Below are 110,532 nucleotides of genomic sequence, written 5' to 3'. Positions count from 1 at the left end.
GGGGAAAAAGGCGATCATCACCGGCGGCGATAGCGGTATCGGCCGAGCCGTCGCCATTGCTTATGCGCGCGAAGGCGCCGATCTGCTGATCTCGTATCTCGATGAGGACGAGGATGCCAGGGACACCAAACGCCTGGTGGAAGAAGCAGGCCGCAAGGCAGTGCTTATGCCCGGTGACATCAAGACCTCGGCTCATTGCCGCGCCATCATCGACAAGGCCGTCAGCGAACTCGGCGGCATCGACATCCTCGTCAACAATGCGGCGCATCAGGCCACTTTTTCATCGATCGAGGACATTTCGGACGAGGAGTGGGAGCTGACCTTCAAGGTCAATATCCACGCGATGTTCTATCTGACCAAGGCGGCCGTGCCGCATATGAAACCGGGCAGCGCGATTATCAACACCGCGTCGATCAATTCCGACAGCCCGAACCCGTCGCTGCTCGCCTATGCGACCACCAAGGGCGCGATCCAGAATTTCACCGCCGGTCTGGCGCAGCTCCTCGCCGAGAAGGGCATTCGCGCCAATGCCGTTGCGCCCGGTCCGATCTGGACGCCGCTCATTCCGTCGACGATGCCGGAAGACAAGGTGAAAGAATTCGGCAAGCAGGTGCCGATGAAACGACCGGGACAGCCGGCCGAACTTGCCACCACCTATGTAATGCTGGCGGACCCGCTCTCCAGCTACGTCTCCGGCAGCACGATTGCGGTCACCGGCGGCAAGCCGATGATCTGACCGGCTCTCCTCCCCCCCAGAACAACGGCGGCATGTGCGCAGGCCGCCGTTCGGCGTTTCAGGTTCTTCGCCCGATTTCCCTGGCCAGATCATCAAAACAGAAGGATTTGCCTTCTTCATGCGCCTCGTTCGCCAGAAGCAGGAGGCGGATCGGAAAGGCTACTGCCTTCTGATGGGAGCTCGACACGTTGAGCGGCTTGTCGTCGGCCAATACTGCGCGCTCCGTGGCTTGAAGGACATCCTGCAGTTCGGCGTTCGACACGAGCCCCTTGTCGACGAGAAGCCGGTTGACGGCGGCAAGCGCCAGATAGAGGCCTTCAAGCTGAGGGTTGGCAGTGTTCATGTCTCTGTCCTTTGCGTGGAAGACGGCACGAAGGAGGCTGCATTTTCGTCGATCAGCCGTGCTCCGCGCTGGCGGGTCAGGTAGCGCCAGATCCACTGGATGCTGACGAGCAGCCGCTTTTCGAAATTGACCAGCAGATAAACGTGCACCAGCGCCCAAAGAAGCCAGGCGAACCAGCCCTTGAGCGTCCATCTGCCGAAATCGAAGATCGCGGAATTGCGCCCCACGACCGCCGTATTGCCGCGGTTGCGGAAGCGGAACGGTTCGACTGGTTTACCAGCCAGCAAACTGGCGCCTAAAGCCTTGCCGAGATATTCTCCCTCCTGCTTGGCGACCTGGGCGAGTGCGGGCAGCGGTTTGCCGTCTTCAGCAAGTCCGAGGGCCGTGTCGCCGATGGCATAGACATCCGGAAAGCCAGTGACGGAAAGATCGGGCTCGACCGGAATCCGCCCGCCTGCCTTGCCCTCGATGCCAAGCCATCTGCCTGCGGGAGATGCCTTGACGCCGGCTCCCCAGATGACGCAGCCGGTGCGGATACGCATGGAGCCTGCCACCACCTCGTTCTTGCTGATCGCCTCCACCGCTACGCCGGTCATCACCTCGACCCCCATCTTTTCCAGTGCCTGCCGGGCATAGGCCGTGAGATCGTCTGGAAAGGCCGACAGTATCTTGGGGCCTGCCTCGATGAGGATCACCCTCATATGGTCGGGCTCCAGCTTGCGAAAGTCGCGGGTAATCATGAAGTGCCCGAGTTCCGCAATCGCGCCGGCCATCTCGACACCCGTCGGGCCGCCGCCGATGATGACGCTGGTCAGCAGCGCCTTTTTCTCTTCGGGATCGTGGGAAAGTTCTGCTTTCTCGAAAGCAAGCAGCAGGCGCTGGCGGATCAGCCGGGCTTCGTGAATGGTTTTCAGGCCTGGGGCCCAGGCCCGCCAGTCGTCGTGACCGAAATAATTGTATTCCGAACCGGTGGCGATCACGAGCCGATCGTAGGCGACCTCGTTTCCGTCATCGAGCTTCACCGTTTTCGCCGCAGCATCGACGCCGGCCACTTCCGCCAGCATGACCTTGATATTGCGGTAGCGTCCGAGGGTACGGCGGATCGGTTCTGAAATGTCCGCCGGCGACAGGGCGGCCGTGGCGACCTGGTAAAGCAGCGGCTGGAACAGGTTGTGGTTGCGCCGATCGATAACGGTGACATCCACCTCGGTATTGCCGAGCTCACGGGCTGCTGCGAGGCCGCCGAAGCCGGCGCCGACGATGACGACCCTGGGGGGCGGGCGGGAAGAACTCGTGCCGTCCACAATCTCGTTTCGGGAGTTTTTTTCGTCCATTTCCCCACCCGTTGGGCAAAGCTCGCAGCCTCGCACGACGCTCGTTCAACACCCGGAGGAGGCGTTTGTTCCAAGTCCCGTTGCCGGAACCTTTTTACGCCCGCGCCGTTCAAATCCACAACAAGGAAAGGAGAATGCCATGAACAGCATCGTTTGGTTGGTCGGCGCCGTGGTGATTGTGATCGCGGTTTTAAACCTCGTCGGATTCGCTTGATTTAGCTTGATTAATTTTATCTGGAGGCTTTGCTTCCAAACGGCAACCTGAACAGGAGATCGTCATGAACAGCATTGTCTGGCTCGTTGGAGCCGTCGTTATCGTTCTTGCCATCTTGTCCTTTATCGGCATCGGTTGAGAGGCAAGGCTCGAGGGAGAGTTATCAGAGGCACCGGACCCAGGCGGATCGGTGCCTTATTTGCTGCGCCATCACTCCGCCAGCAGAAGGCCGAAGGGGTGTTCGGCGAAGACCCAGCTAACCGGAATCCGTTCCTTCGGATCGATACTCTTGCCGCTGCAGATGTCGCGATAACGGCGGTTTGCGAGCCTCTCCGGAAGGGTGATCTCGGTCTCCGCCCATCGTTCGGAACGAGGTTCCGACACGCCCGTGTGAAGCGCATTGAAAACGAGCCTCGGGGCGATCACCACGATCGCGTCGTCGGCTTCCGCGCGGGCGAAGGCGACGATATTCCCCGCTCGCTTGCCGGTCACGCCAAGCGGCACATACTCGCCCTTGCGAAACAGCGTCGGGGCTTCCTGGCGAAGGCGCAGCAGGGCCGCGATGACCTGCTGTTTCAGTTTTCCACTCTGCCATTCCTCCTCTTCCGACGAGGCGAGTTTTCCCTTTTCCGAAAGCCGTTCCTGCAGCGCCCCGAAGTCCGGTTCCCGCCGGTTGTCCGGATCCACCAGGCTAAGGTCGAGGCCCTCGCTGCCTTGGTAGATATCGGGCACTCCGGGAGCGGTGAGTTTGACAATCGTCTGGGTGAGGCCGTTTACCAGGCCTGCGCGAATGAAAGGGCGAAGCGTATGGGTGAAATCCGCCAGGAACATCCGGTTGTCGGGTGATAACAGCCGGCGGGCATAAGCGATGACGGCATCCTCATAGGCCTGATTGGCATTGCCCCAGTTGGTTCGAAGCTTTGCCTCGCGCAACGCCTTTTCCACATAGGCGGCAAAACGCGCCTCCAGCGACTCCAGACCTTGACGATCTTCCGGGCGCAGGTCGTTCGGCCAGGCTCCGGCAAGCGCCTGATAGAGCATCCACTCGACGCCGGGGTCGGGCGCCGGACCATCGGCCAGAACAACGACCCCCGCCTTGTTCATATCGCGCCAGCGGGCAACCGCCTCGGCCCATAGGTCGGGCGCTTCCGTTATCGTGAAGAGACGGGCGCGAGCATCCTCGCCACGCTTCGTATCATGAGTGGAGGTGCCGGAGAGGGCATCCGGCTGCCGCTTGAGACGGGTCTGCATCTCCTGATGGAACCGGTCGAGCGAAAAGACGCGAGGTAGCGGCTCGCTGCCAACCTCGTTCAGCGCCAGCAGCATATGGTGGCGGAAGAAAAGCGTGTCTTCGACCGATTTCGCCATCAGCGGACCGGTCAATTGCTGAAAGCGGGTGCGAAAGATGGAGGCGGGACCTGCGGCCGATTGCTCTACGTCGCCGATCAGGATGCGCTCGAGGAAGGAGAGGGCGTGATCGTCCGGCGCAGTTGGGCTGTTGCGCACCCTGTCGAGAACCTCGGAGAGCCGCTGCCGGCCTTCAGGCGGCATCCCTTCACGCGTGCCATAGGTACGATAGACGGGGAAGGCCACCAACAGCTCGCGCAGCGCGGTTTTGATCGAGGTTTCGGGGAGCGAGCACTCCCGGTCCTCGGCCTGACTGATCTGCATGGCGAGCTTCAACAGGCTGGCCACTTCACCCGAGAAATTGTGATCCGTCATCAGCAGCTTGGCGGCGCGCAATGCGGCCGCCATGTCGGCAGGCTTGCCAGTCACCCGCCCATAGGCGTCACGCAGGATATCGAGCTTGTCGGCATCGACCAGCACATCGCTGACGGCCGCGATGAACTCGTAACCGGTCGTGCCGGAAATCGGCCACTCCGCTGGGATGTGTTCGCCTTCGCCAAGGATCTTTTCGACGATGATGTAGCAGTCGGGGCCGGCCTCGTGGCGCAGCCGTTCAAGATATCCCTTGGGATCGGCAACTCCATCCACATGGTCGACGCGCAGGCCGTCCACCTTGCCGCTATGGACGAGTTCGAGGATGAACCGGTGGGTGTCGTCGAAGACCTTGCTGTCCTCCACCCGGACGCCGGCAAGGCCGGTGACTTCGAAGAAGCGGCGGTAGGAAAGCTCGCGCGGCGCGTCCCGCCAGGAGATCAGCCTATAGGGCTGCTCGTCATGCAGCCTGGCGATCTCTCTCCTGTCTGTGATCGACAGGGTTTCCGCTTCTCGGCCTTGGTAGCTCGCCGGGTCGAGAGGATAGAAGGCGTCGAAATAGGCCAAAGCAGGCCTGCCCGTCTGCGGGTCGGCTTTCACGGATATCTCGCCGGCTTCCAGAACCTTCTCGAACCTGTCGCCGAGAAAGGGCAGCGTCAGGCGTCGGCTCCAGTCGATGTCGAAATGGCGGGCATAGGCACTTTTTTCGCCGTTCTCCACCACGTCCCGCCACCATGGATTTTCCAGCGAGGCGGCCATGTGGTTCGGCACGATATCGAGGATGAGACCGAGGCCCTCCGCCTTGAGCGCCTTGACCATCCGTTCGAAACCCTCGCGGCCGCCGATCGTCGGTTCGACCTCATTGGCGTTCGTGACATCATAGCCATGCGTCGAGCCGGTTGTGGCGGTGAAGATCGGCGAGGCATAAAGATGGCTGATGCCCAAACGCTTCAGATAGGGCACCAGGGCCGCGGCTCGGTCGAAGGTCATGCCGTTGCGAAACTGGATGCGATAGGTGGCGAGCGGTATGCTCATAGAGCCTCTCCCGCGGGTTCGACGCTGACCAGTACCGAGTTCGGCGGCAGACGCTTTCCCGTCTCCGGCAAGGCAAAGATCACCCTGCCCGGTTGTTCCGGCAGCTCATGGTCCCGATCGCTGATGTTGAGAGCAAGCGAAAGCGTGCCCTTGGGGAAGCTCCACGAAACGGCGAGGAAGCCTTTGCCCGTCTTCACCACCTTGCCGCTGCGGCCACCTGCCGATCCGAGCAGCGGCACGACATAGCGCCTGCGAAGTTCCAGCAGTTCCTTCGTCAGCGCCAGCCAATCTCCGCCGTCGCTGGTTTCAAGCTTACTCCAATCGAGCTTGCAGACGTCGAAGGACTTTTTGGCATTGGGATCGGGCACCGCATCGCCCTCGTGACCGGCGTGACCCTCGAACTCCTTGCGGCGGCCTTCGCGAACGATCTTGGCCAGATCGCCGTGGAAATCCGTGAAGAACAGAAACGGGTTGGTCTCGCCATATTCCTCGCCCATGAAGAGGAGCGGGATATGGGGCGAAAGCAGAAGCGTCGCGAGCAGCACCTTCGTCCTGTCCGGACCGGCGAGCGAAATCAGCCTCTCGCCTTGCGCCCGGTTACCCACTTGGTCGTGGTTCTGGATGAAGTCCACGAAGGCGACGGGCGGCTGGTCGACGCTTTTGACGCCGCGCTTCTTGCCGTTCTGCGGCGAGACTTCTCCCTGATAGGCAAAACCTTCGGCGAGCACCCGGGCCACCAGCTGTTCCGGGTTTTTGGCGAAATCTTTGTAATAGGCGTGGGTCTCACCGGTCGCGAAGACATGGACAGCATTGTGAAAATCGTCGTTCCATTCGCCGGTGAAGAGCGGTGCATTACCCTGTTCGTCACGCGGATGCAGGAAAATGACATTGCGCGAATCCTCCGTCGTCAGATGGATCGGCCGTTCGGTGATCTCTGCGCGGATGCGTTCGGCGATCTCGATCAGCACGTGCTTTTCGGACGGATCTTCGATCTGGTCGATCGCGTCGAAGCGCAGGCCGTCGAGGTTGAATTCCTCCAGCCAGTAAAGGGCGTTTTCCACGATGTAGCGGCGCACCGGCTCCACGTCATAGGCGATCGCCGCGCCCCAGGGCGTCATTTTTTCCTCGTGGAAGAAAGATGGCGCAAGCAGCGGCAGATAATTGCCTTCCGGTCCGAAGTGGTTGAGCACGATATCCAGCACCACCGACAGACCATGGCCGTGGGCCGCATCGATGAAGGCCTTGAAATCCTCCGGCGGACCGTAGGCTGCGTGCGGCGCATAGAGCAGCACGCCGTCATAACCCCAGCCGCGGTTGCCGCCGAAATGGGCGACCGGCATGACCTCGATCATGGTGATGCCGAGCTCGACGAGATAGGGCAGTTTGTCGATTGCAGCCCGGAACGTGCCGTCCCTGGTGAAGGTGCCGATATGGAGTTCGTAGACGACCGTCTCCTCCCAAGGGCGGCCCTTCCAGTCAGTGTTTTGCCAAGCGTAGCTGGTGGGGTCAATGACCAGCGAGGGTCCGTTGACGTCGCCCTTCTGGCCGCGCGAAGCGGGATCGGGAACCGTCATGCCGTCGGCGAGGACGTAGCTGTATTCGACACCCGGTGCGATGCCTGTGGCAAGAAGCTCGAACCAGCCGTCGTCGGTGCGGGTCATTTCGGTATCGTCGCCGTCCAGCCGAAGTGTCACGGTCTCCTGGCCCGGCGCCCAGAGGCGGAACCGGACCTCGCCGGCGGCGACATATTCGGCTCCCCAAGTCTTCGGAAAAGTCCGGAATTCGGCAGCGGCATTGACGTCCGACATTATCGATCAGCCCCATTAAAAGAGACCGGCAAACGGTCGAGGGGCCTGCAAGTTCCATCCTTCCATCGGCGCGTAATAAAATTGCTGAAATGAGCAATAAATCGCAAGTTCGCGGGAGTGGCCCGCCAGCGATTCCGGCTCTAGATTAGGGGAAATGCAGACGGTTTCGAGGAGGAGATCTTTGCATGCTGACAGATGAGGAGGAGCTCATCCGTTCGACGGCCGCGGAGTTTTCCCGCGAGGTGCTGAGGCCCGGTGCGGCGGCGCGCGAGAAGGCGCACGCGATCGAGCCGGAGGTGCTCCAGCAGCTTGGCGAACTGGGTTTTCTGGGCATGCGCACGAGCGAGGAGTGGGGCGGCGTCGGCTGTTCCTATGTGGCGTATGCGAGCGCACTGATGGAAATCGCCGCCGGCGACGGTGCGGTCTCGACGCTGGTCAGCGTCCATAATTCACCCGTCTGTTCGCTCATCGACGCGCATGCTTCCGACGAGCAGAAGGAACAGTTCCTGCGGCCGCTCGCAGAGGGACGGCACATCGGAGCCTTCGCGCTGACCGAGGCGGATACGGGTTCGGATGCCGCAGCCATCCGAACCCGGGCGACCAGGGACGGAGGCGACTACGTCATCAACGGCTCGAAAATGTTCATCACGTCCGGCAAGATTGCCGGAACGGTCATCATTTTCGCTGTCACAGACCCTTCGGCCGGCAAACGGGGCATTTCGGCTTTCGTCACCTCCACGGATGTTCCGGGCTTTTCGATATCCAAGGTCGAGGACAAGCTCGGGCAGAAGGCGTCGGATACCGCGGCGCTGATGTTCGACAACCTGCGCATTCCCGAAAGCCAGCGAATCGGACCGGAAGGCGCAGGCCTGAAGATCGCGCTTTCTGGCCTGGAGGCCGGACGTATCGGTATCGCCGCCCAATGCGTCGGCATGGCGCAGGCGGCCTTCGACGTGGCACTCACCTATGCCAAGGAGCGCAAGACATTCGGAAAGCTGCTGCTCGAGCATCAGGCCATTGCCTTCCGGCTGGCGGAAGCGAAGACCCAGATCGAGGCGGCGCGTCAGCTTGTGCTGCATGCCGCACGGCTGAAGGATCGCGGCGAGCCCTGCCTGGACGAAGCCTGCATGGCGAAGCTCTTTGCCTCTGAGATGGCGGAGAAGGTGTGCTCCGAGGCGATTCAGACGCTCGGCGGCTATGGCTATATCTCCGATTTCCCGGTCGAGCGCATCTACCGCGATGTCCGCGTCTGCCAGATCTACGAAGGCACGTCCGACATCCAGAAGATCATCATCGCCCGCGGCCTGGCAAACTGAGAGGCAAGGATGAAGATAGAAGGCGGAAATTTCCTGGTGACGGGGGCCGCTTCGGGCCTCGGCCTTGCGACAGCAAAAATGCTCGTTGAAGCAGGCGGTCGCGTCGCTCTGCTCGATCTCGATGAGACGAACGGTCAGGCGAGGGCCAACGAGCTTGGCAGGGATACGATCTTCATCAAGACCGATGTGCGCAGCGGCACCGCCGTCGAAAACGCGGTGGCGCAGGCGGAGGCCGCAAACGGGCCGATTCGTGGTGCCGTCTGCTGTGCCGGAATCGCCCCATCGGAGAAGGTTCTTGGCAGGGAGCGCGTGCATGCGCTGGAAAGCTTCACGCGCGCTCTGGAGATTAATACGATCGGCACGTTCAACGTGATCCGGCTGGCGGCGCAGGCGATTGCGAAGGCCGAGCCAAACGAGGAAGGCGAGCGCGGCGTGCTGGTCGCCACTGCCTCGGTTGCCGCTTATGACGGGCAGATCGGTCAGGCGGCCTATTCCGCGTCCAAGGCGGCCGTTGCCGGCATGACGCTGCCGATTGCCCGAGAGCTTGCCCGCGACGGTATCCGCATGATGACGATTGCGCCCGGCATATTCGAGACGCCGATGATGGCGGGGTTTTCCGAAGAGGTGCGCTCCTCGCTCGGCAAATCCGTGCCGTTTCCGCCGCGGCTCGGCCGGCCCTCGGAATATGCGCGGCTGGTGCGCGACATTATCGAAAACCCGATGCTGAACGGCGAAGTCATCCGTCTCGACGGAGCGCTTCGCATGGCGCCGCGTTGAACGGGACAATACCCGGTTCTTTGGGAGGAGAAGCGAATGACGGATGACATGAAGTTCGGCCTGCCGGGCAAGTTAAGTCTTCATGTGCCGGAGCCGGAGGTGCGGCCGGGAGGCAAGCCGGATTTCTCCAATGTGACCATTCCGAAGGCGGGTTCCGTGCGCCGGCCGGAAGTGGACGTCGATCCCGAAACGATCCGCGATCTCGCCTTTTCCATCATCCGGGTCCTGAACCGGGAAGGCGAGGCTGTCGGCCCCTGGGCCGGGACGCTGACCAATGAGGAACTGATGGAGGGGCTGAGGCACATGATGCTCCTCCGCACCTTCGACAGCCGTATGCTGATGGCGCAGCGGCAAGGCAAGACCTCCTTCTATATGCAGCATCTTGGCGAAGAGGCGGTCTCCTGCGCCTTCCGCAAAGCGCTGCAGCCGGGCGACATGAATTTCCCGACCTATCGTCAGGCAGGCCTTTTGATAGCCGGCGGCTATCCGATGGTCGAGATGATGAACCAGATCTATTCCAACGACGCCGATCCCCTGAAGGGCCGGCAACTGCCGATCATGTATTCGGCGAAGGACTACGGCTTCTTCACGATATCAGGCAATCTTGCGACCCAATATGTGCAGGCGGTGGGGTGGGCCATGGCGTCTGCGATCAAGAACGACACGAAGATCGCAGCCGGCTGGATTGGCGACGGGTCCACTGCGGAGTCGGATTTCCATTCCGCCCTGGTCTTTGCGTCCACCTATCGCGCGCCGGTCATCCTCAACGTCGTCAACAATCAGTGGGCGATTTCCACCTTCCAGGGCGTTGCGCGCGGCGGTTCGGGCACATTTGCAGCGCGTGGGCTGGGCTACGGTCTGCCGTCCTTGCGCGTCGACGGCAACGATTATCTTGCGGTGCATGCAGTCGCCAAATGGGCGGCGGAGCGGGCGCGCCGGAACATCGGCCCGACGCTGATCGAATACGTCACCTACCGCGTCGGCGCCCATTCCACCTCCGACGATCCTTCTGCCTATCGCCCCAAGGAGGAGTCGGAGGCCTGGCCGCTCGGCGACCCGGTGATCCGGCTGAAGAACCATCTGATCCGCGTCGGCGCCTGGAGCGAGGAGCGTCACAAGCAGATGGAAGCGGAAATCCGCGACACGGTCGTTGCCGCCCAGAAGGAGGCGGAACGCCACGGCACGCTGCATTCCGGCGGCCGGCCGTCGATGCGCGACATGTTCGAAGGCGTCTACGCGGAAATGCCGCCGCATCTGAAGCGGCAGCGGCAGCAGGCGGGGGTGTGAGGGAGGCGGAGATGACCAATATGTATATCCTGTTCGCATCCTCGGCTGTCGGTAGATTGGGTGGTAAGCCATGCCTCTTGCCGATCTCCCCCTCAAGGGGTGAGATCATCGGGAGTTCGTCGCTCCGGCGGAACTCCATTCGCGACCCCCATTCTATTTGCATGGAGGCCTTCCCATGGCTCGCATGACGATGATCGAGGCTATCCGCAGCGCCATCGACGTGTCGATGGAGCGTGACGACAGCGTGGTCGTGTTCGGCGAGGATGTCGGTTATTTCGGCGGCGTTTTTCGGTGCACTCAGGGGCTCCAGCAGAAATACGGCAAGACGCGCTGTTTCGATGCGCCGATCAATGAATCCGGTATCGTCGGCACGGCGATCGGCATGGCGGCTTACGGGCTGAAACCCTGCATCGAGATCCAGTTCGCCGATTACATGTATCCGGCCTATGACCAGCTCACCCAGGAGGCGGCACGGCTGCGCTACCGCTCGAACGGGGAATTCACCTGCGGAATGGTGGTGCGGATGCCGACCGGCGGCGGCATATTCGGCGGGCAGACGCACAGCCAGAGCCCAGAGGCGCTGTTCACCCATGTCTGCGGCCTCCAGGTCGTGGTGCCCTCCAATCCCTATGATGCCAAGGGCCTGCTCATCTCCTCGATCGAGAATCCGGATCCGGTGATCTTCCTGGAGCCGAAGCGGCTCTATAACGGTCCGTTCGACGGCCATCACGACCGGCCGGTGACGTCGTGGGCGGGCCATCCGCTGGGGGAAGTGCCCTCAGAGCACTATTCCGTGCCGCTCGGCAAGGCGGTCGTCCGGCGGGAGGGCTCGGCCGTGACCATTCTCGCCTACGGCACCATGGTGCATGTGGCTGAGGCAACGGCGGAGGAGACCGGCATCGATGCGGAAATCATCGACCTGCGCACGCTGATGCCGCTCGATCTCGAAACCATCGTGGAGTCCGTCAGGAAGACCGGCCGCTGCATGGTGGTGCATGAGGCGACGCTGACCTCCGGTTTCGGCGCGGAACTTGCGGCGCTGGTGCAGGAGCATTGTTTTTACCACCTCGAAGCGCCGGTCGTGCGCATCGCGGGCTGGGATACGCCTTATCCGCATGCGCAGGAATGGGACTATTTCCCGGGACCTGTCCGGGTGGGCCAGGCGTTGCGCGACATGATGGAGGCCTGAGCGATGGCTGAGAGAATTATCAAGCTGCCGGATGTCGGCGAAGGGGTCGCGGAAGCCGAGCTCGTCGAATGGCATGTCAGTGTCGGCGACCTTGTGCGCGAGGACATGGTGCTCGCCGCCGTGATGACCGGCAAGGCGACCGTCGAGATCCCCTCTCCGGTGGAAGGCGAAGTGACCTGGCGGCACGGGGAAGTGGGAGACGTTATCCCCACCGGCACGGTTATCCTGAAGATCAAGACCGCAGGTGCCGAGGACGAAGAAGAACCGGAGGCGGAAATCCCCGCGTCCCAACCGGTGTCGCTTTCGATGGAGCCGAAACAGGAGCCAGCAGCGGAAAAGCCCAAGCTGGCTCCCGACATTGCACCGCTGCGGGTCGCCGCGGCACCGAAAACAGCCGGCGTTCCTCACGGGGCTCCGCGCGCTGAAGGCGAGAAACCGCTTGGTTCTCCCGCTGTCCGGCTGCGGGCGAAGGAAGCGGGTATCGATCTGCGTCAGGTCTCGGGGACGGGCCCGGCCGGTCGCATCACCCACGAGGATCTGGACGCATATCTCGGCCGCGAGAACGGTCCGGGCATGGCGGCGAGACTGCAGCCAAACAAGAACATCGAGGAGATCAAGGTCGTCGGCATGCGCCGCCGCATCGCGGAGAAGATGGCACTCGCCAAATCCCGCATTCCCCACATCACCTATGTGGAGGAGGTGGACATGACCGCGCTCGAAGAACTGCGCGCCCGCATGAACGCCAGCCTGAAACCCGGCAAGCCGAAGCTCACCATTCTGCCGTTCCTGATGCGGGCCATGGTGAAGGCAGTCGCCGAGCAACCGGGGATCAATGCGCATTTCGACGACGAGGCGGGCGTCATCCGCCAGTTCGGCGGCGTGCATATCGGCATTGCGGCGCAAACTCCGGCCGGGCTTGTCGTGCCGGTCGTCAAGCATGCCGAGGCGCGGGATATCTTCGACTGTGCCCGCGAGATGGCGCGGTTGAGCGATGCGGCGAAGAATGGCACGGCGCAGCGGGAGGAACTGACCGGCTCGACGATCACGATCAGTTCGCTCGGCGCCATGGGCGGCATCGTCTCAACGCCGGTCATCAACCATCCGGAAGTGGCGATCGTCGGCGTCAACAAGCTGGCGATACGACCGCATTGGGATGGCACGCAATTCGTGCCGCGCAAGATGATGAACCTGTCTTCCAGTTTCGATCATCGCGTGGTCGACGGCTGGGATGCGGCAACCTTCGTGCAGCGGCTGAAAGCGCTTCTGGAAACGCCAGCGCTGATATTCGTCGACGAGTGAGGTGGGGAAAGAACAATGAAAGAAATCACCTGCAAGCTCCTCGTCATCGGTGCCGGCCCGGGTGGCTATGTGTCCGCCATCCGGGCCGGTCAACTCGGCGTCGATACGGTCATCGTCGAAATGGCGAAGCCGGGCGGCACCTGCCTCAATATCGGCTGCATTCCCTCCAAGGCACTGATCCACACGGCCGACGATTTTCATAAGGCGGTCGCCATGGCCGCCGGCCGCAATGCCATGGGCATCAGGGCCGAAAGCCCGGCCATCGAGCTGGCAAAGACCATGGCCTGGAAGGACGGCATCACCGGCCGGCTGACCATGGGCGTCTCGGGTTTGCTCAAGAAGGCAGGCGTGAAAATCGTCGTCGGGCGTGCGAAATTTCGAGACGGCAAGACGGTGGAGGTGGAGACCGAGACCGGCCAGCAGGTCATCCGCGCCGAAAACATCGTGATTGCGACCGGATCGGCGCCGGTCGCACTGCCGATGCTGCCTTTCGGGGGCAAGGTGCTTTCCTCCACCGGCGCCTTGTCCCTGACCCAGGTGCCGGAAAGGCTAGCCGTGGTCGGCGCCGGTTATATCGGCCTCGAACTCGGCATCGCCTTCGCCAAGCTCGGCTCAAAGGTGACGGTCGTCGAAGCGCTCGATCGCATCCTGCCGCTCTACGACAGCCAGATCACCCAGCCAGTCGCGAAGCGGCTCTCGGCGCTGGGTGTTGAGATATTGCTGGGCACCAAGGTGAAGGGCATGTCTGCGAACGGCGAAGCCTTGCTCGCCGAAACGGCCGACGGCGAGGAAAGACGGATCGCCGCCGACAAGGTGCTGGTGACGGTGGGCCGCAAGCCGGTGACCGACGGCTGGGGCCGCGAGGAACTGGAACTCGATATGGACGGAAGGTATCTCCGGATAGACGACCAGTGCCGCACCTCGATGCGCGGCATCTATGCGGTCGGCGACGTGACCGGCGAACCCATGCTAGCGCACCGGGCGATGGCGCAGGGCGAAATGGTGGCGGAAATCGTTTCGGGCAAACGCCGAAACTGGGACAAGCGCGCCATTCCCGCCGTCTGCTTCACCGATCCGGAAATCGTGTCGGTGGGGCTGTCGCCGGATGAGGCGAGGGCAGCGGGCCGCGAGGTCAAGATCGGCCAGTTCCCCTTCACGGCCAACGGTCGCGCGATGACGCTGTCGTCCGAAGAAGGTTTTGTGCGCGTGGTGGCACGCGCCGACAATCACCTGGTGCTCGGCATTCAGGGCGTAGGAGTGGGAATTTCAGAGCTCTCCGCCGCCTTTTCGCTCGCGATCGAGATGGGAGCGAGGCTGGAGGATATCGCCGGCACGATCCATGCGCATCCGACCCAGTCAGAAGCTTTCGCGGAGGCGGCGCTGAAGGCGCTCGGGCATGCGCTGCATGTGTAACCGTGATTGAGGCTGTGATCGAGACGTCGCAATCGCAAAGAGACGGCGACGCCTTCTAAAGCTCCAACAACGCATAGGGCTTGCCGGTCGGCTTCTCGATATGTGATGCGACGTTATAGACCGGGGCGCCGCCGGGCGTCTTGCCCTGGTAGGTGCCTCGGTGCGCGTGGCCGTGGACGACGGCTTTAACCGGGAAGCGATCGATGGTCTCTGCGAGACGTGATGAGCCGAGAAAAGGATAGATTTCCTCCGGTTCGCCGGCCACCGTCTCGCGGATGGGGGCATAATGGAGGATGACCATGGCGCGCTCGGAGCGCACCTGGCGGAGGGCGTTTTCGAGCCGCATCGTCTCTTCGACGCTTTCGGTGACCATCGCCTTGATCGCCGGCTCCCCGAAGGAGCCGAGCATATGCCGGCCAAATCCGCCGGCAAAGCCTTTCACGCCTGCGAAACCGACACCGTTGATCTCGACGGCCTGTCCTTCCAGGAGGTGGACGCCGGCATCCTTCAGGATATGCGTCACTTCCTCCACGCAGCCGCATTCGTAGTCATGATTGCCGAGGACGCCGACGATGGGAATCGAGCAGGAGCGCAGGTCGGCAGCAAGGATCTCGGCCTCCTTCACCTTCCCAAGGTCGGTGAGGTCGCCGGTCAGCACCAATATGTCCGCGTTCTGGGAAATCTCGGTGAACAATTCCTTGTAGGATGTCGTGCCGTGCTCCTTGACATGCAGGTCGCCCATGGCGGCGATCTTAGCCTTGCCATTCGCCTTCTTTGCTCCGGCCTTGGCGGCGTCGTTGTTTACATCCGTCTCCTTGGTCACACCGTTCCTCCTTGTGCCGTTTCCTGCTGTACGCCTTCGCGCAGTTCACCTTCTCCGCCTACGTCCGCGAAACCCCATTCCTTCACGTCGATTTCGAAATCCACCCGGCTGAACATGCGGCCGCGGCAGATCTTCATCTGCGGCAGCGGCAGTTCGCGCTGCGCCTTCAGCCGGTCAAGCAGTTCGTCCAGCAGCCAGTCGGGCACCTTGTCCCGCTCGGTCGGATAGATCCAGCGGAAGTTCAGGAGGTGGATCAGCAACACCTCCCAATGCACTTCCATGTGATTGAGAAGCCGCTGCCAGTCGATCTGGTCATGCGCCCGCAAGATGACGTGGACGATGTCGCCGCCATCATATCTGTGGCGAAGCTGCACAAAGCATTTCGACCAGACGAGCTCCGTGGGCGCGATGATGCGCACCTTGTGGCCGTTCATCTCGATCTGACGGGCGTTCTCGAACCAGGTATCGCCGATCGGCATGGTGCCGTTCGAGCCGGCGAAAATCACGTCGAAAAAGTGCCGGCCCTTCTTCACCTTGCCGAGCCAACGGTCGTCTTCCACCTCGATCTCGTAGCCCTTCTCCTTGAAATGGGCGAGGATGCGGGCGTAGTCGCCCGCCCGGCAGAAGATATCCAGATCCTTGGTCGGGCGGGAAATGCCGGTATAGGCGCTGACCGCAAAAGTCCCGGCCAAAAGGAACGGGATGTGGCAGTTGACCAGATCCTCCAGAGCCCCGGCAACGAAGGATTCCGAATCGGCATCCGCCAGCGTCGGCGAAGCCTTCACCTCCATGTCTGGCTCGTTCTTCAACGCGTCCTTCTCCGATCTCGGAGTGAGGGTCAGCGCTGCATTGGCTTCGGCGTTCATCAAGCTCTCCCAATCTCGGCTCGCGCAGGGGAACACTCAGGTGCGCCTGTAGGTTCCGCTTCGACCCCTTTCCGGATCAGGAGATCAGGTCAGCGTTCGGGATTATCGGCGTTCGCCATCGGGCTGGCGCGGCCATCCGGCTGGTCGGTGTCCTCGCGCTGGTCTCGGTCTTCGAGATCGGTTTGGACGAGATACGTATCGCCGCCCCCCATCCTTGCGGCTTCCTTGAGTGCCTCCTGGTTGGTCATGTCCATCTGCGCGTGAAGGGCATCCTCCACTCTTTCCCGTCCCTCCTGTTCGAAACGGGAGGAGTCGCCGCCGGCTGCGGTGTTGCGTTTCTCGCTCATTGTTGGCCCTTTCTGCGTTCTGAAGCCGCTGACACGCGCGGCAGCTCAGCAGAACAACCCGTCAATGGACCACATGTTCCGTCTCAAAATCTGGAACCAAAGCGGCGGCGCCATGTTGTTTTCCAGAGTGAAAATACGAGGAGGCCGATATGCCTGCAAAATCCAAAGCACAACAGAAAGCAGCCGGTGCCGCCCTGGCTGCCAAGCGTGGCGACATCAAGAAGAGCGAGCTCAAGGGAGCCTCGAAAAGCATGGAGAAACCCATGACAGAAAAGGAACTCGACAAGATGGCTTCTACGAAGCGGAAGGGAAAGCCGGAGCACGCCGCACAGCATTGATCGTTCCGGAACTTTGGAGATCGGGCGAGCGTTACGGGACGCTCGCCTTTTGTTTTCCGGGATGATTTTATGGTTTCCAATCCGACCAGCCTGACTCCAGAGCATGATCTCGAACCGCGCAAGGGCAGCCCGAGTCCTCGCCTCGACGAAGCCGAGTTCAAGCGGCGCTTTCTGGACCAGTTCCAGGACAGAGCCTATGTTCCGCTGTCGGTGGAGTTGGGCCGTATCGCGGAGGCTGCCTGGGACGCCTATCTCCACTCCCGAAAGAGCCCGAAGACACGTAAAGCCGGGCCGGATTTCGCAGATCCGGACTATGACCTTGCCACCGACTGGCTGGCGGCACGGGAAGAAATCCAGGCGGCGCAGGCCCGGCATGACGAGGCGGCCGGTCCCAGGCGTTTTCTCCTGATCAGCGGATCGTCGCGAACCGAACACACCTGCCCGGGAGAGATCTCGAAAACCTATCGGCTGATCAAGATTGCCGAAGACGTGCTGCGGCAGGCGTCTCATGTATCGGTCGAAGTCCTGGATCTCAGCCGTCTGACGTCGGAATACGGCCGACACATTCATCCTTGCAAGGCGTGCTTTTCGACCGCGGCCGCGCTCTGTCATTGGCCGTGTTCATGTTACCCGAACTATTCGCTAGGGCAGGTCCATGACTGGATGAATGAAATCTATCCCCTATGGGTTGAGGCGCACGGCATAATGATCATCACGCCGGTCAACTGGTATCAGGTCTCGTCGCCCGTGAAGCTGATGATGGACCGGCTGGTCTGTGCCGACGGAGGAAATCCCGATCCCACCACCACCCACGGCAAACACGCCAAGGAAGCCAAGGAGATCGAGATGCGCGGCTGGCATTATCCGCGGCATCTGGAGGGACGGCTCTATTCCGTCATCAGTCACGGAGATGTGGAGGGTGCAGAAAATACACGCCGCAGCCTTTCCGACTGGTTGCGCTTCATGCACCTTGTGCCCGCCGGCCCTTTGGCGGAATTTGACCGCTATATCGGCTACTTCGAGCCTTACGCCACAAGCCACGAGGCGCTCGACAGGGACAAGGCCGTCCAGGAGGAAGTCCGCAACGCGGCCCGAACGCTGCTGGAGGCTGTGCTCGCCAAGCACGCCGGGCACAAAATCGGCGCCGGCGACCGTTTGCAGGAACCACGCTCAAAATAGCTTGAGAGGAGGAAGATCATGCCGCCTGAAGAACTGGATGCAACATTGACGGCTTTGCCGCTTCGGATCGGAGTCTACGTCCCCGACGACCTCATGGAGGACTGGTTCGCGCCGGGCACCGGCATGAAACCGGTAAGCGAGCAGGCGTTGAAGGCTGCCGAAGCGTATGGCAGGCGGTTCGAGTGCGAGTTCAAATATTATCCCGAGAGGATGGAAGGCGTCTTCTGGAAATGGGTACCGGCGCTTTGAGGCGCCTCAAATGTTTTCCTTCGTCTTTTCTTCCGGAAGTCCCTTGCCGCAGTCCATCCAGGGCAGGCGGCTTTCGATGCCGTAATGATAACCGGGAACGATCGTTTCCGGATTATCCAGCGTGCCCCCCGTCACCCGAAAGCGGCCATCATCATCATATTTCAGGAAAAGTGGGCTGCCGCAGTCCGGACAGAACCCTCGCTGCGCAATCGGTGAGGAGCGATAGACCGAAGGCGGCTCGCCGCGCCATTCAAGATCGCCTTCCTCGACACGCACGAGGAAGGCGAAGGGTCCGCCAGTGGCGCGGCGGCACATGGTACAATGACAGAAGCCGGCGGAGGAAGGAGGGATTCGAAAGCGGTAACGCCGCTTTCCGCAGAGGCATCCTCCGGTCCATTCGGTTTTTGTTGCCATATGCCGCTAACGGCGGAACGCACGAGTCGTTCCGCAGATTTCCGGCTCGGGCAAAAATAACGGGCCACGCCTCAATCTCAGGCGTTGTAGCGGTCGCGCAGCGCCTCGAACTTCTGAAGCTGCTCGATAATCAGTTCGCGGTTCTCGTCGCGGCGGACGAAAACCTTGAACATGGCCGAACCTTCCTGGTTCATGAACCACACCGAACACGAGCGGCGGCCATGGAAGGCTCGGTCGACGAAGGTCACCGAGGCGCAATTGTCCTTCTTGATATGACCGCCGATCGGGCTGTCGCCGTGAATGTTGAACCAGCCATGACCCTCGGAACCGACGGGTAGGCTGCCCTCCGCCTCCAATACGATATCGTCAGTATGGACGATAAAGAGGACTTCTCCCCAGCCGGTCATTTCGGACCAGATGTCGAGAAAGTGTTCCTTGGCCGCGATGACGGCGGCACCTTTCGGGAGGATCTCCAGGATTTCGGCCGGGGTAACCTCCGCGTTTGCCGCGATCGCCTCGACGACGCCATCGGGCTTTTCTGCAAGGGCGGCGAGGGCTCGTTCGCGACGGTCCGGCTTGATATCGGAAAGGGCGTTCATGCGCTGACCTCAGGCAGCATCGGCGCGAACGCCGTTGCGGTCTTCATGAATGATCACCTCGAAACCTTCGAAATGAGGTCCGGAGAGATATTCGACCTTGCCGCGATTCTCACCGGCCTTGGCGTGCGCTGCGCGGAACTGCTCCGATTTCGTCCAGGCCTGAAAATGCTCGAAGCTCTCCCAGACGGTGTGAGACGCATAGAGGGTGTGATCCTCGGCCTTTGGCCCTTTCAGCATGTGGAATTCGATGTAGCCCGGCAGTTCCGCCAGACGCCCCTGGCGCGTCCGCCAAATGGCTTCGAAAGCCTCTTCGTAACCCGGCACGACGCGGAAGCGGTTCATCGCGATATACATGGATCATCCCTCACAATAAGTTTCACTTTCGGCTCAAGATATCTGCGGCCGGCGCTCTTGAAAAGCCGAAAAAACTTGCGTAGTCAACTCAAGTTATTGCCGTGCGGCATGCGGGCAGAGGCGTATTGCGCCTCGGTTTGGGCAAGAAAGGGGCGGATATCATGGGGTCTTACTTCACTTCCGGCAGGCTGTTCGCAGCCGTTCTTTTAGCGGCGACTTGCGTCGCTGGTGCCACGATGGCAGCTGACAAGGGCAATCCCGAAGCCAGCCGCATCGTTTCGATCGGCGGTACCATCACGGAAATCCTTTACGCGCTTGGCGCAGAAGACCGCATCGTGGCACGGGATTCCACCAGTTTCTATCCCGACGCGGCAAACGCCAAGCCGGATGTCGGCTATATGCGGCAGCTTTCGGCGGAAGGGATTCTCGGCCAGAAGCCGGACCTGATCCTGATGGAAGAGGGGTCCGGGCCACCGCCGGTTCTGGAAATCCTGAAGGCCAGCGAGGTGTCGATGGTCGTGATTGCGACGCCGGCCAAGGCCGACAAGATCGGCCGGAAGATCCGCGATGTGGGCGCTGCCGTCGGACTTGCGGAAAAGGCTGAGACGCTTGCGGCGAAAACCGAGGCAGACCTCAAGGCGCTGGCAGCAGACGTTGCGAAAATCCCCGGTCCGAAAAAGAAGGTTCTCTTCGTGTTGTCGCTGTCCAACAACCGGGTGATGGCCGGTGGAGCAGATACGGAAGCCGGAGCTGTCATCGAGATGGCCGGCGGTATCAATGCCGCCCCGACGATTAACGGCTACAAGTCGCTCGCCGACGAGGCTGTGATCGGCGCTCAGCCGGACGTCATCCTCTCCATGTCGCGCGGCAATCATGAATTGACGCCGGAACAGGTCTTCGCCATTCCCTCCATGCAGACGACGCCCGCTGCCGCCAACAAGGCTCTGATCTCCATGGACGGCCTTCTTCTCCTGGGCTTCGGACCACGCACGCCCGAAGCAGTCCGCACGCTTGCCGCCCGGATCTATCCAGGAGCGATCAACTGATGGCGAAGGCGCTGGCGATGCCCTTTAGCGTGTCGCCCGATGGCGACCGGACAAGGCAGGCCGTTCTGGTCCTGATCCTGCTTGGGACGCTGCTCGTGGTCGCCTGCGCGATTTCGCTCGGGGTGGGGCCGACCGGCGTCGGCCTGCGGGATCTCTGGGTTTATGCGACCGGCAACGGGGACAGCCTCTCGACGCAGGACAGAGTGATCCTCGAAGCGGTTCGCCTGCCGCGTACGGCGCTTGGACTTCTGGTGGGGGCGGGGCTCGCCGTCTCCGGCGCCATGATGCAGGGGCTCTTCCGCAATCCTCTCGCCGATCCCGGTATCGTCGGCGTCACCTCTGGCGCGGGTCTCGCGGCTGTCGCGGCAATCGTGCTTGGCAATACGCTGCTGGCGCCGATCTCCATGCTCCTCGGAAACCAGTTCCTGCCGCTGATGGCCTTTTTCGGCGGGCTCTTCAACACCTGGATGCTCTATCTCATCGCCACCCGCGACGGCCGAACCTCCACGACGGCGCTGATCCTTTCCGGGATCGCGATCGGCGCGCTTTCTGCCGCCATCATGGGCCTCATGATCGTCATGGCCGACGACCGGCAGCTTCGCGACATCACCTTCTGGAGCCTTGGCTCGCTCGGCGGCGCCACCTTCGGGCGGGTATTTTCTATCCTCCCTTTTATCGCCGCCGTGCTGGTCATCATCCCCTTCGTGGCGCGCGGCTTGGATGCCCTTGTGCTTGGGGATGCAGCCGCCTTCCACATGGGCATCCCGGTGCAGCGGCTGAAACGGATCGTCATCGTGGCGGTTGCCGCAGCCTGCGGCTCGACCGTCGCTGTCGCCGGCTCGATCGGTTTCGTCGGCATCGTCGTGCCGCATCTCCTGCGGCTGACCATGGGGCCATCGCACCGTTTCCTGCTGCCGGGTTCGGCGATCGGCGGCGCAGCCTTGCTTCTGATTGCCGATAGTGTGGCGCGAACCGTTGCCGCACCGGCGGAATTGCCGATCGGCGTCATAACGGCGCTGTTCGGCGCACCGGTCTTTCTCTTGCTGCTGCTTGGCAGGAACGGCATCAACATGCGGGACATGCCATGATCTCCGCCGAACATATCACCGTCGCTCGGTCCGGCCGTAAGCTGCTCGACAATGTCGGAATCGATCTGGATCCGGGTCGGTTCACGGTCGTGATCGGGCCGAACGGTGCAGGCAAATCGACGCTGATGAGGGTGCTTTCCGGCGAGATGAGACCCGATACGGGTGTCGTCTCCTACTACGGGACGAGGTTGGATCTCTGCCAGCCGGGCGATCTTGCCAAACGCCGGGCCGTCCTGCCGCAGGCGACACAGCTTGCCTTCCCCTTCACCGCGCTGGAGATCGCCCGCATGGGGGCGGTTGCGCAGGGCGCGCTCAACCCGACGGAACAGGCCCGCCAGGCGCTTTCTCGGGTAGGATTGCGGGGTTTCGAAAACCGGCCCTATCCCTCGCTGTCGGGCGGAGAGCAGCAGCGCGTCCAGTTTGCCCGCGCTCTCGCCCAGGTGCCGCAGCCGGTCGCCGATGGCGTGCCGCGTGCGCTCTTTCTCGACGAGCCGACCGCCAGCCTCGATCTCGGCCATCAGATTTCCGTATTGGAAACCGCCCGCGATTTCGCGGCCGCGGGCGGCATCGTGCTCGCCATCCTGCACGACCTCAACCTCGCGGCCGAATTCGCCGACCATCTGGTGGTCCTGAACCACGGCCGAGTTGTCGCGGAAGGACCTTGCCCGGAAACGGTGAGTGACGGGCTCATTGCGAGTGTCTACGGGATTGTCGGCGCTGTTGGACGTCTGCCTGCTGCCGATATTCCCTACGTCCTCCCGCAATCGCGGCATCGCTGACTTACGCGTTCGGCCGGGTGACCACGAAGATCGCCGGCGCGATCATCAGTGCTGCGACGAAAGCCGCCCGAGACAGGGGCGGCGAGGTGCCGAACCAGAAGATCGCGTAGCTGGCGCTCATCATCACCACGGCGGCGATCTTGGCCTTTGTTGGAATGGCGCCCCTTTCCCGCCAGTCTCTAAGAGACGGCCCGAATTTCGGATGGTCGAGCATCCATGCCTCAAGCCGCGGCGACGAGCGGGCGAAACAGGCGACGGCAAGCAGCAGGAAGGGCGTCGTGGGCAGCACCGGCAGGAATGCGCCAACGATGCCGAGCGCCACGAACAGCCAACCGAGACTGAGAAAGAGAAAACGCATGAAGAGCCTTTAAAAATCCTGAGTAGGATAGATAAGTTCAAAGCGCGCGTCATCCAATATCGAAGCTCGGGTTCACCCTTCCCATTTGGGCAGCGCCGGTTATAGTGCCGCCGACTTCAACAACCGAGAGGGACATGATGTCGAAGAAGAAGGTGCTCGTCGTCGGTGGAGCCGGCTATATCGGTTCGCATACGTGTCTGGTGCTGGCGGAGAAGGGGTATGAACCCGTAGTCTTCGATAATCTGTCAAATGGCCATGCGGAATTCGTCCGCTGGGGCGAATTGGAACAGGGCGATATTCGTGATCGCGCCCGGCTCGATGAGGTCTTCGCCAAGCACAAACCGGATGCGGTCCTGCATTTTGCGGCGCTGATCGAGGTGGGCGAATCGGTCAAGAATCCCGTCGGGTTCTACGACAACAACGTCATCGGCGCATTGACCCTGATGTCTGCCGCCATGGATGCCGGTGTGAAGGCCTTCGTCTTCTCTTCCACCTGCGCCACCTATGGTCTGCCGGACCGCGTGCCGATGGACGAGACGCATAAGCAGGCTCCGATCAACCCCTATGGCCGCACCAAATTCATCATCGAGCAGGCGCTCAAGGATTATGGTCAGTACAAGGGCTTGAAGTCGGTGATGTTGCGCTATTTCAACGCCGCCGGCGCCGATTTCGAAGGCCGGATCGGCGAGTGGCACACGCCGGAAACGCATGCCATACCGCTGGCGATCGAGGCGGCGCTCGGCCGCCGCCAGGGCTTCAAGGTCTTCGGGGATGATTACGATACCCGCGACGGTACCTGTGTACGCGACTATATCCACGTGCTCGATCTGGCGGACGCGCATGTGCGGGCGGTGGATTATTTGCTGGCCGGCGGCGAGACCGTGGAGCTGAACCTCGGCACGGGCACCGGAACGACCGTCAAGGAGCTGCTGGCAGCGATCTCCGAGGTTTCCGGCAAGCCCTTCCCGGTGGAATATGTCGGACGCCGCGAAGGCGATTCCACGTCCTTGGTCGCCAATAACGACAAGGCGCGGGCGGTGCTCGGCTGGGAACCGAAATTCAGCCTGAACGACATCATCCGCTCCGCCTGGGACTGGCATTCGCGCTCGAACCATCTGGTCATTTGAGGACGGATATGGCGGAGGGCGAGGTCAGGATCGAGGAAAGCTGGAAACGGGTACTCGGCCCGGAGTTCTCCAATCCGTACATGAGCGAACTGAGGCGGTTTCTCCTCGCCGAGAAGGAGGCCGGCAAGCGCATCTTCCCGAAAGGCGGCGAGTATTTCCGCGCGCTGGATCTGACGCCCCTCGACAAGGTGAAAGTCGTCATTCTCGGCCAGGATCCCTATCACGGCTTTGGTCAGGCGCACGGGCTGTGCTTCAGCGTCCGCCCCGGCGTTCGCATTCCCCCTTCGCTCGTTAATATCTACAAGGAAATCCAGGCGGATCTCGGCATTCCTCCGGTCAATCACGGCTTTCTCGAGCACTGGGCTAACCAGGGCGTGCTGCTGTTGAACAGCGTGCTGACGGTGGAAGAGGGCAGGGCGGCCGCACATCAAGGCCGAGGCTGGGAACGTTTTACCGATGCTGTCATCCGCGCCGTCAACGAGGAGTGCGATGGCGCGGTCTTCATGCTCTGGGGCTCCTATGCGCAGAAAAAGGCCGCCTTTGTGGATACGAGGAAACATCTCGTTCTGAAGGCTCCCCATCCGTCGCCGCTCTCGGCCCATAACGGCTTTTTCGGCTGCCGGCATTTTTCGAAGGCCAATGATTTCCTCACGTCGCGCGGCAAGGAGCCGATCGACTGGCAGTTGCCATCACCGCCTTCTGTGAACAATTGATCATCTTCCGTCTACGGATGGTGAACAATGCGTTCTGACACGTTCATCTATCCAATCCCCGTTCGATGAACCAAATATTGCCCCAGAACAACGGATCGCCGAGGCGGTCCAGAAAGGGGTTTACAATGCTCGACCAGATCAAGGGCCTCCATCACGTCACGTCGATGGCTGCGAGCGCCAGCACCAACAACAAGTTCTTCACCGACACGCTCGGCCTGCGCCGGGTCAAGAAGACCGTCAATTTCGACGCGCCTGACGTCTACCATCTCTATTACGGCGACGAGGTCGGCACGCCCGGCTCTGTCATGACATACTTCCCGTTCCCGCATATCGCCCGCGGTCGTCCCGGCACCGGCGAAGTGGGCACCACGCTCTTCTCCGTTCCGGAAGGCTCGTTCGGTTACTGGACCGATCGGCTGACAAAGGCCGGCGCCGAAGGGATCAAGACGGACAATGCCTTTGGCGACAACCGGCTGCATTTCGCCGGTCCCGATGGTGACGGGTTCGCGCTGGTCGAAGTCAGGGACGACCCGCGTGCTCCCTGGACCGGCAACGGCGTCGGCGAGGCTGAGGCCATCCGCGGCTTCCATTCGGCTTCGATGCGTCTGCATGACGAAGGTGCGACCGCCGAGCTCCTGAAGTTCATGGGGTACGAACAGGTTGATGCCAGGGACGGCGTGACCCGCTTCGGAATGCCGGGCGGCAACGGTGCCGATTTCATCGATGTCGAAACCATGCCGAACATCAGCGGTGCGCGGCTTGGTGCCGGTTCGGTTCATCACATCGCCTTTGCGGTTGAGAACCGCGAAAGGCAGCTCGAGGTCCGTAAAGCACTGATGGATACCGGCTATCAGGTCACCCCGGTCATCGACCGCGACTACTTCTGGGCGATCTATTTCCGCACCCCGGGTGGCGTGTTGTTCGAAATCGCCACCAATGAGCCGGGCTTCGACCGCGACGAGGACACCGCACATCTCGGCGAAGCGCTGAAGCTGCCTGCGCAGCATGCGCATCTGAGAAGCGCACTCGAACAGCACCTGGAACCGCTGGCTTAGTGGGTTCAGGATCAGGAGATTGAAATGAGTTACGACAGCTATGTGCACCGGGCGAGGCCCGGTGCCCCGGGATCACCGATCCTGTTCGTCTTTCATGGCACCGGTGGCGACGAAAACCAGTTCTTCGATTTCGGCGGAAGGCTGCTTCCCAACGCCACGGTCATCTCGCCGCGCGGTGATATTTCCGAACACGGCGCGGCGCGCTTCTTCCGGCGCAAGGCGGAAGGCGTCTATGATTGCGAGGATCTTGCCCGGGCGACCGAGCGGATGAGCGAATTCGTGGTTGCCAACCGCGACCGATACGAGTCATCCACCGTTCTGGGGCTCGGATTTTCGAATGGCGCGAATATCCTCGCAAATATCATGATCGAAAAACCCGGCCTCTTCGATGCCGGCGTTCTGATGCATCCGCTGATCCCGTTCCAGCCAAAGGACCGGAAGATCAAGGAGACGGCGCATGTGCTGATCACCGCCGGCCAGAACGACCCGATCTGCCCGGTGCCGCAAGGCGTCGAGCTTGCCGATTATTTCAAGCGGCAGGGGGACAAGGTGACACTCGAATGGCATGTCGGCGGCCATGAGATTCGGCCGAACGAGATCGAAGCTGCCAAGAAGTTCTTCGCTCCCTACGGAGCCTGAACGCCAAAAAAGATTGCCCGGTTTGCTGCCTGCGAGGGCGCAAACCGGGTCTTCGTATTGCGTTACCTCTACTGGCGACCCTTGGCCTTGCCGAACACAAATTTCAGCCCCGGCTTTGCCTCGCCGATTTCTTCTTCGCCGCCCTCGGCATTTTCCCTGAAATACCGGGCGATTGCCTGCGCGTGCCACTGCATCAGTTCGTAGCAATAGGTCACTTCGCGCTCGCTCGGCGACCAATAGGCGTTTGGTTCGCCGCATTCGGCTGCCGTCAGCTTGATGCCGTCGTCAAGCTTGTAGAGGCCGGAGACCAGTTCCTGCAGGATCTCGAGAACCTGAGCCTCCTTCACCAGGTCCGCGTAGTCCTTGAGGTCGTTGTTCTTCGCGGGCTGGTAGGTGATCGTGAACTTGCTCTTCTGGTCGCCGGTCTGCAGATGCGGCTTCAGCACACCGAACCAGCTTGCATGGGCCTTCTGGTATTCACCCACGCATTCCTGCCGACGGCCGGCCGGCAGTTCGAGATCGTCTGCGGATTCGGTGAATTTCTCGGCATCCTTGCCGACCATCAGGCAGACCATATTGAAAGCGCGTTGGCGGTCGAGACCGTGCGCGTCCCAGAGAATTTGCTCATGTTCCGCCGCTTCGCTCGCTTCGGCAGACAATGTCCATCCGTCGACGGAATCGATGAGAGCTGTCTCGAAGACGTCTGCATCCGCCTCCAGAAGCAGGAGGGTGGAGAGCGTATCCACCGCATCCTCCTCGCGGCCAAGGACCGGCAGGTCGAATTCGGAGACCAGCATGTGACCGGCCTCGTGGAAGAGGAAGAACAGCGCGTTGCCGAAGGCGAACTCGACCGTATCGCCGATCTGTTCCTCCGTCAGGCCCTTGAGGTCGTCCTCCAGGGTTTCTGCACCCACATTCGGTGCCGACAGAGCGAGTAGCCCTGCCAAGGCAATTTGAAGAAGACTGCGTCGCATAGGCCCTCGTGACATCGCTGAAAACTGTCTTGATCTGTAACAGGCGCAGTTTAAATCTCAATGAATTCGTATTGTTGCCGAAGTATTAGCGGTATGACGAGAAGTATCGGAGACGCTTCAAGCCCGCTTGATAGGGTTCGGAAGATCCGGGAAATGCCGATGTCGCTCTGCGGCCTTGCGGGGCAAAAATTCATCGCCGATAGTGCTCTTCCATATCCGCCCCGATCCGGAGAGCTTCCATGAGCAACCATCTGAAATTCTTCATCAACGGAATCTGGATAACTCCGGATATTCCCGTCGCGCTCGATGTCGTCGATCCGTCGACGGAAGAGGCCTATACTCAGGTCGCTTTAGGCTCGAAGGCCGATGTGGACAAGGCGGTTGCGGCGGCCAAGGCGGCATTTCCTGCTTTTTCGCAATGGTCCAAGGCGGAGCGGCTGGCGCTCCTGAAACGCATCCTGGCCGAGTATGAAAAGCGATACGAAGACATCGCGCGAGCGGTCTCCCAGGAGATGGGGGCTCCGCTCGCCTTTGCCCGTGATGCGCAGGCCGCGGCCGGCAAAGGGCATCTCGCCGCCACGATCGAGGCGCTCGAAAACTACGAGTTCACCGAGGCGCGCGGCTCAACGATGATCGTCAAGGAGCCGATCGGCGTCTGCGCGCTGATCACACCGTGGAACTGGCCGCTCAACCAGATCGCCTGCAAGGTCGGCCCGGCGATCGCCGCCGGCTGCACCATGGTGCTGAAGCCTTCCGAGATCGCGCCGATCAGCGGCATCATCTTTGCGGAAGTTATGGAGGCGGCGGGCACGCCGAAGGGCGTCTTCAACCTCGTCAACGGAACCGGGCCCGATGTCGGCCAGGTTATGGCCGGCCATCCTGATGTCGATATGGTTTCCTTCACCGGCTCGACGCGGGCCGGCATCATCGTCGCCAAGACTGCGGCCGACACCGTGAAGCGCGTGGCCCAGGAACTCGGCGGCAAGTCGCCCAATATCATCCTTCCCGATGCCGAGTTTGAGAAAGCCGTTGCAGATGGCGTTACAGCCTGTTTCGGCAATTCCGGCCAGTCCTGCGATGCTCCGACGCGGATGCTGGTGCCGGCAAAGCGCCATGACGAAGCTCTGGATATCGCGAAGGCCGCAGCCGAAAAGCTGAAGACCGGCGATCCGCGTGGGGATGGTATCGATCTCGGCCCGGTGGTCAGCCAGACGCAATACGACAAGATCCAGCGGTTGATCGAGGCTGGCATCAAAGAAGGTGCAACGCTGGTCACCGGCGGACCGGGCCGGCCGGAGGGCCTCAACCGAGGCTATTATATCCGCCCGACCGTGTTTGGCCATGTCACCAACGACATGACGATCGCGCGAGAAGAAATCTTCGGGCCGGTCCTTTCTATCCTCTCCTATGAAGACGAAGAGCAGGCGGTGGAGATCGCCAACGACACGCCTTACGGGCTGGCGGCCTATGTGCAGTCCGGAGATATCGGCAATGCCCGCAAGGTGGCCGCGCGGCTGCGGGCCGGTTCGGTGTTCATCAATTATCCGGACTGGGACCTGTTCGCGCCCTTCGGCGGCTACAAGCAGTCCGGCAATGGCCGCGAATATGCCGATTGGGGCATCCACGACTTCCTCGAGATCAAGGGCATCGTCGGCTACGGCGCGTGAAACCGGCGACCACTGGCCTCAGGGATCAGATATGCGGTTCGGAATAGGCGGTGCAGGCTCCAACATCCCTCCAGGTCGGAATCCTGCCGTCCCGTTTGGCTTTTCTGTCCGACAGCGCGAGGAAGATATCCAGCCGACGGTCGCGCAGGCCCGGAACCAGCGCGGTCGCCGAGAGAGGAAGAGGCGCGAACGGATTGCCGCGATGATAGGCATGCAACTCCACCCGAACCGTATGCCGATGGCTGACAGCCCGTGAATGGAATGCGTAGGTATCGGCCACCACGAGGGTGTTTGCGGAAACCACGACCTTGCGTGGGGTAAAATCGCCAAGCGTCGACAATTCTTCGGGCGTGATGCGGAACGATCCTTCGGCATGGTGTGTGCGTCCGTCCGCGCTCGCCACAAGGCTCTGCCGGTATTCCCATTCCAGCCGCTTTTCGGTCAGCCTGTGGCTACCGGGGACGAAGACGAAGGGGCCGTCGTCCGGTCCGACATCATCGAGAAAAAGCCAAGCCTTGGAACTTGAATGGAAGGTATCGGCATGCAGGGCGGTCTGGGGATCGGCTTCCTGGATTGCGGGTTCTGCAATCACGGTCTGGATGAAATACACGGGATCGCCGCCGATACCTCCGACATAGCGGATGAGGCCTGCAATCGAGGGATCATTGCTGAACCGCGCCAGATCCGGCAGTTTTCCCAGCGCATTCCGGTTGATCGGGGTCATCCGCGTGACGGTCTGCCCCTGGCGCATCTCGCGAGCCGGCAGAGGCTCATTTTTGAGGTAGTCGCGTATCCGCTGGAACACGTCTGCCGGCAGGGCATTCTCGCGGATCACAAAGCCGTCCCTCTGGAATGCTTCCCGTTCTGCGGCACTTACCGAGACGCCGAGCAGTCGCCGGCGATAGGCGGCCATCCCGGCGGCAAGACGCACGCGTTCCCGATGGAGGCCCATTTCGTTGAAACGCGGATTGCCGATCACAGGGTTTTTGCGGAAGGATTTTTCGCTTCCGAAGACTCGGAAGGCGTAGCCCGGATAACGCCACCATTGGTCGATAGCTCGCGGCATGGATGGATCCCCCTTTCCATATCCGGAGGATAGGGAGAAACCGTCCCGAGGCAAGAGGGCGCGGTTGGTGACAATCGGAATCATCGGATATCCACGCCTTGAACACAGGCCCGAATGCCGGTCTACTGCTGTCGATTCCAGATATGCCTGAAAGAGAAAGAGGTTGTTGCCATGAAGCGCGTTTTCAACCCACCGGCCGTCCGCAGGCCTTTCGGCGCTTATAATCACGGCCTGCTGGTGCCGCCCGGTGCCAGCCTGCTCGTCACCTCCGGCCAGCTCGGAATATCACCGGAGGATAGGATCCCGCCTGATGTCACGCGGCAGGCGGAGCTTTGTTTCCAGGCGATCGGCGCGATCCTGGAGGAGGCGGGCATGACCTATGCGGATGTGATCCGCATCTCGGGCTTCGTCACCAGCCGCGAGGATTTTCCCGCTTACATGGCGGTGCGCGACCGCTACACGCTCGACCCCAAGCCGGTCTCGACGCTTCTCATCGTCGGCGGATTTACACGCGCGGAATTCCTCGTCGAGGTGGAAGTCACGGCCGCGAAGGTGTTTTAGTAGCCGCAGCGCCTCAGTTGCGCTTCATACTTGGCGGCCATGCCGGCGGACTTCTGCGCTGCCTGCCGGGTTCCTGACGAGAACTGGCCGCGCTCGTATCCCGCCTGGCCGGAATAATAGGCGAGGTAGAGGTTGTAGCTGTCGTTCAACGGGATGCCGTTCTTCACATGGCTCTGGTTGTGGTACCAGCCGACAAAATGGATGGCGTCGCCGAAGTCGGAGCGGCTGGCGCTCCAGCGGCCGGTGTCCTTCTTGTAAGTGAGCCAGGTGCCATCCAATGCCTGGGCGTAGCCATATGCCGTGGACTGACGCTTCCAGGGAATGAAGCCGAGCAGTTTGGTACGCGGCGGGCGGGCATTAGCCCTGAAGCCGGATTCCACATAGATCGTCGCCATCAGGATCGGCACGGGGACGCCGAACTCGCGTTCGGCCTTTTTGGCATCGCGGGCCCAATTGTTGAAGAACCCGTCGCGCTGTTCAAAAACCGCGCAGGCATCGGTAACCCGGCTCGGCGCGGAGGCGCAGGCGGTCAGGGACAGGGCCATGAGGGCGATGAAAAACGCAATACGCATCGCTTAATCACTCGGTTCTGAGAGATTAATAACCGGTAAAATTTAAAGAAAAGTTTAGTGAGCCGCTGCGGGCATCGGAACCGACCGGGTGGCGAGCCAGTTGCGGGCGATGACCCCGAACACCGCGGCCGCCGCGATCCCGCCGATTCCAAGCCCGACCGCGGGTGCAATCAGGCCCAGCAGACCGAAAACGAGGAGCGCATAACGCGCCGCGCCGTTGCAGGCAAAGCGGTCACGCACGAACCAGAGGCTTGCGAAATATATCGCGACCGGAATCCCCACCGCGTAATCGCCGACGATAAGCGGAACCTCGGCATGGTGGGTGATGACGTCGACCAGCACGGCAAAGCCAGCACCCACTGCTGCACCGGAGGTGAAAATGAAGAAATGCCCATAACCCCATTGCAGCGCGCGACTCAGCCTGTGGCTGCCGAGGTGTTCCTGCCGGGCGAAATAGGCCCACCAGAGCGCAAAGACGATAACCAGTGCCGAAAGCGCGGTGTGCACCAGCATCAGATTGAACTCGCCTGTGAACTGGCGGAGCGCGATGGAGCCGGCAAGCAGGGTTTCGCCGAGCACGATGATGTTCAGGAGCCCGTAACGTTCCATGATGTGATGGCGGTGCCAGGGCGTGTTCTTGGTCAGCGGTTCAGCAATGGCGGGAACCGCGAGTTCTAGCAGGGCGCCGAGGGCCCAGAGGGCGTATCCGAACCCGGTCGACAACAGCTGTGTCCCGAGGAAGATCAGCCAGTAGATCTGCACGAGGAAGATTCCCACGGCATAAGCGACATTGGTCCTGCGGTGGGCGGGATCATGGTAGGCAGCGCGCAGCCAGAGCACCACCATGGCGAGACGCATGACGATGTAGCCGAAAACCACCATGGTCAGATCCGGTACTGCGGTAAACAGGAACTGGATGCCGGCCGCCATGGTCAGTGATCCGCCCATCAGGATCATCGTCAAGAGCCGGTAGACGACATCGTCGTTGTCGTAGGCGGACGAGAACCAGGTGAAGTTCATCCAGGCCCACCAAATGCAAAAGAACGCGATCAGGTAGATGACGATACCCTGGCCTGCGTGGTTTTCCGAAATTGCATGGTGCAGCCCCGCGGCGGCGGATGCAATCGCGATGACCGACACCAGATCGAAAAGCAGTTCCAGCGGCGTCGCAGCGCGATGATGTTCGTCGGGATCGCGCGGGAGAAGAGGGCGCAGGATGCGATCTTTCAAGGAATACATGTTGCTCATCTTGCCCCTCCAGCCGAAAAATCCGATCCCCCGTTTTCTGAAGGCAGATCCATCCGATGGCAAGCATGAACCTCGCGACGCTTCATGGGTCTCCGACACACGCTAATCCATTCGGTACCCCCCTCTCTCTTCGTCTGTCTGCGTCAAACGGTCGCTTCGTGCTATGGCTGGCATTTGATAATAGCTAGTTTGCCAGCAGCGCTCATCGGGGGAGAGGGTGCATGACGAGACGCAGCTTTTCGTTTCCAGCCGCCGACATTCGAGCGCGTGCGCTCGGAGAAGTCCATTCGCGTCCCTATACTCTCGTCTCGCTTCCGCGGGTGATCTTCCAGCTCGCCTTCCTGACGGAAGCGAACTTTGAAGCCGATCGGGCGATCCTGGCGGATATGTCGCTGGGGCAGGGGGTGGCGCCACCGGCCGCAGACACCAGCCATCACACGATGAACTGGGGCAACGGCACGCTGCGCTGGGAAAAACATACCGAATTTTCCACCTATTTCTGGGACGCGCCGGCCCCTGTCCTGTTCGGCGGAGACGTTCCGGTCAACCCGTTTGGCGCCAGCTTCAAGGCCCCAGGTCCGTTCATTTCCGGTGTCCGGATCGAGATTCGGCCGGCGAACGAAGACCTCAGCCAGGTGATCGCCAGTTTCGATCCGACCAGCCTCTGTCGAAGCATCGTCGCCGATGGCCAGGCAACCGTCGTGACCGATTTCCGTCAAGACGGCGACGGGCTTACCAAATTTCTCATCCTTGACAACGGAATGACCGACGGCGGTCGTGGCGCCCTGGTCCAGCGCATTCTCGACATCGAGACCTATCGGACATTGGCTATGATGGGATTGCCCCTTGCGCTGACCCTGTCGCCCGAGATCCGCCGGATCGAAACCGGCCTTACGGCCGTGACGCAACGCATGAAGCAGCATGCCCGGCAGGAGGCCGACGCGATGCTTGCGGAGATCACCCGGCTGGCGGCCGAGCTTGAAGCCAATGCGGCGCTCAGCCTCTACCGGTTCGGCGCGAGCCGGGCTTATTACAATATCGTTCTCGAACGCGTCGCGATGCTGGCTGAAAAGCCGGTGTCGGGCAACGAGTCGCTCGGTTCGTTCCTTCAGAGGCGGCTCGCCCCGGCGATGCGGACCTGCCAGTCGGTCGAAGAGCGGCAGGCGAACCTTTCGCGCAAGCTGGCGCGGGCGACCGCGCTTCTCAGAAGCTGGATCGACGTCGATCTGCAGAAGTTCAATACCAAGCTTCTGGATTCCATGAACCAGCGCGCCCATCTGCAGCTTCGCCTGCAGCAGACCGTCGAAGGCCTCTCGGTTGCCGCCATTTCCTATTACGTGATCGGGCTTGTGGGCTATCTCGCGAAGTTTGCCCACAATATCGGGGTCCATATCGCCCCGGAAACGCTGACCGGCGCTGCGGTTCCGATCGTAGTGATCGCGGTCTGGCTGCTGGTCAGGCGTATCCGCAAAAGCCACAAGGACGACCACGTCCAGCCGAACCCCTAAAACCGCTCCATCTCCCGCTTCACCTTGGCAAGGAATGCGGCTCGGGTTTCCGGCGTGCAATTGTTCATGTCGTAGTGAGCAAGGAACATCACCCTGCGAGCCGGATTGGTGGTGACCCGGAGCACGCGCGTAGCAATCTTTTTTGGCGGATTGCCGGCCATGAAGGCCCGCCAACGGGTGGCGCCGTAGGTCAATACCACGCCGACCTTGCGAATATTGGTGAGCTTGCGGGTGAGCACGCCGTCCGCCAGATCGAAGGTTACGCCCGGCAGCCAGACGCGGTCGAAATAACCCTTCAGAATGGCAGGCCAGCCGAAGTTCCAGATCGGGGTGACGATCACCAGCGCTTCGGCAGCCTGCAGCCTCTCCACATAGGAACGGACCGGCTCGATATTGTCCGGCACGTCGTGATAGCCGATCCGCTCTTCGCGCGAGAGGACCGGATTGAAGTTTTCGGCATAGAGATTGCAGTCATCCACATCGTGGCCAGCCCTCTGGAGGCTTTCGCGGGTTGCGGCATGCAGGGCAGCGCCGTAGCTCGATTCGACCGGATGCGAGTGAAGAAGCAGAACCTTCATCAGCCCCCCGCGACGGCAAGGCCGGGGAAGAGGTAGTTCTTGCCCGCCGAAAAATCGAAGTCCGGATTCTCCCAGGCGATCATCTTTCCGGGGTTGAGCAGGCCCTTCGGATCGGTCTCTTTTTTGAAGGCGAGCTGCACCACGTCCGTCTGCTTCATGCCGCCTTCTTCCAGCGTATAGCGGTGCGGGTTAAAGATCGGGCAGCCATTGTCCTGATGTATCTTGATGATCTCCTCCAGACGCTTCCTGGTCGTATAGCGCACCAGCGGCAGGCCGGAGCACTGCATGCGACCGTCGAACTTGATGAATTCCAGGTGGCCCGGCACTTCATCACCGAAAATCTTCACCATTTTCTCGACCTTGGCAACATGGTCGGGTCCCGGATACTGGACCTGCAGATAGGTGAAGTTCGGATCGACCTTCAGCGCGCGGAGCGTCGTATGGTTCCAGGCAAGCTCATAGGCATGCGGGATGCCCTTCATGCTTTCCACCCTGTCGGAACGGAAGAGGATTTCGCCCTTCTGGCGTTCGGTAAAGGCAGTGAAGGCATCCATGGAATGCGGCGCCACCATCAGCACGCAGATCGACTGGCCGCGATGGCGGATGAAAGGCTTGTGGCGCGGGAAGAAGTCGTAGGGGATCGGCGCGGCGATCGGCGCGATTTCCTTGACGAGGATGCCGTTCTTATGGGCGATTTGATCGCCGAAGCGCACGGCATCCATGAAGTCGTCGTATCCGACCAGCACGTCGACCCAATCATAAGCCGGTGCGAGCGGCATCTCCACCTCGACGATGATGCCGTTGGTGCCGTAGGCATGGGTCACCTTCTGCAGGTCCCATGCGGTGAGGTCGAGCACGCGCGGCTCGGCTTCCATGGTGACGACGCGCAGGCGCAGGATATTGCCGAGGTCGCGCAGGCCGCCCCAGTGGATCGAGCCGACACCGCCCGAACCGCCGGCGATGAAGCCGCCGATCGTCGCCGTCTGGGCAGTCGAGGGGTGGAAGCGCAGTTCCTGACCGGAATGGGCCTTGGTCTGGCGGTCGAGTTCGGCGATCACGATGCCGGGTTCGGCAATGACGCGGCCGGGATGAATCTCCTTGATCTTGTTCATGTTGATGAGGTTCAGCACAATACCGCCGGAGAGCGGCATGGCCTGTCCGTAATTGCCGGTGCCGGCGCCGCGCGGGGTGATCGGCACGCCGTGCGCGAAAGCGACTTTTAGAACCTGAATGACCTCTTCCTCGGTCTTCGGCGAGACGACGAGATCGGCGGTGACGGTGTCGAGTTCCTCTTTCAGGATTGGGGAATACCAGTAGAAATCGCGGCTCTTCTGGCGCACCAGCGCCGGATTGTCCTCCACCGCAATGCCTTCGAGCTCTTTCTTGATCTGTGCGTAATCTGCCATCTTATCTTTCCAGAATCGGGTCCAGGTCACGGTAATCCGGCAGGCGACGGTCGATGCCCATGCCATTCCGCATCACGATGCGGTCGGCCTGCGGACGGGAGAGGAATTCGCTCCAGCGGCGGGCGCTGAAGAGCACGAGATCGGCGGGGCCACCTTCGGCGATGACGCCGATATCGGGCCGGCCGAGGATTTCCGCTGGCGTCGAGGTGACGACGCGGGCGGAGGTGTCGAGCGGGTGGTCGAGATGCAGGATGCGTACGGCCTCCCGGAACACCTCGACCGGATCCATGTCGCCATAGGCGTAGAAAGGGTCACGGGTATTATCCGAGGAGACGGCCGTTTTCACGCCGGCCGCGGCCAATTCGTGGAATAGCGTGACGCCGCGCCAGCGGGGGGTGCGGCCGGCGTGGCGATCCTGCAGATACATGTTGCACATCGGCAGCGAGACGACTGAAATCCCGGCTTCCGCGACTTTGTCGACAACGCGTTTGGCGGTGTCGTCATCCTGGCGGGCGAGCGAACAGCAATGGCCGACGGTGACCGAACCTTCGAAGCGGTTGCGGCGTTTGGCGTCGGCGATGGTTTCGAGCGTCAGGACCTGTTTGTCCTCGGTCTCATCCACATGCAGGTCGATGTCGAGGCCGTTGTCGGAGGCTGCCCGGAAGAGGCTATCGAGGATGTTTTCGAAGTCCGGGAGAATGCGTGTGGCACCGCCAAGCAGCCCGCCATAACGTCTCACCGTCGCGACGATGCCGTTGAAGACCGCCTGGTCGGGCACGCATTCCAGCGGCAGGAGAGCTACCGCCTGCAGCGCGATCCGGTCTTTCCACTCCTCGCGCAGTTCGGCAAACAGCGGGAACGAGATATCCGGCTGCGGCGGTATGCTGTCGAGATGGGTGCGGATCAGCTTCGTGCCGTGGGCATAGGCGCTCTTCAGCGAGAATTCGAAGCGGGTGCGGACGTCCTCCGCCGTCCAGTTGGCGATGCGGTCCTCGCGCACGTTCATCAGTGCGCCTTCGAACGTGCCGTCCGGGTTCGGTCTGCGGTCCCAGAAATGGCCCTTGTCGAGATGCGTGTGCATGTCGACAAAGCAAGGCCAGACCATGCCGCCGCGCATGTCCACCTTCACCAGATCGGCAGGTGCGGTGGCGGCCGGAAGTATCCTTTCGATCCTGCCGTCCGAGATGATCAGATCCGCCCCTATCAAGCCTTCCTTTGCCGGTGCGGAAAAACCTTTGACGAGGACCGCCGGCAGGGTGGCGTTGACGAGCGCAAAACGACGGGCATCGGGAAGCGTCATGAATTCGCCAGGCATCAGTTTTCTCTCTTGAGGCTGCTCTCATGCCAGCGATGCAGGAAAGCCTAGGCGATGAAGGAGGTAATCATGAAGATCACCACGCCCAGCACCGAAAGCAGGATCAGCGCTGCAAAAAGACGCGGAATGTTGAGACGATACTGGGACTCCAGCAGGCGGAAGGCGAGACCGGAGCCAGCGCCCGCGGAACCCGCCGCAAATTCCGCCACCACGGCTGCGATCAGCGCCAGTCCGCCGCCGATCCTCAATCCTGTCATGAAATAGGGAAGCGAGGAGGGGAGCTTCAGGTAAAGCAGCGTCTGCCAGCGCGAGGCGCCGTAGAGGTCGAAGAGGTTGAGCAGGTTATGGTCGACGCTCTTCAAACCCTGCACCATGTTCGACAGGATTGGAAAGAAGGCGACGAGGAATGCGCAGATCAGAAGCGCGACCTGGGTCGTCGGCGCGTAGATCAGGATCAGCGGCGCGATCGCCACGATCGGCGTCACCTGCAGGATGACGGTAATCGGATAGAAGGCCGTCTCGATCCATTTCGACTGGACGAGGAAAATGGCGATGCCGACGCCGCCGATCAGCGCCAGCGCCAGCGCCTGCAGGGTGATCTGCGTCGTGACCCAGAGGGCGGGCCAAAGCGTGCCCCAGTCGTTATAGAGCGAGTTCGCCACCGCCAGCGGCCCGGGCAGAATATACTGCGGAATGCCGTTGACGCTGATGATGAACTGCCAGAGCAGGATCAGGCCGACCACCACGCAAATGGGGATCAGCGTGCGCAGCAGCGTCTCCCGGTTGCGAGCGAAGAGGCCCGGCTTCAGAGGCGTAAGGATCGGATCATCTGCCATCAGTGTTCCTCCCCGCCGATCGCTTCCAGGAGCATGTTGGAAACCTTTTCACAGGCCTGCCGGTATTCTTCCGACGTGCGGTAATGCGCATCGCGCGACATGCTCGTCTTCAGCGGGAAGTCCGCATGAACCCGGCCCGGCCGTGCCTTCATCACCACGATGCGGTTCGAGAGGTAGGCGGATTCGAAGACGGAGTGGGTGACGAAGATCACGGTGATGCCCGTTTCGTGCCAGAGCCTCAACACATCGTCATTGAGTTTCTGGCGGGTGATTTCGTCCAATGCCGCAAAGGGCTCGTCCATCAGCAACAGCTTCGGCTTGGTGACCAGCGCGCGGGCGATCGAGACGCGCATCTTCATGCCGCCGGAAAGCTCGCGGGGATAAGCATCGGCGAAATCCTGAAGGCCGACGGTTGCAAGCGTCTCCATGATCTCGTCGCGGGCGGCGGTTTTCGAAACCCCGCGCAGCTTAAGCGGCAGGTGAACATTGCCGAATACCGTCTGCCACGGCATCAGCGTCGGTTCCTGAAAGACGAAGGATATGTCGCCTTCGGGCAGACCCTTGGAATTGATGCGGGAACTCGGCCAGTCGATCGTGCCGGCCGAGACATCGCCGAGCCCCGCGATGATCCTGAGTGCCGTCGACTTGCCGCAACCGGAGGGACCAAGCAGGCTCACGAACTCACCGCCCTCGACAGTCAGCGACATGTCGGACAATGCGAGCGTGCCGCTCGAAAACATCTTGGAGACGCTGCGCATCACGACCAGCGGGCGTTTGCGGCTGTCTCCGGGAGCAGGCATCAACGGGGCTTGGGACGTGGTCATGCTTCACTCGATCAGAAGGGCGGCATTCGCCGCTGGGTGCCCGGCGGCGCGCGAGGTTAAGTCCCCCTTGTGGGGAACGGTTGGAGAGGGGGCTCTTGCGCGGAAAACCCTCCCGCCTGCCGGCACCCTCCCCGCGAGGGAGGATTAAGTATGCCGCACCGTCTACTCTACTTCTTAAGCGCCATTCCGACGCCCTTGCAGACGAATTTGGTCGAATAGGCCTTCTTGTAGTCGAGGTCGGCAGGCTGGACGTTGATTGCCACCATCGAGTCGAAGAACTTCTTGTAGCGCTCGTCGGTGATGCAGCCGATGCCCTTGGTCTCGGCATCGCCGGAAACCACTATTCCGTATTCCTTCATCTTGGCGATGGAATAGGCGATCTGACCGTCCGTCATTTCCGGATTGTCCTTCTTGATCAGATCGTTGGCGGCTTTGTTGTCGCCGTAGAGATAGTTGTACCATCCTTCGATCGACGCATCGACGAAACGCTGCACGACCTCAGGCTTCTTGTCGAGCATCGGCTGCGTCGTGGTGATCATCGTCGAATAGGGGCCGTAGCCGGCATCGGCGATGAGGAACACTTTCGGCGCCCAGCCAGCCTGTTTTTCGATCTCATAGGGCTCGGAGGTCAGATAACCCTGCTGTGCGGACTTCTTGTCGGCGATGAAGGGAGCCGGATTGAAGGTATAGGGCTTGTACTGTTCATCGCGGAAGCCCTTGAAGTTCTTCTTCATCCACTCGAAATACGTGACATAGCCTTCCTTACCCATGAAGATCGTATCGAGATTGGCAAGGTCCTCGAACTTTTCGACGCCCGCGTCGGGATGGGCGAGCAGGACCTGCGGGTCCTTCTGGAAGATCGAGGCGACGCTGACCAGCGGAATGCCCTGCTTGACGGCATCCATGTCCCCGAGCGGCCCGCCCATGTAGAAATCCACCTTGCCGGCGATCAGAAGCGCGCGGTTGGCAGCGTGCGGGCCGCCCTGGATGATCGTCACCTTCAGGCCATGCTTCTCATAGGTCCCATCGGCCACGGCCTGGTAGAAGCCGCCGTGCTCTGCCTGGGCCAGCCAGTTGGTGCCGTAGGATACTTCATCGAGCGCCGCTGCCGGAGCCGCTGCGAGCACCATCGCAGAGAGGCCGAGCGCCGCCAGAAAACTCTTCATAGTCAATGAATTGGACATGTGGTTTCGTTCCCCTGTTAAACCCTGCGGCATCGTGAGAGTATTTCTTTTCCAGCATTTGTACGGTTGCGTTGCTCTTTGAAAAGCATCAAATTTCGTCCGCATTGATGCCTTTCCGGCATCGGTCGAAAAATGACATGCCAAATTGTGCGGCATGGTCAAAAATGATGCAACGGGGGTGATGTAAAATGCTGCATTCGCGAAAGCTGCTTTATATCGATGAGATCGCCCGTTGCGGATCGATCCGCAAGGCGGCAACCCGTCTGAATGTTGCATCGTCGGCGATCAACCGGCAGATCCTGGCGCTGGAGGAGGAGTTAGGGGTGCCGATTTTCGAGCGCATGCCTCGCGGGCTGAAGCTCACCGCTGCCGGAGAATTGTGCATTGAACACATCCGCGAAGTTCTCAAAACCTATGAGCGGATGGAATCGCGCATCCGCGGTCTCAAGATGCCGCAGGCCGGCAAGGTGGCGCTGGTGGCGACGGTGGGACTGGCGGCGGGACCATTGCCTGATATCATCGCGCGGTTCGTCGCCGAGCACCCGCGTGTGCGCATACACTTGAGGAACGACGGCCCTTCGAACACCATTCAGCCGGTGGTAAACGGCGAGGTCGACATCGGTATTGGTTTCAACATCCCGGCGACGCCCGGCATCCGGACGCTCGCCAATTTCGATATTCCGATCGGGGTGGTTATGCCGCCGGGACACAGGCTGGCGGGCGAGGGCGCGGTCGATCTGGCCGAGGTGGTGCAGGAGCCGCTGGTGCTTTCGCAGCCGGGCACGAGCCTGCGCAACGTCATCAATCTGGCGCTTTCGCCCTTCTCGATTCCGGTCGAGCCGATCGTGGAAACCAATGCCTCGGAAATGCTGAAGCAGCTCGTGAAGGCAGGCACCGGGTTGACGCTCCTCAATCCACTCGACGTGCTTCAGGAATGCCGGCGCGGCGAACTGGTTTTCCGGCCGCTCGCCAATCCGCATGCACGTCATCAGCCGATGAAGCTCTTTGCCCGCTCGCGCGCCACGCTCGATACCGCCACCAGCCTATTCGTCGAATTTCTCTTGTCGGAACTCTCAGGCCTCGTCGGAGAGCTGCAGGCGAAGGGGCATGTGCCGCCTCAGCCACAGGCGAGGGATGTCCAGCGGGAGCAGGATCAGCGCGAGTAGAGATTGTCGAGCGAATATGCTGCGAAATCGCGCAGCATCTCGATAAAACGGGCAACCTGATGGCGGCAGATCGAAGCGCCCTTTTCGGCCGTGCCTTTCGATGCGTCGCCCACCACGCCGTTCGGATTGAGGTCATGGGCAAGCCATGCGAGCGCATGCGGGGGCGTCGGCTGGATGAATTTCGATTGAGACTTCATCCATTCCGCCTTGGAAACGAAATTCTGAGCCTTGTCCATCCGCACCAGATCCGGGCGGAAATGCAGCATCAGCGAGGTTTCGACTTCGCCGCCATGGATGCCAAATTTCTGCTCATGCTCGCCGATCAGCCCTTCCGGATTGCCGAAGCGGCCCCACTGCGTGCCGATCACCGCCATCTGGTAGCGGACGCGCAACTCGCGACCGACAATGCTCATGATATCGACATTGCCGCCATGGGAATTGACGATGACGAGCTTCTTCACGCCGGCTTCTGCTACCTTGGCGCCGATGGCCGTCCACATCGGAATGAGGAGTTCGGCACCGAAGGAGAGGGTGCCTGGACCATAGACGTGTTCGTTGGCCTTGCCGATTTCCTGGGTGGGCAGGATCAGGAAATCGAGATCCTCCGGCCGCTGCGCCTTCAGTTCCGCAAGCATACCGTTGGCGATCACCACGTCGGTGGCGATCGGAAGGTGCGGACCGTGCTGCTCGGTCGAGGCGATCGGCAGAATGGCGATGGTTTTTTCGGGCGAAAGCTGCGCGAAATCGAGGGTATTGAGTTCGTTCCAGTAAAACGGCTTGCCCATGCTGCCCCTGCCTTTCCTGATGTTTGTGACAGGGTTAGGAGATCGGGCACGTCTCGAAAAGCATCAATTTCCGCCCAGCGCGTTGCCTTTTTGAGCGCAGACAGGGAGGCCGGCTGTGCCATGGCAAGAAAAAGGCGGATTTCAATAAAATTGCATCTATCCGCTTAATCGCGCCGAGAGCCCTGCCGCATATGGTTGTGCCATAAGAGACAAGACGGCGACCAAGCCGCTCGACAAACGGGGTGCAGCGCAATGATCAAGAAGCTCATTATTTCCGCGGTCGTTCTGACGGCCCTCATTTCCGGCAAGGAAGCCAAAGCCGCCGGTGCGGGTGGTTTTGCCCGGGCGCTCTCTTCCGTGCCTGTCGTTCAGGTTCCGGCTGTCGAAAGCCGGTCGATGGGAACTGAGGAGCGTATGGTGGACGAGGCATTGATCTTCGATCCGTCGGACAGCCGGGCCGCGCAAGGCCAACTGCCTCCCGCAGTTTACCACAACATCTGATTTCGACAGCCTCAACTACCGGCAACCGACTTGCCCGTCTCCACCATTATGCGGAGACGGGTTTTCCCCATTCGGCGATTGCGATCCCGCCGAGGGCGAGCGCCAGCGCGACGATGTGGAAGACCTGCAGGGCTTCGCCGAGAATGGCGACCGAGAGCAGCGTCCCGAAGACGGGAACGAGATTGATGAACAGGCCGGCCCTGTTGGCGCCGATCTTCTGGACGCCGACGATATAGAGAACCTGTGCGATCAGCGAGGCGAAGATGCCCGTATAGAGCACGATCAGCCAGCCCCTCGTATCGGGCCAGATCAGCCGGTCGGCGGAATATTCCCAGAAGACGAGCGGTGTCGTGAAGATGAGCGCAAAGAGGGCGGGGAATGCCATCAGGGTGCGCCAATTGACCTGCGGCCGCCATCTGAGCGCAACGGTGTAGATGGCGTAAGCCATGACGGCGATCATCATGATTGCGTCGCCGAAATTGACGGTGAGCGTCACCAGCGTGCCGAGATCTCCGTGGACGGCGGTAATCACGCCTCCGAACAAGGTGAGGGTGAAGCCGAGGATCTGTGCCCAGGAAACCTTCATGCGGAACAGCAGGAAGTTGATGACGAAGATCAGCATGGGGATGACAGCCTGCTCAACCGTTACGTTGATCGCCGTCGTGTAGTTGACGGCGGTATAGAGCGCGGCGTTGAAAACGACATAACCTATGACGCCCAGGAAGATGAGAATCGGCAGGTTCTTCCTGACGATCGGCCAGTCCTTCACCAGTTGCGGCACCGAGATCGCGAAAATGATTGCAACGGCGGCGAACCAGCGCCAGAAGGTCAGCATCATCGGGCTGACATGGCCGACGGCGAGCTTGCCGGCCACCGCATTGCCGCCCCAGCACAAGGTGGCAATGACGAGGGAAAGATAGGCCTTTTTGTGCAAAACAATTCTCCGGCACCGGCCGTAGGGCGCCGGTATCAACAGTCGGGGCCGGGAAATAGCCCGCCGCTCACGCATTTGTCACGTAAAAACCGCGAGCGAGTCACAAACAGGTCGCTTTCCTTCGGCCAAGGCATTATAGATGCGCGCGTTTGCACTGTTCGCGGATATCCTTATCCGGAAACGGAGCCTAAATCTAAGTGGCGCATCGACCCGTAGGTCAAAAACGATCTACGGTAGGTGCGCGTATGGTCGTGTGGGGCTTTGCCCGCAGTACAGGAAGCAGAGATGACGAACGTAGTCGTGGTTGGTTCGCAATGGGGTGACGAAGGCAAGGGCAAGATTGTCGACTGGCTTTCCGAACGCGCCGATATCGTCGTGCGCTTCCAAGGCGGTCACAATGCCGGCCATACGCTCGTTATCGATGGCGTCAGTTACAAGCTTTCGCTTCTCCCGTCCGGGATCGTGCGGGGCGGCAAGATCTCCGTGATCGGCAACGGCGTCGTTCTTGATCCGCATGCTCTGGTTGCCGAGATCGACAAACTCGCCGGACAGGGTGTGAAGGTCACGCCGGAAAATCTCCGCATCGCCGACAATGCGACGCTCATTCTCTCCCTGCACCGCGAACTCGACGGTCTTCGCGAAGATGCCGCCTCCAACAGCGGCACCAAGATCGGCACCACCCGCCGCGGCATCGGTCCTGCCTATGAGGACAAGGTAGGCCGCCGTGCCATCCGTGTCATGGACCTGGCCGACATGGACACGCTGCCCGGCAAGGTCGACCGTATCCTCACCCACCACAATGCGCTTCGGCGCGGCCTCGGCGAAAAGGAGATCTCGCACGAGGCGATCATGCAGGAACTCACCTCGGTCGCCGCGCGCGTACTGCCTTTCCGGGAAACCGTCTGGGAACTGCTCGACAAGGAACGTCGCAAGGGCGCCCGCATCCTCTTCGAAGGCGCTCAAGGGTCGCTGCTCGATATCGACCACGGCACCTATCCCTTCGTGACCTCATCCAACACCGTCGCCGGCCAGGCTTCGGCCGGCTCCGGCATGGGGCCGGGTACGCTCGGCTATATCCTCGGGATCACCAAGGCTTACACGACTCGCGTCGGCGAAGGCCCGTTTCCGACCGAACTCAAGGATGAGATCGGTCAATTTCTTGGGGAAAAAGGCCATGAATTTGGAACGGTTACCGGCCGTAAGCGCCGCTGCGGCTGGTTCGATGCCGCGCTTGTGCGCCAGTCGGTCGCGACCAACGGGATCACCGGAATTGCGCTGACCAAGCTCGATGTGCTCGACGGCCTGGACGAATTAAAGATCTGCGTTGGCTACAAGCTCGACGGCGTTCAGATCGATCATCTCCCGGCAAGCCAGGGCGCGCAGGCTCGTGTCGAGCCGGTTTACGTCACGCTGGAAGGCTGGAAGGAATCGACGGTCGGCGCCCGCAAATGGGCCGATCTCCCGGCCCAGGCCATCAAGTATGTCCGCCAGGTGGAGGAATTGATTGGCGCGCCCGTCGCGCTACTTTCCACCAGTCCTGAGCGGGAAGACACCATACTTGTGACCGACCCATTTGAAGATTAAAGTCAAAAATTGGTTACCATTCGGCTGATCTTCGGATTGGCGATCATGAGAAAGTGCTGATGGCTGATTTTGTTGCGGTTATCCGCCGCGCGGTTGACGGACTGGCGAGCAATACGCCGGAGATGCGCGCGAAGGTGTATGATAAGGCTCGTGGCGCCGTGCAGCGGCAGCTCGAGAACATGAAGCCGCGCCCACCGGAAGACATGCTGCGCCGGCAGATGGAGAAGCTCGAGGCCGCGATCGTCGATGTCGAGAGTGAGCATGCCGAAGCGCTGGCGCCCGTCGTCGACGAGGCCCCGGCGGGGCATCCAGCCGAAGAAGCCGTTGTCGAACCGGTCGCCGCCGAGCCGGTGGCCGAAGCCGGCGAAGAACCTGCTGCGCAAGTTGCCGAGACTGTCGAAGGAGAGGCTGTCTCTCCCGAACAATATGCGCAAGAACAGCAGATCGCTGTGGAGGAGGCCGCCGAGCCTGCACCGGCACCGGCCGAATACGAATCGGCACCGGTTTTCCGGGAGGACGACTACCAGGCGCCCGAAACGGTTACCGTCGTAGAGGAGCCGGCACCAGCCGAGACAGAACAGCAGGCCGTGGAAGAGACGGCGCCGGTTGTCGAGCAGCCCAGCTTCCATGAAGAGCAGGAAGTCGCGGCTGCACCAGCTGACGAGCCGGCCGCAGGCCACCAATACGGCGATTGGCGCGACGACATGCCACCGGAAGGGGCTCCTTCAGCCCCGACGGTTTTCGATTACGACGAGCCGGCGACTGAGGCGGTGCAGCCCGCTGTCTGGCCTGACGAGCCGCCTCCACTGGAGCCTGAGCCCCTGTCGGAGCCGGCGGCCGCCGAGCCCGTCGCCGCCGAAGACGATTTTCCATATCCCACCCGGAGCGGAGAAGACCAGCGTCCGAACGAGCCTGAATTCGCTCAGGAATGGGCCGGCGAGCCGCATCCCCTGGAACCGGAGCAGGCCGCGGAAGAACCTCCGAAGGCTGAAGAAGATTGGGGATGGGCACCGTCCCAGCCTGAGGCTGCGCCGGCCGCCGGTGCCGCCGCGAATGTCGCTGCCGTATGGAATGAAGTTCCCGAACTCGTGCCAGCCGGTCCTGCCGGCCACGAATTGACGGCTACACCGGTCGAGGCGCATTTCGATTCGGAAACCCACGTTTCGGCCGATACGGTCCGGATGCCTCCGGTCTCCGACCTCCCCGTGGCGAATGCGGCGGTCGCAGCGGCAGCCAAGGACCCGATCGCAGACTATCTCGATCCGCAGTCGAAGCCGGGAGAGAAGACCGCGGAAAGCGATCCCTGGGCCGATCTGGAAGAACTGATCGGCTTCAACAAGGACGCTCCTCTACCGGGAGGCACCTCCCGCAGCAGCACTCTGCACAGCGAGGCGGATGCGGACGATCTGATGCCTGCGCCGGCCCGGCCCTATCGGGTGACCCCGGTGCGCAAGCGGAATTATGCGGGCATCATCCTTGCCATCGTCGGCCTGGCTCTCGTGGGTGCCGGCGGTTACGCGATCTGGCTGAACCGAGATTCGCTGAACGATATGGTGGATGGGCTGTTCCAGTCGAGCGCGCCGACGACGCAGACCGCAGAGCAGACGCCGGCTCCCGCACCCGCGACCCCGGCACCGAGCCAAACGCCTCCGCCGGCACCGCAGACCAATGCCGCAGCGCCCGCCACTCCCGCGACGCCAGCCACTCCCGCCACTCCCGCTCCGGCGGACGGATCCACCACGACGACGAAATTTACCCAGCGCCTGATGGCAGACGGCAGCGAAGTCGACGATGGGCCGGGCGGCACGGGCGGTCTTGCGCAGAATGCAGAGGGGCAGTCGGTCGCTCAGCTCAATACGCCGCCGGCCGCTCAGGCCGCGACGCCCGAGCCCGGCGCACCCGCAGGTGCCGCACCTGCTCCGGGTGCCGGACCAACCGAAACCCCGCAGGCTACGCCGGATCAGGGTGCTGCCGCACCGTCCGCCAATCCATCCGACGCCCCGGCGCTCGCCGGGGAAAAGATGTTCCTCTACGAGGAGCGGATCGGCCAGACGGCGCCCACGGCGATCGAAGGCGCGGTCTCATGGTCGCTCCAGCGCGAGCCGGGCGCGAACGGCCGACCGGAGCCGGTTATCCAGGGACGGATCAACATTCCGGGCCGCGGCCTGACGGCGCTCGTCACCGTCAAACGCAACGGCGATCCATCGCTGCCAGCCAGCCATCTCGTGGAGATCGTCTTCGCGGTGCCGCCGGATTTCGAAGGCGGCGCGATCGACAGCGTGCAGCGCATCGCCATGAAGCAGACGGAACAGGATCGCGGCAATGCGCTCATCGCCGTGCCGGCCAAGATCACCGATGACTTCCACATGATCGCGCTCAACGATTTCCCCGACGCCCGCACCACCAATCTGGAGCTCTTGCGCAGTCGCAACTGGATCGACATTCCCGTTGCCTATCGCAACGGCCGCCGCGCGCTTTTCACCCTCCAGAAGGGGCCGGAAGGCGAGCGGATCTTCGCCGAAGCTATCAGGGAATGGGCCACGCTCGGGGCACCCGCCACCGGGCAGTAAGGATTTTCGGCTTAAAACGAAAAGGCCCGGCAACGACGCCGGGCCTTTTTTGTATTTATTTCGGTGGCGCCGGTCCGGCTGCTGTTAAGCGTCGACCACGCGCAGGGCGTTTGCCTGGGCAAGCGCTTCCTTCTGGACGGCCTCCTGCACCTTCTCGAAGGCGCGGACCTCGATCTGGCGCACGCGTTCGCGGCTGATGTCGAACTCCGACGACAGCTCTTCCAGGGTGACCGGCTCGTCGGCGAGGCGGCGTGCTTCGAAGATGCGGCGTTCGCGGTCGTTCAGTACGCTCAGGGCCTTGGAGAGCATCCGGCGGCGCGTATCCAGTTCGTCCTGCTCGATCAGCACTTCTTCCTGGCTGTCGCGGTCGTCCACCAGCCAATCCTGCCACTGTCCCGCTTCACCTTCGCTGGCGCGGATCGGCGCATTTAGCGAAGCGTCGCCGGACAGGCGGCGGTTCATGGAAACCACTTCCTCCTCGGACACATTGAGCTTGGTGGCGATTTCAGCAACCTGATCCGGCTTCAGATCGCCTTCGTCGATCGCCTGGATCCGACCTTTGAGCCGGCGCAGGTTGAAGAAAAGCCGCTTCTGGTTGGCGGTGGTGCCCATTTTAACGAGCGACCAGGAGCGCAGGATATATTCCTGGATCGAGGCCTTGATCCACCACATGGCATAGGTTGCCAGGCGGAAACCGCGTTCCGGGTCGAACTTCTTGACGGCCTGCATGAGGCCGACATTGCCCTCGGACACGACTTCGCCGATCGGCAGACCATAACCGCGATAGCCCATGGCAATCTTTGCGACGAGGCGCAGATGGCTCGTCACAAGCTTATGGGCGGCATTGCGGTCGCCATGTTCGGCGTAACGTTTCGCCAGCATGTATTCCTGCTGGGGCTCCAGCATCGGAAACTTGCGAATTTCATCGAGATAACGGTTGAGACCGGCTTCGCCGGCGGTAATTGAAGGCAGAGTATTGCGGGCCATAAAGCACCCCTTTCCGATCGTTGTCGGCTCCCTCTTACGTGTGGCAATCTTCAAGGTGTTAATGCATGCTGAGGCGAGCCAAGGCCGCACGGGTCATTTCCGACCCCGCACCAACCCACGTAACAAATAAGTACGGCAGAACCGTGGTTCAAGTGATCACGGCGGCGTTATATCATTACAATGTGGTAATGTTCCCGGGCTTCTCAGCGATATACGCGCTCGGAAAACTTCCGCATTCCGGACCGGATCATCAATTCATATACCATCCGGCGGCTCATGGGATTGTGCAGTCTTGCCACCTTCGAGCCGAGGAATTCAGTCTCCACGTGACGGAAGGCGAGCAGATCCGAAGCCTCGGTGATCGCATTGTAGTAGAATTCATGGAACTGCCTGCGGCACACATAGGTCTTGTATTTTGTCATGCAGAAGGTCGAGAACGCGCTCTTCTGCTGCCGCAGGAAATCGGCGACGCCGACCGTCACCTCCGGCCAGGCCGGATTGAACGTGTCGTCGAAGGCAATGACGCCGTGGTCGGCGAGCGTATCCATCGCGAGCGTGCTGTCTGCGGTGATGTGATCGAGCATGTGGCCGCCGTCGATGCTGAAGAAGCGCGGCCGGCCGATCCTGGCGATGATGTCTTCCGCCTGCAACCCGGTGCTGTCTGCCTTGATGATCAGGTCCTCATCGACGGGAACGCCGAGCCGCTGACCGTTTTCGATGAAGCGTCGGTATTGCGTGGCAGAGCCGTCCGCTACCTGGCCGATATCGAAAAGATCGATCCCGAGAACTTTGTCCCCGTCTTCGCAGATCTTCTTCAGCAGAAAATAAGAACGCCCGTAAAACACCCCGATCTCGGCAAGTCCTCCCTCCATCCCCTCTCGCTTCTGGGCCTGCAGAAGCGAGAGGAAGACCAGCGCGTCCGGCGGGTCGATATATCCCTCGACTGTCTGAAGGTCGTGGAAAATGAACTTCCGGAGGGTTGAGTTCATGCCTTGCTCGTTCCTCGGTCTGTAGTTGTCGAGCCGACGTTTTGAGATCACGCGATGTACATCTCCCGCCCTGGTTGAATTTCGCCGGACGATATTTTGCATTGCAACAAGTAAGACAAATGGAGCAAAAATTTGACGAGAGCCTAATCCGATTGATCTATGCGCAATGCTCACTTCCAGCTCGAACTATATTGGCGACGTCTGGACCTCGTCTCGCATAATGCCTACAGGCATTTTCGTTCTAGAGGGTGCGAACCGCTCCGGCGATATCGGCTGTAGTCGCCATAGGCCTGGCTCCTCGAAAGGCCGACATCCTTCAGTTGATCATCCGTCAACTCCAGGAGTGCCATCCGGTTTCGATGCTCACGGAATTTTCTGACGACCAGCATGATGAGCCGTGAAAGCATCAATCCGAGACGATGTGTTGAGGCGTTGTCTGTATCCTCCAGAGGCTTGCCGTCGTCCCGGTGCGGCAGTTGAAAGGCAAAGTCGCATGGCTCCGGCATGCGGTCGAAGACCGCCCGGTTCTCGTTCTTCATTGCTGTTCTCCTTGTAATTGTCTGCCGGTGCCCGGCAGGATGCGAGGCGGGCTATCATCCGCCTCGCGGTCCGACCGGCTACTTGGCGCCGGCTTGCGCGGTGCGTGCTGCCGCTTCGGCCTCGCGAAGGGCTTCGGCACATTCCTCGCAGCAGACCTCGACCGTCTTGCCGCCGATCTTCACGGCAATGCGCGTTGAATCGAGTTCGCAATCGCAGGCGGCGCAGGTGTTCTCTTTCATGGTGTCATCTCCCGATGTTGGCTTTTTACGGGAGAAGGAAACCATGTCGGCCGACCGGCCGCTGTCAGAATCTTTAGCGACTTTCGGAAAGGGTGCTCTACCGCAATCCCGCAAAGCGCTGGAATTCGGCGGGTGTGCGGCCATAGGCCTGACGGAAGGCGGACGAGAAATGGCTATGGCTTGAGAAGCCCAGTTCCAGCCCGAGCTGGGTCAGGTCGTCATAACTGCCGAGCAGATCGAGCGCGCGGGCGAGCCGGAGGCGAAGCTGGTAACGGTAGAGCGGGGTGCCCTCGACCTGCTGGAAGACTTGAGTGAGGTAAACGGGCGAAACGCCCGCCTCCCTCGCTATTTCTGCCAGCGTCCAGCGGCGGGTCAGATCTGCGGAAAGGGCAAGCTTGGCGCGGTCCACCAGCTTCTGCCGTCCCGCGCTTGCGCTCGCGGCATGGGCGGTTCGTTCGCCTACCGCCCGGCGCACCAGCGTCAAGCCCAGCGTTTCCGCCTCCAGCGTCTCGGCAGTGCCGCGAAGCAGGCTGTGGCGCAGCAGCGCCACAAGCGCCTGGGCGCGGGCGTCTATCCGGAGGCGCTGCTTGTTGAAGACGAAGCGGGAGCCTTTCGGATTCCGATGTTCGCTGGGGACCAGTTCTTCCAGCATGGATTCGGGAACATCCATGCTGAGACAGGCATCGCCGCCTTCGACCGGATGGCTGATCTGATAGCCCTCGTCGCAGTTGAAGAAGAGCACCTGATTGGCTTCGGCCACCGTGTCGTCGCGGCCGACGTGGCGCATGAACACGCCGCGATAGGGAAAGACGAGGCTTGTCGCATGCGAGCACTCCTCGCCGCTGCGGTGACGGCACTCGCCATTGCACATGACGTCGCGGACCGTGATCAGGCCGGTATCGAGCAGTTTTTTGACGGCGAACTGGCTCATGTGCCTCTCATCTGTTGAACGCAATATAAGCCTTGACGGCCCCGACAGCCACCCGTTTCGACACCTGCGCAGGAGGCGGCTGCCGCGTCTTAGGGCGAGTTTTCTCCGTCCTCGTAATGGAAAAGCTCATGCGAGCTGCGCCACATCCGGCGCAAGGCGGCACTTCGGCCCCTGAACTCCGCATCGAGAGTTTCGCATTTGGAAATACGGTCGTGGCGGAAGTGGCGAAAATCCTGGCGCAGTTCGCAAAACCCGGCAAGCAGCACGCCGTCGATATAGTAGACGACGGCAAGAGGGCAGACCGTCCTCTTTGTCTCATGACCGGTTCCATCGCGGTAACAGAAGCTCAGCTTGCGTTCTTCGCGGATGGCACGACGCAACAGGCGCATGTCGACCGTCGAATCCGGTATCGCATGCCAGGAGGAGACCAGAAGATGGGTTTCGCCGATCGGCGGCTGGGAGGAAGGCAGGACCGAATTGATCTTGGCCATCGCGGCGCTGCCCGCATCTTCCAGGCTGCGATCGCCGGTGCGCCCGATGAGCGACAGGCCGACGGTTATCGCTTCCATCTCCTCCGGAGTGAACATCAGGGGAGGGAGATCGAAGCCGCGCCGCATCACATAACCGATGCCGGCGGCACCCTCGATCGGCACGCGGGTCGCCTGCAGTGCCGCAATATCCCGATAGACCGTCCGTTTCGTCACCTCCAGACGGGAGGCAATCGCTTCGGCCGTCAGCGGCGATCGGGAGGCGCGCAACATCTGGATGATCTCGAACATGCGGCTCGAACGCGCCATCATTGCACTCCAAGGTGATCTCAGGCGATTGAACACTGCTGACAGGCTGCTGTCAGCACCAATCTGTTAGTCCGGCTTCAATCGCACCCAGCCTTCGGGACAGCCAATGAAATCTTCGCCCTATGTCGCCGGCCTTGTCATCATCCTGTTTTCCACCATCGCCCTCAGCACGGCGGGACTGATGGCGCGACTGGTATCGCTGGACAGTGCGACGATCCTCGTCTGGCGTGGTCTTGCCGGGGGCGCAGCCCTATTCCTGTTCTTCCTGATCACGTCGCCGCAGCGCAAGCTTCATGGACTTGGTCGCCTGGGCTGGCCGGGGATCGCGATTGCCGTCGTCTCCGCGGCCGGCATGGTTCTGTTCATTGCGGCGCTGCTTGAGACGAGCGTTGCGCATGTCTCGATCATTTTCGCGACATGCCCGTTCGTCTCGGCTGGCCTCGGTTTCCTCCTACTCGGGGAACGGCCGGGGCGGAGCGCGGTGGCGGCCAGCGTGGCGGCCGTGGGCGGGGTTGTCGTGATGGTCGGGACAGGGGAGGCCGGCAGCCTTTTCGGAGATTTCCTGGCTCTGGGGATGACCGTTTGCGTGGCCCTGATGACCGTACTGATGCGCCGTTACCCGGCTCAACCGGTTCTTCCCTCTGCCGGGCTCGCAGCCTTCCTCAGTGCGCTCGCCGCATTGTCATTTGCATCGCCGTTCTCAGCTTCGCTGGGAGATATCGCGATCGTCGCCTTCTTCGGCATCCTGGGGTTCGCGCTCGGCATCGGCCTGCTGCTTCATGGATCCCGTCTTCTGCCACCCGTCGAGACGGCGCTGATCGGCGCACTCGACGCGCCGCTCGCACCCCTCTGGGTCTGGCTGTTTCTCGGCGAAAGCCTGGACGAGGCAACCGTGATCGGCGGCAGCATCGTCATGGCGGGGGTCCTCTTCCACGTGCTGTGGGATCTGCGTCGGCGTCAAGTCGGGATCGAAGTCGGCCCTTAAGCCCGCAGCGCCTCGACCAGTTCCTGCATGTCCTCCGGCATCGCCGCCTCGAATTCCATCACCTCGCCGGTGCGGGGATGTTCGAAGACCAGCAGATAGGCGTGCAGCGCCTGGCGCGGGAAACTGTTGACGACGGTCTTTGCCGCTTCGGGCAAAAGGTTCGCCTTGGTCCTGAAACCCGCGGAATAATCCGGGTCGCCGATCAGCGGGTTGCCGACATGCGCCATGTGGACGCGGATCTGGTGGGTCCGGCCGGTTTCCAGCCGGCATTCGATCAGGGATGCCAGCGCCGTGGCGTCCGGTTTTTCGTGGAAGCGCTCGATCACCTCGTAATGGGTAACTGCCTCGCGGGCGTCGTCGCTGTCCTCGCGCTTCACCGCCCGCTTGGTGCGATCGGCACCGGAGCGGCCGAGCGGAGCATCGATCGTGCCCCGCAGCATGGCGGGGCGGCCCCAGACCACGGCCTGATAGGCGCGCTCCAGCGGACCGGAGCGGCCATGGTCGGCGAACTGCTCGGCAAGATGGCGGTGGGCGATGTCGTTCTTGGCGACGACCATCACACCGCTGGTATCCTTGTCGAGACGATGGACGATGCCGGGACGGCGGACGCCGCCGATGCCGGAGAGGCTGTCGCCGCAATGATGGATCAGTGCATTCACCAGGGTGCCGGTCCAGTTGCCGGCGCCGGGATGCACGACCAGACCGGCGGGCTTGGCGATGACGATCAGGTCGTCATCCTCGTAGAGGACCTCAAGCGGAATGTCCTCGCCCTTGGGTTCGGGATCCTCCGGCTCGGGAAGCGTGATTTCCACCGTGTCCCCCATATGGATCTTCTTCTTCGGCTCCGTCACCGGTTTGCCGTTCAGAAGCACAGCGCCCTGTTCGATCAGCGCCTTGATGCGGCTTCGTGAAAACTCACCTTCCAGGACGGTGGTCAACCAGGCGTCGAGCCGCCCTTCGGCCTCATCTCCGGCAGTGAGGACTTTCCTCGGGCGCTCTATCTCGTTAAAGGGATCGTTCATTTAATCTTTCCGGTAGCAATCCGACGCAAGGAACTCCCCATGCCCCAGCCCGATATCGAGGAACAGGAAGAGCCGCTTGATCCGGCAATGGAGAGAATCCGCCGGAAGATGGTGCTTCTGCAACTCGTTTCGGGCGGGATCTTGTTCGTCTGCTTTATGGCCGTCCTTGCAGCGGTTGTCTACAAGGTAGCGCAACGGCCCGATACCCCGGCGCCGGCGACCTCGGCAGGCGGCTTTGCCGTTCCCGCGGGCCAGCCGCTTGCAGCGACGGCCGAACTGCCGGCGGGTTTCAACATTCAGTCGGTATCGCTTTCCGGCGGCCAGATCCTGTTCTACGGTCTTCTCGACGGCGACCAGAAGATATTCATCTTCGATCTCTCGGCCGGCCGCATCGTTGCCGACGTGGCGGTCGGCGTCCCCCGATAGTGGCGCCGATCCGAATCGGCGATGCGGACGATCCGCGGATCGCCGAGTTCCGGTTTATCCGTGATCGCGACCTGACGGGCCGGGAGGGGCGGTTCATTGCGGAGGGGACGGTGGTCCTCAGGATGCTCGCAGCCGCCCACCGCCAAGGAGGGGCGTTCGTTGCCGAAAAGATCCTGCTGCTGGAAAACCGGGTGGCGGGGCTCGCCGACATCCTTTCCGCTTTTCCCCGGGACATTCCCGTCTATGTCGCGTCCGGCACCGTGCTTGACGAGATCGCAGGCTTCCATCTGCATCGCGGGGTGCTGGCGCTCGGCAGGCGGCAGCGCGATCCCTCCGCAGCAGAGTTGATGGCCGCCCTGCCGGAAAAGGCGCTGGTGGTCGCGGCATTCGGCATTTCCAACCACGACAATATCGGCTCCATCTTCCGCAATGCCGCTGCTTTCGGTGCGGACGCGGTGCTCCTCGACCAAAGCTGCTGCGATCCGCTTTACCGCAAGGCGCTCAGGGTCTCGGTCGGCTCCGTGCTCTCCGTGCCCTATGCCCGCAGCGGCAGCATGGCCGAAGTCCTGGCAGCCCTCATGGAAAACGGTTGCGCCGTGTGGGGGCTTTCCCCGGCCGGTGCCGTGGAAATGCGGTCTGTTCCGGCTTCCGATCGCATGGCCCTGATTACGGGCACGGAAGGTGAGGGCCTGCCGGCGGATGTGCTCTCGCGCATCCATACCGCAAGGATTGCCCAAACGCCGGGCCTCGACAGTCTGAACGCGGCGACGGCGACCGGCATCGCGCTCTACGAGATCGCCATGGCGCAAGGCCGGCTATAGACGTTTTGCTCCGGCTAGCCGGCCGCGTCCTGCGCGGCCGCCAATCTCTTCTTCGATTTTGCCGCGAGGCTCTCCCGGTTGCCGTTGCCCGACTTGCCGGAGAGGATCTTGTGGATGGGCGACGACGAACCTTCGCTCAGTGCCGTCAGCGCCACCATATCGGCGGCGATCGAGGCAAGCTCGTCGCGAATGGCCTGATCGCTGCCGCCTTTGTCGCTCTGAAGCCGCTCCGACAAGGCCGTTGCGTGATTGCGTACGTCTTCGGCCATATCTGCGATCATCGGGTCGGCGTCCGCGTCCTGCGCGAGCAGGGATTGTCCCGGCATCGGTGCGTGGGGCAGTTCGCGCAGAACGACGTCCTGCGCCGTTATCTTCTTCTTGGGAACGGGTGGTTTCATCTCTGATTGGGTCAGGGCTGCATCGCGAAGCGCCCGGCTTGCGCCTCGAGCCTCCGCATTTGCAGCTTTCAGTTTTTCCCGCAGGCGGCTGATTTCGGCGAGCCGCCGTTCGAGCGCATTTTCCTTGTCGGCGCGGTCGGCGATCTCGCGCGCCAGCTTTTCTTCCAGCCGCTGGACGCGATGCTCTTCCTGGCCCAGCCGGTTTTCGGCGTCCCTGGCTCGGGCCGCCTGCGCTTTCAGATCGTTGCGCAGCGTATCGCGCTCGTCTCGCAATGCGGTGATCCGGAATTTAAGGTTCTCCACTTCCGTATCCCGGGTCGACAGGTCAATCCGGAAATTGTCGGCTTCGGCGATCTGCAGCAGTTGGCGCTGCTGAAGATTGTCGATTTCCAGATCCCTGGCCGCGATCTTTTCTTCTGCCGCCTCCATTGCCGCCTTCAGCTGCTGGATATAGCTGTCTTCCTGGCGAAGACGGGAGCGCGCCTCGGCTGCCTCGACGTCCAGGTTCTCGATCTGGATGCGCAGTTCGATTGCCTCGCCCTGCAGGCGTTTCACCTCTTCTGACAGGGAGTCGTTCCGAAGCTGCAGCGAAATCGCCTTCTCTCGCTCATGAACCAGCTCCTGCTGTGTCCGTGCGTTTTCGGCCGCATAGACGGCGCGTGCCATGTCGCGCTGGGCGCGCACTTCCTGCGGGCTGATCGGCAGTGTCGCCTTGATGCGGTTTTCCGTATAGCGCACGATCCGCCCATGGATCGCCGGCGCGACGAGCATTGCGAGAAGTGCGGCGCTCAGAAAACCCAAGCCGAACAGGAGAGCAAATTCGATCACGACGAGGCCGTTTCGCAGGCTGGACGGGAATGACGATGTTTAAGCATGCACGGATGCAACCGGCAAGCACCCTTTGGGCGATTGCCCGATCCATCGGTCGCTCTGGTCGATTCCATGAAAGTCCCTCCGATCTCCGGAGGGAAGAATGCCCGGCCTCAGAATGGGTTCCAGGTGGGTGCGCGCGTAAGCTTCAAATACCCGACATTGATGCCGAGGCGGGCGCCGAGCCCGGTGCGGATCGGCACCAGGATCACGTTGTTGTTGCGCAGAACGGTCATGCCGACGCCAGCCACCACGAAGGCCGAGCCCGAAACGCCGCCGAAGCGGGCATAGAGCGCGTCCACCGAGGGGAGGTCGTAGACGAGCATCATCGCCCGCGTCCCCTGTCCGCCGTAGTCGATGCCGAGCGAAGGGCCTTGCCAGAAGGCCGGGTGCTGGCCGGCATTCTTCGTGTAGAGCTCGCCCTCTCCGTAAGTCAGGCCGGCGATGAAGGCGCCCGAACCTTCCTGGCCCAGGATATAGCCGTTCGGAAGGCCGTATTTCTGGAAGGCGTTTTCGACGACTTTGGCAAGCCCGCCGCTGGCGGAGCCGAAGAAGCCATGGCCGGCATCGATGATCTCCTGCGCCGTATACTGGTTCGAACCCTGCTGGGCGGACGCGGTGCAGGTTGAGAAGAGCACGGCTGCGATCATCGCAAACAGCGTCGCGGCAAACTGTGCGAAGGCGGAGGATGTGCGGATGCGCATAGTCAGATCCATCGATTGTATCGTACGGGGTCGGGCCTTTTACATCATGCTTAAGGCTTGGCTATTTTGGAGGCATGGTCTTAATAATCGGTTTACCAAATATGGTGTCATTATGGCCGCCATCATAGCACCATCTCCGCGCAATCTTGGCGTGGCAGAGCAACCTCGGCGCAGATCGCAAATCAGGAGACTCCCATGCCGAAGAATCCGAATCTCACCCTGAGTGGGCCAGATCTGGCGGCGCTTCTGTGCAGCCGTGTCTGCCACGACGTCATCTCACCGGTCGGCGCCATCAACAACGGTCTCGAATTGCTGGACGAGGGCGCCGGCGACAGCGATGCGCTCGATCTCATCCGTACCTCTGCCGTCAACGCTTCCGTCCGCCTCAAGTTTGCGCGCCTTGCCTTCGGCGCCTCCGGTTCGGTGGGAGCGTCCATCGATACCGGTGAGGCGGAGAAGGCGGCAAAGGATTTTGCCATCGCCGAAAAGAAGACCGAAGTCTCCTGGAATGGCCCCAGGGCGATCATCGCCAAGAACCGGGTCAAGCTGCTGCTCAACCTCTTCCTCGTCGCCTATGCAGGCATTCCGCGCGGCGGTTCGGTCGATGTTACGCTGGAAAACCCGGAATATGATGCAAAGTTCGTCATCACGATTAAGGGCCGCATGATGCGCGTGCCGGCAAAGTTCGTCGAGATCGCCAACGGTACTCTGGAAGAGCCGATCGACGCCCATACGGTCCAGCCCTACTACACGGTCCTGCTTGCCGAAGAATGCGGTATGGATCTGAAGCATGTGGTATCGGAAGACAAAATCGTCTTCATCGCCGAAGCTGTGGCGGCCTGAGACGATCCCCCAAAAATCGCTGTTCCAGGTAACCATTCGTTAGCGCCGTGCCCGTAATGATAATTGCTCACAGCCCAGCGAGGCTGCAGCATCAAGGGAAGCACGATGCAGCGTTTGATGATTGCTGATTCGTCGGACGTCGTCCGCAAAGTCGGCAAACGGATCCTTTCGGAATTGGGTTTTCTCGTCGCCGAAGCTGGCAGCGCTCGCGAAGCGGTGCTTCGCTGCCAGACCGATTTGCCGAATTTCCTCATCGTCGACGCGACACTCGATGATGCGCTTGGCTTGATCGCTTCCGTCAGGGCAATGCCGAACGGGAAGAGCGTGCGCATCTTCTATTGCGTCATCGAAGCGGACCTCAAGAGGATGATGGCAGGCAAGCGCGCCGGTGCGGATGACTTCCTCCTGAAGCCGTTCGACCGCAAGATATTGACCTCGGTCTTCTCCGGCTTCGCCCAGGCCGCCTGATCCCAAATCCGCCTTTTGTGACCGTTCTGATTTTTCGCAGAGCTGGCTCCCGTTCGTTGACGTCAGCGGCATAAAAAAGCGCCCGCCGGACGGGCCGGCGGGCGTTCTCGAAAAGGGGAAGGTCAGTCTGTCAGGCGGTCTCGGCGTATTCGGTGCTGTCCGGCTCGCGCAGCACATAGCCTCGGCCCCAGACGGTTTCGATGTAGTTGGCGCCGCCTGCGGCATTGGCGAGCTTCTTGCGCAGCTTGCAGATGAAGACGTCGATGATCTTCAGTTCCGGCTCGTCCATGCCGCCGTAGAGGTGGTTCAGGAACATTTCCTTGGTGAGGGTGGTGCCCTTGCGGAGCGAGAGAAGCTCCAGCATCTGGTATTCCTTGCCCGTCAGGTGGACACGCTGGCCGCCGACTTCGACGGTCTTGGCGTCGAGGTTCACGATCAGTTCGCCGGTGACGATGATCGATTGAGCATGGCCCTTGGAGCGGCGGACGATGGCGTGGATACGAGCGACCAGTTCGTCCTTGTGGAACGGCTTGGTCATGTAGTCATCGGCGCCGAAGCCCAGCCCGCGGACCTTGTCCTCGATTCCGGCCATGCCGGACAGGATGAGGATGGGAGTCTTGACCTTTGAAAGCCTCAAAGTGCGGAGCACTTCGTAACCCGACATGTCGGGGAGATTGAGGTCGAGAAGGATGATGTCGTAGTCGTAGAGTTTGCCGAGGTCGACACCCTCTTCACCGAGATCGGTGGTGTAAACGTTGAAGCTTTCCGATTTCAGCATCAGCTCGATGGACTGGGCCGTCGCGCTGTCATCTTCGATGAGTAGAACCCGCATATTTTTCCCCTTTACCGCCGCGTAAGGTACCTGATTGCCCCCTTACTCGTTACGGATCCAGACTGAGCCTGATTTGGAAGCTGCCACTAAATGGTTAACAAATTATGATTCCCTATGGCAAGGTACATCAATTCGTTAAGCAAAATTAGTAGCAGCCTGTTTTCCCTTATGGATTGGCCATCACCAAACTTGAATCAACGGATGAGGAAATTCCGCTAAGTGATTCATACGACTCTTACATCGTCGCGGCCAAATCAGGCCCTGGCATTTACCGACCCTTAAACGATCGGGATTATCATTAATGATGCCCGTAAACGAAAGGTTAACGCGGCGGCGAATTTATTAACGCCGCGGAAATTTTTTGGTCCGGAGTGTAACAGAGCGGATACACGGGCCTGGGTCTCGCTATCCACGGAGTATTGCGTATGAAGTCGCGTGACAGTCTGGTTCGCCTGAAAGGATTTCAGGTTAACGAAAAACGTCGTCAGCTGCAGCAATTGCAGATGATGATGGCCGAATTCGAGCGAATGTCTAAAGAGCTCGAGCATCAGATCACGGTCGAAGAGAAAAAATCCGGGATCGCCGACCCGAATCACTTCGCCTATCCAACCTTCGCGAAGGCCGCCCGCCAGCGTGCGGACAATCTTCAGGTTTCGATTCGCGAGTTGAAGGTTCAGCAGGAAGCTGCCGAACTGGCGCTCGAGGAGGCGGAAGCAGAACTCGCCAAGGCCTCGGCGCTTGAAGAGCGCGATGGCGGCATGCGCGCCCGGGCCTGATCAGCCGGGCGTCCCGTCGCGGAGTTTGTAAAAGGGGCGGCGCCTTGGCGCCTGTGCCCCATTTCCGTTTGTAATCTCGTTCAGAGACGGTCCCCGCACTGCAGGGCCTATCGCAGGATATCCTGCCAATCCGGATGGCGCTCCACCTGGCTCTTGAAAAACGGGCAGAGCGGAATGATTTTCCATCCGCCCTTGCGGGCCTCTTCGACCGCATGCAGCGCCAGGGCCTGCCCGACACCCTTGCCTCGTAACTTATCGGGTACGCCGGTGTGATCGATGATGATCAGTTGGGGCGAGGCACGGGAATAGCTCATTTCGGCGTAATGGCCGCCGAGTTCGGCGATGTAACGCCCGCCCGATCGTGTTTCCTCATGTGCGATATTCATGCTGGCTCCGTTTTTTCCTTGCAACGCATGATGTAATACGCAGGAGATGAGAGGGAAACAGCGGTTCGCGCTCCGAAAGGGAGACGCACCGTCAACCGGAGCATGGGATGATTTGGCTGCGGTCGCTTCTTCTAATCCTGGCGGCCAGCTTTCTGGCGCTCGGCCTTTTTCTGCCGATCATCCGTTTCGATAAGCTCTACTTCTTCAGCGAGGCACCTTCGCTGATCGAGCTGGTGGCGGCGCTTTTTCGAGAGGGAGATATTGTGCTGTTTCTGGTGGTCGGCCTGTTTTCGATCGTTTTCCCGATCGTGAAGCTGATCGGTCTCGCAGTGCAGCTTTTGAGCCGGGCCGGGGAGGCCGGGCTTTTCCGCCGCGCGATGCCGCATCTCTCCAAGTGGTCCATGATGGATGTGATGCTGGTGGCGATCGTCGTTTTCGCGGCGAAAAGCAGTGGTCTGGCAACGGCGGTTTCCCAACCCGGCCTGTGGTTCTACGCAGCTTCCGCCGTCATTGCCGGTCTGCTGCCCACTTTGGCCGGGACCGGCAAGAAAAGCGTCGCGCGCCGAACAAACTGAAAGGTGCCGTTGCATCTCTTGCAGCGGCACCTTGTTTTCGGCGCGGTAAAACGAATTCTTCTAGTGGCGGTATTGCTGGATGCGGGTCGTCCGCAGGCCCGCCAAGCCATGATCATTGATGGAAGACTGCCAGGACAAAAATTCCTCGACGGTCAGGGTGTAACGCTCGCAGGCTTCTTCCAAGCTCAACAGGCCACCGCGAACCGCCGCGACAACCTCAGCCTTGCGACGGATCACCCAGCGGCGCGTATTGGCCGGCGGAAGGTCCGCAATCGTAAGCGGGCTGCCATCGGGGCCGATGACATATTTTACTCGGGGACGGATCATTTCGGTCATTGGACTCTCTACACAACACAAGACCACGTCGGAGAGCCTAGCGCCGCAGTTTTAACATTTGACTAAACAGCCGCGCGCATTTGTTCCTAGACGTCAAAAGGCGTGCTGGCGCGCATTTTCCGGCGCGGCTGGATCTGTCAGGCGCCGGAAAGGAGCGCGCGTCAAGCGCCGTTACCACCTCGCGGGCGGAGAAAAAGGATGAGCAAAATCAACATGCTTTGCCGCCGCGGACCTCGGCGAGGATGGTGCCGAAGATGATGCGCAGGTCGAGCAGCAGCGAAAAATTATCAATATAATGGAGATCGCAGACAATGCGGGCGCGGGCTTTCCCGGGACTGTCCGCTGGCCCGCGAAGGCCGCGCATCTGTGCCAAACCGGTCATGCCGGGCTTGACCAGGTGGCGACGGTGGTAGTCCGAAACCAGCTCCTCATAGGGAATGCCGGCCGCCAGCATGGCGATGGCGTGGCAGCCAGGACCAACCAGGGACATCTCGCCTTTCAGGACGTTGAGGAGCTGCGGCAGCTCATTGATATTGGTCTTGCGGATGATTGAACCTATCCGGCTGACGTGGGGATCGCCCCCGACCGTCTTGGCAACGCCAGTCGCGTCGGCGAGACCGGTGCGCGTCGAGCGAAACTCGTAGACGCCGATCCTGCGACGGTCCTTGCCCCAGCGGACCTGGGTGACCAGTGCCGGGCCCGGGCTGTCGAGCCGGATCAGGAGCGCCACCATCAGCATGAGCGGCAGAAGCGTGACAAGGGAGGTCAGAGAGACGGCGATGTCCAACCCGCGCTTGACTGCCAATTGGGGTCGCAAGGCGGCATTCCGTCCATGAGGAGACGAGGCCGTCCCAAGATCGGACGCTAGCTTCCCCGCATCGTGGTCTCTTACCCCCACATAAGCGGTTTCTCCATGCAGATCAGGAACACGCAACCCCTTCGCCCGCATATTCACCCCCGCAGCCCCCTGCCGGTTACTAGGGTTTCTAAATATTACACCTTCCTGCGCGAGTCATCCGCCAAGTTAATATCTGGTTAACGATGAATAGAACCTTTCTCGCTTTCCAGTGTCAAAGCATTGTCAAAAACAACTCGGTTTTTCCTGGCCCCAACGCGAGTTCTGCATTTCCCTCGTGGCCGAGCGTGAGATAATCGCCTGCCGACAGGGAGAAAACTCCACAGGCAGACTGCATTTGGGCTCCGCCCGCGAGACCGGCAATGGAAATAAGGGTCTGTGAACCGTTGAGCATCAGGCTGGTTGTATGGCCCGAAGAGGTCTGCACTGCGATATTCACACCGACCAGGTAAAGGCCGGCGGCAGGGACCAGCACACGGTTGCCGCCGGCGGACACTGCGGCGCCGAGCGCTACTCCGCCCTGCGCAAGCGCCAAAGTCGTGAATCCGCTCTGCTGCCCGGAGGAGGGAGAGAAGCTGGTGCCGGTGCGGTGGGCTCGGGCAGCGGGCTGATTGGGCTTTGCGACATGCCCGGCTGCGGAAATGGTGAGGCCGGTGTTCCAGGTGCTGCCGTCACTTACCTTCACCGAGAAGCCGTCGTTGCCGGCCAGGCCCATTTCGGCATGGCCAACCCAGTTGGTCTGGAAGAGCAGCGAGGCGGTATCGGTCGCCGCGGCCTTGTTGATCTTGATCTGATGGCCGGAGCCGGCATGGTTGAAGAGGCTCGCCGGAGAAGAGACAGCGAGCCTGTTCGTGCCGTCCGGGGTGGTGCTGATGCCGAGTTGCTCAAGGCTGCCGCTCGCCGGCAGAGGAATGTCCTGCCACTCGACGCCGGTGAAGACCTTCAGTCTCGAGTTCACGGCGAACCATGCCCGCCATCCGATTTTCGGTTGAGAGAAAGCCCAGTAGCCGTCCTGCCATGATGCGATCTGCGCCTGCCTGCCGGTCCAGGCACCGGTCGGGGCGGCCGCGACAAGATAACAATCGCCTTCCGCCGGAGAACCGGGCGGCATCGCCTGTTCGGCGACAATCGCCAGGTGCACGAGCGCGTCCAGTTTCAGCAGCGCTTCGTTATGGGTGACGTGTTTCTGCGCCTGCGAAGGCAGGATGAAGGGCATTTCCAGGTTGGCGGTGGTATCGGCCATAATCTCTCTCCGTTCTCGTTCGAAACGGAGCTTAAGCTTTAGGGGGAGGGTGGGGAGATGGATTGGCCCAAGGCCTTGATAAGGCTCGATCCCGATCGCCGGTTGTGCCTCATTTCTTTTGCCGATCCGGCATCAGCCGGCGCGAGGCAACTGGCGCCGGGTGCACTACTCCTGATGCTGCAAGAAGACCACGCCGTCATAGCTGAGCGAGAAGTTCGACAAGGCATACGTCCCGTCATCCCGCTGCTTTACGAGATCTCCCGACACCGAAACGATGCTGTTCAGGCCTTCGGATAGGTCGAGCAGGTTGCCCTTGAAGCGCTCCACCCAGCTCTCGTTAAGAGCCTGAAGCCAAGCCGGCTTGTCGTGCGTGCTGTTCACGCGTTCCTGATACATGTTCAGCTGCTCGACCGTCTGCTTGATCCTCCCGACGATATCCTGAGCCTGCCCCTTGAAGGAGTTCGCGACGAATTCGGGATTTTCCCGTTTCATCCTCGCCATCATCTGGCGGGTCACTTCGGCCGCCTCATCTCGCGTTTCTCTCTGGCGCAAGATGGAGGCCACGGTATCAGGAGCATAGACTTCAGCGAGTTCTTCTGGCGTGGCATTAAGCCAAAACTGGTTTTCCTCATGGACGCTTTTGAACTGAGCGCCTGTCGGTCCAGGCTTCTCCGTCGACGGTTCGGCCAATTTACCTGCCCGGTTGTAGATAAAACTGTCGGTGTCATCATGATCCCCCGCAGCCAAGGCCTGGGAAACCGCTTCAACTTCCGAAACGCTGAGGTTTCCGACAGCAGATGAGGCGGCCGGGCTCCCCACATCTTTTGCCACCCCGCCAGCAGCCTTATCGCTACTCTCGGACCGCAGACCTTCGATATAGGTCTTGAGCGTTAAGCCATAATAGGATGTTGACCCGATCGTCGTCATGAGTGCCTCTTCTCATTGTTTCCCTCTCTGATTGCATGTCATCCTTGCCTGGAACTAGCAGCATCATCGCGTCGTGGAGCTTCGGAGGTGTAAAAGAGAGTCCCCAAGAGATTTCTCCTGTCGTCCCTGGATTTGAGGCAGACATTCTCTTCAACTGAGTGGCACACGGACGCACATCCGACCGCGCCTTTTTCGGGCTGGCCTAAATGGAGGCTTCTAAGCAGATGCGGGCTCGCCGGAGAGATGCCGGATCGAGAGAGCAGGATTTCGGCTTTAACGTTAACGGCATCACGATGTTAAATTGCGGTAAGCGTCGGGTTTGGCTAATTTTTTGACAGAAGCTGCCGGTTTTTTGGAATATCTGGTCTTTGCCGCGCCAAATTGTTGAGAAGTGCCGCGTTTTTGACCGGCCCACGGCTTTTTGTCTTCACATTTCTTGCGAAACCGGTATGGAATGCGGTCAAGAACGTAAGAACCCGCAAGGGGCGTAATACAAGAGATGCGGCCGTCTAAAGATCGCATCCGGGGGAAAGTATATGGAGTATTTTATCCAGCAGCTCATAAACGGGCTGACTCTTGGATCCATCTATGGCCTTGTGGCAATCGGCTATACGATGGTTTATGGCATCATCGGCATGATCAACTTCGCCCATGGCGATATTTTCATGCTCGGCGGCTTTGCTGCCCTCATCGTTTTCCTGATCCTCACGTCCTTCTTCGCCGGCATTCCGGTGGCGTTGCTTCTGCTGCTGATGCTCGTCATCGGCATGCTGATGACGGGGTTGTGGAACTGGACGATCGAGCGCGTGGCCTACCGGCCGCTGCGCGGCTCATTCCGGCTCGCGCCGCTGATCACAGCGATCGGCATGTCGATCGTCCTGTCGAACTTCATCCAGGTGACGCAGGGGCCGCGCAACAAGCCGATCCCGCCGCTGGTGACCGATGTTTTCCACGTCGGCGGCATTACTGTCTCATTAAAACAGATCCTCATCGTCGTCATCACGGCGGTGCTGCTGTTCGCCTTCTGGTACATCGTCAACAAGACGCCGCTCGGTCGCGCCCAGCGGGCGACCGAACAGGATCGCAAGATGGCGGCGCTGCTCGGCGTCGACGTCGACCGGACGATTTCGATCACCTTTATCATGGGGGCCGCTCTCGCAGCCGTCGCCGGTGCCATGTATCTGATGTATTACGGCGTCGCCTCGTTCAACGACGGCTTCATTCCGGGCGTCAAGGCCTTCACCGCGGCCGTTCTCGGCGGCATCGGCTCGCTGCCCGGTGCGGTTCTCGGCGGGCTGCTGATCGGCCTCATCGAATCGCTGTGGTCGGCCTATTTCTCCATCGCCTACAAAGATGTCGCCACGTTTGCGATCCTCGCTTTCGTGCTGATCTTCAAGCCGACCGGCATTCTCGGCCGGCCGGAAGTGGAGAAGGTGTAACATGGCAGCTTCCACCGAAACCGGTCATCCGAACGTGCTTGGCAAGGCCGTCCGGGAAGGCGTGTTCGCGGGCGTCGTCGCCTTCCTCATGTTCCTGCTGTTCGTCGGCATCGAGACCTATCAGGACATCAACAACGCGCTGGTCTGGCGCACTCGCTGGGGTCTTCTGGCCATCTTCGTGCTGGTGGCGGCGGTCAGCCGTTTCTTGAGCGTCGGCTTCATCAAGCCGCATATCGATCGCCGCAAGCTCGCCAAGGCAAAGAGCGGCGTTCTCGAAATCTCCGAGCAGAAGAGCTTCTTCCACCGCCATTTTCTCAAGATCGCGCTGGTCTTCCTGCTGGTCTATCCCTTCCTGTCGCTGCTGATCGTCGGCAAGCAGGGATCCCTCAAATATGTCGACAATTTCGGCATCCAGATCCTCATCTACGTGATGCTCGCCTGGGGCCTTAATATCGTCGTCGGCCTCGCCGGTCTGCTCGATCTCGGCTATGTCGCCTTCTATGCGGTCGGCGCCTATTCCTACGCGTTGCTGTCCTCCTATTTCGGCTTCTCCTTCTGGCTGCTCTTGCCCATGTCGGGCATTCTGGCCGCGCTCTGGGGCATCATCCTGGGCTTCCCGGTTCTGCGTCTAAGGGGAGACTATCTCGCCATCGTGACGCTCGCCTTCGGGGAAATCATCCGCCTTGTGCTGATCAACTGGACGGACGTGACCAAGGGAACCTTCGGGATCTCGGGCATCGCCAAAGCGTCGTTCTTCGGCATCTGGTCGTTTGATACTGGCAGCGCCAACAGTTTCGTTAAGGCGTGGGGCCTGTCGGCATCCTCGGTCTATTACAAGATCTTCCTGTTCTACGTGATCCTGGCGCTCTGCATGCTGACCGCCTATGTCACGATCCGGCTTCGGCGCATGCCGATCGGCCGGGCCTGGGAAGCCCTGCGTGAAGACGAGATCGCCTGCCGCTCGCTCGGCATCAACACGGTCACGACCAAGCTGACCGCCTTTGCGACCGGCGCGATGTTCGGTGGTTTCGCGGGCTCCTTCTTCGCCACCCGCCAGGGTTTCGTATCACCGGAAAGCTTCGTCTTCCTGGAATCGGCGGTCATTCTGGCAATTGTCGTTCTCGGCGGCATGGGTTCGCTCACCGGCATCGCAATCGCCGCGGTGGTGATGGTGGGGGGCACCGAAGTGCTGCGCGAAATGTCCTTCCTCAAGGTTGTGTTCGGGCCTGACTTCACGCCGGAACTCTACCGCATGCTGCTGTTCGGTCTGGCGATGATCATCGTCATGCTGTTCAAGCCGCGCGGCTTCGTCGGATCTCGAGAACCGACCGCCTTCCTCAAGGAGCGCAGAGCCGTCTCGGGTAGCTTCACCAAGGAGGGCCACGGCTGATGGCTCTCGGAACGACGACAATGACGAATGACACGATCCTCAAGGTCGAACACCTGTCGATGAAGTTCGGCGGCCTGATGGCGATCAACGACCTGTCGCTGGAGGCCCGGCGCGGCGAGATCACCGCGCTGATCGGCCCGAACGGCGCCGGCAAGACCACGGTGTTCAACTGCATCACCGGCTTTTACAAGCCGACAATGGGCATGCTCACCCTGCAGCGCAAGGACGGCAAGGAATACCTGCTGGAACGCCTGCGGGACTTCGAGATCACCAAAGTGGCGGGCGTCGCCCGCACCTTCCAGAACATCCGGCTGTTCTCGGGGCTGACGGTTCTCGAGAACCTGCTCGTGGCACAGCACAACGCGCTGATGAAGGCGTCGGGCTATACGATCCTCGGTCTTCTTGGCCTGCCGGCTTATCGCAAGGCGGTCGATGCCTCGATCGAGAAGGCGAAATACTGGCTCGACAAGGCCGATCTGACCGATCGCGCCGACGATCCTGCCGGCGATCTTCCCTATGGCGCACAACGGCGGCTCGAAATCGCCCGCGCAATGTGCACCAATCCGGAACTGCTGTGCCTCGACGAACCCGCCGCCGGCCTCAACCCGCGCGAATCGGCGGCGCTCAACACGCTGCTGCACCAGATCCGCGACGAAGGCGTGTCGATCCTGCTGATCGAGCACGACATGTCGGTGGTCATGGAGATTTCCGACCATGTCGTGGTGCTCGAATACGGCCAGAAAATTTCCGACGGTTCGCCGGACCATGTAAAGAACGACCCACGAGTGATCGCCGCTTATCTCGGCGTCGAGGATGACGAGGTGGAAGAAGTGATTGCGGAAGAACTCGATGGGGGCACGCGCTGATGGCAGCTGAATCCCTTCTGAAGGTCCAGGCTGTCGAGACCTATTACGGCAATATCCGCGCGCTCGCAGGCGTCGATGTCGAAGTCAACAAGGGCGAGATCGTCAGCCTGATCGGTGCCAACGGCGCCGGTAAATCCACGCTGATGATGACCATCTGCGGCAGTCCGCAGGCTCGCAGCGGACAGGTGATCTTCGACGGCGAGGATATCACCCGCCTGCCGACGCATCTGATCGCACGCCGCCGCATCGCCCAGTCTCCCGAAGGCCGCCGCATCTTTCCGCGCATGACCGTCTACGAAAACCTCCAGATGGGGGCAGGTCTCGACAACCTCAAATATTTCAATGAGGATGTCGAGAAGATCTTCACGCTCTTCCCGCGGCTGAAGGAACGCCAGACGCAGCGCGGCGGCACGCTTTCGGGCGGCGAACAGCAGATGCTGTCGATCGGGCGTGCGCTGATGGCACGGCCGAAGCTGCTTTTGCTCGACGAACCGTCGCTCGGCCTGGCGCCCTTGATCGTCAAGGGCATTTTCGAGGCGATCAAGAAGTTAAACCAGGAAGAGGGGCTCACCGTCTTCCTCGTCGAACAGAACGCTTTCGCAGCGCTCAAACTTTCAGACCGCGCCTATGTGATGGTCAACGGCAAGGTGACGATGAGCGGTTCCGGCAAGGAACTTCTTGCCAATCCGGAAGTGCGCGCCGCCTATCTTGAAGGCGGACGGCATTGATCGCAGAGGTTGTTATTTCGACAGCCGGGGGAATTTAAGATGCAGGGACTGTTTTTCGAAAGCGATACCGGCGTCCGGTACCTTTTGCGTTTCCTCGTGCTGGTCATCGGCTTCTGGACCGCCTGGCGGGCCGGGAAGGCGGCCGCCGAGGGCTGGAACAACTATCTGACGGTGGTGGTCTATACGCTTCTGCTCGGCGTGGTGATGCGTTTTCTGCATTTCGCGCTGTTCCAGGGGCCATTCATCGACGCCTTCTATTACATCCTCGACGTGGTCATCCTGCTCGTCTTTTCGAGCGCCGGATACCGCATTCGCCGGACGCGTCAGATGGTGCAGAATTACTATTGGCTCTATGAGCCGACTTCGGCTTTCTCCTTCAAGAAGAAAGATTGACAGCCGCTCTTTTCTGTCCTCAGATTAGCCCCGGGTTGAAACAATAAGTAACCTAGAGTGGAACAATTCCGGCGCAGTGATGGTGGGTATTGCGCCCGGTTTCGAAAAACCTGCTCACCTAAAAATTGGGAGTAACTCGATGAAGAAGTCTCTTCTTTCTGCGGTTGCGCTGACGGCCATGGTCGCCTTCAGCGGTAGCGCATGGGCCGACATCATTATCGGCGTCGGCGGTCCGCTCACGGGCCCGAACGCCGCCTTTGGTGCGCAGCTCCAGAAGGGCGCCGAACAGGCAGCAGCCGACATCAATGCCGCCGGCGGCATCAACGGCGAAAAGATCAAGATCGTTCTCGGTGACGACGTTTCGGATCCGAAGCAGGGTATCTCGGTTGCCAACAAGTTCGCGTCCGACGGCGTGAAGTATGTGGTCGGCCACTTCAACTCGGGTGTATCGATCCCGGCTTCCCAGGAAGTCTATGCCGAAAACGGCATGCTGGAAATCACCCCGGCTGCAACCAACCCGGTCTTTACCGAGCGCGGCCTGTGGAACGTCTTCCGCACCTGCGGCCGCGACGACCAGCAGGGCGGCGTTGCCGGCGCATACCTCGCCGACAAGTTCAAGACTGCCAAGATCGCCATCATCGACGACAAGACGCCTTACGGTCAGGGCCTTGCCGAAGAAACCAAGAAGGCGATGAACGCCAAGGGCGTCAAGGAAGTCATCCGCGAAGGCGTCAATGTCGGCGACAAGGACTTCTCGGCCCTCATTTCCAAGATGAAGGAAGCCGGCGTTTCGATCATCTACTGGGGCGGTCTCCACACCGAAGCCGGCCTGATCATTCGTCAGGCCAAGGACGCCGGCCTCAAGGCAACGCTCGTTTCGGGTGACGGCATCGTCTCGAACGAACTTGCCTCGATCGCCGGCGACGCCGTCGAAGGCACGCTGAACACCTTCGGCCCGGATCCGACGCTGCGCCCTGAAAACAAGGACCTGGTTGCCAAGTTCAAGGCTGCCGGCTTCAACCCGGAAGCATACACGCTCTACTCCTACGCTGCCGTTCAGGTCATCGCTGAAGGCATCAAGGCCACCGGTTCGGCCGATGACGCCGAAGCCGTTGCCAAGACGCTGCACGAAAAGGGTCCGTTTAAGACCGTTCTCGGCGATCTCGCCTTCGACGAAAAGGGCGACCCGAAGCTTCCCGGCTACGTCATGTACGAGTGGAAGAAGGGTCCGGACGGCAAGTACAGCTACTTCCAGCAGGGCAGCTAAGCCCTTATCGGCCAAACCGCATTTTCAGGGGAAGCCCGGCCAAAAGCCGGGCTTCCTTGCGTTTGGCCGGTGATTGCGGCAACCGGCAATGGGCCGGTCTTTCGTCTGCTCCGGGGACGATCCATGTCTGCAGAAGATTTTTTCGGCAGGTATTCCAATGCGATGAGAGAGGTCATGGCCCCTTTTCGTCCCCGCATCCTTCGTTTGCGGGACAATCGTCCCGTCATCGGATGGGAACCGGGTTCGCGAACCGGCCTCCTTCTCCTCGGGTTTTCGGCTCGGTTCCGGTGATGGTCGATGAAGTGGTCTGACGAGGGCTGGGAAATCCTCCAACGATCACCGAAGCGGCCGGGGCAGGCAGACCAAATCTACCTAACACCCCACATACTCCTGCCTGCCCCGTTCCCAACCATGCCGGCGCCGCCGGCGTGGCTAAACGTGTTGGCGGCCGTTATCAGGACGCTGCCTTTTTCTGTCTTGCCTTGAGCCGAAGCCCTACTCGCCGTGCAGCACATGCGCGGCCTTGACCGCGGCCGACGCGCGGTTTTCGACGCCGAGCTTCACATAGATCTGTTCCAGATGCTTGTTCACCGTGCGGGACGAAAGACCGAGGATATCGCCGATGTCCCGGTTCGACTTGCCCTTGGCGATCCAGAGCAGCACTTCGGACTCGCGCTGGGTCAGCGGAAAATGCCGGCGCAGCACTTCGTCGTCGGGTCGTTTGTTGGTGGCCGTCAGACGGAAGAGGTGTTCGTCCGCTCCGATTGCGCCGAGGAAGGAGAAATGCAGGCTCGCCTGGCCGTCCTCCATGAGGGAGAAAGCGGCATCGCGGGCAAAACTCGGCCTGTCCCGTTCCGCCATCCAGGCGCTGATCCGCTGGGCAACGATGTCGAGGCCGTCGTCGCTGCCGGTCGCGGCGTTGATCAGCCGCGTCGCCTGCGGCGTCGACCAATGGATGGCACCATTGGCCTTGACCGCGAGCAGGTGGCGGCCGGCGGCGTCGAGCGCCACGCGGGCGCTCTGCGCCGAGCGGGCATTGGACAGATGCACGCGAATGCGGGCGCGCAGTTCGTCGATGTTGATCGGCTTCGTCAGGTAATCCACGCCGCCGGAATCGAGCGCGTTGACCACATGTTCGGTTTCGGTCAGGCCGGTCATGAAGATGACCGGCACCTGAGCCACGGCGCCGTTGATCTTGAGCCTGCGGCAGGTTTCGAAGCCATCCATGCCGGGCATGACAGCATCGAGCAGGATCAGGTCCGGCGTGATGCGCTCGACGATGTTCAGCGCCGCCTGGCCGGAGGTGGCGATCAGCACCGAAAAGCCGGACTTTTCCAGCGCTTCGGTGAGGAAGCCGAGCGCTTCGGGGCTGTCGTCCACCAGGAGGACGATGTCGCGCGGCAGGGCAGTCTCAGCCATCACTCGTCCTTTCTGGGGCAAGGCGTGTCAGGAAATTCATGTAGCCGGCAAGATCGAAGGCCTGCACGTAGGTGCCGAGTTCTTCCGCGAAGGATTTGTGTTCCTCCTGCTTGGCGAGATCGGCGAGCTTCGCTTCGATACCGCGGACGTAGCCGATTTCGCCGAGCCGCAAAAGGTCCTCGATATGGTTCGTCCCCGGACTTTTGATCGGCTTCCTGAGGCTTGTCGGAACGGCAAGCGAAGTATCGCTCTCATAAACCCAGACAAGGCCGAGATGGGCAGCCAGCTTGTCTGCGAGACGGCGGATGTCGACGGGCTTGGCGATCGCATCGTTATGGCCTTCGTCGCCGGAGCTTGCGCCGGAACTGTCGCCGATATTTGCCGAAAGCATGACGATCGGAGCTGTCTGGCCGATCTCGCGGAGCCGACCGACGAGCTGCCAGCCGCTCATGCCTGGCATGGAGATGTCGACCAGGAAGAGGTCCGGCGTCACGCCCTCGATCAGCGTCAGGCAATCCGGCCCGCTGTTGGCCGTCAGCACCACGAAATCCATCGGCACGAGCAGTTCGCGCATAAGGTCGCGGTGATCTTCGTTGTCGTCGACGACCATGATGGTGCGCCGCGGGCCGGTATAGGAGACGATCTTCTTTTCCGCGGCCGGCGCCGTGTTGGGCCGCTCGACCGCCGACAGCATCAGCCTCACCTTGAAGATAGACCCTTCTCCCTTGGTGCTGGCGACGGCGATTTCGCCGCCCAGCGTGTTGGTGAGGAGCTGGGTGATCGTAAGCCCGAGGCCAAGCCCCGGCATCGGGCGGATGCTTTCGGCCTCGCCGCGCTGGAAGGGTTCGTAGATGCGGGAGAGATCCTTCTCGGCTATGCCGCGGCCGGTATCGGAAACGGTGAAGGTCGCGACCTGGCTGCGGTAGGCGACCTCGAATCTCACCTTGCCTTCGTCGGTGAACTTGATCGCATTGGAAAGCAGGTTGACCAGGATCTGCCTCAGCCGCTTTTCGTCGGTGCGTACATATTGCGGCAGGGAGCGCGCCCGCTCGTGCTCGAACTCCAGCCCCTTGGCCTGCGCCTGCAGCCCGAACATCTCGACGATCTGGTCCAGAAAGTCCTGGATATTGATCTCGTTGGAATAGACCTGCAGCCGGCCGGCCTCGATCTTGGATATGTCGAGCAGCCCGTCGATCAGGCCGGAAAGGTGATCGGCGGAGCGCTTGATGACCTTGATCGCCGATTGCCGCGGCGGGGGGATTGTTTCGTCGCGTTCGAGGATCTGCGCATATCCCAGCACGGCGTTGAGCGGCGTGCGCAACTCGTGGGACAGACCGACGACATAGCGGCTCTTGGCGCGGTTGGCGGCCTCGGCCGTCTCCTTGGCGTCCTGAAGTGCCGCGTCCGTCTTCTTGTGGGCGGCGATTTCCTTGAGGAGCAAGGTGTTCTGACGGGAGGATTCCTCCTCGGCCACCACCCGGCTGTCATGGGCGAGCACGTAGAACCACGAAACGATGCCGGCGATGATCGCGAAGACGAAGAAGACGATCGTCACCGTCCCATAAATAACCTCGGCATTGGCGGGTGTGGCCCGGCCGACCTGGTGGGCGATCATCGCCAGGATCGCGCCAATCGCAGAGACGGACAGCACAGCGGTGGTTGCGTAACGCCCGAGGCGGGTGGTGAGCCGGGCGATGACGCTTTCCGGCAGGACCGTGCGGGCGACGCTGCCGATCTGGGTATTGAGCCGGGCGCGCGGCTTGCACATGTCGTGGCAGCGGCTGTCGAGCGAGCAGCAGAGCGAGCAGATCGGTGCCGCATAAGCCGGACACCAGGCCATATCCTCGTGCTCGAACGGATGCTCGCATATGGAGCAGGTGATCGAGCCCATGGCTTTCCAGCTCTGCCGCGGTTTTCTCGCGAGGTAGAACTTGCCGCGGGTGGCGAAGGCGATTGCCGGAGAGATGACGAATGCGATGAGCGTCACATAGGTGGCGAGCGAGGCCATCAACGCGCCGAACAGGCCGAAATGGGCGGCCAGCGCCACGCCGGCGGAGCCGAACATTGCGCCGAGCCCGACGGGATTGACGTCGTAGAGATGGGCGCGCTTGAACTCGATGCCCGGAGGCGCAAGACCAAGTGGCTTGTTGATGAAGAGGTCTGCCGAAATGGTGCAGAGCCAGGCCATGGCGACGATCGAAAAGACGCCAAGTGTGGCTTCCAGCAGCCGGTAGATGCCGAGCTCCATCAGCAACAATGCGATCAGCACGTTGAAGACAAGCCAGACGACGCGGCCCGGATGGCTGTGGGTCAGCCGCGAGAAGAAATTCGACCAGGCGAGCGAGCCCGCATAGGCGTTCATCACGTTGATCTTGAGCTGCGAGACGACCACGAAGGCGGCCATCAAAAGCAGCGCCGCGGTTTCGTTCGGGATCATGTAGCCGAACGCCGCCAGATACATATGGGCCGGGTCGGCGGCCTCGCCGATCGGCACGCCTGTCGAGAGCGTCAGGACGGCCAGGAAGGAACCCGCCAGGAGCTTCGGCACCCCGACGACCACCCAGCCGGAACCTGCAAGGAAAACAGCGAGCCGATGGCGCCATTTCCGCAAGCCTTCCGGGGGCAGGAAGCGGAGGAAGTCGACCTGCTCGCCGATCTGCGGCATCAGCGCGAGGATGACGGCCGAGGCGGCTCCGAATTCGAGGAGGTCGAAGGGCGCCGCCCCGCCAACTTCGGCATTCGAATGATTAATTCCGGCAAAGGCGCGCCAGAGGTCGAACTTTTCCCAGTCCAGAAAGGCGATGAACACGAAAGGCAGGACGTTCAGCACGATCCAGAAGGGCTGCGTCAGCAGCTGGAAGCGGGAGATCAGCTGCACGCCGTAGATGACGAGCGGGATCACCACGGCGGCGCTGATCATGTAGCCGATCCAGGGCGGAATGCCGAAGGCAAGATCGAGCGCGCCGGTCATGATCGAGGCTTCGATCGCAAACAGCATGAAGGTGAAGCTCGCATAGATCAGCGAGGTGATGGTCGAGCCGATGTAACCGAAGCTCGCGCCGCGGGTCAGAAGATCGATGTCGACCCCGTGGCGGATCGCGTAGCGGCTGATTGGAAGGCCGATGACGAGCATGGCGATGGCGGCAGCGACGATTGCGAAGAAGGCGTTCGTGGTGCCGTAGGAGAGGGTGATCGCTCCGCCGATCGCCTCGAGCGCCAGAAAGGAAATCGCCCCGATCGCCGTCTGCGAAATACGGCTGGAGGAAAAGCGGCGGGCGCTTTTGGCGGTGAAACGCAGCGCATAGTCTTCCAGCGTCTGGTTGGCGACCCAACGATTGTATTCCCGTCGGACCGGGATGATGCGTTGCCGCGCTGCCATGCCTAATTTCTAGCACCTTGAGGGAGAAGACTGTCTATTAGGCACTTTCAGCTGTGGCGCAACGTTTTGCAAGCAGGCTTTCGCATTTGCGAAGCTTAGGTTCACTTCCACCGGCTGTTTTCGGACGTGCTGATACTTGTTTATTGATTGTGAGGAGAACTGCGGACCTTCTGCCACAGCCGTAGCTATAATGTTCCAGGCCGCCACAACTGCGACACAGACGCTTGCAAGCTGGAACATGACATCCCATGTCAACAAACGTTAACCCAGGCGGAAGAGGTATGGCGGCAAGTGCCTTTAACGCTTTACATCAACCAAATTGTCAGGCGCATTTCCGTGAAACCGTCATCCACCACCATCCCTGAACCTGAACAGAGTTTCGGTACCTCCGGCATTGCGCCGATGGAGCGTCCGAGCCCGGTCACCCGTTTCTTCATGTCGATCGTCGCCTGGGCGGAACGATTGAATTTCAAGTACGCAAAACTGGGCAATCCGCCGGTTTACGACAACGCCACGTTTCCCTGGGCTGCAGAAATCGAAAAGGCGGCGCCGGCGATCCGCGCCGAGCTCGACCAGATCCTTGTTCGCAAGGACGAATTGCCGACCTTCCAGGACATTTCCACCGACGTGAAGACGATCTCCACCGACAGAGGCTGGAAGACCTTCTTCCTGCTCGGTTTCGGCGTGAAATCCGAACAGAACATCCGGGCCTGCCCTGAAACCTGGAAGGCGATGCAGAATATCCCCGGACTGACGACCGTGATGTTCTCGATCTTCGAGCCGGGCAAGCACCTGCCGCCGCACCGCGGCCCGTATAACGGCGTTCTGCGGCTGCATCTCGGCCTGATCGTTCCCGAGCCGCGCGACAAGCTGGCGATCCGCGTCAAGGACCAGGTCTGCCATTGGGAAGAGGGCAAGGCGCTGATCTTTGACGACGCCTATGAACATGAGGCGTGGAACCATACGGACAAGACGCGGGTGGTGCTGTTCGTGGACTTCGTCAAGCCGCTGAAATTCCCTGCCCGGCTGGTGAACTGGCTGCTGATGCACATGGCGATCTTCACGCCCTTCATCAGGGAGGGCCTCGATAACCACAAGGAATGGGAAAAGAAGTTCTACGCCCAGGCGGAAGCATGGCGCAATCGCCCCGACGCGAAAGACTGAGCGAGCTCGCGTGAATCTCGGCAATGCCGTATGTAGTCCATGCGGCATTGCCACCTAGCGCATCAGCGGCCAGAGCGGCGCGGCGAGCAGCAGGCCCATCGTGATGTTGAACCATTTGAGTTTTTGGGGATCGGACAGGAAGCGTCGCAGCATCACACCGAAACCCGCCCAGATGGACACGGTCGGCAGGTTGACGACCGCGACCACGAGCGTAACCAGCGTCACCGAGAGAAACGGGTTTGCCGCATTCGCGTAGGCCGCCATGGCCGTCAGCGCTGCGATCCAGGCCTTTGGGTTCACCCATTGGAAGGCGGCAGATTCCAGGAACGTGAGCGGCCGGGCGGCTTCCGCATTGCCGTTTGAGACGGCCCGCGACATGCCGATGCGCCAAGCGAGATAGAGCAGGTAGGCGCCCCCTGCTATCTTCAGCCCCAGGCCGAGCGGCGGATAGGCTGTCATCAGCGCTCCCAGTCCGAAACCGACCGCCAGCAATACCGAGGAAAAGCCGATGGTGATGCCGAGGATCTGCGGCACCGTTCGCCAGAAGCCGAAATTCGTGCCTGAAGCGAGCAGCATGAAATTGCTCGGTCCAGGCGTCACCGAGCCGACAAGCGAGAAAAGTCCGATTGCGAGCATGGTCTCATAGGTCATGGCAAAATGCTCCCGTCGCGGGAGAGGGCCTCCCTGCGGTGTTCAAAGGTTCGGATTGCAGATCGGTCGGATCAGAGGTGCCGGATGCTCAGCCTGCCGCCCCATTTGCCGTTCAGGTAGTCGCAGACGAGCCGCCGATGGCAGTGATGCGGCTTGTCCTCCGAACAGAGCAGACAGGAGCCTTCCAACTCATCCGGCTTCAAGTGACTTTCCACCTTGCGTTCCGCCATCAAGCTCATGAAATCGTTCTGGAAGATGTTCCAGTCACCCTTCTCTTTCTTGAAGAAAGTCATGAGCTCTTCGGTCGGCGCAAGCAGGGGCTCGTGCCTGTAGGCCGCACCGCAGATCGTCCTCAGGAAGAAGGCGAGGTCATCGGATTTGGCAAAACCGGCAAGTTGCGAGGTGTTGTGAAGCCGTACGTCGATCATTCTTTCTACCCCGGCGCTTTTGATCCGGCCAAAAAAATCCTCGGCCGTCGTCTTGGTGAAACCGATCGTGGTGACGTCTATGCTCATGCCGGTGCCCCATGCCTTTGTGCCATCATGGCGGAACGCGGTATCTCCTGCTATTGTCAATATTGACATTCTGGATATGGATCTTGCCATGAAGCTGCAGGTGCTTGCTTTGGACGGTGTTTTCGATACCGGGCTCTCGGCCATCCTCGACGTCTTCACGACCGCCAACGAACTTGCCGCGATGCTGTCTCTGAACGTGCCGCCGTTCGAGGTCTCCGTCGTCGGGATGCGGAAGAAGGTTCAGACCTCGCAGGGTTTCGTCGTGCCGATTTCCGATCCGGTCTGTACAGCCGCAGGCGGGTGGCTCGTTGTGCCTGCGCTCGGTTACAAGGTGCCCGATCTGCTGCTGCCTGCGCTGGAGCGGCCGGACGTTCGGGATGCGACCGCAGCGCTCCGCGAGGCGAGGGACGGTGGCGTAAACATTGCCGGCGCCTGTATCGGTACGTTCGTGCTTGCCGAATCCGGGCTGCTTGACGGACAGAAGGCAACGACCACCTGGTGGCTCGCGCCGCTCTTTCGCCAGCGTTACCCCGCCGTAAATCTGGAAGACGGAAGCATGCTGGTTAAGTCCGGTCCGCTCGTGACGGCAGGTGCCGCGCTCGGCCATCTGGACATGGCGCTCTGGTTGGTACGGCAGGCGAGCCCCGAGCTTGCGGGCCTGGTTGCCCGCTACCTCATCGTCGACAACCGGCCGGCGCAGTCGACCTATGTCATTTCCGACCATCTAGCGCATGCCGACCCGTTGGTGGAGAAGTTCGAGCGCTGGGCTCGCGCCCGGCTTTCGGAAGGCTTTTCGCTTGACCAGGCGGCCGATGCCGTCGGCGCCAGCAAGCGCACGCTCGCCCGCCGCCTGGAGCAGGTGCTCGGCAAAACGCCGCTCTCCTATTTCCAGGACCTGCGTGTCGAACGCGCCGTGCATCTCCTGAAAACCAGCGGCAAGAGCCCGGATGAGATCGCTCCACTGGTGGGTTACGCCGACGGCGTGACGCTTCGGGCGCTGCTGCGCCAGAAACTCGGTCGCGGAGTGCGTGAACTGCGAATGGCCGAGTGACGGTTCGTCAGATTTCCTCGCGCTTCAGCAGATAGTCCAGGCCGCCCAACCGGAACCAGCGGTAGTCATAGGCATCGAGCAGAAGGCGGTGGCGGCCTTTCCCGTCGGCGCGGCTGTTGCCGCCATCGGCGATGTCGATCAGCAGATGCCCTTCCGCTCCGATGCCCGCGTCGAAGTGAATTTCTGCTGGCCTCGACAAGAGGTTATGCACCGTCAGAACCGAGTTGTTGCGCCAGTCAAATCGGAGCGCCAGCACGCCGTCGTCGCCGGTATCCACCACCGTGCATTCGCCCCAGCCGATTTCGGGCGTCTCCTTGCGCATGCGGATCAGCCGCTCGGTCCAGTTGAGCATGGACTCGGCCTCCCGCTTCTGATCGGCGACGTTGACATAGCAGTATCCGAAGGGACCTTCCTTGATGACGGGCAGTATCGGTTTGTCGCTCTTGGTGAAGCCTCCGTGCGGTTCCGGGGACCATTGCATCGGCGTGCGGGCGCAGTTGCGCTCGGGCAGGCTAAGGTCGTCTCCCATGCCGATCTCGTCGCCGTAACGGATGACCGGCGTGGCCGGAAGTGAGAACATCAGGCTGTAGGCGAGTTCGAGCCGGCGGCGATCGCCCTCCAGCATCGGCGCGAGCCGGCGTCTTATGCCCCGGTGATAAAGCTGCATCTCCTTCTCGGGTCCGAATTCCTCAAAGACCTTTTCCCGCTGCTTCTCCGTCAGCCTGCCCAGATCGAGTTCGTCGTGATTGCGCAGGAAGATGCCCCATTGGGCTGTGGCGGGTTTCTCACGCGTCGCATCCAACGCCTTGGCAAGCGGGCGCGAGTCTCCACTGGCCATGGCATAAAACAGCGCCTGGTTGACGTGAAAGTTGAACATCATCTGCATGCGGTCGCTGTCGTGGCCGAAATACTGGAGATTGGTCTTCGGCACGACATTCGCTTCCGCCAGGAAAATCGAATCCCCAAGCCGCCACTGCAGGAATTCGCGGAAGCCGCGCAGCATCTCGTATTGCGGCTGAGGCCGCTTCACCTCCGCTCCCTTCTGGGCGATCACGAAGGGCACGGCATCGACCCGGAAACCGGAGACGCCAAGCTGAATCCAGAAGCCCATGATCTTCAGGATTTCCGCCTGAACCTCCGGATTGGACGTGTTGAGGTCGGGCTGAAAATGGTAGAAGCGATGGAAATAATATTGCTTCGCCTTCTCGTCATAGGTCCAGGTGGTTTCCTGCACGCCCGGAAAGACCATGCCCTCGTCGGCATTGCCCGGCTTTTTGTTCGACCAGATATACCAGTCGCGGAAAGGCGAGTCCGGGCTGCTTCGCGCCTGCTGGAACCAGGGATGCTGGTCCGATGTGTGGTTGACGACGAGGTCGATCAGCACCCGGATGCCGCGCTGCTTGGCGCCGTGGGTGAATTCAACGAAGTCACCGAGCGTGCCGTAGCGGGGGTCGACGTTGTAGTAGTCCGAGACGTCGTAGCCATCATCCAGTCCAGGCGAGGTCTGGAACGGCATCAGCCAGATGGCATTGACGCCGAGGCCGGCAAGGTAGTCGAGGCGCCGCTCCAGCCCCTCGAAGTCCCCAACACCGTCGCCATTGGCGTCCATGAAGGTCTCAACGGAAAGGCAATAGATGACGGCGTTCTTGTACCAGAGATCGTTGATCACGGTGCGCTCCTCGAATGGGCTGGTTCGGGGAGGGCAATTGCTCAGCGCGGGAATTGTTCCAGGCGTAGGACCAATGCCGCATGAAAGCGGGCCTTATGGCCCCGTCCTCTCAATCGCTGGGGGATCGAACGCGCCTATTCGATCAAAAGTAGGCCCCGCTTGCTGTCGCCGTCAAACGTGTTCATCGCCGAAAACAGACGTTCCGTCTCGACCAGCCAAGGCTTGTAGTTCTCGTTGACATCGAGAACGAACACCATGTCTTGCGCCTCAAGATATCCTCCAACCGGAGAATGATGGCCGGCACCTGCGCCGAAGATTTTCTCTCGCGTGAAGTTGACGATGTAGCGGCGGGCGGGGTCGTTTGCCCGCTTCATATGCTCGCGAAACTCGTCGGCCGTCAGGTTGCGCAGAACCGTGACCTTCCGCTGTGTTTTCATCTTCGCAAGACCAGCGAGCTCATCCAGCGTCAGCCCCATTATGCAAAGCCCGGTCCAGCACAGGCCGGTTCCATCCAGAACCTCGGCCTCGGTCTTTTCCTCTTCGCCGACGGAACGGAACGTGTTGGCGATGCTCGCCGGCCCGCACCGCGATGCATTTGTTTGCCAGGCGATATTCCGATCAAATGTTGCCGCCACAGGCAGCTTCCAGGCGGTCTCGATCAGTTCCGGAACACGGATGACCGAGGATTGGATCGCTTCCGGCGGGACTTTGGTCTGGCTGGCGATGAAGCCTGCGGTGCCGACGAGCACACCGGCGGCGGCAACTATGCCAAGAAAGAAGGCGCGCTTCATTTCGATGCTCCCGAAGCACGGATGGTCACCGGACAATGAGCCTGGAGACAGCCGCCATCAAGATATCCATACGGCGGATGAGGGATCGCAAACTCGTACTGCGGAGTGAATTCACCCCGCGCGGTCGCTGCGGATCGGATGCCAGATCGAAATATCGCGAGGACCGGCGAGGAGTTCGGGAAGGGCCGCGTGCCATGCCTCCCGATAGGGGCGCTGCAATTGCACGTCCAATACGTCCTGATGATCCTCCCATGTCTCGTAAAGCATCATCCGGTTTTCGTTTTCTGGATCGGCATGCAGCACCGCCTGGTGAAACATCGGCTCGTGCCGCATCGCGTCCAGCACGCCGTCGAGCAGCGTCATGAAGCGCTCGCGCTCGCCCGGAAGAATATCGAAACGGATGACATAGGTGACAGGCATGGCTGATCCTTTCTTTTTTCTACGACCGGAATAGCCTTGCAGGAACGGCAGGTCGATTACCTCCGAGGTCATAACGGTGGCTCACACCCTTCCCGCTTCTCCCCCTGCGGTACGTCATTTTACGTATGTGGTTTTGCGATGCAGCGCCCGATAGTCGCTTAAGCAACGGTTAAGGTTTTCGTTGCGGACGAACGAGAAGAGGGGTTCGAACCAATGACTTTCAAAGCAAAGTTTGCTGGCGCATTGCTCGCCACCGTCATGTCGACGACGGCGCTTTCCGGCGCCTTCGCCGCAGACGACACCATCAAGATCGGCGTTCTGCACTCGCTTTCGGGCACCATGGCCATCTCCGAGACCACCCTCAAGGATGTCATGCTGATGCTCGTCGAGGAGCAGAACAAGAAGGGCGGCGTGCTGGGCAAGAAGCTCGAAGCCGTCGTTGTCGACCCGGCATCCGACTGGCCGCTGTTTGCCGAAAAGGCCCGCCAGCTCATCTCCCAGGACAAGGTGGCTGCCGTCTTCGGCTGCTGGACTTCGTCTTCGCGCAAGTCCGTCCTACCGGTCTTCGAGGAGCTCAATTCGATCCTCTTCTACCCGGTCCAGTACGAGGGTGAAGAATCCTCGCGCAACATCTTCTACACGGGTGCCGCGCCTAACCAGCAGGCCATCCCGGCTGTCGACTACCTGGCTGAAAGCGAAGGCGTGCAGCGCTGGGTTCTGGCCGGCACCGATTATGTCTATCCGCAGACCACCAACAAGATCCTCAAGGCCTATCTGATGTCGAAGGGCGTTGCCGAATCCGACATCATGGTGAACTATACGCCATTCGGTCACTCCGACTGGCAGACCATCGTCTCCGACATCAAGAAGTTCGGCTCCGCCGGCAAGAAGACCGCCGTCGTCTCCACCATCAACGGCGATGCCAACGTTCCCTTCTACAAGGAACTCGGCAACCAGGGCATCAAGGCCGAAGACATTCCGGTCGTGGCCTTCTCGGTCGGTGAAGAAGAGCTTGCCGGTCTCGACACCAAGCCGCTCGTCGGCCATCTCGCCGCCTGGAACTACTTCCAGTCCGTCGACGCCGAGGTCAATGCCGATTTCATCAAGGAATGGAAGGCCTTCACCAAGAACGACAAGCGCGTCACCAACGACCCGATGGAAGCCGCCTATATCGGCTTCAACGCCTGGGTAAAGGCCGTCGAAGCCGCTGGCACCACCGATACCGACAAGGTTCTGGACTCGATCATCGGCGTTTCCGTTCCGAACCTTTCGGGCGGCACATCCACCGTCATGCCGAACCATCACATCACCAAGCCGGTGCTGATCGGTGAAATCCAGGCGGACGGCCAGTTCGAAATCGTCCAGGAAACACCTGCCGTCGTTGGTGACGAATGGTCCGATTATCTGCCGGACTCCAAGAACCTGATCTCCGATTGGCGCAAGCCGATGTCCTGCGGCAACTTCAACGTTGCTTCCGGCAAGTGCGGCGGCAAGGGCAGCTGATTCTAACTGGTGAAACCTGAGGGCTGGGGGGTGAGCCCCCGGTCAGACCCTCTCCCCGACCTGAACCAGGTCGGGGAGAGGGAATTGCGGCGTCGCCGCCAGTTGTTCCTTCGGCCTCAGGGTTTCAGGCGAGGGGCGTTCCGGCCGGCCGACAGGGGCGATATCATGACCTTGAAATCTTTTCTCCAGGCTTTGCTTGCCTGTCTGATCCTTTCCTTCGCCGCGCCGTCTTTCGCGCAGAGCGACCCCAAACCTTTGATCGATGCATTGGCCAAAGCTGATTTCAACGAGGCCGAAAAACTGCTCGGCCAGATCGCCGCAACCGGCGATGCCCGCGTCGTGCCGGCGCTTAATGCCTTTGCCGAGGGCGATCTCTATTTCCGCAAATCCGACAATCTCGTTTTCATCGCTAAGGCCGCCGGTTCCGGTTTCGAGTTGATCGATCCGTTGACAGGTGCCGCGGCCGGGCAGGCGGCGAAGAACGCCGTCACCAAGATCAAGGTCAACAACAATCTGCGCCGCGTCATCCGCTCCGCCATGGGCGGCCTCACGCTTTTGAGCCCGGATCGCGCCGTGCGGCTGCAGGCCGCCGAGGCGGTGCTGCGCTCGCCAAGCCCGGAAAACCTCGATCTGGTCGAGGCAGCCCTTGCCAAGGAGACCGATGGGGAGGTCAAGGCGCGCATGGAGGAAGCGCGGGCGGTTTCGGTCCTCTCCTCCGACCGCTCCATCGATGAAAAGCGCTCCGCAATCGAAACCATCAAGAATCTCGGAGGCCGCAATTCGCTCGGCATCCTGAATTCCGTTTCCGGTTCGATCGAAGTCGGGCTCAAGGGTGACTTGGATGCGGCCATCGCTTCGATCGAGAGCGAACAGCAGCTCTGGGACATGGCGCAGAACGTCTGGTATGGCCTGTCGCTCGGCTCCGTGCTGCTGCTCGCCGCAATCGGCCTTGCGATCACATTCGGCGTCATGGGAATCATCAACATGGCGCATGGCGAAATGGTCATGCTCGGCGCCTATTCCACCTTCGTGGTGCAGGAGGTGATTCGCGACAATGCACCAAACCTGTTCGACTGGTCTCTGGCGATCGCGCTGCCCGTCGCCTTCCTCGTCACCGGTGCCGTCGGTCTGGTGATCGAGCGCGGCGTCATTCGTTTTCTTTACGGTCGCCCGCTTGAAACACTGCTCGCCACCTGGGGCGTCTCGCTCATCCTGCAGCAGACGATCCGCTCGATCTTCGGGCCGACAAACCAGGAAGTCGGCAACCCGTCCTGGATGTCGGGTTCGTTCCCCGTGGGCGGCATGACGATCACCTGGAACCGCATGTGGATCATCCTTTTCTCCATGTCGATCTTCGTGGCGCTGCTGGTGGTGCTGAAGAAATCGGCCTTCGGCCTCAATATGCGGGCCGTCACCCAGAACCGCCGCATGGCGTCGTCTATGGGCATCAAGACGCCGTGGGTCGATGCCTTCACCTTCGCGCTGGGCTCGGGCATTGCCGGTATCGCGGGTGTCGCGCTTTCCCAGATCGACAACGTCTCGCCGAATCTCGGCCAGAGCTACATCATCGACAGCTTCATGGTCGTGGTCTTCGGTGGCGTCGGCAATCTCTGGGGGACGCTGGTCGGCGCACTGTCGCTCGGCGTGCTGAACAAGTTCCTCGAACCTTCGGTCGGTGCCGTGCTCGGCAAGATCCTGGTTCTGGTGCTGATCATCCTCTTCATCCAGAAACGTCCGCGCGGTCTCTTCGCGCTCAAGGGAAGGGCGGTGGAAGCATGATTTCCGGCTTTGTCTTTCGGGCTCTCGACGGCAGGATTGTCGTTGCCGTCGCCATTTTGCTTGGCGTCGCCCTGCTCGTGCCGGCGCTCAACCTGATGACCCCGCCGGACAGCGCGCTGCATATTCCGACCTATGCCGTGTCGCTCTTCGGCAAATATCTCTGCTATGCGCTGCTGGCGCTCGCGCTCGATCTCGTCTGGGGTTACTGCGGCATTCTCTCGCTCGGCCACGGTGCCTTCTTCGCACTCGGCGGTTATGCGATGGGCATGTATCTGATGCGCCAGATCGGCAGTAGAGGCGTATACGGCAACCCGATCCTGCCGGACTTCATGGTGTTCCTCAACTGGAAGGAGCTTCCCTGGTTCTGGCATGGTTTCGACTGGTTCGTCTTCGCCATGGCGATGGTGCTGGTCGTGCCCGGCCTGCTTGCCTTCGTCTTCGGCTGGTTCGCCTTCCGCTCCCGCGTCAACGGCGTCTATCTGTCGATCATCACCCAGGCGATGACCTATGCGCTGATGCTCGCCTTCTTCCGCAACGACATGGGCTTCGGCGGCAATAACGGCCTGACCGACTTCAAGGATATCCTGGGCTTCCCGGTCCAGGCGGACGGCACGCGTGCGGTTCTCTTCGCCATGTCGGCAATCATGCTGGCGCTCTGCCTCCTCGTTGCGTCGGCCATCGTCCGATCGAAGTTCGGCAAGGTTCTGGTCGGCGTGCGCGATGCGGAAAGCCGGGTGCGTTTCCTCGGCTTCCGGGTGGAGAACATCAAGCTCTTCACCTTCGTCGTCTCGGCGATGATGGCGGGCATTGCAGGTGCGCTTTTCGTACCGCAGGTCGGCATCATCAATCCGGGCGAATTCGCGCCTGCCAACTCCATCGAGGTGGTCGTCTGGACGGCGGTCGGTGGGCGCGGCACGCTGATCGGGCCGGTCATCGGCGCGGTGCTCGTTAATGCTGGCAAAAGCTTCTTCACCGGCGCCTTCCCGGAAATCTGGCTCTATGCGCTCGGCGGCCTCTTTATCGCCGTGACGCTCTTCCTGCCGAAGGGCATCGTGGGCACGGTTCAGCAGGGTTGGAATTCGCGCAAGGCGATGAAGGCTGCCGCGGAGGCGGAAAAGGGCAGGGACGAGGCAGTGCCCGTCACGCAGGCGCAGGCGGCGGAGTGAAAACGATGAATATGATTGCCGAAACAAGACAAAAAAGCCTGCTCTATCTCGAAAACGTCTCCGTCTCCTTCGACGGTTTCAAGGCGCTGAACTCGCTGTCCTTCGTGGTCGAACCCGGCGAGCTGCGCGCCATCATCGGTCCGAATGGCGCCGGTAAGACGACGATGATGGATATCATCACCGGCAAGACGAGGCCGGACACCGGCACGGTGTTGTTCGAGGATGCGATCGATCTGACGAAAAAGGACGAGGCCGATATCGCCCAGCTCGGCATCGGCCGCAAATTCCAGAAGCCGACTGTCTTCGAAAGCCACACCGTCTGGGACAATCTGGAACTGGCGCTCAACCGCGACCGCGGGGTGTTTGCCACGCTCTTCTACACGCTGTCGACCGAAGACGAGGCGCGCATCGAGGAAATCCTTTCGACCATCCGCCTGACCCATCGCAAGGACGAGCTCGCAGCCAATCTTTCGCACGGCCAGAAGCAATGGCTGGAGATCGGCATGCTGCTTGCCCAGGAGCCCAAACTCCTGCTCGTCGACGAACCTGTCGCCGGCATGACGGACGCGGAAACGGCCGAAACCGCCGAACTCCTCAAGGAAATCGCCAAGACGCGATCAGTCGTCGTGGTCGAACACGACATGGGCTTCATCCGCGAGCTCGGCGTCAAGGTGACGTGCCTGGCGGAAGGCTCCGTGCTCGCCGAGGGCTCGATCGATTTCGTGTCCAACGATCCGAAGGTGATCGAGAACTATCTGGGGCGGTGATTATGCTGACGGTCAACAACATCAATCTTCACTACGGCGCGGCACAGGCGTTGCGTGGCGTCTCGATCACCGCCGAAATGGGCAAGATCACCTGCGTGCTGGGGCGCAACGGCGTGGGGAAGAGCTCTCTTCTCCGAGCCGTTACCGGCCAGCACGCGGTCAGCGCCGGTACGATCAGCTTCCAAAACGAAGTGCTGAACGGCCTGCAACCCTATGCCCGCGCCAAGCACGGCATCGGCTACGTGCCACAGGGGCGCGAAATCTTCCCGCTGCTCACCGTGCAGGAAAACCTTGAAAGCGGTTATGCGCCGCTCGCCCGGAAGGATCGCTCCATTCCGGATGAAATCTTTTCGTTGTTTCCGGTTTTGAAAACCATGCTCGGACGACGCGGTGGCGACCTGTCCGGTGGCCAGCAGCAGCAGCTGGCGATCGGCCGCGCCATGGTCACCCGTCCGAAGATTCTCGTGCTCGACGAACCCACCGAAGGCATTCAGCCTTCGATCATCAAGGATATCGGCCGGGCGATCCGCTATCTCCGCGACTCGACCGGCATGGCCATCCTGCTGGTCGAACAGTATCTGGATTTCTGCCGAGAGCTTGCCGATCAGGTTTACATCATGGATCGTGGCGAAATTGTGCATGAGGGTGCGGCCGAAACATTGGATACGGCAGAAGCGAGGCGGCACCTGACTGTGTAGTCCTAGTATTTCCATGGTGAATGTTTGTATCGCGTCGCAGCACTTCGTGCGTTTCGTCATCAGCGGATATGTGTTACCTAGGCGGCGTAGGGAGCGTTCCATGTAAGCTTGGAACACTCTGAGGCGGACCTTGCACATTGTTGACACCACTTCCCGCACCCATGATGAGGCGCTGATGGATTTTGCTCGCGTTGCCGGTACCTTTTCCAACCCCGCTCTTACTCGCGCGACCGCAGTAGGGGCTTTTTTCTTGGCTGCGAGCGGTGCCTATGCCGGCTGCGGCCAGCCCCTGGAACCGGGCCGTCATCCCATCACCATCGAAAGCGAAGGGGTTTCGCGTTCGGCCGTCTACTTCATTCCCTCTTCCTATACCGGCAGCCAGAAAGTCCCGGTCGTTTTCGACTTTCATGGCAGCCACAGCAATCCTCAAGGTCAGCTGAACAGGAGTTCCTGGGACAAAGTTGCCGAAAAGAACGGCTTCATCGTCATGGCGCTGCAGGGGAGCCTGCCCGGCAGTTCGGCCGGCACCTATGCCTGGAATGTGCCTTACGTAACGACCCAACCCGGCGGCCTCAATGAAGTTGCCTATATCACGCAGGCGCTCGAGACGGTGAAGGAGACCTTCTGCACCGATCCGGCACGCATCTACGCCTCCGGTTATTCCGGCGGCGGGCGTATGCTTTCGGCCTATCTTTGCGCTGGGCACGACGATTTCGCGGCCGCAGGCTTCGTGCATTCGCTGCGCGCCGGCCGACCGGTCGAGATCGACGGCAAGTGGAGGCCCGATGCGGAAAACTGCTCGCCAGCAAGGCCGATCTCCATCATGGCCTTTGCCGGCGAGAAGGACGACGCCAATCCCTATGCCGGCGGCGGCAAGGCCTACTGGCAATACGGCTTCAAGACCGCGATACAGAGATGGACCGAGCTCGACGGCTGCAAGGGCAACGGCGATCCGAAGACCGTCGACGACGTGACCTTCAGCCTCTACGGCACCTGCAAGAACGGTGCCCGTGTCGCATCCTACGTCTTTGCCAATGGCACCCATGCCTGGCCGAAACCGGCACCGGCGACGGAAGCGGTCATTGCCGCTGCCAAGGATGGCGCTGCAGGCGTCACCAAGGTCGCCACCGTTGCCGACGCCAAGCCGGCTTTCGATGCGAATATTGATCCGGCATCGCGGATGTGGGAGTTTTTCGGCAAGGCCGACAGCACCGATGTGATCGCCACCGCCGCGCCCGCAAAGGGGAAATCTGGCACGGGCGTTGCATCGGATTGCGCGACCGATACCGATCTTCAGGGGACGACGTGCAGCAGCACCCAGCCGATCAATATGCGCCGCAGCGGGCAAGGGGTGCAGGACGCCTTGTAACCAAGGCTTCCGGCGGGCGCACCCGGCTCGCCGAGTTCTACCAGGAAGGCTGCGCAAAAATTCGTCTTCCGGAAACATTTTCGCCTGAAATGGAGGCGATCCTCATCAATACGTCAGGGGGACTGACCGGCGGCGACATGATCGAATGGTCCGTCGCCGCTGCTGATTCCACCAGACTTTCGGTTACCACCCAGGCAAACGAGAAGATTTATAAAGCCGCCGCCGACACGGCTTCCGTTTCCACCCACATAACTGTCGGCAAGGACGCCTCCGTCCACTGGCTTCCCCAGGAAACCATTCTGTTCGACCAGGCCTCGTTGACCCGCCGGCTTGATGTCGACCTTGCCGAAACTGCCGAATTTCTAGCGGTCGAGGCGGTGCTGCTCGGGCGGAAGGCGATGGGCGAGGCCGTTGCCGAGGGCTTTTTTCGCGACCGGTGGCGGGTGCGCCGCTCCGGCAGGCTCATTCATGCCGAAGAGCTGCGGTTCGACGGCGCGATCGAGCGGATGACGCAGTCGGCAGGGGTCCTCTCCGGTCAGGTCGCCTTCGCCACCCTGTTTTATACCGGGCCGCTTGCCGAGGTGCTTTTTTCCAAGCTCCGCGCCTGTCTTGACGATACCGCCGGCGGAGCCAGCCCGTGGACTGGCGGAGCCAGCCACTGGAACGGCAAGCTGATTGCGCGGCTTGCGGCGCCGACCGGTTTCGAGATGAGAAAAATCCTGACACCGGCAATTTCCGTATTGCGTAACGGCGCGCCAGTGCCGAAAGTCTGGAACATCTGATTTTTATCACGGGATTCCCATGAACCTGACGCCCAGAGAAAAAGACAAGCTGCTGATATCAATGGCGGCGATCGTTGCGCGCCGCCGGCTCGAGCGGGGCGTCAAGCTGAATTATCCGGAAGCTATCGCGCTGATTACCGATTTCGTCGTCGAGGGTGCCCGTGACGGTCGTTCCGTCGCCGATCTCATGGAAGCGGGTGCGCATGTCGTCAGCCGCGACCAGGTAATGGAAGGCATTGCCGAAATGATTCACGATGTGCAGGTGGAGGCGACCTTTCCCGACGGCACCAAGCTCGTCACTGTGCACGAACCCATAAGGTGAGGAGGGCGCCATGCTGGAGCTACGCCCCAATTGCGAATGCTGCGACAAGGACCTGCCGCCCGAAAGCCGGGAGGCGATGATCTGCACCTTCGAATGCACATTCTGCGCCGACTGTGCGACCGCCATCCTGGCCGGCACTTGTCCGAATTGCGGCGGCGAACTGGTGCGCCGCCCGGTGCGCCCGGCGGGGAAGCTCGCCAAGTACCCCGCATCCACGAAACGCGTTTTGAAGGCCGAGGGCTGTGCGCCCAAGGCTGCTTGAGGAGGAGAGTCATGATTCCTGGCGAAGTCATTGCCGCTGCAGGCGAAATCGAGCTCAACTCCGGCGCTCCGACGGTGACGGTGGAGGTCTCCAACACCGGCGACCGGCCAGTGCAGGTGGGCAGCCATTATCATTTCTTCGAGACCAACAACGGCCTTTCGTTCGACCGCGAGAAAGCCCGCGGCATGCGGCTCGATATCCCGGCCGGCACGGCAGTGCGCTTCGAGCCCGGGCAGACCCGGCAAGTCACGCTAATCCCGCTTTCGGGCAAACGGGAAGTCTACGGTTTCCAGCAAAAGATCATGGGTGCCCTGTGAAATTGACGATAGCCGCCGCCGTTCTGTTGGTTTTCGCCCTGCCTGCGCTTGCGCAGGAGCCGAAGCCCAACTGCAAGAACCCCATCACGCAGATGGAAATGACCTATTGTGAAGAGCAGGAATTGAACGCTGCCGACAAGATCCTCAACGTGGAGTACCAGAAGGCCCGCAAGGCCATGAAGACATGGGATGCCGACGCGGAGGCCAATCTGAAAGGGGCCGAAGATGCGCTCGTCAAGGCGCAGCGCGCTTGGGTCGCCTATCGCGATGCTCAATGCGCCTCCTACGGTTATCAGGCCCGCGGCGGCTCGATGGAGCCCCAGCTCATCTACGGTTGCCAGGCAGACCTCACCCGCAAGCGGACGGCCGAACTGAAAGAGCTGACCGAGATCATGGGGAACTGAGTTCCCTATCGGTCAAAATTCCATTCCCAAATTACTCGAATTCCAGAGGTAGACCGTCCATGCCACACAAGATGTCCCGCGCCGCCTATGCCTCGATGTTCGGTCCGACCGTGGGCGACAAGGTGCGGCTTGCGGATACGGAGCTCTTCATCGAGGTGGAGAAGGATTTCACCGTCTATGGCGAAGAGGTGAAATTCGGCGGCGGCAAGGTCATCCGCGACGGCATGGGCCAGAGCCAGGCGACGCGGGCGGAGGGCGCGGTCGACACTGTCATCACCAATGCGCTGATCGTCGACCATTCTGGCATCTACAAGGCGGATGTCGGCCTGAAGGACGGACGCATCCATGCAATTGGCAAGGCCGGAAATCCGGATACGCAGCCAGGTGTCACGATCATCGTCGGCCCGTCGACCGAGGCGATTGCAGGCGAGGGCAAGATCCTGACCGCCGGCGGCATGGACGCGCATATCCACTACATCTGCCCGCAGCAGATCGAGGAAGCGCTGATGTCGGGCGTCACCTGCATGCTGGGCGGCGGCACTGGGCCGGCGCATGGCACGCTCGCCACCACCTGCACCGGTGCCTGGCATATCGAACGGATGATCGAAAGCTTCGATGCGTTCCCGATGAACCTCGCGCTTGCCGGCAAGGGCAATGCCTCGCTGCCGGCGCCGCTGGAGGAAATGATTCTTGCCGGCGCCTCATCGCTCAAGCTGCATGAGGACTGGGGCACGACGCCAGCGGCCATCGACAATTGCCTGACGGTTGCGGACCAGTTCGACGTGCAGGTGATGATCCACACCGATACGCTGAACGAAAGTGGTTTCGTGGAGGATACGGTCGCGGCCATCCGGGGCCGCACCATCCATGCCTTCCACACGGAAGGGGCTGGCGGCGGGCACGCGCCCGACATCATCAAGGTCTGCGGCAATCCGAACGTCATCCCGTCCTCGACCAACCCGACGCGGCCTTATACGGTCAACACGCTCGCGGAACACCTCGACATGCTGATGGTCTGCCATCACCTGTCGCCGTCGATCCCGGAAGACATCGCCTTTGCCGAAAGCCGCATCCGCAAGGAAACCATCGCGGCGGAAGATATTCTCCACGATATCGGCGCCTTCTCGATCATTTCTTCCGATAGCCAAGCCATGGGCCGCGTCGGTGAGGTGGCGATCCGCACCTGGCAGACGGCCGACAAGATGAAGCGTCAGCGCGGTCAGCTGAAGGAAGAAACCGGCGATAACGACAATTTCCGCGTCAAGCGCTATATCGCCAAATATACAATCAACCCGGCGATCGCCCATGGCGTTTCCCATGAAATCGGTTCGGTGGAAGTCGGCAAGCGGGCCGACCTCGTACTCTGGAATCCGGCCTTCTTCGGCGTGAAGCCGGACATGGTGCTGCTCGGCGGCTCGATCGCAGCCGCGCCGATGGGCGACCCGAACGCCTCGATACCCACCCCGCAGCCGATGCATTACCGGCCAATGTTTGCGGCCTACGGCAAGCTTCGGACCAATTCCTCCGTCACGTTCGTATCCCAGGCCTCGCTCGATGCGGGTCTCGCCCACAAGCTCGGCGTCGCCAAGAAGCTGCTGGCGGTCAGGAACGTCCGCGGCGGCATTTCGAAAGCCTCGATGATCCATAATTCGGCAACGCCGCATGTGGAGGTCGATCCGGAAACCTACGAGGTGCGTGCCGACGGCGAGCTGCTCACTTGCGAGCCGGCGACGGTGCTGCCGATGGCGCAGCGTTATTTTCTGTTCTGACACCCAAATCCGGAGGTAAGCGGCAATCAGGCGGCCGCCGATCGGCGCGTTACCCATGTATGCGTAGAGCGCATGGCTGTTATGCCGCAGACCTTTGATGCTGCACTGCAAGATATTTTACGTTAGTTTTCGTCATCTCATTCAGGCGGTCGCCCAAGCCGTCGATTTTCCGCGATTTCAGGAGAGTTGAAACCATGCTTATTGGAAAACGTATTCCCGATGTGACGTTCCGGACCCGCGTACGCGACGAGTCGATCGGCGGCCCGAATCCCTTCCGCTGGGAAGACAAGACGACCAGGGACTATTTTTCCGGCAAGCGTGTCGTCCTCTTTTCGCTACCTGGTGCCTTCACGCCAACCTGCTCGACTTATCAGCTGCCGGATTTCGAAAAGCTTACCGGTGAGTTCAAGGCACAGGGCATCGACGAAATCTATTGCATTTCCGTCAACGATGCTTTTGTCATGAACGCCTGGGGCAAAAGCCAGAACCTTGAGAACGTCAAGCTCATTCCGGATGGTTCGGGTGAATTCACCCGCAAGATGGGCATGCTGGTCGCCAAGGACAATCTCGGCTTCGGGATGCGCTCCTGGCGTTATGCCGCCATCATCAATGACGGCATCGTCGAGCAGTGGTTTGAAGAGGAAGGTTATTCCGACAACTGCGACTCCGACCCCTATGGCGTTTCTTCTCCGCAGAATATCCTGGAGAATCTGAAGTCGGCCAAGATCGCGGCTTGATTTGGTGCATTCCGCGCCATCCGGAACCCGGACGCCAGTCCGGGTTTTTTGTTGATTGTTCAAAGGCCTTGCTCGTTGAGGCAAGCTCCGCAATGATGCGGTTTTCGCAGACAGACGAGTGGTTCCATGCAGCATATCCATTCCTACCGCCCCGCCGGCGTCATCACCGATCCGCCGGTCGATATCGTCACGTTGCCGCATGACCTGCGTCATCTGCGCCGCAAGCTGCTGCATCTTTCGAATGGCGACATGGTGATGCTCGACCTTAAGGAAGCGGTGCTCTTCCATCACGGTGACCGGCTGGTGCTCGACAGCGGCGATACCGTCGAGGTGCGTGCGGCGCCGGAGAAGCTTTTCGAGGTCAGGGCGCGTGACACACTGCATCTGATCGAGCTTGCCTGGCATCTCGGCAACCGGCATCTTTCGGCGCAGATCGAAGAAGGCCGCATCCTGATCCTGCGCGACCACGTGATCCGCGCCATGCTCGAAGGGCTTGGCGCCACGGTCGCGGAGATCGAGGAGCCGTTCCAGCCGGCGCGCGGTGCCTATCATTCACATGGGGGGCATTCGCATGGCAGCCATGCGCATGGACATGATAACCATGACCATCATCACCATCATGATTGAGCCTGCATGAGCCAGGCCCTCGATACGCAGGCGCTTCTGAGGTTGATGGCCTGGCTGTCTCCCGCCTTTCCGATTGGCGGCTTTGCCTATTCCGGCGGTCTTGAGCGGGCAGTTTTTGATGGTCTGGTGACGGACGCCGCAGGCCTTGAGGAGTGGATATCGACGCTGCTCCGGCGTGGCAGTCTCTGGAACGACGCGGTTCTGTTTTCCGAAGCCTGGCGGCAGGTGGAGAACGAGGCGGAACTGAGTGAGGTCGCGGAACTGAGCCTCGCCCTGAGCGGCTCTGCCGAGCGGTTCATGGAGGCGTTGTCGCTCGGGAAGGCATTCGTCGTGGCGGCTTCTGCCTGGCCAAATCCGGTGCTGGATCGCCTGCCGCGCGATGTGCCTTTTCCCGTCGCAGTCGGAGCAGTCTCGGCAGCGCATCACATTCCTGCCGGCAAGGCGCTGGCCGCCTATCTGCATGCCGCCGTCTCCCAATCGGTCTCGGCGGCCATCAGGCTTGGTGTCTGCGGACAGTCGGAAGGGGTGAAGGTCCTGGCCTCCCTCGAGGTGCTGATTGAAGAGATTTCACAGTGCGCGGTGCGGGCCACCCTCGATGATCTCGGCAGCGCGGCGGTGCAGGCGGAAATCGCCTCGCTCCGGCACGAAACACAAAATTCACGGCTTTTCCGCTCGTGAGGGCGGCTTAAGCTGACTTGGGATTTATGAAAGGAAGTCACATGAAATCGACGAACGGCCCCTTGCGCGTCGGCATCGGCGGCCCTGTCGGCTCCGGCAAGACGGCTTTGACGGAAAAACTCTGCAAGGCGATGCGGGAGAGTTATTCCGTCGCTGTTGTCACCAACGACATCTATACGAAGGAAGACGCCGAGGCGCTCGTCAGGATGCAGGCGCTTTCCTCCGACCGGATCGTCGGCGTCGAGACCGGCGGTTGTCCGCATACCGCGATCCGCGAGGATGCGACGATCAATCTCCAGGCGATTGCGGGTCTCAACGAGCGCATCCCCGATCTTGACGTGGTCTTCATCGAATCCGGCGGCGACAATCTTGCGGCGACCTTTTCCCCGGATCTTGCCGACATCACCATCTATGTCATCTCAACCTGCCAGGGCGAAGAAATACCCCGCAAGGGCGGCCCGGGAATCACCCGCTCCGACCTGCTCGTCATCAACAAAAAGGATCTGGCACCCTATGTCGGCGTCGATCTCGATGTGATGGACCGCGACGCCCATCGCATGCGCGAGGCGAAACCGCATCTCTTCACCGATCTGAAACGCGGCGAAGGAGTGGACCACGTGGTCCGGTTCCTGAAGGAGCAGGGCGGGCTGTAAGCGCTGCCTTGGAAAAAGAAGGCGGCGGCCTCGAAAGCCACCAGCCTATCGCATGCCGCCGCCACCGCCCGTGTACGGCATGCTTTCGGGAAGCCGGCCTTGCCAGGCGGGACCTCCCTCGCGTCAACCGTGATGAACGTTCATTTCCCGAAGCGCTTGCACATCGCCCACCTGGATCACACGGCCTCGCACGGTGACGCCGGTCTTCCGCAAGGTGGAAAATGCGCGGGAAAGGGCTTCCGGGGCGAGGCCCAGCATACCCGCCAGCAGGCTCTTCTGGAAAGGGAGGCGAATGGAGGCCGGGCCACCATCCACCGGACAGCGCGTCAGGATGTAATTCGCCACCCGTTGCGGCGCCGTATGCAGCCGGTCGTTGGCGACGCAGTCCATGGCCGTCAGAAGGTGTTGGGACAGGGAGATCATCACCGCCTTGGCGACATCGCTTTCCTGTTCGGCAAGTTCCCGGACGGTCTGCGCATCGAAACGGGCGAGCGTCGCGGCTTCGGCGGTCTGTGCATGAAACGGGTATTTCTTGTCGCCATAGAGAAGGCACTCGGCGAAGGTGTCACCCGGTGCGCAGATGCGGATATCCGCTTCGCGCCCCTCCCGATTCAACCGGTAGAGCCTGACATAACCGCTGAGCACGCAGTAGAAGGCGCCGGCATCTTCCCCTTCGCGGAAGACGGATTTACGTGCAGGCAGGCTCAGCACCGCCATGCTGCCGAGCATCCGCGCAAGCGAATTGCCGCTCAGGCCGCTCAAGAAGGGCGCCCTCATCAGCACCGCCCGGTCTCGGCTGTTGAGCTTGATATTGGTGTTGATCATTTCCATCGTCTGTTCCATGACGTCGGCCGCTGCGCACTCACGATGGCACCAAAATAACAGTTTCATGAAAGCGGTTTTTGACGCCGATCAAATATGCCGTATTTTTCTCGCCATTTCTTCTTCAACGAAAAACGCCGGACCCAAAGGCCCGGCGTTTCTTGAAGCATTGGCGAATGGCGCTTATTCGGCGGCCATCGGAGGCAGGCGCAGTACCTTGCTGCCGGCCTGCGCACCCGGTGCGGCCCGGTCGTCGTTGGCGCCGGTCTGGCGCTCGATCTGGTTGAGGCGTTCTTCCAGCGAGGCGATCGACTGCGCATTCCTGCGTGCTTCCTGCGTGAGCTCTTCCGGTGAAAGACCGAGATCTTCGGCTTCCTTCTTGCCGACGAACCGGCCGAAGAGCTTGCCAAGCAGAAGGGAGAGGTCGTCCATGATCAGGAAGAAGGACGGCACGACCACCAACGAGAGCACCGTCGAGACGATGATCCCGCCGATCACCGCAATCGCCATTGGCGCGCGGAACGAACCGCCTTCGCCGATGCCGAGCGCCGAAGGCAGCATGCCTGCCGACATGGCGATCGAGGTCATGATGATCGGCCGGGCGCGCTTGCGGCCGGCCTCGACCATGGCGTGAACGCGCTCCATCCCGTGGCGGCGCATTTCGATCGCGAAATCCACCAAGAGGATGGCGTTCTTTGTGACGATGCCCATCAGCATCAGGATGCCGATCAGCACCGGCATGGACATGGCATTCTGTGTCAGGATCAGCGCGACCGCCACACCGCCGATGGCAAGCGGCAGGGAGAACAGGATGGTGAAGGGCTGGATCACATCCTTGAAGAGGAGGATCAGCACCACCAGCACCAGCATCAGGCCAAGCAGCATCGCGTTGCCGAAGCTCTGCGTCATCTCGGCCTGGATTTTGGCGTCCCCGCTTTCCGCAAGCCGTACGCTCGGGGGAAGCTTGGTCTCTTCGACGATTCGCTTGAATTCGGCACTTGCCGTGTCGAGCGCGGTGCCGAAGGGCACATCCGAACCGATCGAGACGACGCGGCTGCGGTCGTTGCGCTTGATCGAGCTCGGACCCTCCGAATAGTCGATATCGGCGACACTGTAGAGGGGCACGCTCTGGCCGCTCGCGGTCTTGATCTTCAGAGCGCGGATGGCGGCCAGATCCCTTCGGACATCAAGCGAAGCCTGTACGCGGATCGGGATCTGCCGGTCATCGAGCGAAATCTTCGCCAGATTCGCATCGACATCGCCGATCGTCGCGACACGGACGGTTTCCGAAATCTGCTGCGGCGTGATGCCGAGCCGTGAAGCCTCGTCCATGCGCGGCCGGATCTGCAGTTCCGGACGGGGCAGGGCACCTTCCGAACTGACATTGGCAAGGATCGGCGAGGCACGCAGGCGTGACTCCAGCAGACTGACGGCGTCGTTCAGGTCCGCCTCGTTGGTGGAGAGGAAGTTGAACGAAAGATCGCGTTCGGCGCGGTCGTTGAGCTTGGCGACGCGAACATCCGGAATGGATTGCAGCTTCGCGAGGATCTCCTTCTCGATATCCCATTGTGGCTTGACGCGGCCCTTCACCTCCATCTTCGGCAGGTAATCGCCGAGGATCGGGATTGAGCCGAGCCCTTTGTTAACCAGGGTCTTGACGAGCGAATGTTCGATATTGCCGAGGATGACGCGTACGGTGGCGCGGCGGAGTTCGAGGTCGCCCTTGGGCGATGCGCCGCCCAGCACGAAGACGCTTTCGACGCCCTCGATATCGCGGATCGCCTCGTAGATCTGCGTCGTCGTCGCGTCGGTCTCGTCGAGCGTGGCGTTCGGTGGCAGTTCCACCGACAGCACGACGCGCGAGGCGTCTTCCGGCGGTATGAAACTGCCGGGAACCTGGGCGAGCAGCATGACCGAGCCGACCAGGAAGGCGATTGCCGCAAGCAGCGTCGTATAACGCCAGTACCATTTGCGGGTCGTGCCGCTGATAAGGCGCGTATAGGCCTTCATTAGACGGCTGTCGTTGTCGTGGTGGTCGTCCATCGCGTCTTCGGCGCGCATGAAATAGGCGGCCATCAGCGGCGTGATGAGGCGCGCCACCATCAGCGAGAAGAAGACCGAGAAGGCGACCGTCAGGCCGAACTGGATGAAGTACTGACCCGGAATGCCCGGCATGAAGGACACCGGCACGAAGACCGCGATGATCGTGAAGCTCGTCGCGATAACCGCAAGACCGATTTCGTCGGCGGCTTCCAGCGCCGCCCGGTAGGGCGTCTTGCCCATCTTGATATGGCGGGCGATGTTCTCGATCTCGACGATCGCATCATCCACCAGGATACCGGTGGCGAGCGTCAGCGCCAGGAAGCTCACGAGGTTCAGCGAGAACCCCATGATGTCCATGATCCAGAAGGTCGGGATCGCCGACAGCGGCAGTGCCACGGCGGCGATCAGGGTCGCACGCCAGTTGCGCAGGAAGAGCAGCACGACGATAACGGCGAGGATCGCACCTTCGATGAGCGTGTGGAGAGCCGCCTCGTAGTTGCCATAGGTGTAGTAGACGGCGTCGTCGACCATCTCGATGGTCACATCAGGATTGGCCTTACGCACCTCGTTGAGGCTTTCCGCGACCGTTTCCGCAACCGAGACCTCGCTTGCGCCCTTGGCGCGGAAGACCGCGAAGGTGACGGACGGCGTTCCCTTGAAGCGGCCGAAGGATTTCGGCTCTTCATAGGTGTCGGTGATCGTGCCGAGCTGCGACAGCTTCACGAAACGACCGTTGGAAAGCGATATCGACGTATCGGAAAGCTGGGCCACGTCGCGGGCGTCGCCCAGCGTGCGGATGGTCTGCTCGTTGCCGGCTACCTGCCCACGGCCTGAACCGAGGTCCACGTTTGTGCCGCGAAGCTGCTGGTTCACATCCGCTGCGGTGATGCCATAGGCATCGAGCTTCGCTGCATTCAGCGACACGCGGATTTCACGGTCAGCGCCGCCGTAACGGTCGATACGGCCGATGCCCGGCTGGCCCTGCAGCGAGCGCTTCACGGTATCGTCCACGAACCACGACAGCTCTTCGAGCGTCATGTTGGGCGAAGAAACGGCAAAGGTCTGAATGGCCTGGCCTTCGACGTCGATCTTGGAGACGACGGGCTCTTCGATGCCGGCCGGCAGATCGCTGCGGATCTTATCGATGGCATCCTTGGTGTCCTGCACCGCTTCTTCGGTGGGCTTTTCGATGCGGAACATCACCACCGTCTGTGACTGGCCATCCGTCACGGTGGACTGGATCTCGTCGATGCCGCTGATCGATGCGACGGCGTCTTCGATCTCCTTGGTCACCTGCATCTCCAGTTCGGCAGGCGAAGCCCCGCTCTGGGTTACGGTGATCGAAACAACCGGGACGTCGATGTTCGGGAAACGGGTGATCGGCAGCGTGAAGAACGACTGGAACCCCAGATAGAGCAACAGCGCGAAGCCGAGCAGCGGCGCGATCGGATTACGGATCGACCAGGCGGAAAAATTCATGAGTCAACCTCAGCTCAGTTCGCAACAGCCGCGGGCTCGGCCGGGACCGGGGCGATCTTGTCGCCGTCCCGCACGAAAGCACCAGCCTTGGCAACAACCAGATCACCGGCTTCGAGACCGCTGACCACCTGAACGAAACCGCCATCCTGGATGCCGGTTTCAATCTTCACCTGTTTGACCACATTGTCTTCAACCTTGCGGGCACTGGAGCCGTCGCGGCCAGTAATGACGGCAGACAGCGGGAGCGCCAGCGCGCTGGTCTCGGTAACGACGATCTCCGCACTGGCATACATGCCGGCCCGGGCGCCGCTTTCATCATTGATGACAATATGAACGGCACCAAGCCTTGTCGCCGCGTCGACGGTCGGGGAGACCAGGCGCACCTTGCCCTCGATCTTTGTCTTGCCGCCGGCAACCGAGACAAGCGCCTTCTGCCCGACCTTGATCTTCTGGATGTCGGTCTCGGAGAGATCCGCCACGAGTTCGATCGCGCCATCCCGGATGATCGTGAACAGCGGTTCGCCGGTGCCGCTGGCAATCGCGCCGACCTTGGCGCTACGGGCCGAAACAACGCCGGACACGGGCGCCTTCACGCCGGTCCGGGCGAGCTTCAGATCGATATCCTCGATCTGGGCCTCTACGACCTTGATGTCGGAATCACCCACGGCAACGGACTGTTTGGCGGCGTTCAACTGTGCCTGCCGTACTTCGACCAATGCTTCTGCCTGTTCGACCTGCGAAACCGTGCTGGTGCCGCTTTGGCTGAGCCGCTTGGTGCGATCGCGTTGGCGTGTGGCATCCGCCAGATTGGCTTCGGCTTCGATCACCTGCGCCTTGTATTGGGCAAGACCTGCCTCGGCCTTTGCCTTGTTGGCTTCGAGCTGACTCTTTTCGAGGAGCAATGCGTCTTCGTTCAGCGTCGCCAGCACACTATCGGCCTTCACCTCGTCGCCGATATCGGCGTTGAGCATCTTAATCGACAGTCCCTCTACCAGAGGCTGGACATAGACTTCCTGGACGGGCTTGATCGTGCCGGTTGCGATGATCCGGTCGACGAGCGGCTTGGTTACGGTCTCTGTAACAACGATGGAAGGCAGCTTCGGCTGCGATGCGGCTGCGGGTTGGGCCTCCTGTGACAGGGCGGAACCCGCGGCAAGCGAGAGGAGGATCGCCGAAATGCCGGCAGACTTCGAGAACTTGCGAAACATGTGTTTATGTCCGACCTGAATTAAAAAAGGGGCAAATATTTCGCTGGGAACCTCCCCGGTCTCGCTGCGCCCCCTCTGCGCGCGATATCCCGGATCTAGGTGGTAAACGCCAAAAGCGGTTACAAGACCGGCAGCGAAAGATTCATCAGGACTGAACTTTTACGTGTTTGCGTCGCACAAATCAATCCATGCTCGTTATGGAATGGATGACTTTTGGTTATGGTTTACGTCAAAAAATTTCGGAGAACGCATGAAGCATAGTTCATGCGTTCTCTTGATATGGCCGATAGCCGATTTTTATTTCAGCGCCGCGGCAGTGATGTCGGTCGTATAAGCGCCTTCCGGCTTCTTGCTGATGATCTTCTGGTCCAGCAATGCCTTCACCGTGCGGTCGTAGGTTGCCATGTCCAGCTTGCCGTCGCCGATCAGCTTGGCGACTTCTCCCATCATGCGCTTCTGGTGGTTCTCGTCCTGACCGCCGTTGTCCATGACGATTTCGGCTGCTTCCTCAGGGTTTTCAAGCGCGTATTTCCAGCCCTTCATGGAGGCGCGGACGAACTTGACCATGTTTTCCTTGAACTTCGGATCCTTGAGCTTGGTCTCCGTGACATAGAGGCCGTCCTCGAGCAGGTCGTTGCCCATGGCGGTGTAGTTGAAGACGACCAGGTCTTCCGGCTTGAAGCCGGCGTCGATCGCCTGCCAGTATTCGTTGTAGGTCATCACCGAAATGCAGTTTGCCTGTTTCTGAACGAGTGGCTGCACGTCGAAGCTTTGCTTCAGAACCGTTACGCCGTCCTTGCCGCCATCCGTCTTGAGGCCGAGCTTGTTCATCCAGGCAAAGAAGGGATATTCGTTGCCGAAGAACCAGACGCCGAGCGTGTGACCCTTGAAATCGGCTTCGGTCTTCACCGGGCCGTCTTTGGGGCAGATCAGCTGCAGGCCGGATTTCTGGAACGGCTGGGCGATATTGACCAGCGGCACGCCTTTTTCGCGGGCAACCAACGCGCCGCCCATCCAGTCGACGATGACGTCGGCGCCGCCGCCGGCGATCACCTGTTCCGGAGCGATGTCCGGACCGCCCGGCTTGATCGTCACGTCGAGGCCTTCTTCCTCGTAATAGCCCTTGTCCTTGGCGACGAAATAGCCGCCGAACTGGCCCTGCGCCACCCATTTCAACTGCAGGGTCACCTTGTCGGCGGCGATCGCCTGGGCTGCGGCAAGCGACATGGCGCCTGCCATCAATGCCATCATGATCTTTTTCATTGTCGTTTCCCTCTGTGTTTGCCGGCCCCGTTGGCCCGAGCCGGATATCAGCGTCTAGCCACCACGGTTAGACGGATGCCAGAACGTCGTCGCCCTCTCGACAAGCGCCACGACGCCATAAAAAACCGAACCGATCAGCGCTGCAACAGCGATTTCGGCCCAAACCATATCGACATTCATGCGGCCGATCTCGGTCGAGATGCGAAAGCCCATGCCGACGATCGGCGTGCCGAAGAACTCGGCGACGATCGCGCCGATCAGCGCCAGCGTCGAGTTGATCTTCAGTGCGTTGAAGATGAAGGGCATGGCGGCGGGCAGGCGCAGCTTTATCAGCGTCTGCCAGTAGTCGGATGCGTAGGAGCGCATAAGGTCCCGTTCCATAGCGCCCGCCACACCGAGACCCGCCACCGTGTTCACCAGCATCGGGAAGAAGGTCATGATGATGACGACCGCCGCCTTCGACTGCCAGTCGAAGCCGAACCACATGACCATGATCGGCGCCACGCCGATGATCGGCAGGGCCGAGACCATGTTGCCGATGGGAATAAGGCCGCGGCGCAGGAAAGCGAAGCGGTCGGCCAGGATCGCGACGGCGAACCCCGATGCGCAACCGACCACATAACCGAACAGTACGGCCTTGAAGATGGTCTGCTGGACATCGGCCCAGAGGACGGAAACCGAGCCGGCGATGCGGGCGCCGATCGCGGAGGGTGGCGGAAGCAGGATGAAGGGGATTCCGGCCCCTCGGGTGACGGCCTCCCAGAGGATCAGGATCCAGATGCCGAAGATCGCCGGGATCAGCAGGCGCAGGAAGGAGCGGGCCGTGGAAGACCGGGGCTCGATCTGCGCGAGTTCGGAAACGGTGCCCCAGGCGAGGAGCCAGCTCGCCGCGATCATCAGGAAAAAGGAGGCGGACATCTGCCCCTCATTTCCGTCCAGCCTGGAAAGCAACATGGCGGCGGGAATATGGGCTCCGACGAAGAGAACACCGGCACGCATTGCATGCCCGCGATCTCCCAGCGTCAGCACGACATTGAGTGCTGCGGCAAGAATTATCAAAGCTATCGTCATGCCGCCCTCTATGGGAGCCGGCGCGTCGGGGAGGGTGAGCGGCAGCCGGGCTGCGGCCAGAGCCGTCAGCAGGCCCGCAAGCAGCGGCTGCCAATTGCGCTTCAACCGCCTCATGCCGGCCTCCCGCCCATGGAGCGATCGACGATCCTGGCGACGATCCCCACGATCGTGACCAGGAGGGCGGCCAGCACGGAGCCGGCGATCAACGCCGCCCAGATGTCGATCGTCTGGCTGTAATAGGCGCCGGCCAGGAGCTTGGAGCCGATGCCGGCGACGGCACCCGTCGGCAGTTCGCCGACAATCGCGCCGACCAGGCTTGCGGCGATCGCCACTTTCATCGACGTGAATAGGAAGGGGATCGAGGCGGGCACGCGCAGCTTCCAAAATGTCTGGGTGGCGCTGGCATTATAGGTCCGCATCAGATCGAGCTGGATGAGTTCCGGCGAGCGCAGGCCTTTCACCATGCCGACCGCGACGGGAAAAAAGGAGAGGTAGGTGGAGATCAGCGCCTTGGGGAGCAGGCCGGTGATGTTGACCGCCGCCAGCACCACGATCACCATCGGGGCGATTGCCAGGATCGGAATCGTCTGCGAGGCGATGATCCAGGGCATCAGGCTGCGGTCGAGCGCCTTCACATGCACGATGCCGACCGCGATCAGTATGCCGAGCAACGTGCCCATTGTGAAGCCGGCGACCGTCGAGGACAGTGTCACCCAGGCATGATAGACGAGGCTGCGGTTGGACGTGACGCGGCGCAGGAAGGTGTTTTCGAAAAGGTTCTGCGCCACCTGATGCGGCGCCGGCAGCACCGGTTTCGGCTGTGCCATGGTCTTGCCGACGAACTCCATCGCTGTCGATGTGACATTGCCCCGCCGATCGAGATCGCGCTGGAACGGCGCGTTCATGAAATAGGCGCCGACGTACCAGACGGCGACGATCACCACGAGGATGGTGAGGACGGGGAGGGTGCGGTTCTTGAGGGAGTCGGGCTTCATGCGATGGCTCCCCGAGGCTGCGGATCGTGGCCACCCCCCTCTGTCCTGCCGGACATCTCCCCCTCAAGGGGGGAGATCGGCCAGACGGACCACCTTTGCGAAATATTCAGCGCCTTGGCGGTAGGCGCGGCAATCTCGGATCCGACTTGAGGTCTGAGCCATGCTGCTATCCGATCTCCCCCCTTGAGGGGGAGATGTCCGGCAGGACAGAGGGGAGCATACCCACGCAACAAGGCGTTATTCCTCATAGCTGTGCCCCGCCCTCAAACCTTCGCGCACCCGGTGGGCAATCTCCAGGAATTCCGGCGTTTCGCGGATTTCGAGCGGCCGTTCCTTCGGCAGCGTCGATTCGATGATATCGGTCACTCGGCCCGGGCGGGGCGACATGACGACGATCCGGGTCGACAGATAGACGGCTTCCGGAATGGAGTGGGTCACGAAACAGATTGTCTTTTCGGTTCGCGCCCAGAGTTTCAGAAGCTGCTCGTTCAGATGGTCGCGGACGATTTCGTCCAGCGCGCCGAAGGGTTCGTCCATCAGCAGAAGATCAGCATCGAAGGCAAGCGCGCGAGCGATCGAGGCACGCTGCTGCATGCCGCCGGACAGCTGCCAGGGATATTTCTTGCCGAAGCCCGACAGGTTGACGAGATCGAGCGTGCGTTCGATGCGCTTTCCGCGTTCGGCTGCCGAATGTCCCATGATCTCCAGCGGCAGTGCGATGTTCTTTTCGATCGTCCGCCACGGATAAAGGGCCGGCGCCTGAAAGACGTAGCCGTAGGAGCGGGATTTACGCGCCTCTTCGGGCGTCATGCCGTTGACGGTGATCTCGCCATCGGTGTTTTTTTCCAGATCGGCGATGACCCTGAGGAATGTAGTCTTGCCGCAGCCTGACGGCCCGATGAAGGAGACGAAATCGCCCTTGCTGACTTCCAGGTCCACATTCGAGAGCGCATGGACGGGGCCGTCGCCGGTTTCAAAGGTCAGGCCTAGTTTTCTGGCGGAAACGACGGAGAGGGAAGTCACTGACATTGGATATAAAGTCCATGCTGGATATCGTCCGGGAGGCCGGGCGTATTCTGAAGGGAAGGCGTATCACCAAAAGGCATCGGATCATGGTAAGTTTGAAGACGATGCCGTCGTCTGGAGGAAGAACGCAATGGACACTGTTTCAAAACCCACCTGCCGTATCGTGAAACCCGATGCCACCTATGACGGGAAGCAGGGACTGAGCTACTTTCAAGGCATTGCCGCCGAGACCGTCGGCTCCAGGGGCATCTGCATGCATCTGCTCACCATCCCGCCGGGCGTGAAGGCAAAAGCGCATCTGCATGAAACGCACGAAACGGCGATCTACATGCTCTCCGGTTCGGCCCACACCTGGTACGGCGACCGGCTGGAGAACTATGTCGTGCTGCATGCCGGCGAGCTGATGTATATTCCTGCCGGAGTGCCGCATCTGCCGGCCAATCTGTCGAACACGCCCTGCACGGCGGTGATCGCCCGCACCGATCCCAACGAGCAGGAAAGCGTCGTGCTTTTGCCGGAGCTGGATGGGTTGGTGGAGATTCCAGCCTGACTGTTCATTGCCGGCCTGCTGCATCGCCCTCACATTACACCCCGCTTGCCGGAATGCCTGTCCGTTCCACCTTGCGCGGCGCGGTCAGCTCCTTCCAGGTGGAAAGCGCCCTGTTGACCGCCTGGAACGGTTCGCGCTTGACGAACTGGCCATGGCCTTCCTGGGTCTTGACGGTGGCCTCCTCGATGGCGACCACGCCGCGGGTGAGCGTGTAGCGGGGCAGACCCATCACCTGCTTACCTTCGAAGACGTTGTAATCGATCGCCGACTGCTGGTTTCCGGCCAAAATCGTCTTTGAGCGCTTCGGATCCCAGACGACGATATCCGCATCGGCGCCTACGAGGATGGCGCCCTTTCGCGGATAGATATTGAGTATCTTGGCGATATTAGTGGAGGTGACGGCCACGAATTCGTTCATGGTGATGCGGCCGGTATTGACGCCATAGGTCCAGAGCATCGGCATGCGGTCTTCGAGGCCGCCGGTGCCGTTCGGGATTTTCCGGAAATCGCCGGCGCCGGTACGCTTCTGTTCTGTGGTGAAGGCGCAGTGATCGGTCGCCACCACCTGCAGCGAGCCCGATGCAAGGCCCGCCCAGAGACTGTCCTGATGCTGCTTGTTGCGGAAGGGCGGGCTCATGACGCGGCGGGCGGCATGGTCCCAGTCCTTGTTAAAATATTCGCTTTCGTCGAGCGTCAGGTGCTGGATCAGCGGTTCGCCATAAACGCGCATGCCGTTCTGGCGGGCACGGCGGATTGCCTCATGCGCCTGTTCGCAGGATGTGTGGACGACATAGAGCGGCACGCCCGCCATGTCGGCGATGATGATGGCGCGGTTGGTCGCCTCACCCTCGACGGAGGCCGGTCGGGAATAGGCATGCGCCTCCGGCCCGTTATTGCCTTCGTCCATGAGCTTCTGCTGCATGGCTGCGACCACGTCGCCGTTTTCGGCATGGACGAGGGGCAGGGCGCCGAGTTCGGCGCAGCGCTGGAACGAGGCGAACATCTCGTCGTCATTCACCATCAGCGCGCCCTTGTAGGCCATGAAGTGCTTGAAAGTGTTGATGCCGTGATGCAGCACGACGGCCTTCATCTCGTTGAAGACCTGCTCGCCCCACCAGGTGACTGACATATGGAAGGAGTAATCGCAATTGGCGCGGGTCGCCTTGTTGTCCCAGCGCTTCAGCGCATCGAGCAGAGACTGACCCGGTTCGGGCAGACAGAAGTCCACCACCATGGTGGTGCCGCCGGCGAGCGCGGCGCGGGTTCCGCTCTCGAAATCGTCGGAGGAGTAGGTGCCCATGAAGGGCATTTCCAGATGCACATGCGGGTCGATGCCGCCCGGCATGACATAACAGCCTGCAGCGTCCAACGTCGTGTCGCCCGAAAGATTCGGTCCGATCTCGATGATCCTGCCGCCGTCGATCTTGACGTCCGCCTTGTAGGTCAGGTCGGCGGTGACGATGGTTCCACCCTTGATGACTGTGGTCATGGTTTTCGTTCCTTATTCTCTTTTTTGAATGAGGCCGGTGAATAAAAGCCGGAGGCCGGGTCTGCCTCAAGGTGGCCGCTTAGCGCTGCGAGAATTGTCTCGAGTACGGAGGGGCGTGCACGCGAAACTTCGTGATTCCAAAAACGCAGCACTGCGTACCCTTGAGCGTTCAGCCAGCCGGTCCGCCTGCCATCATAAGCGTTGTCTGCATGTTGAGCGCCATCAACTTCAACGACGAGGCTGTGCTCGCGGCAAAGGAAATCCACGATGTAGGGACCTAATGGTACTTGGCGTGCGAACTTGTAACCATTGAGCCTGCGAGCGCGCAGGTCGCTCCAGAGATGGTATTCCTCTTCCGTTTCATTTTGACGGAGCTGCCGGGCTTGCGAAGTTTTTCCCGGACGGCGCTTGGTAACATCGTCCTTGGGCAGCTGCCGCTCCCCCTTATCCGACCCTTCGGGCCACCTTCTCCCCGCTGGGGAGAAGGGAAAAGTTGAGGCTGCGGCACGCCCTCCCTTCTCCCATCGGGGAGAAGGTGCCCAACGGGCGGATGAGGGGGCCAAGGCCTCGGTGCTTGCCATCACTCCACGATCTCCGCCGTCTCCAGCACGGCGTGGAACAGCACGTCCGCTCCCGCAGCCGCCCATTCCTTGGAAATGTCTTCTGCTTCGTTGTGCGAAAGGCCGCCGACGCAGGGGCACATGATCATCGTCGCGGGCGCGACTTTGGCCGCCCAGCACGCGTCGTGGCCAGCGCCGGAGATGATGTTCATGTGACTGTAGCCGAGTTTTTCCGCGGCCTCGCGCACGCGCCCGACCAGAACTGGGTCGAAAGTCACCGGATCGAAATGGCCGACAGCTTCGACGGAACAGCCGACGCCGAGCGCCTCGCAAATCTTTGCCGCTTCCGCCTCGATCTTCGCCCGCATGCGGTCGAGCTTTTCCTGTGAGGGGGTGCGGATATCGACGGTGAAGACGACCTTGCCTGGCAGAACATTTCGCGAGTTCGGCGAGAAAAAGACCTGGCCGACGCCGCCGACGGCACCCGGCTGTTCGCTCATCGCGACGTCCTGCACCATTTCCAGGATGCGGCCCATGGCGAGCCCCGCATTGACGCGCATATTCATCGGCGTCGAGCCGGTATGGGCCTCCCGACCGGTCAGTGTGAATTCCAGCCACCAGAGGCCCTGACAATGGGTGACGACGCCGATCTGCTTGTTTTCGGCCTCCAGGATCGGCCCCTGCTCGATGTGGTATTCGAAATAGGCGTGCATCTTTCTCGCGCCGACCTCTTCGTCGCCCACCCAACCGATGCGCTTCAATTCGTCGCCGAAACTCTTTCCTTCCGGATCCTTGCGGGAATAGGCGTAGTCGATCGAATGCACGCCGGCGAAGACGCCCGACGCAAGCATGGCCGGCGCGAAGCGGGCGCCTTCCTCATTCGTCCAGTTGGTGACGACGATCGGATGTTTCGTCCTGATGCCGAGGTCGTTCATGGTGCGCACCACCTCCAGCGCTCCAAGAACGCCGAGCACGCCGTCAAACTTGCCGCCGGTCGGCTGGGTATCGAGGTGGGAGCCGACATAGACCGGCAGCGCATCGGGATCGGTGCCGGCGCGGGTGGCAAACATCGTGCCCATCCTGTCGACGCCGAGTGTCAGCCCTGCTTCATCACACCATGTCTTGAAGAGATTGCGGCCTTCCTTGTCGTCATCCGTCAGCGTCTGGCGATTGTTGCCGCCGGCAATACCGGGGCCAATCTTCGCCATCTCCATCAGCATGTCCCAGAGACGGTCGCCGTTGACGCGCAAGTTCTCGCCTGGTGCTGCCACCATCAGATTGTCCTCACCTGTTTTTCACGCGTCCGCTTTTGCCGCGGGCGGCATGCTTTTTGTTCCCAATGGTCCTTCATCCGCATGGCGTTGGAAGATCGGCATTGCCTTTGTTTTGCTTGTCGCCGATAATTTGACCGATTGGTAAAACATTACAATTTCCGCAGCATCACTCAAGCCGAAAATCAGCAAAAATCCAGAGAAATGTGATCGGCGAAGCGAAGCGGACAGGGGAGGGAACAGGATGGCCATTCCGAGGGCTGCAAAGACGCAGCGGCGCACGCGCATCCAGGAGGAAAAGGAGGAACGCATTCTCGAGGCGGCGCTCGACGTTTTTTCCTCCAGTGGTTTCCGTGGCTCGACTATCGACCAGATCGCCGATGCGGCCGGCATGTCGAAACCGAACCTCCTCTATTATTTCCGCACCAAGGAGGCGATCCACCGCCAGCTCATCGACCGGGTGCTGTTCACCTGGCTGGAGCCTTTGCGTGCCTTCGATGCCGAAGGCGATCCCGAAGCGGAAATCCGCTCCTACATCCGCCGAAAACTCGAGATGGCCCGCGACTTCCCCCGCGAGAGCCGGCTTTTCGCCAACGAGATCCTGCAGGGAGCACCGCATATCGAGGACGAGCTGAAGGGGCCGCTCAAGGAGCTCGTAGACGAGAAGGCGGAGGTCATCCGCGCCTGGGCGCGGGCCGGCAAGATTGCCGCATGCGATCCTTATCACCTGATCTTCTCGATCTGGGCGACGACGCAGCATTATGCGGATTTCGACGTCCAGGTGCGGGCAGTCCTCGGACAGGAGGCCGCAGGCGAAGGCCGTTTCGAAGATGCCGCCCGGTTTCTGGAACAGCTCTACATGAATGGACTGCGGGTTGGGGCGGACTGACTGTCCAATATATTCGGCAGAAAAGAAAAAACGCCGGCCTGGGGCCGGCGTTGCAGTCTTGGGGGTATGGGATCAGGCGGCGGCCGAGGCGAAACCGGCGGTCGGGACTTCCGAGATCGTCTTCAGAACCTGCGAAGCGATCTGGTAGGGGTCGCCCTGGGAGTTCGGGCGGCGGTCTTCCAGATAGCCCCTGTAGTCGTTCTTGACGAAGGAATGC

At 61.0% G+C, this 110,532-nt stretch carries 114 protein-coding genes (2 of these 114 cut by a window edge); 57 read left to right on the top strand and 57 right to left on the bottom strand.

The genetic code is table 11. The annotated features are described in order from the left end of the window. Positions 1-736 carry the 3' portion of an SDR family oxidoreductase gene (locus EDE09_RS05685; protein WP_105373050.1) on the top strand. Its footprint begins 122 nt before the window's first position, so 736 of the gene's 858 nt are visible here — the last part of the coding sequence; the start codon falls outside the window, past its left edge; the stop codon is at positions 734-736. Between the two features lie 58 nt (positions 737-794). Here the strand turns inward: EDE09_RS05685 and EDE09_RS05680 are convergent, their stop codons facing one another. From EDE09_RS05680 to treZ, 4 genes are all read right to left on the bottom strand, one after another. Next, positions 795-1,079: a hypothetical protein gene (locus tag EDE09_RS05680; RefSeq protein WP_105373049.1), complete on the bottom strand. Its 285-nt coding sequence runs from the start codon at positions 1,077-1,079 to the stop codon at positions 795-797. Then, positions 1,076-2,413 carry an NAD(P)/FAD-dependent oxidoreductase gene (locus EDE09_RS05675; RefSeq protein ID WP_105373048.1) on the bottom strand — a complete coding sequence of 446 codons (1,338 nt, stop codon included), beginning with the start codon at positions 2,411-2,413 and terminating at the stop codon, positions 1,076-1,078. Before EDE09_RS05675 ends, EDE09_RS05680 begins: the two co-directional genes overlap by 4 nt. Positions 2,414-2,837: 424 nt before the next feature. Then, a complete protein-coding gene (gene treY, locus EDE09_RS05670) occupies positions 2,838-5,381 on the bottom strand; it encodes a malto-oligosyltrehalose synthase (RefSeq protein WP_132409299.1) in 2,544 nt (847 codons plus the stop codon). Next, positions 5,378-7,189 carry a malto-oligosyltrehalose trehalohydrolase gene (treZ, locus tag EDE09_RS05665; RefSeq protein ID WP_105373046.1) on the bottom strand — a complete coding sequence of 604 codons (1,812 nt, stop codon included), beginning with the start codon at positions 7,187-7,189 and terminating at the stop codon, positions 5,378-5,380. Before treZ ends, treY begins: the two co-directional genes overlap by 4 nt. Positions 7,190-7,374: 185 nt before the next feature. On the opposite strand from treZ, the gene EDE09_RS05660 reads away from it, so the two are divergent. The 6 genes from EDE09_RS05660 (at position 7,375) to lpdA (ending at position 14,470) form a co-directional block, all read left to right on the top strand. Further along, the gene (locus EDE09_RS05660; RefSeq protein ID WP_105373045.1) at positions 7,375-8,505 is read left to right on the top strand and encodes an acyl-CoA dehydrogenase family protein; all 1,131 of its coding nucleotides are present in this window, start codon (positions 7,375-7,377) and stop codon (positions 8,503-8,505) included. 9 nt (positions 8,506-8,514) lie between these two features. Further along, positions 8,515-9,282, top strand: a complete 768-nt coding sequence (locus EDE09_RS05655) for a 3-hydroxyacyl-CoA dehydrogenase (protein ID WP_105373044.1) — start codon at positions 8,515-8,517, stop codon at positions 9,280-9,282. A 36-nt stretch (positions 9,283-9,318) separates the two neighbouring features. Beyond that, the gene (locus tag EDE09_RS05650; RefSeq protein WP_205839346.1) at positions 9,319-10,569 is read left to right on the top strand and encodes a 3-methyl-2-oxobutanoate dehydrogenase (2-methylpropanoyl-transferring) subunit alpha; all 1,251 of its coding nucleotides are present in this window, start codon (positions 9,319-9,321) and stop codon (positions 10,567-10,569) included. A gap of 175 nt (positions 10,570-10,744) precedes the next feature. After that, complete coding sequence (locus EDE09_RS05645; protein WP_105373043.1) at positions 10,745-11,758, top strand: alpha-ketoacid dehydrogenase subunit beta; 1,014 nt, start codon at positions 10,745-10,747, stop codon at positions 11,756-11,758. A gap of 3 nt (positions 11,759-11,761) precedes the next feature. Continuing rightward, positions 11,762-13,057, top strand: coding sequence for a dihydrolipoamide acetyltransferase family protein (locus tag EDE09_RS05640; protein WP_132409297.1), 1,296 nt, complete (start codon positions 11,762-11,764; stop codon positions 13,055-13,057). 15 nt (positions 13,058-13,072) lie between these two features. After that, the gene (gene lpdA / locus EDE09_RS05635) at positions 13,073-14,470 is read left to right on the top strand and encodes a dihydrolipoyl dehydrogenase (RefSeq protein WP_105373041.1); all 1,398 of its coding nucleotides are present in this window, start codon (positions 13,073-13,075) and stop codon (positions 14,468-14,470) included. A gap of 55 nt (positions 14,471-14,525) precedes the next feature. Here the strand turns inward: lpdA and EDE09_RS05630 are convergent, their stop codons facing one another. The 3 genes from EDE09_RS05630 to EDE09_RS05620 form a co-directional block, all read right to left on the bottom strand. Further along, positions 14,526-15,212: a metallophosphoesterase gene (locus EDE09_RS05630; protein WP_105373076.1), complete on the bottom strand. Its 687-nt coding sequence runs from the start codon at positions 15,210-15,212 to the stop codon at positions 14,526-14,528. 77 nt (positions 15,213-15,289) lie between these two features. Then, the gene (locus EDE09_RS05625; protein ID WP_245422933.1) at positions 15,290-16,084 is read right to left on the bottom strand and encodes a nucleotidyltransferase family protein; all 795 of its coding nucleotides are present in this window, start codon (positions 16,082-16,084) and stop codon (positions 15,290-15,292) included. Between the two features lie 164 nt (positions 16,085-16,248). Further along, positions 16,249-16,506 carry a hypothetical protein gene (locus tag EDE09_RS05620; protein WP_105373039.1) on the bottom strand — a complete coding sequence of 86 codons (258 nt, stop codon included), beginning with the start codon at positions 16,504-16,506 and terminating at the stop codon, positions 16,249-16,251. 149 nt (positions 16,507-16,655) lie between these two features. Here EDE09_RS05620 and EDE09_RS05615 point away from each other — a divergent pair, with 149 nt between their 5' ends. From EDE09_RS05615 to EDE09_RS05605, 3 genes are all read left to right on the top strand, one after another. After that, positions 16,656-16,844, top strand: a complete 189-nt coding sequence (locus tag EDE09_RS05615; RefSeq protein ID WP_132409295.1) for a DUF3008 family protein — start codon at positions 16,656-16,658, stop codon at positions 16,842-16,844. 69 nt (positions 16,845-16,913) lie between these two features. After that, the gene (locus EDE09_RS05610) at positions 16,914-18,023 is read left to right on the top strand and encodes a flavodoxin family protein (protein ID WP_105373037.1); all 1,110 of its coding nucleotides are present in this window, start codon (positions 16,914-16,916) and stop codon (positions 18,021-18,023) included. Between the two features lie 18 nt (positions 18,024-18,041). Further along, positions 18,042-18,272: a hypothetical protein gene (locus EDE09_RS05605; RefSeq protein ID WP_105373036.1), complete on the top strand. Its 231-nt coding sequence runs from the start codon at positions 18,042-18,044 to the stop codon at positions 18,270-18,272. A gap of 6 nt (positions 18,273-18,278) precedes the next feature. On the opposite strand, the gene EDE09_RS05600 is transcribed toward EDE09_RS05605, so the two are convergent. The 3 genes from EDE09_RS05600 to EDE09_RS05590 all read right to left on the bottom strand — a co-directional run bounded on the left by EDE09_RS05600 (position 18,279) and on the right by EDE09_RS05590 (position 19,639). After that, the gene (locus tag EDE09_RS05600) at positions 18,279-18,686 is read right to left on the bottom strand and encodes a GFA family protein (RefSeq protein WP_105373035.1); all 408 of its coding nucleotides are present in this window, start codon (positions 18,684-18,686) and stop codon (positions 18,279-18,281) included. 77 nt (positions 18,687-18,763) lie between these two features. Further along, complete coding sequence (gene hutX, locus EDE09_RS05595) at positions 18,764-19,285, bottom strand: heme utilization cystosolic carrier protein HutX (protein ID WP_105373034.1); 522 nt, start codon at positions 19,283-19,285, stop codon at positions 18,764-18,766. 9 nt (positions 19,286-19,294) lie between these two features. Further along, entirely contained in the window at positions 19,295-19,639 is a 345-nt protein-coding gene (locus EDE09_RS05590) for an antibiotic biosynthesis monooxygenase (RefSeq protein WP_105373033.1), read from the bottom strand. 236 nt (positions 19,640-19,875) lie between these two features. On the opposite strand from EDE09_RS05590, the gene EDE09_RS05585 reads away from it, so the two are divergent. Genes EDE09_RS05585 through EDE09_RS05575 form a run of 3 tightly spaced genes read left to right on the top strand, consistent with a single transcriptional unit; the run spans position 19,876 to position 22,552 of the window. Beyond that, positions 19,876-20,685 (top strand): ABC transporter substrate-binding protein, encoded by an 810-nt coding sequence (locus EDE09_RS05585; RefSeq protein WP_245422928.1) that lies wholly within the window; start codon positions 19,876-19,878, stop codon positions 20,683-20,685. After that, on the top strand, positions 20,685-21,773 hold the full coding sequence (locus EDE09_RS05580; RefSeq protein WP_105373032.1) for an iron ABC transporter permease: 1,089 nt from the start codon (positions 20,685-20,687) through the stop codon (positions 21,771-21,773). The genes EDE09_RS05585 and EDE09_RS05580 overlap by 1 nt, the downstream gene beginning before the upstream one ends. Further along, a complete protein-coding gene (locus EDE09_RS05575) occupies positions 21,770-22,552 on the top strand; it encodes a heme ABC transporter ATP-binding protein (protein ID WP_105373031.1) in 783 nt (260 codons plus the stop codon). The genes EDE09_RS05580 and EDE09_RS05575 overlap by 4 nt, the downstream gene beginning before the upstream one ends. A gap of 1 nt (position 22,553) precedes the next feature. Here the strand turns inward: EDE09_RS05575 and EDE09_RS05570 are convergent, their stop codons facing one another. Further along, positions 22,554-22,910 (bottom strand): YbaN family protein, encoded by a 357-nt coding sequence (locus EDE09_RS05570; protein WP_105373030.1) that lies wholly within the window; start codon positions 22,908-22,910, stop codon positions 22,554-22,556. A gap of 137 nt (positions 22,911-23,047) precedes the next feature. On the opposite strand from EDE09_RS05570, the gene galE reads away from it, so the two are divergent. From galE to EDE09_RS05550, 4 genes are all read left to right on the top strand, one after another. Next, the gene (gene galE, locus EDE09_RS05565; RefSeq protein WP_105373074.1) at positions 23,048-24,037 is read left to right on the top strand and encodes a UDP-glucose 4-epimerase GalE; all 990 of its coding nucleotides are present in this window, start codon (positions 23,048-23,050) and stop codon (positions 24,035-24,037) included. A gap of 8 nt (positions 24,038-24,045) precedes the next feature. Then, positions 24,046-24,750: a uracil-DNA glycosylase gene (gene ung, locus EDE09_RS05560; RefSeq protein ID WP_132409291.1), complete on the top strand. Its 705-nt coding sequence runs from the start codon at positions 24,046-24,048 to the stop codon at positions 24,748-24,750. A 125-nt stretch (positions 24,751-24,875) separates the two neighbouring features. Continuing rightward, positions 24,876-25,805 carry a VOC family protein gene (locus tag EDE09_RS05555; RefSeq protein ID WP_105373028.1) on the top strand — a complete coding sequence of 310 codons (930 nt, stop codon included), beginning with the start codon at positions 24,876-24,878 and terminating at the stop codon, positions 25,803-25,805. A 24-nt stretch (positions 25,806-25,829) separates the two neighbouring features. Then, the gene (locus EDE09_RS05550) at positions 25,830-26,444 is read left to right on the top strand and encodes an alpha/beta hydrolase (protein ID WP_105373027.1); all 615 of its coding nucleotides are present in this window, start codon (positions 25,830-25,832) and stop codon (positions 26,442-26,444) included. A 68-nt stretch (positions 26,445-26,512) separates the two neighbouring features. Here EDE09_RS05550 and EDE09_RS05545 read toward each other — a convergent pair whose 3' ends face one another. After that, the gene (locus tag EDE09_RS05545) at positions 26,513-27,418 is read right to left on the bottom strand and encodes a DUF4344 domain-containing metallopeptidase (RefSeq protein ID WP_165924116.1); all 906 of its coding nucleotides are present in this window, start codon (positions 27,416-27,418) and stop codon (positions 26,513-26,515) included. Between the two features lie 239 nt (positions 27,419-27,657). Here EDE09_RS05545 and EDE09_RS05540 point away from each other — a divergent pair, with 239 nt between their 5' ends. Then, positions 27,658-29,085, top strand: coding sequence for an aldehyde dehydrogenase family protein (locus EDE09_RS05540; RefSeq protein ID WP_105373025.1), 1,428 nt, complete (start codon positions 27,658-27,660; stop codon positions 29,083-29,085). A 25-nt stretch (positions 29,086-29,110) separates the two neighbouring features. Here the strand turns inward: EDE09_RS05540 and EDE09_RS05535 are convergent, their stop codons facing one another. Next, complete coding sequence (locus EDE09_RS05535; RefSeq protein WP_165924115.1) at positions 29,111-30,151, bottom strand: phytanoyl-CoA dioxygenase family protein; 1,041 nt, start codon at positions 30,149-30,151, stop codon at positions 29,111-29,113. A gap of 171 nt (positions 30,152-30,322) precedes the next feature. Between EDE09_RS05535 and EDE09_RS05530 the strand changes: the two genes are divergently transcribed. Next, entirely contained in the window at positions 30,323-30,712 is a 390-nt protein-coding gene (locus tag EDE09_RS05530; RefSeq protein WP_105373023.1) for a RidA family protein, read from the top strand. Here EDE09_RS05530 and EDE09_RS05525 read toward each other — a convergent pair. After that, a complete protein-coding gene (locus EDE09_RS05525) occupies positions 30,709-31,257 on the bottom strand; it encodes a hypothetical protein (RefSeq protein WP_245422931.1) in 549 nt (182 codons plus the stop codon). The genes EDE09_RS05530 and EDE09_RS05525 overlap by 4 nt on opposite strands. A gap of 81 nt (positions 31,258-31,338) precedes the next feature. Beyond that, the gene (locus EDE09_RS05520) at positions 31,339-32,532 is read right to left on the bottom strand and encodes a low temperature requirement protein A (protein WP_105373021.1); all 1,194 of its coding nucleotides are present in this window, start codon (positions 32,530-32,532) and stop codon (positions 31,339-31,341) included. A gap of 221 nt (positions 32,533-32,753) precedes the next feature. Between EDE09_RS05520 and EDE09_RS05515 the strand changes: the two genes are divergently transcribed. Beyond that, positions 32,754-34,040, top strand: a complete 1,287-nt coding sequence (locus tag EDE09_RS05515; protein WP_105373020.1) for a DUF3422 family protein — start codon at positions 32,754-32,756, stop codon at positions 34,038-34,040. On the opposite strand, the gene EDE09_RS05510 is transcribed toward EDE09_RS05515, so the two are convergent. From EDE09_RS05510 to EDE09_RS05485, 6 genes are all read right to left on the bottom strand, one after another. Beyond that, positions 34,037-34,618, bottom strand: coding sequence for an NAD(P)H-dependent oxidoreductase (locus EDE09_RS05510; protein WP_105373019.1), 582 nt, complete (start codon positions 34,616-34,618; stop codon positions 34,037-34,039). The genes EDE09_RS05515 and EDE09_RS05510 overlap by 4 nt on opposite strands. Continuing rightward, a complete protein-coding gene (locus EDE09_RS05505; protein WP_105373018.1) occupies positions 34,618-36,024 on the bottom strand; it encodes an FAD-binding oxidoreductase in 1,407 nt (468 codons plus the stop codon). The genes EDE09_RS05510 and EDE09_RS05505 overlap by 1 nt, the downstream gene beginning before the upstream one ends. Position 36,025: 1 nt before the next feature. Then, positions 36,026-37,339 (bottom strand): cytosine deaminase, encoded by a 1,314-nt coding sequence (locus EDE09_RS05500; protein WP_105373017.1) that lies wholly within the window; start codon positions 37,337-37,339, stop codon positions 36,026-36,028. Positions 37,340-37,386: 47 nt separating this feature from the next. After that, complete coding sequence (locus EDE09_RS05495) at positions 37,387-38,178, bottom strand: ABC transporter permease (protein WP_132409287.1); 792 nt, start codon at positions 38,176-38,178, stop codon at positions 37,387-37,389. After that, positions 38,175-38,999, bottom strand: coding sequence for an ABC transporter ATP-binding protein (locus tag EDE09_RS05490; RefSeq protein WP_105373015.1), 825 nt, complete (start codon positions 38,997-38,999; stop codon positions 38,175-38,177). The genes EDE09_RS05495 and EDE09_RS05490 overlap by 4 nt, the downstream gene beginning before the upstream one ends. 167 nt (positions 39,000-39,166) lie before the next feature. Next, positions 39,167-40,183 carry an ABC transporter substrate-binding protein gene (locus EDE09_RS05485; RefSeq protein ID WP_105373014.1) on the bottom strand — a complete coding sequence of 339 codons (1,017 nt, stop codon included), beginning with the start codon at positions 40,181-40,183 and terminating at the stop codon, positions 39,167-39,169. Between the two features lie 188 nt (positions 40,184-40,371). On the opposite strand from EDE09_RS05485, the gene EDE09_RS05480 reads away from it, so the two are divergent. Continuing rightward, on the top strand, positions 40,372-41,349 hold the full coding sequence (locus EDE09_RS05480; protein ID WP_105373013.1) for a LysR family transcriptional regulator: 978 nt from the start codon (positions 40,372-40,374) through the stop codon (positions 41,347-41,349). Here the strand turns inward: EDE09_RS05480 and EDE09_RS05475 are convergent. Further along, on the bottom strand, positions 41,337-42,134 hold the full coding sequence (locus EDE09_RS05475; RefSeq protein ID WP_105373012.1) for a creatininase family protein: 798 nt from the start codon (positions 42,132-42,134) through the stop codon (positions 41,337-41,339). The genes EDE09_RS05480 and EDE09_RS05475 overlap by 13 nt on opposite strands. Before the next feature lie 252 nt (positions 42,135-42,386). On the opposite strand from EDE09_RS05475, the gene EDE09_RS05470 reads away from it, so the two are divergent. Beyond that, positions 42,387-42,635 carry a hypothetical protein gene (locus tag EDE09_RS05470; RefSeq protein ID WP_105373011.1) on the top strand — a complete coding sequence of 83 codons (249 nt, stop codon included), beginning with the start codon at positions 42,387-42,389 and terminating at the stop codon, positions 42,633-42,635. 46 nt (positions 42,636-42,681) lie between these two features. Here the strand turns inward: EDE09_RS05470 and EDE09_RS05465 are convergent, their stop codons facing one another. Beyond that, a complete protein-coding gene (locus EDE09_RS05465) occupies positions 42,682-43,569 on the bottom strand; it encodes a DMT family transporter (RefSeq protein WP_105373010.1) in 888 nt (295 codons plus the stop codon). Between the two features lie 285 nt (positions 43,570-43,854). On the opposite strand from EDE09_RS05465, the gene EDE09_RS05460 reads away from it, so the two are divergent. Then, complete coding sequence (locus EDE09_RS05460; protein ID WP_105373009.1) at positions 43,855-45,153, top strand: adenylosuccinate synthase; 1,299 nt, start codon at positions 43,855-43,857, stop codon at positions 45,151-45,153. Between the two features lie 59 nt (positions 45,154-45,212). Next, on the top strand, positions 45,213-47,723 hold the full coding sequence (locus EDE09_RS28085) for a hypothetical protein (protein WP_157949059.1): 2,511 nt from the start codon (positions 45,213-45,215) through the stop codon (positions 47,721-47,723). A gap of 84 nt (positions 47,724-47,807) precedes the next feature. Here EDE09_RS28085 and rpoH read toward each other — a convergent pair whose 3' ends face one another. The 6 genes from rpoH to EDE09_RS05430 form a co-directional block, all read right to left on the bottom strand. Beyond that, positions 47,808-48,710, bottom strand: coding sequence for an RNA polymerase sigma factor RpoH (gene rpoH / locus EDE09_RS05450; RefSeq protein ID WP_105373007.1), 903 nt, complete (start codon positions 48,708-48,710; stop codon positions 47,808-47,810). Between the two features lie 203 nt (positions 48,711-48,913). Further along, entirely contained in the window at positions 48,914-49,699 is a 786-nt protein-coding gene (locus EDE09_RS05445; RefSeq protein WP_105373006.1) for a class I SAM-dependent methyltransferase, read from the bottom strand. Between the two features lie 224 nt (positions 49,700-49,923). Further along, complete coding sequence (locus EDE09_RS28925; protein WP_342588635.1) at positions 49,924-50,238, bottom strand: DUF1127 domain-containing protein; 315 nt, start codon at positions 50,236-50,238, stop codon at positions 49,924-49,926. Between the two features lie 78 nt (positions 50,239-50,316). Beyond that, positions 50,317-50,478 (bottom strand): hypothetical protein, encoded by a 162-nt coding sequence (locus EDE09_RS28080; protein WP_165924114.1) that lies wholly within the window; start codon positions 50,476-50,478, stop codon positions 50,317-50,319. 97 nt (positions 50,479-50,575) lie between these two features. Continuing rightward, positions 50,576-51,409, bottom strand: a complete 834-nt coding sequence (locus EDE09_RS05435) for an AraC family transcriptional regulator (RefSeq protein WP_105373005.1) — start codon at positions 51,407-51,409, stop codon at positions 50,576-50,578. A gap of 89 nt (positions 51,410-51,498) precedes the next feature. Further along, entirely contained in the window at positions 51,499-52,206 is a 708-nt protein-coding gene (locus EDE09_RS05430; RefSeq protein WP_105373071.1) for a YafY family protein, read from the bottom strand. Between the two features lie 106 nt (positions 52,207-52,312). Here EDE09_RS05430 and EDE09_RS05425 point away from each other — a divergent pair, with 106 nt between their 5' ends. Next, positions 52,313-53,191, top strand: coding sequence for a DMT family transporter (locus tag EDE09_RS05425; RefSeq protein WP_132409285.1), 879 nt, complete (start codon positions 52,313-52,315; stop codon positions 53,189-53,191). On the opposite strand, the gene EDE09_RS05420 is transcribed toward EDE09_RS05425, so the two are convergent. After that, positions 53,188-54,213 carry an RluA family pseudouridine synthase gene (locus tag EDE09_RS05420; protein WP_132409283.1) on the bottom strand — a complete coding sequence of 342 codons (1,026 nt, stop codon included), beginning with the start codon at positions 54,211-54,213 and terminating at the stop codon, positions 53,188-53,190. The genes EDE09_RS05425 and EDE09_RS05420 overlap by 4 nt on opposite strands. 39 nt (positions 54,214-54,252) lie before the next feature. Between EDE09_RS05420 and EDE09_RS05415 the strand changes: the two genes are divergently transcribed. Both EDE09_RS05415 and EDE09_RS05410 read left to right on the top strand, forming a co-directional pair. Next, complete coding sequence (locus tag EDE09_RS05415) at positions 54,253-54,639, top strand: hypothetical protein (protein WP_105373002.1); 387 nt, start codon at positions 54,253-54,255, stop codon at positions 54,637-54,639. Further along, positions 54,639-55,460 carry an RNA methyltransferase gene (locus EDE09_RS05410; RefSeq protein ID WP_105373001.1) on the top strand — a complete coding sequence of 274 codons (822 nt, stop codon included), beginning with the start codon at positions 54,639-54,641 and terminating at the stop codon, positions 55,458-55,460. Before EDE09_RS05415 ends, EDE09_RS05410 begins: the two co-directional genes overlap by 1 nt. Before the next feature lie 14 nt (positions 55,461-55,474). On the opposite strand, the gene EDE09_RS05405 is transcribed toward EDE09_RS05410, so the two are convergent. Then, positions 55,475-56,686 (bottom strand): hypothetical protein, encoded by a 1,212-nt coding sequence (locus EDE09_RS05405; protein WP_105373000.1) that lies wholly within the window; start codon positions 56,684-56,686, stop codon positions 55,475-55,477. A gap of 155 nt (positions 56,687-56,841) precedes the next feature. Then, positions 56,842-57,378, bottom strand: coding sequence for an EipA family protein (locus tag EDE09_RS05400; protein WP_245422930.1), 537 nt, complete (start codon positions 57,376-57,378; stop codon positions 56,842-56,844). Positions 57,379-57,627: 249 nt separating this feature from the next. Between EDE09_RS05400 and EDE09_RS05395 the strand changes: the two genes are divergently transcribed. Further along, entirely contained in the window at positions 57,628-58,275 is a 648-nt protein-coding gene (locus tag EDE09_RS05395; RefSeq protein ID WP_105372999.1) for a histidine phosphotransferase family protein, read from the top strand. A gap of 105 nt (positions 58,276-58,380) precedes the next feature. After that, complete coding sequence (locus EDE09_RS05390) at positions 58,381-58,743, top strand: response regulator (RefSeq protein WP_105372998.1); 363 nt, start codon at positions 58,381-58,383, stop codon at positions 58,741-58,743. Positions 58,744-58,873: 130 nt separating this feature from the next. On the opposite strand, the gene ctrA is transcribed toward EDE09_RS05390, so the two are convergent. Further along, the gene (gene ctrA / locus EDE09_RS05385) at positions 58,874-59,575 is read right to left on the bottom strand and encodes a cell cycle two-component system response regulator CtrA (RefSeq protein ID WP_105372997.1); all 702 of its coding nucleotides are present in this window, start codon (positions 59,573-59,575) and stop codon (positions 58,874-58,876) included. A 425-nt stretch (positions 59,576-60,000) separates the two neighbouring features. Here ctrA and EDE09_RS05380 point away from each other — a divergent pair, with 425 nt between their 5' ends. Beyond that, positions 60,001-60,351 carry a flagellar export protein FliJ gene (locus EDE09_RS05380; protein WP_105372996.1) on the top strand — a complete coding sequence of 117 codons (351 nt, stop codon included), beginning with the start codon at positions 60,001-60,003 and terminating at the stop codon, positions 60,349-60,351. Positions 60,352-60,458: 107 nt separating this feature from the next. On the opposite strand, the gene EDE09_RS05375 is transcribed toward EDE09_RS05380, so the two are convergent. Then, complete coding sequence (locus EDE09_RS05375; protein WP_105372995.1) at positions 60,459-60,737, bottom strand: GNAT family N-acetyltransferase; 279 nt, start codon at positions 60,735-60,737, stop codon at positions 60,459-60,461. Positions 60,738-60,844: 107 nt separating this feature from the next. Between EDE09_RS05375 and EDE09_RS05370 the strand changes: the two genes are divergently transcribed. Continuing rightward, positions 60,845-61,312: a paraquat-inducible protein A gene (locus EDE09_RS05370; RefSeq protein ID WP_105372994.1), complete on the top strand. Its 468-nt coding sequence runs from the start codon at positions 60,845-60,847 to the stop codon at positions 61,310-61,312. Positions 61,313-61,372: 60 nt separating this feature from the next. Here EDE09_RS05370 and EDE09_RS05365 read toward each other — a convergent pair whose 3' ends face one another. The 4 genes from EDE09_RS05365 to EDE09_RS05350 all read right to left on the bottom strand — a co-directional run bounded on the left by EDE09_RS05365 (position 61,373) and on the right by EDE09_RS05350 (position 64,674). Continuing rightward, a complete protein-coding gene (locus EDE09_RS05365; RefSeq protein ID WP_018327815.1) occupies positions 61,373-61,648 on the bottom strand; it encodes a DUF1153 domain-containing protein in 276 nt (91 codons plus the stop codon). 208 nt (positions 61,649-61,856) lie between these two features. After that, positions 61,857-62,465, bottom strand: coding sequence for a sugar transferase (locus EDE09_RS05360; RefSeq protein ID WP_245422927.1), 609 nt, complete (start codon positions 62,463-62,465; stop codon positions 61,857-61,859). Between the two features lie 253 nt (positions 62,466-62,718). Then, a complete protein-coding gene (locus tag EDE09_RS05355; RefSeq protein ID WP_132409281.1) occupies positions 62,719-63,747 on the bottom strand; it encodes a DUF2793 domain-containing protein in 1,029 nt (342 codons plus the stop codon). A 165-nt stretch (positions 63,748-63,912) separates the two neighbouring features. Then, positions 63,913-64,674 carry a hypothetical protein gene (locus EDE09_RS05350; protein WP_105372991.1) on the bottom strand — a complete coding sequence of 254 codons (762 nt, stop codon included), beginning with the start codon at positions 64,672-64,674 and terminating at the stop codon, positions 63,913-63,915. A 536-nt stretch (positions 64,675-65,210) separates the two neighbouring features. Here EDE09_RS05350 and EDE09_RS05345 point away from each other — a divergent pair. The 6 genes from EDE09_RS05345 (at position 65,211) to EDE09_RS05320 (ending at position 70,757) form a co-directional block, all read left to right on the top strand. Further along, positions 65,211-66,113, top strand: coding sequence for a branched-chain amino acid ABC transporter permease (locus EDE09_RS05345; RefSeq protein ID WP_105372990.1), 903 nt, complete (start codon positions 65,211-65,213; stop codon positions 66,111-66,113). Between the two features lies 1 nt (position 66,114). Beyond that, a complete protein-coding gene (gene livM, locus EDE09_RS05340) occupies positions 66,115-67,503 on the top strand; it encodes a high-affinity branched-chain amino acid ABC transporter permease LivM (RefSeq protein ID WP_105372989.1) in 1,389 nt (462 codons plus the stop codon). Then, complete coding sequence (locus EDE09_RS05335) at positions 67,503-68,369, top strand: ABC transporter ATP-binding protein (RefSeq protein ID WP_105372988.1); 867 nt, start codon at positions 67,503-67,505, stop codon at positions 68,367-68,369. Before livM ends, EDE09_RS05335 begins: the two co-directional genes overlap by 1 nt. Beyond that, positions 68,369-69,097, top strand: coding sequence for an ABC transporter ATP-binding protein (locus EDE09_RS05330; RefSeq protein WP_105372987.1), 729 nt, complete (start codon positions 68,369-68,371; stop codon positions 69,095-69,097). Before EDE09_RS05335 ends, EDE09_RS05330 begins: the two co-directional genes overlap by 1 nt. A 39-nt stretch (positions 69,098-69,136) precedes the next feature. Next, positions 69,137-69,490 (top strand): DUF6867 family protein, encoded by a 354-nt coding sequence (locus tag EDE09_RS05325; protein ID WP_105372986.1) that lies wholly within the window; start codon positions 69,137-69,139, stop codon positions 69,488-69,490. A 139-nt stretch (positions 69,491-69,629) separates the two neighbouring features. Further along, positions 69,630-70,757, top strand: coding sequence for a branched-chain amino acid ABC transporter substrate-binding protein (locus EDE09_RS05320; protein ID WP_105372985.1), 1,128 nt, complete (start codon positions 69,630-69,632; stop codon positions 70,755-70,757). A gap of 495 nt (positions 70,758-71,252) precedes the next feature. Here the strand turns inward: EDE09_RS05320 and EDE09_RS05315 are convergent, their stop codons facing one another. Both EDE09_RS05315 and EDE09_RS05310 read right to left on the bottom strand, forming a co-directional pair. Next, positions 71,253-72,176: a response regulator transcription factor gene (locus EDE09_RS05315; protein WP_105372984.1), complete on the bottom strand. Its 924-nt coding sequence runs from the start codon at positions 72,174-72,176 to the stop codon at positions 71,253-71,255. Beyond that, positions 72,169-75,555: an ATP-binding protein gene (locus EDE09_RS05310; RefSeq protein ID WP_105372983.1), complete on the bottom strand. Its 3,387-nt coding sequence runs from the start codon at positions 75,553-75,555 to the stop codon at positions 72,169-72,171. The genes EDE09_RS05315 and EDE09_RS05310 overlap by 8 nt, the downstream gene beginning before the upstream one ends. Before the next feature lie 336 nt (positions 75,556-75,891). Here EDE09_RS05310 and EDE09_RS05305 point away from each other — a divergent pair, with 336 nt between their 5' ends. Then, a complete protein-coding gene (locus EDE09_RS05305; RefSeq protein WP_245422926.1) occupies positions 75,892-76,719 on the top strand; it encodes an aspartyl/asparaginyl beta-hydroxylase domain-containing protein in 828 nt (275 codons plus the stop codon). A gap of 54 nt (positions 76,720-76,773) precedes the next feature. Here the strand turns inward: EDE09_RS05305 and EDE09_RS05300 are convergent, their stop codons facing one another. Then, positions 76,774-77,370, bottom strand: coding sequence for a LysE family translocator (locus EDE09_RS05300; protein WP_132409279.1), 597 nt, complete (start codon positions 77,368-77,370; stop codon positions 76,774-76,776). Positions 77,371-77,441: 71 nt separating this feature from the next. Further along, positions 77,442-77,885: a DUF488 domain-containing protein gene (locus tag EDE09_RS05295; RefSeq protein WP_105372981.1), complete on the bottom strand. Its 444-nt coding sequence runs from the start codon at positions 77,883-77,885 to the stop codon at positions 77,442-77,444. 88 nt (positions 77,886-77,973) lie between these two features. Here EDE09_RS05295 and EDE09_RS05290 point away from each other — a divergent pair, with 88 nt between their 5' ends. Beyond that, the gene (locus tag EDE09_RS05290) at positions 77,974-78,936 is read left to right on the top strand and encodes a helix-turn-helix domain-containing protein (RefSeq protein ID WP_132409277.1); all 963 of its coding nucleotides are present in this window, start codon (positions 77,974-77,976) and stop codon (positions 78,934-78,936) included. Positions 78,937-78,943: 7 nt separating this feature from the next. On the opposite strand, the gene EDE09_RS05285 is transcribed toward EDE09_RS05290, so the two are convergent. The 3 genes from EDE09_RS05285 to EDE09_RS05275 form a co-directional block, all read right to left on the bottom strand. Next, positions 78,944-80,605: an alpha-amylase family protein gene (locus EDE09_RS05285; RefSeq protein ID WP_105372980.1), complete on the bottom strand. Its 1,662-nt coding sequence runs from the start codon at positions 80,603-80,605 to the stop codon at positions 78,944-78,946. Positions 80,606-80,739: 134 nt separating this feature from the next. Then, complete coding sequence (locus EDE09_RS05280) at positions 80,740-81,396, bottom strand: phytochelatin synthase family protein (protein WP_105372979.1); 657 nt, start codon at positions 81,394-81,396, stop codon at positions 80,740-80,742. Between the two features lie 111 nt (positions 81,397-81,507). Beyond that, positions 81,508-81,816 carry a putative quinol monooxygenase gene (locus EDE09_RS05275; protein ID WP_105373067.1) on the bottom strand — a complete coding sequence of 103 codons (309 nt, stop codon included), beginning with the start codon at positions 81,814-81,816 and terminating at the stop codon, positions 81,508-81,510. 213 nt (positions 81,817-82,029) lie between these two features. Between EDE09_RS05275 and urtA the strand changes: the two genes are divergently transcribed. From urtA to ureG, 16 genes are all read left to right on the top strand, one after another. Next, on the top strand, positions 82,030-83,319 hold the full coding sequence (urtA, locus tag EDE09_RS05270; protein WP_105372978.1) for an urea ABC transporter substrate-binding protein: 1,290 nt from the start codon (positions 82,030-82,032) through the stop codon (positions 83,317-83,319). Between the two features lie 165 nt (positions 83,320-83,484). After that, the gene (gene urtB / locus EDE09_RS05265) at positions 83,485-85,098 is read left to right on the top strand and encodes an urea ABC transporter permease subunit UrtB (RefSeq protein WP_105373066.1); all 1,614 of its coding nucleotides are present in this window, start codon (positions 83,485-83,487) and stop codon (positions 85,096-85,098) included. Then, a complete protein-coding gene (gene urtC, locus EDE09_RS05260) occupies positions 85,095-86,264 on the top strand; it encodes an urea ABC transporter permease subunit UrtC (RefSeq protein ID WP_105372977.1) in 1,170 nt (389 codons plus the stop codon). The genes urtB and urtC overlap by 4 nt, the downstream gene beginning before the upstream one ends. 11 nt (positions 86,265-86,275) lie before the next feature. Continuing rightward, a complete protein-coding gene (urtD, locus tag EDE09_RS05255; protein ID WP_165924122.1) occupies positions 86,276-87,031 on the top strand; it encodes an urea ABC transporter ATP-binding protein UrtD in 756 nt (251 codons plus the stop codon). A 2-nt stretch (positions 87,032-87,033) separates the two neighbouring features. Further along, entirely contained in the window at positions 87,034-87,729 is a 696-nt protein-coding gene (gene urtE, locus EDE09_RS05250) for an urea ABC transporter ATP-binding subunit UrtE (protein ID WP_105372975.1), read from the top strand. Between the two features lie 130 nt (positions 87,730-87,859). After that, positions 87,860-89,098 (top strand): PHB depolymerase family esterase, encoded by a 1,239-nt coding sequence (locus EDE09_RS05245; protein WP_245422925.1) that lies wholly within the window; start codon positions 87,860-87,862, stop codon positions 89,096-89,098. Further along, a complete protein-coding gene (locus EDE09_RS05240) occupies positions 89,035-89,880 on the top strand; it encodes an urease accessory protein UreD (protein WP_105372973.1) in 846 nt (281 codons plus the stop codon). The genes EDE09_RS05245 and EDE09_RS05240 overlap by 64 nt, the downstream gene beginning before the upstream one ends. A 19-nt stretch (positions 89,881-89,899) precedes the next feature. Then, complete coding sequence (locus tag EDE09_RS05235) at positions 89,900-90,202, top strand: urease subunit gamma (RefSeq protein WP_105372972.1); 303 nt, start codon at positions 89,900-89,902, stop codon at positions 90,200-90,202. Between the two features lie 10 nt (positions 90,203-90,212). Further along, on the top strand, positions 90,213-90,464 hold the full coding sequence (locus EDE09_RS05230) for a DUF1272 domain-containing protein (RefSeq protein ID WP_105372971.1): 252 nt from the start codon (positions 90,213-90,215) through the stop codon (positions 90,462-90,464). 11 nt (positions 90,465-90,475) lie between these two features. Then, positions 90,476-90,781, top strand: coding sequence for an urease subunit beta (locus EDE09_RS05225; RefSeq protein WP_105372970.1), 306 nt, complete (start codon positions 90,476-90,478; stop codon positions 90,779-90,781). After that, positions 90,778-91,185 carry a lysozyme inhibitor LprI family protein gene (locus tag EDE09_RS05220; protein ID WP_245422924.1) on the top strand — a complete coding sequence of 136 codons (408 nt, stop codon included), beginning with the start codon at positions 90,778-90,780 and terminating at the stop codon, positions 91,183-91,185. The genes EDE09_RS05225 and EDE09_RS05220 overlap by 4 nt, the downstream gene beginning before the upstream one ends. A gap of 59 nt (positions 91,186-91,244) precedes the next feature. Next, entirely contained in the window at positions 91,245-92,954 is a 1,710-nt protein-coding gene (gene ureC, locus EDE09_RS05215) for an urease subunit alpha (protein ID WP_105372969.1), read from the top strand. A 194-nt stretch (positions 92,955-93,148) separates the two neighbouring features. Further along, positions 93,149-93,691: a peroxiredoxin gene (locus EDE09_RS05210; RefSeq protein WP_105372968.1), complete on the top strand. Its 543-nt coding sequence runs from the start codon at positions 93,149-93,151 to the stop codon at positions 93,689-93,691. A gap of 126 nt (positions 93,692-93,817) precedes the next feature. Beyond that, positions 93,818-94,318 carry an urease accessory protein UreE gene (ureE, locus tag EDE09_RS05205; protein WP_105372967.1) on the top strand — a complete coding sequence of 167 codons (501 nt, stop codon included), beginning with the start codon at positions 93,818-93,820 and terminating at the stop codon, positions 94,316-94,318. Positions 94,319-94,324: 6 nt separating this feature from the next. Next, entirely contained in the window at positions 94,325-94,996 is a 672-nt protein-coding gene (locus EDE09_RS05200) for an urease accessory protein UreF (RefSeq protein ID WP_105372966.1), read from the top strand. 41 nt (positions 94,997-95,037) lie between these two features. After that, positions 95,038-95,649 carry an urease accessory protein UreG gene (gene ureG, locus EDE09_RS05195; RefSeq protein ID WP_105372965.1) on the top strand — a complete coding sequence of 204 codons (612 nt, stop codon included), beginning with the start codon at positions 95,038-95,040 and terminating at the stop codon, positions 95,647-95,649. A gap of 123 nt (positions 95,650-95,772) precedes the next feature. Here ureG and EDE09_RS05190 read toward each other — a convergent pair whose 3' ends face one another. The 7 genes from EDE09_RS05190 to EDE09_RS05155 all read right to left on the bottom strand — a co-directional run bounded on the left by EDE09_RS05190 (position 95,773) and on the right by EDE09_RS05155 (position 105,559). After that, the gene (locus EDE09_RS05190; protein ID WP_165924121.1) at positions 95,773-96,480 is read right to left on the bottom strand and encodes a Crp/Fnr family transcriptional regulator; all 708 of its coding nucleotides are present in this window, start codon (positions 96,478-96,480) and stop codon (positions 95,773-95,775) included. Between the two features lie 174 nt (positions 96,481-96,654). Beyond that, positions 96,655-99,993, bottom strand: coding sequence for an efflux RND transporter permease subunit (locus EDE09_RS05185; protein ID WP_132409275.1), 3,339 nt, complete (start codon positions 99,991-99,993; stop codon positions 96,655-96,657). A gap of 14 nt (positions 99,994-100,007) precedes the next feature. Continuing rightward, positions 100,008-101,201 (bottom strand): efflux RND transporter periplasmic adaptor subunit, encoded by a 1,194-nt coding sequence (locus EDE09_RS05180; protein ID WP_132409273.1) that lies wholly within the window; start codon positions 101,199-101,201, stop codon positions 100,008-100,010. Positions 101,202-101,498: 297 nt separating this feature from the next. Next, positions 101,499-102,464, bottom strand: coding sequence for an ABC transporter substrate-binding protein (locus tag EDE09_RS05175; RefSeq protein WP_105372961.1), 966 nt, complete (start codon positions 102,462-102,464; stop codon positions 101,499-101,501). Positions 102,465-102,518: 54 nt separating this feature from the next. Beyond that, complete coding sequence (locus EDE09_RS05170) at positions 102,519-103,649, bottom strand: ABC transporter permease (RefSeq protein WP_105372960.1); 1,131 nt, start codon at positions 103,647-103,649, stop codon at positions 102,519-102,521. Continuing rightward, on the bottom strand, positions 103,646-104,530 hold the full coding sequence (locus EDE09_RS05165; protein ID WP_132409271.1) for an ABC transporter permease: 885 nt from the start codon (positions 104,528-104,530) through the stop codon (positions 103,646-103,648). The genes EDE09_RS05170 and EDE09_RS05165 overlap by 4 nt, the downstream gene beginning before the upstream one ends. A gap of 237 nt (positions 104,531-104,767) precedes the next feature. Beyond that, complete coding sequence (locus EDE09_RS05155; protein WP_105372958.1) at positions 104,768-105,559, bottom strand: ABC transporter ATP-binding protein; 792 nt, start codon at positions 105,557-105,559, stop codon at positions 104,768-104,770. A 127-nt stretch (positions 105,560-105,686) separates the two neighbouring features. Here EDE09_RS05155 and EDE09_RS05150 point away from each other — a divergent pair, with 127 nt between their 5' ends. Next, positions 105,687-106,106 (top strand): cupin domain-containing protein, encoded by a 420-nt coding sequence (locus EDE09_RS05150; RefSeq protein WP_105372957.1) that lies wholly within the window; start codon positions 105,687-105,689, stop codon positions 106,104-106,106. Between the two features lie 34 nt (positions 106,107-106,140). On the opposite strand, the gene hydA is transcribed toward EDE09_RS05150, so the two are convergent. From hydA to EDE09_RS05130, 4 genes are read right to left on the bottom strand one after another with little or no spacing between them, the layout of a single operon-like run. After that, the gene (gene hydA / locus EDE09_RS05145) at positions 106,141-107,595 is read right to left on the bottom strand and encodes a dihydropyrimidinase (RefSeq protein WP_105372956.1); all 1,455 of its coding nucleotides are present in this window, start codon (positions 107,593-107,595) and stop codon (positions 106,141-106,143) included. Continuing rightward, on the bottom strand, positions 107,592-108,176 hold the full coding sequence (locus EDE09_RS05140) for an endonuclease domain-containing protein (protein ID WP_105372955.1): 585 nt from the start codon (positions 108,174-108,176) through the stop codon (positions 107,592-107,594). Before EDE09_RS05140 ends, hydA begins: the two co-directional genes overlap by 4 nt. Next, on the bottom strand, positions 108,176-109,429 hold the full coding sequence (locus EDE09_RS05135; RefSeq protein ID WP_105372954.1) for a Zn-dependent hydrolase: 1,254 nt from the start codon (positions 109,427-109,429) through the stop codon (positions 108,176-108,178). Before EDE09_RS05135 ends, EDE09_RS05140 begins: the two co-directional genes overlap by 1 nt. Before the next feature lie 21 nt (positions 109,430-109,450). Continuing rightward, on the bottom strand, positions 109,451-109,678 hold the full coding sequence (locus tag EDE09_RS05130) for a hypothetical protein (RefSeq protein WP_132409269.1): 228 nt from the start codon (positions 109,676-109,678) through the stop codon (positions 109,451-109,453). On the opposite strand from EDE09_RS05130, the gene EDE09_RS05125 reads away from it, so the two are divergent. Next, entirely contained in the window at positions 109,671-110,315 is a 645-nt protein-coding gene (locus tag EDE09_RS05125; RefSeq protein ID WP_105372953.1) for a TetR family transcriptional regulator C-terminal domain-containing protein, read from the top strand. The genes EDE09_RS05130 and EDE09_RS05125 overlap by 8 nt on opposite strands. A gap of 72 nt (positions 110,316-110,387) precedes the next feature. On the opposite strand, the gene EDE09_RS05120 is transcribed toward EDE09_RS05125, so the two are convergent. Further along, on the bottom strand, positions 110,388-110,532 hold the 3' portion of the coding sequence (locus tag EDE09_RS05120; RefSeq protein ID WP_105372952.1) for a glutamine synthetase beta-grasp domain-containing protein. The gene runs 896 nt beyond the window's last position; only the last 145 of its 1,041 coding nucleotides appear in the window; the start codon falls outside the window, past its right edge — the gene reads right to left on this strand; its stop codon occupies positions 110,388-110,390.

This window comes from Neorhizobium sp. S3-V5DH (assembly GCF_004343065.1).
GTDB lineage: Bacteria > Pseudomonadota > Alphaproteobacteria > Rhizobiales > Rhizobiaceae > Neorhizobium > Neorhizobium huautlense.
Note: the sequence above shows the minus strand (reverse complement) of the source record. Positions and strands in the feature narration are given on the sequence as shown.

Bases quoted from the DNA above. Each gene is read 5' to 3' on its own strand.
- urtA (WP_105372978.1), top strand. From the start codon at position 82,030: ATGACTTTCAAAGCAAAGTTTGCTGGCGCATTGCTCGCCACCGTCATG.
- EDE09_RS05590 (WP_105373033.1), bottom strand. From the start codon at position 19,639: ATGTATATCGCGATGAACCGCTTCCGCGTCGTGCCGGGTTACGAAGAG.
- EDE09_RS05480 (WP_105373013.1), top strand. From the start codon at position 40,372: ATGCTGCATTCGCGAAAGCTGCTTTATATCGATGAGATCGCCCGTTGC.
- EDE09_RS05325 (WP_105372986.1), top strand. From the start codon at position 69,137: ATGCAGGGACTGTTTTTCGAAAGCGATACCGGCGTCCGGTACCTTTTG.
- EDE09_RS05315 (WP_105372984.1), bottom strand. From the start codon at position 72,176: ATGGCTGAGACTGCCCTGCCGCGCGACATCGTCCTCCTGGTGGACGAC.
- EDE09_RS05380 (WP_105372996.1), top strand. From the start codon at position 60,001: ATGAAGTCGCGTGACAGTCTGGTTCGCCTGAAAGGATTTCAGGTTAAC.
- ureE (WP_105372967.1), top strand. From the start codon at position 93,818: ATGCAGCATATCCATTCCTACCGCCCCGCCGGCGTCATCACCGATCCG.
- hutX (WP_105373034.1), bottom strand. From the start codon at position 19,285: ATGAACGCCCTTTCCGATATCAAGCCGGACCGTCGCGAACGAGCCCTC.
- EDE09_RS05425 (WP_132409285.1), top strand. From the start codon at position 52,313: ATGAAATCTTCGCCCTATGTCGCCGGCCTTGTCATCATCCTGTTTTCC.
- EDE09_RS05125 (WP_105372953.1), top strand. From the start codon at position 109,671: ATGGCCATTCCGAGGGCTGCAAAGACGCAGCGGCGCACGCGCATCCAG.
- EDE09_RS05415 (WP_105373002.1), top strand. From the start codon at position 54,253: ATGCCCCAGCCCGATATCGAGGAACAGGAAGAGCCGCTTGATCCGGCA.
- EDE09_RS05675 (WP_105373048.1), bottom strand. From the start codon at position 2,413: ATGGACGAAAAAAACTCCCGAAACGAGATTGTGGACGGCACGAGTTCT.
- EDE09_RS05640 (WP_132409297.1), top strand. From the start codon at position 11,762: ATGGCTGAGAGAATTATCAAGCTGCCGGATGTCGGCGAAGGGGTCGCG.
- EDE09_RS05475 (WP_105373012.1), bottom strand. From the start codon at position 42,134: ATGGGCAAGCCGTTTTACTGGAACGAACTCAATACCCTCGATTTCGCG.
- EDE09_RS05550 (WP_105373027.1), top strand. From the start codon at position 25,830: ATGAGTTACGACAGCTATGTGCACCGGGCGAGGCCCGGTGCCCCGGGA.
- EDE09_RS05530 (WP_105373023.1), top strand. From the start codon at position 30,323: ATGAAGCGCGTTTTCAACCCACCGGCCGTCCGCAGGCCTTTCGGCGCT.
- EDE09_RS05615 (WP_132409295.1), top strand. From the start codon at position 16,656: ATGCCTGCAAAATCCAAAGCACAACAGAAAGCAGCCGGTGCCGCCCTG.
- EDE09_RS28085 (WP_157949059.1), top strand. From the start codon at position 45,213: ATGGCTGATTTTGTTGCGGTTATCCGCCGCGCGGTTGACGGACTGGCG.
- EDE09_RS05150 (WP_105372957.1), top strand. From the start codon at position 105,687: ATGGACACTGTTTCAAAACCCACCTGCCGTATCGTGAAACCCGATGCC.
- EDE09_RS05445 (WP_105373006.1), bottom strand. From the start codon at position 49,699: ATGAACTCAACCCTCCGGAAGTTCATTTTCCACGACCTTCAGACAGTC.
- EDE09_RS05190 (WP_165924121.1), bottom strand. From the start codon at position 96,480: ATGGAAATGATCAACACCAATATCAAGCTCAACAGCCGAGACCGGGCG.
- rpoH (WP_105373007.1), bottom strand. From the start codon at position 48,710: ATGGCCCGCAATACTCTGCCTTCAATTACCGCCGGCGAAGCCGGTCTC.
- EDE09_RS05275 (WP_105373067.1), bottom strand. From the start codon at position 81,816: ATGCCTGTCACCTATGTCATCCGTTTCGATATTCTTCCGGGCGAGCGC.
- EDE09_RS05660 (WP_105373045.1), top strand. From the start codon at position 7,375: ATGCTGACAGATGAGGAGGAGCTCATCCGTTCGACGGCCGCGGAGTTT.
- EDE09_RS05395 (WP_105372999.1), top strand. From the start codon at position 57,628: ATGCCGAAGAATCCGAATCTCACCCTGAGTGGGCCAGATCTGGCGGCG.
- EDE09_RS05545 (WP_165924116.1), bottom strand. From the start codon at position 27,418: ATGCGACGCAGTCTTCTTCAAATTGCCTTGGCAGGGCTACTCGCTCTG.
- EDE09_RS05350 (WP_105372991.1), bottom strand. From the start codon at position 64,674: ATGACGACGATCGGGTCAACATCCTATTATGGCTTAACGCTCAAGACC.
- EDE09_RS05650 (WP_205839346.1), top strand. From the start codon at position 9,319: ATGACGGATGACATGAAGTTCGGCCTGCCGGGCAAGTTAAGTCTTCAT.
- ureG (WP_105372965.1), top strand. From the start codon at position 95,038: ATGAAATCGACGAACGGCCCCTTGCGCGTCGGCATCGGCGGCCCTGTC.
- EDE09_RS05570 (WP_105373030.1), bottom strand. From the start codon at position 22,910: ATGCGTTTTCTCTTTCTCAGTCTCGGTTGGCTGTTCGTGGCGCTCGGC.
- EDE09_RS05370 (WP_105372994.1), top strand. From the start codon at position 60,845: ATGATTTGGCTGCGGTCGCTTCTTCTAATCCTGGCGGCCAGCTTTCTG.
- EDE09_RS05655 (WP_105373044.1), top strand. From the start codon at position 8,515: ATGAAGATAGAAGGCGGAAATTTCCTGGTGACGGGGGCCGCTTCGGGC.
- EDE09_RS05500 (WP_105373017.1), bottom strand. From the start codon at position 37,339: ATGCCTGGCGAATTCATGACGCTTCCCGATGCCCGTCGTTTTGCGCTC.
- EDE09_RS05225 (WP_105372970.1), top strand. From the start codon at position 90,476: ATGATTCCTGGCGAAGTCATTGCCGCTGCAGGCGAAATCGAGCTCAAC.
- EDE09_RS05175 (WP_105372961.1), bottom strand. From the start codon at position 102,464: ATGAAAAAGATCATGATGGCATTGATGGCAGGCGCCATGTCGCTTGCC.
- ctrA (WP_105372997.1), bottom strand. From the start codon at position 59,575: ATGCGGGTTCTACTCATCGAAGATGACAGCGCGACGGCCCAGTCCATC.
- EDE09_RS05580 (WP_105373032.1), top strand. From the start codon at position 20,685: ATGGCGAAGGCGCTGGCGATGCCCTTTAGCGTGTCGCCCGATGGCGAC.
- EDE09_RS05355 (WP_132409281.1), bottom strand. From the start codon at position 63,747: ATGGCCGATACCACCGCCAACCTGGAAATGCCCTTCATCCTGCCTTCG.
- EDE09_RS05375 (WP_105372995.1), bottom strand. From the start codon at position 60,737: ATGAATATCGCACATGAGGAAACACGATCGGGCGGGCGTTACATCGCC.
- EDE09_RS28080 (WP_165924114.1), bottom strand. From the start codon at position 50,478: ATGAAAGAGAACACCTGCGCCGCCTGCGATTGCGAACTCGATTCAACG.
- EDE09_RS05335 (WP_105372988.1), top strand. From the start codon at position 67,503: ATGGCTCTCGGAACGACGACAATGACGAATGACACGATCCTCAAGGTC.
- EDE09_RS05210 (WP_105372968.1), top strand. From the start codon at position 93,149: ATGCTTATTGGAAAACGTATTCCCGATGTGACGTTCCGGACCCGCGTA.
- EDE09_RS05510 (WP_105373019.1), bottom strand. From the start codon at position 34,618: ATGAAGGTTCTGCTTCTTCACTCGCATCCGGTCGAATCGAGCTACGGC.
- EDE09_RS05460 (WP_105373009.1), top strand. From the start codon at position 43,855: ATGACGAACGTAGTCGTGGTTGGTTCGCAATGGGGTGACGAAGGCAAG.
- ureC (WP_105372969.1), top strand. From the start codon at position 91,245: ATGCCACACAAGATGTCCCGCGCCGCCTATGCCTCGATGTTCGGTCCG.
- EDE09_RS05575 (WP_105373031.1), top strand. From the start codon at position 21,770: ATGATCTCCGCCGAACATATCACCGTCGCTCGGTCCGGCCGTAAGCTG.
- EDE09_RS05320 (WP_105372985.1), top strand. From the start codon at position 69,630: ATGAAGAAGTCTCTTCTTTCTGCGGTTGCGCTGACGGCCATGGTCGCC.
- EDE09_RS05630 (WP_105373076.1), bottom strand. From the start codon at position 15,212: ATGGGCGACCTGCATGTCAAGGAGCACGGCACGACATCCTACAAGGAA.
- EDE09_RS05365 (WP_018327815.1), bottom strand. From the start codon at position 61,648: ATGACCGAAATGATCCGTCCCCGAGTAAAATATGTCATCGGCCCCGAT.
- urtB (WP_105373066.1), top strand. From the start codon at position 83,485: ATGACCTTGAAATCTTTTCTCCAGGCTTTGCTTGCCTGTCTGATCCTT.
- EDE09_RS05680 (WP_105373049.1), bottom strand. From the start codon at position 1,079: ATGAACACTGCCAACCCTCAGCTTGAAGGCCTCTATCTGGCGCTTGCC.
- EDE09_RS05600 (WP_105373035.1), bottom strand. From the start codon at position 18,686: ATGGCAACAAAAACCGAATGGACCGGAGGATGCCTCTGCGGAAAGCGG.
- ung (WP_132409291.1), top strand. From the start codon at position 24,046: ATGGCGGAGGGCGAGGTCAGGATCGAGGAAAGCTGGAAACGGGTACTC.
- EDE09_RS05180 (WP_132409273.1), bottom strand. From the start codon at position 101,201: ATGTTTCGCAAGTTCTCGAAGTCTGCCGGCATTTCGGCGATCCTCCTC.
- EDE09_RS05130 (WP_132409269.1), bottom strand. From the start codon at position 109,678: ATGGCCATCCTGTTCCCTCCCCTGTCCGCTTCGCTTCGCCGATCACAT.
- EDE09_RS05645 (WP_105373043.1), top strand. From the start codon at position 10,745: ATGGCTCGCATGACGATGATCGAGGCTATCCGCAGCGCCATCGACGTG.
- EDE09_RS05310 (WP_105372983.1), bottom strand. From the start codon at position 75,555: ATGGCAGCGCGGCAACGCATCATCCCGGTCCGACGGGAATACAATCGT.
- EDE09_RS05170 (WP_105372960.1), bottom strand. From the start codon at position 103,649: ATGAGGCGGTTGAAGCGCAATTGGCAGCCGCTGCTTGCGGGCCTGCTG.
- EDE09_RS05540 (WP_105373025.1), top strand. From the start codon at position 27,658: ATGAGCAACCATCTGAAATTCTTCATCAACGGAATCTGGATAACTCCG.
- EDE09_RS05390 (WP_105372998.1), top strand. From the start codon at position 58,381: ATGCAGCGTTTGATGATTGCTGATTCGTCGGACGTCGTCCGCAAAGTC.
- livM (WP_105372989.1), top strand. From the start codon at position 66,115: ATGGCAGCTTCCACCGAAACCGGTCATCCGAACGTGCTTGGCAAGGCC.
- urtD (WP_165924122.1), top strand. From the start codon at position 86,276: ATGATTGCCGAAACAAGACAAAAAAGCCTGCTCTATCTCGAAAACGTC.
- EDE09_RS05330 (WP_105372987.1), top strand. From the start codon at position 68,369: ATGGCAGCTGAATCCCTTCTGAAGGTCCAGGCTGTCGAGACCTATTAC.
- EDE09_RS05515 (WP_105373020.1), top strand. From the start codon at position 32,754: ATGACGAGACGCAGCTTTTCGTTTCCAGCCGCCGACATTCGAGCGCGT.
- EDE09_RS05165 (WP_132409271.1), bottom strand. From the start codon at position 104,530: ATGAAGCCCGACTCCCTCAAGAACCGCACCCTCCCCGTCCTCACCATC.
- EDE09_RS05470 (WP_105373011.1), top strand. From the start codon at position 42,387: ATGATCAAGAAGCTCATTATTTCCGCGGTCGTTCTGACGGCCCTCATT.
- EDE09_RS05300 (WP_132409279.1), bottom strand. From the start codon at position 77,370: ATGACCTATGAGACCATGCTCGCAATCGGACTTTTCTCGCTTGTCGGC.
- galE (WP_105373074.1), top strand. From the start codon at position 23,048: ATGTCGAAGAAGAAGGTGCTCGTCGTCGGTGGAGCCGGCTATATCGGT.
- EDE09_RS05235 (WP_105372972.1), top strand. From the start codon at position 89,900: ATGAACCTGACGCCCAGAGAAAAAGACAAGCTGCTGATATCAATGGCG.
- EDE09_RS05525 (WP_245422931.1), bottom strand. From the start codon at position 31,257: ATGGCCCTGTCCCTGACCGCCTGCGCCTCCGCGCCGAGCCGGGTTACC.
- EDE09_RS05605 (WP_105373036.1), top strand. From the start codon at position 18,042: ATGCCGCCTGAAGAACTGGATGCAACATTGACGGCTTTGCCGCTTCGG.
- EDE09_RS05185 (WP_132409275.1), bottom strand. From the start codon at position 99,993: ATGAATTTTTCCGCCTGGTCGATCCGTAATCCGATCGCGCCGCTGCTC.
- EDE09_RS05290 (WP_132409277.1), top strand. From the start codon at position 77,974: ATGAAGCTGCAGGTGCTTGCTTTGGACGGTGTTTTCGATACCGGGCTC.
- treY (WP_132409299.1), bottom strand. From the start codon at position 5,381: ATGAGCATACCGCTCGCCACCTATCGCATCCAGTTTCGCAACGGCATG.
- EDE09_RS05535 (WP_165924115.1), bottom strand. From the start codon at position 30,151: ATGCCGCGAGCTATCGACCAATGGTGGCGTTATCCGGGCTACGCCTTC.
- EDE09_RS05155 (WP_105372958.1), bottom strand. From the start codon at position 105,559: ATGTCAGTGACTTCCCTCTCCGTCGTTTCCGCCAGAAAACTAGGCCTG.
- hydA (WP_105372956.1), bottom strand. From the start codon at position 107,595: ATGACCACAGTCATCAAGGGTGGAACCATCGTCACCGCCGACCTGACC.
- EDE09_RS05135 (WP_105372954.1), bottom strand. From the start codon at position 109,429: ATGGTGGCAGCACCAGGCGAGAACTTGCGCGTCAACGGCGACCGTCTC.
- EDE09_RS05345 (WP_105372990.1), top strand. From the start codon at position 65,211: ATGGAGTATTTTATCCAGCAGCTCATAAACGGGCTGACTCTTGGATCC.
- EDE09_RS05585 (WP_245422928.1), top strand. From the start codon at position 19,876: ATGGCAGCTGACAAGGGCAATCCCGAAGCCAGCCGCATCGTTTCGATC.
- EDE09_RS05520 (WP_105373021.1), bottom strand. From the start codon at position 32,532: ATGAGCAACATGTATTCCTTGAAAGATCGCATCCTGCGCCCTCTTCTC.
- EDE09_RS05435 (WP_105373005.1), bottom strand. From the start codon at position 51,409: ATGAGCCAGTTCGCCGTCAAAAAACTGCTCGATACCGGCCTGATCACG.
- treZ (WP_105373046.1), bottom strand. From the start codon at position 7,189: ATGTCGGACGTCAATGCCGCTGCCGAATTCCGGACTTTTCCGAAGACT.
- EDE09_RS05490 (WP_105373015.1), bottom strand. From the start codon at position 38,999: ATGACCACGTCCCAAGCCCCGTTGATGCCTGCTCCCGGAGACAGCCGC.
- lpdA (WP_105373041.1), top strand. From the start codon at position 13,073: ATGAAAGAAATCACCTGCAAGCTCCTCGTCATCGGTGCCGGCCCGGGT.
- EDE09_RS05555 (WP_105373028.1), top strand. From the start codon at position 24,876: ATGCTCGACCAGATCAAGGGCCTCCATCACGTCACGTCGATGGCTGCG.
- EDE09_RS05505 (WP_105373018.1), bottom strand. From the start codon at position 36,024: ATGGCAGATTACGCACAGATCAAGAAAGAGCTCGAAGGCATTGCGGTG.
- EDE09_RS05430 (WP_105373071.1), bottom strand. From the start codon at position 52,206: ATGGCGCGTTCGAGCCGCATGTTCGAGATCATCCAGATGTTGCGCGCC.
- EDE09_RS05230 (WP_105372971.1), top strand. From the start codon at position 90,213: ATGCTGGAGCTACGCCCCAATTGCGAATGCTGCGACAAGGACCTGCCG.
- EDE09_RS05620 (WP_105373039.1), bottom strand. From the start codon at position 16,506: ATGAGCGAGAAACGCAACACCGCAGCCGGCGGCGACTCCTCCCGTTTC.
- EDE09_RS28925 (WP_342588635.1), bottom strand. From the start codon at position 50,238: ATGAAGAACGAGAACCGGGCGGTCTTCGACCGCATGCCGGAGCCATGC.
- EDE09_RS05625 (WP_245422933.1), bottom strand. From the start codon at position 16,084: ATGGAGGTGAAGGCTTCGCCGACGCTGGCGGATGCCGATTCGGAATCC.
- EDE09_RS05280 (WP_105372979.1), bottom strand. From the start codon at position 81,396: ATGAAGCGCGCCTTCTTTCTTGGCATAGTTGCCGCCGCCGGTGTGCTC.
- EDE09_RS05200 (WP_105372966.1), top strand. From the start codon at position 94,325: ATGAGCCAGGCCCTCGATACGCAGGCGCTTCTGAGGTTGATGGCCTGG.
- urtE (WP_105372975.1), top strand. From the start codon at position 87,034: ATGCTGACGGTCAACAACATCAATCTTCACTACGGCGCGGCACAGGCG.
- urtC (WP_105372977.1), top strand. From the start codon at position 85,095: ATGATTTCCGGCTTTGTCTTTCGGGCTCTCGACGGCAGGATTGTCGTT.
- EDE09_RS05420 (WP_132409283.1), bottom strand. From the start codon at position 54,213: ATGAACGATCCCTTTAACGAGATAGAGCGCCCGAGGAAAGTCCTCACT.
- EDE09_RS05485 (WP_105373014.1), bottom strand. From the start codon at position 40,183: ATGTCCAATTCATTGACTATGAAGAGTTTTCTGGCGGCGCTCGGCCTC.
- EDE09_RS05610 (WP_105373037.1), top strand. From the start codon at position 16,914: ATGGTTTCCAATCCGACCAGCCTGACTCCAGAGCATGATCTCGAACCG.
- EDE09_RS05140 (WP_105372955.1), bottom strand. From the start codon at position 108,176: ATGGCAAGCACCGAGGCCTTGGCCCCCTCATCCGCCCGTTGGGCACCT.
- EDE09_RS05400 (WP_245422930.1), bottom strand. From the start codon at position 57,378: ATGATCGCAGCCGTGCTCTTCTCAACCTGCACCGCGTCCGCCCAGCAG.
- EDE09_RS05295 (WP_105372981.1), bottom strand. From the start codon at position 77,885: ATGAGCATAGACGTCACCACGATCGGTTTCACCAAGACGACGGCCGAG.